The 112,430-nt window shown below is 66.6% G+C and carries 105 protein-coding genes, 2 tRNA genes and 2 riboswitches (1 of these 109 running past the window's edge); of the genes, 67 read left to right on the plus strand and 40 right to left on the minus strand.

The genetic code is table 11. The features are described from left to right. Positions 1-8: 8 nt before the first annotated feature. The 10 genes from ccmI to LRA98_RS00050 all read right to left on the minus strand — a co-directional run bounded on the left by ccmI (position 9) and on the right by LRA98_RS00050 (position 7,396). Positions 9-905 carry a c-type cytochrome biogenesis protein CcmI gene (gene ccmI / locus LRA98_RS00005; protein WP_238633919.1) on the minus strand — a complete coding sequence of 299 codons (897 nt, stop codon included), beginning with the start codon at positions 903-905 and terminating at the stop codon, positions 9-11. 15 nt (positions 906-920) lie between these two features. Next, positions 921-1,451 (minus strand): cytochrome c-type biogenesis protein, encoded by a 531-nt coding sequence (locus LRA98_RS00010; protein WP_201170428.1) that lies wholly within the window; start codon positions 1,449-1,451, stop codon positions 921-923. Then, positions 1,448-1,981 (minus strand): DsbE family thiol:disulfide interchange protein, encoded by a 534-nt coding sequence (locus LRA98_RS00015; RefSeq protein WP_238633920.1) that lies wholly within the window; start codon positions 1,979-1,981, stop codon positions 1,448-1,450. Before LRA98_RS00015 ends, LRA98_RS00010 begins: the two co-directional genes overlap by 4 nt. Next, complete coding sequence (locus tag LRA98_RS00020; RefSeq protein WP_238633921.1) at positions 1,978-4,005, minus strand: heme lyase CcmF/NrfE family subunit; 2,028 nt, start codon at positions 4,003-4,005, stop codon at positions 1,978-1,980. Before LRA98_RS00020 ends, LRA98_RS00015 begins: the two co-directional genes overlap by 4 nt. Before the next feature lie 2 nt (positions 4,006-4,007). After that, the gene (gene ccmE, locus LRA98_RS00025) at positions 4,008-4,457 is read right to left on the minus strand and encodes a cytochrome c maturation protein CcmE (protein ID WP_238633922.1); all 450 of its coding nucleotides are present in this window, start codon (positions 4,455-4,457) and stop codon (positions 4,008-4,010) included. A 3-nt stretch (positions 4,458-4,460) separates the two neighbouring features. After that, entirely contained in the window at positions 4,461-4,649 is a 189-nt protein-coding gene (gene ccmD, locus LRA98_RS00030) for a heme exporter protein CcmD (protein ID WP_201170419.1), read from the minus strand. Further along, positions 4,649-5,473, minus strand: coding sequence for a heme ABC transporter permease (locus LRA98_RS00035; RefSeq protein WP_201170417.1), 825 nt, complete (start codon positions 5,471-5,473; stop codon positions 4,649-4,651). Before LRA98_RS00035 ends, ccmD begins: the two co-directional genes overlap by 1 nt. Before the next feature lie 95 nt (positions 5,474-5,568). Further along, positions 5,569-6,237: a heme exporter protein CcmB gene (gene ccmB / locus LRA98_RS00040; protein ID WP_201170415.1), complete on the minus strand. Its 669-nt coding sequence runs from the start codon at positions 6,235-6,237 to the stop codon at positions 5,569-5,571. Positions 6,238-6,246: 9 nt separating this feature from the next. Next, on the minus strand, positions 6,247-6,927 hold the full coding sequence (gene ccmA / locus LRA98_RS00045; RefSeq protein WP_238633923.1) for a cytochrome c biogenesis heme-transporting ATPase CcmA: 681 nt from the start codon (positions 6,925-6,927) through the stop codon (positions 6,247-6,249). 127 nt (positions 6,928-7,054) lie between these two features. Next, positions 7,055-7,396, minus strand: coding sequence for a high-potential iron-sulfur protein (locus LRA98_RS00050; RefSeq protein WP_201241936.1), 342 nt, complete (start codon positions 7,394-7,396; stop codon positions 7,055-7,057). A gap of 216 nt (positions 7,397-7,612) precedes the next feature. Here LRA98_RS00050 and LRA98_RS00055 point away from each other — a divergent pair, with 216 nt between their 5' ends. Genes LRA98_RS00055 through apbC form a run of 3 tightly spaced genes read left to right on the plus strand, consistent with a single transcriptional unit; the run spans position 7,613 to position 10,939 of the window. After that, positions 7,613-9,355 carry an ABC transporter transmembrane domain-containing protein gene (locus LRA98_RS00055; protein ID WP_238633924.1) on the plus strand — a complete coding sequence of 581 codons (1,743 nt, stop codon included), beginning with the start codon at positions 7,613-7,615 and terminating at the stop codon, positions 9,353-9,355. A gap of 25 nt (positions 9,356-9,380) precedes the next feature. After that, positions 9,381-9,845 (plus strand): molybdenum cofactor biosynthesis protein MoaE, encoded by a 465-nt coding sequence (locus LRA98_RS00060; protein WP_238633925.1) that lies wholly within the window; start codon positions 9,381-9,383, stop codon positions 9,843-9,845. Then, a complete protein-coding gene (apbC, locus tag LRA98_RS00065) occupies positions 9,842-10,939 on the plus strand; it encodes an iron-sulfur cluster carrier protein ApbC (protein WP_201241933.1) in 1,098 nt (365 codons plus the stop codon). Before LRA98_RS00060 ends, apbC begins: the two co-directional genes overlap by 4 nt. Before the next feature lie 24 nt (positions 10,940-10,963). Here the strand turns inward: apbC and LRA98_RS00070 are convergent, their stop codons facing one another. From LRA98_RS00070 to LRA98_RS00080, 3 genes are read right to left on the minus strand one after another with little or no spacing between them, the layout of a single operon-like run. After that, positions 10,964-11,701 (minus strand): glutamine amidotransferase, encoded by a 738-nt coding sequence (locus tag LRA98_RS00070; protein WP_201241932.1) that lies wholly within the window; start codon positions 11,699-11,701, stop codon positions 10,964-10,966. Between the two features lie 58 nt (positions 11,702-11,759). Further along, positions 11,760-12,995, minus strand: a complete 1,236-nt coding sequence (locus LRA98_RS00075; protein ID WP_238633926.1) for a GGDEF domain-containing protein — start codon at positions 12,993-12,995, stop codon at positions 11,760-11,762. Positions 12,996-13,020: 25 nt separating this feature from the next. Next, positions 13,021-14,190: an HD-GYP domain-containing protein gene (locus LRA98_RS00080; RefSeq protein ID WP_201170409.1), complete on the minus strand. Its 1,170-nt coding sequence runs from the start codon at positions 14,188-14,190 to the stop codon at positions 13,021-13,023. Between the two features lie 117 nt (positions 14,191-14,307). Between LRA98_RS00080 and LRA98_RS00085 the strand changes: the two genes are divergently transcribed. After that, on the plus strand, positions 14,308-14,865 hold the full coding sequence (locus tag LRA98_RS00085) for a class I SAM-dependent methyltransferase (RefSeq protein WP_238633927.1): 558 nt from the start codon (positions 14,308-14,310) through the stop codon (positions 14,863-14,865). A gap of 1 nt (position 14,866) precedes the next feature. On the opposite strand, the gene LRA98_RS00090 is transcribed toward LRA98_RS00085, so the two are convergent. Beyond that, positions 14,867-16,042 (minus strand): HD-GYP domain-containing protein, encoded by a 1,176-nt coding sequence (locus LRA98_RS00090; protein WP_238633928.1) that lies wholly within the window; start codon positions 16,040-16,042, stop codon positions 14,867-14,869. Between the two features lie 240 nt (positions 16,043-16,282). Then, a riboswitch (cobalamin riboswitch) is annotated at positions 16,283-16,455 on the plus strand. A gap of 141 nt (positions 16,456-16,596) precedes the next feature. Here LRA98_RS00090 and LRA98_RS00095 point away from each other — a divergent pair. Genes LRA98_RS00095 through LRA98_RS00160 form a run of 14 tightly spaced genes read left to right on the plus strand, consistent with a single transcriptional unit; the run spans position 16,597 to position 31,419 of the window. Next, positions 16,597-17,712: an ABC transporter substrate-binding protein gene (locus LRA98_RS00095; protein ID WP_238633929.1), complete on the plus strand. Its 1,116-nt coding sequence runs from the start codon at positions 16,597-16,599 to the stop codon at positions 17,710-17,712. Further along, on the plus strand, positions 17,705-18,796 hold the full coding sequence (locus tag LRA98_RS00100) for a FecCD family ABC transporter permease (protein ID WP_238633930.1): 1,092 nt from the start codon (positions 17,705-17,707) through the stop codon (positions 18,794-18,796). Before LRA98_RS00095 ends, LRA98_RS00100 begins: the two co-directional genes overlap by 8 nt. Further along, positions 18,793-19,590 (plus strand): ATP-binding cassette domain-containing protein, encoded by a 798-nt coding sequence (locus LRA98_RS00105; RefSeq protein ID WP_201170402.1) that lies wholly within the window; start codon positions 18,793-18,795, stop codon positions 19,588-19,590. The genes LRA98_RS00100 and LRA98_RS00105 overlap by 4 nt, the downstream gene beginning before the upstream one ends. Continuing rightward, complete coding sequence (cobM, locus tag LRA98_RS00110; RefSeq protein WP_238633931.1) at positions 19,580-20,359, plus strand: precorrin-4 C(11)-methyltransferase; 780 nt, start codon at positions 19,580-19,582, stop codon at positions 20,357-20,359. The genes LRA98_RS00105 and cobM overlap by 11 nt, the downstream gene beginning before the upstream one ends. Before the next feature lie 12 nt (positions 20,360-20,371). Beyond that, entirely contained in the window at positions 20,372-21,196 is an 825-nt protein-coding gene (locus tag LRA98_RS00115; RefSeq protein ID WP_201170399.1) for a sirohydrochlorin chelatase, read from the plus strand. 10 nt (positions 21,197-21,206) lie between these two features. Continuing rightward, positions 21,207-21,875, plus strand: a complete 669-nt coding sequence (locus tag LRA98_RS00120; protein ID WP_201241927.1) for a precorrin-8X methylmutase — start codon at positions 21,207-21,209, stop codon at positions 21,873-21,875. After that, positions 21,872-23,170, plus strand: coding sequence for a precorrin-6y C5,15-methyltransferase (decarboxylating) subunit CbiE (gene cbiE / locus LRA98_RS00125; RefSeq protein WP_238633932.1), 1,299 nt, complete (start codon positions 21,872-21,874; stop codon positions 23,168-23,170). The genes LRA98_RS00120 and cbiE overlap by 4 nt, the downstream gene beginning before the upstream one ends. Then, on the plus strand, positions 23,167-23,919 hold the full coding sequence (gene cobI, locus LRA98_RS00130; RefSeq protein WP_238633933.1) for a precorrin-2 C(20)-methyltransferase: 753 nt from the start codon (positions 23,167-23,169) through the stop codon (positions 23,917-23,919). The genes cbiE and cobI overlap by 4 nt, the downstream gene beginning before the upstream one ends. Continuing rightward, positions 23,916-24,656, plus strand: a complete 741-nt coding sequence (locus tag LRA98_RS00135; protein WP_201170395.1) for a cobalamin biosynthesis central domain-containing protein — start codon at positions 23,916-23,918, stop codon at positions 24,654-24,656. Before cobI ends, LRA98_RS00135 begins: the two co-directional genes overlap by 4 nt. Beyond that, complete coding sequence (locus LRA98_RS00140; RefSeq protein ID WP_201170394.1) at positions 24,656-25,054, plus strand: cobalamin biosynthesis protein; 399 nt, start codon at positions 24,656-24,658, stop codon at positions 25,052-25,054. Before LRA98_RS00135 ends, LRA98_RS00140 begins: the two co-directional genes overlap by 1 nt. Continuing rightward, positions 25,051-26,364, plus strand: coding sequence for a precorrin-3B C(17)-methyltransferase (gene cobJ / locus LRA98_RS00145; RefSeq protein ID WP_238633934.1), 1,314 nt, complete (start codon positions 25,051-25,053; stop codon positions 26,362-26,364). The genes LRA98_RS00140 and cobJ overlap by 4 nt, the downstream gene beginning before the upstream one ends. A 4-nt stretch (positions 26,365-26,368) precedes the next feature. After that, on the plus strand, positions 26,369-27,823 hold the full coding sequence (gene cysG / locus LRA98_RS00150) for a siroheme synthase CysG (protein WP_238633935.1): 1,455 nt from the start codon (positions 26,369-26,371) through the stop codon (positions 27,821-27,823). 15 nt (positions 27,824-27,838) lie between these two features. After that, on the plus strand, positions 27,839-30,232 hold the full coding sequence (locus LRA98_RS00155) for a helicase-related protein (protein WP_238633936.1): 2,394 nt from the start codon (positions 27,839-27,841) through the stop codon (positions 30,230-30,232). Positions 30,233-30,237: 5 nt separating this feature from the next. Continuing rightward, positions 30,238-31,419, plus strand: coding sequence for an NAD(P)/FAD-dependent oxidoreductase (locus LRA98_RS00160; protein ID WP_201241922.1), 1,182 nt, complete (start codon positions 30,238-30,240; stop codon positions 31,417-31,419). Here the strand turns inward: LRA98_RS00160 and LRA98_RS00165 are convergent. From LRA98_RS00165 to LRA98_RS00175, 3 genes are read right to left on the minus strand one after another with little or no spacing between them, the layout of a single operon-like run. Continuing rightward, entirely contained in the window at positions 31,416-32,789 is a 1,374-nt protein-coding gene (locus LRA98_RS00165; protein ID WP_238633937.1) for a sigma 54-interacting transcriptional regulator, read from the minus strand. The genes LRA98_RS00160 and LRA98_RS00165 overlap by 4 nt on opposite strands. Next, the gene (locus LRA98_RS00170) at positions 32,786-34,273 is read right to left on the minus strand and encodes a sensor histidine kinase (protein WP_238633938.1); all 1,488 of its coding nucleotides are present in this window, start codon (positions 34,271-34,273) and stop codon (positions 32,786-32,788) included. Before LRA98_RS00170 ends, LRA98_RS00165 begins: the two co-directional genes overlap by 4 nt. Next, positions 34,270-36,969, minus strand: a complete 2,700-nt coding sequence (locus LRA98_RS00175; protein ID WP_274519792.1) for a PAS domain-containing protein — start codon at positions 36,967-36,969, stop codon at positions 34,270-34,272. The genes LRA98_RS00170 and LRA98_RS00175 overlap by 4 nt, the downstream gene beginning before the upstream one ends. Before the next feature lie 177 nt (positions 36,970-37,146). Here LRA98_RS00175 and LRA98_RS00180 point away from each other — a divergent pair, with 177 nt between their 5' ends. Together LRA98_RS00180 and LRA98_RS00185 are read left to right on the plus strand one after the other, a co-directional pair. Next, the gene (locus LRA98_RS00180; protein WP_238633940.1) at positions 37,147-37,530 is read left to right on the plus strand and encodes a hypothetical protein; all 384 of its coding nucleotides are present in this window, start codon (positions 37,147-37,149) and stop codon (positions 37,528-37,530) included. 76 nt (positions 37,531-37,606) lie between these two features. Beyond that, complete coding sequence (locus tag LRA98_RS00185; RefSeq protein ID WP_238633941.1) at positions 37,607-38,092, plus strand: thioredoxin fold domain-containing protein; 486 nt, start codon at positions 37,607-37,609, stop codon at positions 38,090-38,092. 48 nt (positions 38,093-38,140) lie between these two features. On the opposite strand, the gene LRA98_RS00190 is transcribed toward LRA98_RS00185, so the two are convergent. The 5 genes from LRA98_RS00190 to LRA98_RS00210 all read right to left on the minus strand — a co-directional run bounded on the left by LRA98_RS00190 (position 38,141) and on the right by LRA98_RS00210 (position 42,733). Then, entirely contained in the window at positions 38,141-38,386 is a 246-nt protein-coding gene (locus LRA98_RS00190; protein ID WP_201170372.1) for a hypothetical protein, read from the minus strand. A gap of 125 nt (positions 38,387-38,511) precedes the next feature. Next, the gene (pyp, locus tag LRA98_RS00195; protein ID WP_201170371.1) at positions 38,512-38,904 is read right to left on the minus strand and encodes a photoactive yellow protein; all 393 of its coding nucleotides are present in this window, start codon (positions 38,902-38,904) and stop codon (positions 38,512-38,514) included. A gap of 14 nt (positions 38,905-38,918) precedes the next feature. Next, a complete protein-coding gene (locus LRA98_RS00200) occupies positions 38,919-41,006 on the minus strand; it encodes an AsmA family protein (protein WP_238633942.1) in 2,088 nt (695 codons plus the stop codon). Positions 41,007-41,091: 85 nt separating this feature from the next. Then, positions 41,092-42,399: an NAD(P)/FAD-dependent oxidoreductase gene (locus LRA98_RS00205; protein WP_238633943.1), complete on the minus strand. Its 1,308-nt coding sequence runs from the start codon at positions 42,397-42,399 to the stop codon at positions 41,092-41,094. Between the two features lie 13 nt (positions 42,400-42,412). Beyond that, the gene (locus tag LRA98_RS00210) at positions 42,413-42,733 is read right to left on the minus strand and encodes a c-type cytochrome (protein WP_238633944.1); all 321 of its coding nucleotides are present in this window, start codon (positions 42,731-42,733) and stop codon (positions 42,413-42,415) included. Positions 42,734-42,824: 91 nt separating this feature from the next. Between LRA98_RS00210 and LRA98_RS00215 the strand changes: the two genes are divergently transcribed. Beyond that, positions 42,825-43,790, plus strand: a complete 966-nt coding sequence (locus tag LRA98_RS00215; RefSeq protein WP_201170362.1) for an NAD-dependent epimerase/dehydratase family protein — start codon at positions 42,825-42,827, stop codon at positions 43,788-43,790. Between the two features lie 98 nt (positions 43,791-43,888). Then, a complete protein-coding gene (locus LRA98_RS00220; RefSeq protein ID WP_201242374.1) occupies positions 43,889-44,284 on the plus strand; it encodes a DUF2141 domain-containing protein in 396 nt (131 codons plus the stop codon). 75 nt (positions 44,285-44,359) lie between these two features. Here LRA98_RS00220 and LRA98_RS00225 read toward each other — a convergent pair whose 3' ends face one another. Beyond that, a complete protein-coding gene (locus LRA98_RS00225) occupies positions 44,360-46,042 on the minus strand; it encodes a GGDEF domain-containing protein (RefSeq protein WP_238633945.1) in 1,683 nt (560 codons plus the stop codon). A 74-nt stretch (positions 46,043-46,116) separates the two neighbouring features. Continuing rightward, entirely contained in the window at positions 46,117-46,575 is a 459-nt protein-coding gene (locus LRA98_RS00230; RefSeq protein ID WP_238633946.1) for a c-type cytochrome, read from the minus strand. Between the two features lie 210 nt (positions 46,576-46,785). Between LRA98_RS00230 and LRA98_RS00235 the strand changes: the two genes are divergently transcribed. After that, positions 46,786-47,445, plus strand: a complete 660-nt coding sequence (locus LRA98_RS00235; protein WP_238633947.1) for a cytochrome b/b6 domain-containing protein — start codon at positions 46,786-46,788, stop codon at positions 47,443-47,445. 41 nt (positions 47,446-47,486) lie between these two features. Here LRA98_RS00235 and LRA98_RS00240 read toward each other — a convergent pair whose 3' ends face one another. Continuing rightward, the gene (locus tag LRA98_RS00240) at positions 47,487-48,251 is read right to left on the minus strand and encodes an SDR family NAD(P)-dependent oxidoreductase (RefSeq protein WP_238633948.1); all 765 of its coding nucleotides are present in this window, start codon (positions 48,249-48,251) and stop codon (positions 47,487-47,489) included. Between the two features lie 140 nt (positions 48,252-48,391). Further along, positions 48,392-49,216: an alpha/beta hydrolase gene (locus LRA98_RS00245; protein ID WP_238633949.1), complete on the minus strand. Its 825-nt coding sequence runs from the start codon at positions 49,214-49,216 to the stop codon at positions 48,392-48,394. A 134-nt stretch (positions 49,217-49,350) separates the two neighbouring features. Between LRA98_RS00245 and LRA98_RS00250 the strand changes: the two genes are divergently transcribed. Continuing rightward, a complete protein-coding gene (locus LRA98_RS00250; protein WP_238633950.1) occupies positions 49,351-50,058 on the plus strand; it encodes a hypothetical protein in 708 nt (235 codons plus the stop codon). Next, entirely contained in the window at positions 50,058-50,975 is a 918-nt protein-coding gene (locus tag LRA98_RS00255; protein WP_238633951.1) for a homocysteine S-methyltransferase family protein, read from the plus strand. The genes LRA98_RS00250 and LRA98_RS00255 overlap by 1 nt, the downstream gene beginning before the upstream one ends. A 145-nt stretch (positions 50,976-51,120) precedes the next feature. On the opposite strand, the gene LRA98_RS00260 is transcribed toward LRA98_RS00255, so the two are convergent. Beyond that, positions 51,121-51,624 (minus strand): gamma-glutamylcyclotransferase family protein, encoded by a 504-nt coding sequence (locus LRA98_RS00260; protein ID WP_238633952.1) that lies wholly within the window; start codon positions 51,622-51,624, stop codon positions 51,121-51,123. A 250-nt stretch (positions 51,625-51,874) separates the two neighbouring features. On the opposite strand from LRA98_RS00260, the gene LRA98_RS00265 reads away from it, so the two are divergent. The 19 genes from LRA98_RS00265 to LRA98_RS00355 all read left to right on the plus strand — a co-directional run bounded on the left by LRA98_RS00265 (position 51,875) and on the right by LRA98_RS00355 (position 73,066). Beyond that, entirely contained in the window at positions 51,875-52,363 is a 489-nt protein-coding gene (locus LRA98_RS00265) for an NfeD family protein (RefSeq protein ID WP_238633953.1), read from the plus strand. Beyond that, positions 52,356-53,333, plus strand: a complete 978-nt coding sequence (locus LRA98_RS00270) for an SPFH domain-containing protein (RefSeq protein ID WP_238633957.1) — start codon at positions 52,356-52,358, stop codon at positions 53,331-53,333. Before LRA98_RS00265 ends, LRA98_RS00270 begins: the two co-directional genes overlap by 8 nt. Before the next feature lie 45 nt (positions 53,334-53,378). Continuing rightward, entirely contained in the window at positions 53,379-53,750 is a 372-nt protein-coding gene (locus LRA98_RS00275) for a DUF2237 family protein (RefSeq protein WP_238633954.1), read from the plus strand. Between the two features lie 148 nt (positions 53,751-53,898). Beyond that, positions 53,899-55,872, plus strand: a complete 1,974-nt coding sequence (locus LRA98_RS00280; protein ID WP_238633955.1) for a type I restriction-modification system subunit M — start codon at positions 53,899-53,901, stop codon at positions 55,870-55,872. Next, entirely contained in the window at positions 55,869-57,260 is a 1,392-nt protein-coding gene (locus tag LRA98_RS00285; protein ID WP_238633956.1) for a restriction endonuclease subunit S, read from the plus strand. The genes LRA98_RS00280 and LRA98_RS00285 overlap by 4 nt, the downstream gene beginning before the upstream one ends. Next, a complete protein-coding gene (locus tag LRA98_RS00290) occupies positions 57,257-58,228 on the plus strand; it encodes a GIY-YIG nuclease family protein (RefSeq protein ID WP_238640817.1) in 972 nt (323 codons plus the stop codon). Before LRA98_RS00285 ends, LRA98_RS00290 begins: the two co-directional genes overlap by 4 nt. Beyond that, positions 58,215-61,385 (plus strand): type I restriction endonuclease subunit R, encoded by a 3,171-nt coding sequence (locus LRA98_RS00295; protein ID WP_238632654.1) that lies wholly within the window; start codon positions 58,215-58,217, stop codon positions 61,383-61,385. The genes LRA98_RS00290 and LRA98_RS00295 overlap by 14 nt, the downstream gene beginning before the upstream one ends. 593 nt (positions 61,386-61,978) lie before the next feature. Further along, positions 61,979-62,773 carry a hypothetical protein gene (locus LRA98_RS00300; protein WP_238632652.1) on the plus strand — a complete coding sequence of 265 codons (795 nt, stop codon included), beginning with the start codon at positions 61,979-61,981 and terminating at the stop codon, positions 62,771-62,773. Positions 62,774-64,085: 1,312 nt separating this feature from the next. Then, the gene (locus tag LRA98_RS00305; RefSeq protein ID WP_238632650.1) at positions 64,086-65,009 is read left to right on the plus strand and encodes a hypothetical protein; all 924 of its coding nucleotides are present in this window, start codon (positions 64,086-64,088) and stop codon (positions 65,007-65,009) included. A 120-nt stretch (positions 65,010-65,129) separates the two neighbouring features. Further along, positions 65,130-65,648, plus strand: coding sequence for a hypothetical protein (locus LRA98_RS00310; protein ID WP_238632648.1), 519 nt, complete (start codon positions 65,130-65,132; stop codon positions 65,646-65,648). A 126-nt stretch (positions 65,649-65,774) separates the two neighbouring features. Next, positions 65,775-66,209, plus strand: a complete 435-nt coding sequence (locus LRA98_RS00315; protein WP_238632646.1) for a hypothetical protein — start codon at positions 65,775-65,777, stop codon at positions 66,207-66,209. A 42-nt stretch (positions 66,210-66,251) separates the two neighbouring features. After that, positions 66,252-67,109, plus strand: coding sequence for a hypothetical protein (locus tag LRA98_RS00320; protein WP_238632644.1), 858 nt, complete (start codon positions 66,252-66,254; stop codon positions 67,107-67,109). A gap of 111 nt (positions 67,110-67,220) precedes the next feature. Continuing rightward, on the plus strand, positions 67,221-67,634 hold the full coding sequence (locus tag LRA98_RS00325; RefSeq protein WP_238632642.1) for a hypothetical protein: 414 nt from the start codon (positions 67,221-67,223) through the stop codon (positions 67,632-67,634). A gap of 418 nt (positions 67,635-68,052) precedes the next feature. Then, a complete protein-coding gene (locus LRA98_RS00330) occupies positions 68,053-68,301 on the plus strand; it encodes a hypothetical protein (protein ID WP_238632640.1) in 249 nt (82 codons plus the stop codon). 799 nt (positions 68,302-69,100) lie between these two features. Beyond that, positions 69,101-69,601 carry a hypothetical protein gene (locus LRA98_RS00335; protein WP_238632638.1) on the plus strand — a complete coding sequence of 167 codons (501 nt, stop codon included), beginning with the start codon at positions 69,101-69,103 and terminating at the stop codon, positions 69,599-69,601. Between the two features lie 73 nt (positions 69,602-69,674). Then, the gene (locus LRA98_RS00340; protein ID WP_238632636.1) at positions 69,675-70,481 is read left to right on the plus strand and encodes a hypothetical protein; all 807 of its coding nucleotides are present in this window, start codon (positions 69,675-69,677) and stop codon (positions 70,479-70,481) included. A gap of 77 nt (positions 70,482-70,558) precedes the next feature. After that, complete coding sequence (locus LRA98_RS00345; protein WP_238632635.1) at positions 70,559-71,422, plus strand: DUF2806 domain-containing protein; 864 nt, start codon at positions 70,559-70,561, stop codon at positions 71,420-71,422. A 150-nt stretch (positions 71,423-71,572) separates the two neighbouring features. Continuing rightward, positions 71,573-72,382 (plus strand): DUF7946 domain-containing protein, encoded by an 810-nt coding sequence (locus LRA98_RS00350; RefSeq protein WP_238632633.1) that lies wholly within the window; start codon positions 71,573-71,575, stop codon positions 72,380-72,382. A 123-nt stretch (positions 72,383-72,505) separates the two neighbouring features. Continuing rightward, positions 72,506-73,066, plus strand: a complete 561-nt coding sequence (locus LRA98_RS00355; RefSeq protein ID WP_238632631.1) for a porin family protein — start codon at positions 72,506-72,508, stop codon at positions 73,064-73,066. A 140-nt stretch (positions 73,067-73,206) separates the two neighbouring features. Here the strand turns inward: LRA98_RS00355 and LRA98_RS12960 are convergent, their stop codons facing one another. Continuing rightward, a complete protein-coding gene (locus tag LRA98_RS12960) occupies positions 73,207-73,464 on the minus strand; it encodes a tyrosine-type recombinase/integrase (protein ID WP_338018536.1) in 258 nt (85 codons plus the stop codon). Between the two features lie 205 nt (positions 73,465-73,669). Further along, positions 73,670-73,744, minus strand: a tRNA-Val gene (locus LRA98_RS00365). A 121-nt stretch (positions 73,745-73,865) separates the two neighbouring features. Between LRA98_RS00365 and gltX the strand changes: the two genes are divergently transcribed. Together gltX and LRA98_RS00375 are read left to right on the plus strand one after the other, a co-directional pair. After that, the gene (gene gltX, locus LRA98_RS00370; RefSeq protein WP_238632629.1) at positions 73,866-75,284 is read left to right on the plus strand and encodes a glutamate--tRNA ligase; all 1,419 of its coding nucleotides are present in this window, start codon (positions 73,866-73,868) and stop codon (positions 75,282-75,284) included. A 63-nt stretch (positions 75,285-75,347) separates the two neighbouring features. Then, positions 75,348-75,423: transfer RNA gene (locus tag LRA98_RS00375), tRNA-Ala, on the plus strand. A gap of 85 nt (positions 75,424-75,508) precedes the next feature. Here LRA98_RS00375 and LRA98_RS00380 read toward each other — a convergent pair. Then, positions 75,509-76,051 (minus strand): CIA30 family protein, encoded by a 543-nt coding sequence (locus LRA98_RS00380; RefSeq protein ID WP_238632628.1) that lies wholly within the window; start codon positions 76,049-76,051, stop codon positions 75,509-75,511. Between the two features lie 202 nt (positions 76,052-76,253). Between LRA98_RS00380 and LRA98_RS00385 the strand changes: the two genes are divergently transcribed. The 4 genes from LRA98_RS00385 (at position 76,254) to recD (ending at position 85,949) form a co-directional block, all read left to right on the plus strand. After that, the gene (locus LRA98_RS00385; RefSeq protein ID WP_201167079.1) at positions 76,254-76,631 is read left to right on the plus strand and encodes a thiol-disulfide oxidoreductase DCC family protein; all 378 of its coding nucleotides are present in this window, start codon (positions 76,254-76,256) and stop codon (positions 76,629-76,631) included. 75 nt (positions 76,632-76,706) lie between these two features. After that, positions 76,707-80,201 (plus strand): exodeoxyribonuclease V subunit gamma, encoded by a 3,495-nt coding sequence (gene recC / locus LRA98_RS00390; RefSeq protein ID WP_238632626.1) that lies wholly within the window; start codon positions 76,707-76,709, stop codon positions 80,199-80,201. Next, positions 80,188-83,910: an exodeoxyribonuclease V subunit beta gene (gene recB / locus LRA98_RS00395; protein WP_238632624.1), complete on the plus strand. Its 3,723-nt coding sequence runs from the start codon at positions 80,188-80,190 to the stop codon at positions 83,908-83,910. The genes recC and recB overlap by 14 nt, the downstream gene beginning before the upstream one ends. Continuing rightward, positions 83,907-85,949, plus strand: coding sequence for an exodeoxyribonuclease V subunit alpha (recD, locus tag LRA98_RS00400; RefSeq protein WP_238632622.1), 2,043 nt, complete (start codon positions 83,907-83,909; stop codon positions 85,947-85,949). Before recB ends, recD begins: the two co-directional genes overlap by 4 nt. Positions 85,950-86,182: 233 nt before the next feature. Here recD and thiC read toward each other — a convergent pair whose 3' ends face one another. After that, positions 86,183-87,793: a phosphomethylpyrimidine synthase ThiC gene (gene thiC / locus LRA98_RS00405; RefSeq protein ID WP_238632620.1), complete on the minus strand. Its 1,611-nt coding sequence runs from the start codon at positions 87,791-87,793 to the stop codon at positions 86,183-86,185. Between the two features lie 89 nt (positions 87,794-87,882). Next, a riboswitch (TPP riboswitch) is annotated at positions 87,883-87,987 on the minus strand. Between the two features lie 74 nt (positions 87,988-88,061). Between thiC and LRA98_RS00410 the strand changes: the two genes are divergently transcribed. Together LRA98_RS00410 and LRA98_RS00415 are read left to right on the plus strand one after the other, a co-directional pair. Continuing rightward, entirely contained in the window at positions 88,062-89,330 is a 1,269-nt protein-coding gene (locus tag LRA98_RS00410) for a glycerate kinase type-2 family protein (RefSeq protein WP_238632619.1), read from the plus strand. Between the two features lie 93 nt (positions 89,331-89,423). Next, the gene (locus LRA98_RS00415; protein ID WP_201167095.1) at positions 89,424-89,753 is read left to right on the plus strand and encodes a 4a-hydroxytetrahydrobiopterin dehydratase; all 330 of its coding nucleotides are present in this window, start codon (positions 89,424-89,426) and stop codon (positions 89,751-89,753) included. Here LRA98_RS00415 and moaC read toward each other — a convergent pair. Next, on the minus strand, positions 89,750-90,265 hold the full coding sequence (moaC, locus tag LRA98_RS00420) for a cyclic pyranopterin monophosphate synthase MoaC (RefSeq protein WP_238632618.1): 516 nt from the start codon (positions 90,263-90,265) through the stop codon (positions 89,750-89,752). The two genes, LRA98_RS00415 and moaC, sit on opposite strands and share 4 nt — an antisense overlap. Positions 90,266-90,293: 28 nt before the next feature. Next, positions 90,294-90,986 carry a 2,3-diphosphoglycerate-dependent phosphoglycerate mutase gene (gpmA, locus tag LRA98_RS00425; RefSeq protein ID WP_238632617.1) on the minus strand — a complete coding sequence of 231 codons (693 nt, stop codon included), beginning with the start codon at positions 90,984-90,986 and terminating at the stop codon, positions 90,294-90,296. A 139-nt stretch (positions 90,987-91,125) separates the two neighbouring features. Between gpmA and LRA98_RS00430 the strand changes: the two genes are divergently transcribed. Genes LRA98_RS00430 through LRA98_RS00450 form a run of 5 tightly spaced genes read left to right on the plus strand, consistent with a single transcriptional unit; the run spans position 91,126 to position 94,574 of the window. Next, a complete protein-coding gene (locus tag LRA98_RS00430) occupies positions 91,126-91,602 on the plus strand; it encodes a CYTH domain-containing protein (protein WP_201167104.1) in 477 nt (158 codons plus the stop codon). Then, entirely contained in the window at positions 91,587-92,132 is a 546-nt protein-coding gene (locus LRA98_RS00435) for a L,D-transpeptidase (RefSeq protein ID WP_238632616.1), read from the plus strand. Before LRA98_RS00430 ends, LRA98_RS00435 begins: the two co-directional genes overlap by 16 nt. Before the next feature lie 26 nt (positions 92,133-92,158). Next, positions 92,159-93,199, plus strand: coding sequence for a beta-N-acetylhexosaminidase (gene nagZ / locus LRA98_RS00440; RefSeq protein WP_201242494.1), 1,041 nt, complete (start codon positions 92,159-92,161; stop codon positions 93,197-93,199). A gap of 50 nt (positions 93,200-93,249) precedes the next feature. Further along, positions 93,250-93,843 (plus strand): hypoxanthine-guanine phosphoribosyltransferase, encoded by a 594-nt coding sequence (locus tag LRA98_RS00445; protein WP_238632615.1) that lies wholly within the window; start codon positions 93,250-93,252, stop codon positions 93,841-93,843. Next, the gene (locus tag LRA98_RS00450) at positions 93,843-94,574 is read left to right on the plus strand and encodes an S-methyl-5'-thioinosine phosphorylase (RefSeq protein ID WP_201167117.1); all 732 of its coding nucleotides are present in this window, start codon (positions 93,843-93,845) and stop codon (positions 94,572-94,574) included. Before LRA98_RS00445 ends, LRA98_RS00450 begins: the two co-directional genes overlap by 1 nt. A 71-nt stretch (positions 94,575-94,645) precedes the next feature. On the opposite strand, the gene LRA98_RS00455 is transcribed toward LRA98_RS00450, so the two are convergent. From LRA98_RS00455 to LRA98_RS00475, 5 genes are all read right to left on the minus strand, one after another. Continuing rightward, positions 94,646-95,440, minus strand: a complete 795-nt coding sequence (locus LRA98_RS00455) for a peptidoglycan binding protein CsiV (protein WP_238632614.1) — start codon at positions 95,438-95,440, stop codon at positions 94,646-94,648. Beyond that, complete coding sequence (gene mfd, locus LRA98_RS00460; protein ID WP_201242496.1) at positions 95,437-98,880, minus strand: transcription-repair coupling factor; 3,444 nt, start codon at positions 98,878-98,880, stop codon at positions 95,437-95,439. The genes LRA98_RS00455 and mfd overlap by 4 nt, the downstream gene beginning before the upstream one ends. 4 nt (positions 98,881-98,884) lie before the next feature. Continuing rightward, the gene (locus LRA98_RS00465) at positions 98,885-99,271 is read right to left on the minus strand and encodes a DUF4870 family protein (protein ID WP_201167132.1); all 387 of its coding nucleotides are present in this window, start codon (positions 99,269-99,271) and stop codon (positions 98,885-98,887) included. 64 nt (positions 99,272-99,335) lie between these two features. Continuing rightward, on the minus strand, positions 99,336-100,214 hold the full coding sequence (locus tag LRA98_RS00470) for a carbon-nitrogen hydrolase (RefSeq protein WP_201242497.1): 879 nt from the start codon (positions 100,212-100,214) through the stop codon (positions 99,336-99,338). Beyond that, positions 100,211-101,323, minus strand: a complete 1,113-nt coding sequence (locus LRA98_RS00475) for an agmatine deiminase family protein (protein WP_238632613.1) — start codon at positions 101,321-101,323, stop codon at positions 100,211-100,213. The genes LRA98_RS00470 and LRA98_RS00475 overlap by 4 nt, the downstream gene beginning before the upstream one ends. Before the next feature lie 124 nt (positions 101,324-101,447). Here LRA98_RS00475 and sfsA point away from each other — a divergent pair, with 124 nt between their 5' ends. The 3 genes from sfsA to lolD are packed head-to-tail and all read left to right on the plus strand — an operon-like array spanning position 101,448 to position 104,131. Next, complete coding sequence (gene sfsA / locus LRA98_RS00480) at positions 101,448-102,173, plus strand: DNA/RNA nuclease SfsA (RefSeq protein WP_238632612.1); 726 nt, start codon at positions 101,448-101,450, stop codon at positions 102,171-102,173. A gap of 4 nt (positions 102,174-102,177) precedes the next feature. Next, positions 102,178-103,422, plus strand: coding sequence for a lipoprotein-releasing ABC transporter permease subunit (locus tag LRA98_RS00485; RefSeq protein WP_238632611.1), 1,245 nt, complete (start codon positions 102,178-102,180; stop codon positions 103,420-103,422). Continuing rightward, a complete protein-coding gene (gene lolD / locus LRA98_RS00490) occupies positions 103,415-104,131 on the plus strand; it encodes a lipoprotein-releasing ABC transporter ATP-binding protein LolD (RefSeq protein ID WP_201167141.1) in 717 nt (238 codons plus the stop codon). Before LRA98_RS00485 ends, lolD begins: the two co-directional genes overlap by 8 nt. A gap of 3 nt (positions 104,132-104,134) precedes the next feature. Here the strand turns inward: lolD and LRA98_RS00495 are convergent, their stop codons facing one another. Next, entirely contained in the window at positions 104,135-104,695 is a 561-nt protein-coding gene (locus LRA98_RS00495; protein ID WP_201167143.1) for a DUF2062 domain-containing protein, read from the minus strand. Positions 104,696-104,850: 155 nt separating this feature from the next. Between LRA98_RS00495 and LRA98_RS00500 the strand changes: the two genes are divergently transcribed. The 7 genes from LRA98_RS00500 to LRA98_RS00530 all read left to right on the plus strand — a co-directional run bounded on the left by LRA98_RS00500 (position 104,851) and on the right by LRA98_RS00530 (position 112,178). After that, on the plus strand, positions 104,851-106,941 hold the full coding sequence (locus LRA98_RS00500; protein WP_238640818.1) for a ComEC/Rec2 family competence protein: 2,091 nt from the start codon (positions 104,851-104,853) through the stop codon (positions 106,939-106,941). Positions 106,942-107,004: 63 nt separating this feature from the next. After that, a complete protein-coding gene (locus tag LRA98_RS00505; RefSeq protein WP_201167161.1) occupies positions 107,005-107,637 on the plus strand; it encodes a MotA/TolQ/ExbB proton channel family protein in 633 nt (210 codons plus the stop codon). Beyond that, positions 107,634-108,056 (plus strand): ExbD/TolR family protein, encoded by a 423-nt coding sequence (locus tag LRA98_RS00510; RefSeq protein ID WP_201167163.1) that lies wholly within the window; start codon positions 107,634-107,636, stop codon positions 108,054-108,056. Before LRA98_RS00505 ends, LRA98_RS00510 begins: the two co-directional genes overlap by 4 nt. A gap of 10 nt (positions 108,057-108,066) precedes the next feature. Next, complete coding sequence (gene msbA / locus LRA98_RS00515) at positions 108,067-109,887, plus strand: lipid A export permease/ATP-binding protein MsbA (RefSeq protein WP_238632609.1); 1,821 nt, start codon at positions 108,067-108,069, stop codon at positions 109,885-109,887. Positions 109,888-109,891: 4 nt separating this feature from the next. Next, on the plus strand, positions 109,892-110,875 hold the full coding sequence (lpxK, locus tag LRA98_RS00520) for a tetraacyldisaccharide 4'-kinase (protein WP_238632608.1): 984 nt from the start codon (positions 109,892-109,894) through the stop codon (positions 110,873-110,875). Next, entirely contained in the window at positions 110,872-111,648 is a 777-nt protein-coding gene (gene kdsB, locus LRA98_RS00525; protein ID WP_201167166.1) for a 3-deoxy-manno-octulosonate cytidylyltransferase, read from the plus strand. Before lpxK ends, kdsB begins: the two co-directional genes overlap by 4 nt. A gap of 59 nt (positions 111,649-111,707) precedes the next feature. Next, positions 111,708-112,178 (plus strand): low molecular weight protein-tyrosine-phosphatase, encoded by a 471-nt coding sequence (locus LRA98_RS00530; RefSeq protein ID WP_238632607.1) that lies wholly within the window; start codon positions 111,708-111,710, stop codon positions 112,176-112,178. A gap of 67 nt (positions 112,179-112,245) precedes the next feature. Here the strand turns inward: LRA98_RS00530 and rne are convergent, their stop codons facing one another. Continuing rightward, positions 112,246-112,430, minus strand: the end of a protein-coding gene (gene rne / locus LRA98_RS00535; protein ID WP_238632606.1) for a ribonuclease E. It continues 2,491 nt past the right edge of the window; only the last 185 of its 2,676 coding nucleotides appear in the window; its start codon lies beyond the right edge, outside the window — the gene reads right to left on this strand; it ends in the stop codon at positions 112,246-112,248.

The raw sequence follows: 112,430 nt of genomic DNA on the forward strand, positions 1-112,430 counted from the left end.
CGGCCGGATCAGCCCTCGCCGTCCGGCAGCTGCCGCAGGTTCGACTGGATCGCCTGCGCCTCTTGGGAGTTCGGCGGTACGACGTCCAGAAGCTCTTCCCAGTAGGATCGGGCCCCCTCGTAGTCCGCGTTGTTGTAGGCCGCGGTACCAGCCAGCCACAGCGCGCGGACGTTCTCCGGATCGATCTCCAGGGCGCGCTGGAGATACTCCATGGGTTCACCCTGCAGGTTGCCGGTGGTCGCCGCCAGGATATCGGCGTACTCGGCGAGAAGGTTGGGGTCGTCGTCCGCACCCAGATCCAGCGCCCGCCGGAAGGCGTTCTCGGCCTCGTCGAGGTTCTCCAGGTAGATCATGGTGCGGCCGTAGAGGACCCATCCGGTGGGGTCGTCGGGGCTCTGCTCCAGACGATCACGCAGCTGTTGCGCCATGGCCTCGATCTCGTCCGGGTCGTGCTGTTGCGGCTGCCCCGGTGCGCCAGACTGCTGCTGGCGATCCGGCGTGGTCGGAGTGCCAGCCTGGGTGAAGGCGCGCTCGTCGCCAAGGGAGTGGTACATGGACAGCGCCAGCACCGGCACGGCCACGGCACTAACGGTGGCCGCCGCGATGACCACCCCGCGGCGGGCCCGCGGCAGATAGCCGGCTTGCTCCTCCTCGCTGTCGATGGCCCCGCTCTGGACCAGGTCCCGGTCCAGGTCGGCGACCGCCGCGTCGTACTGCGCCCGGCTCAGGGTGCCGTTCTCCAGATCCTGGTCCAGCTCACGGATACGGTCCCGGTGGATCGTCGCATTGACCTGCCGACGCGACTGGGTCCGCGTCCGCGCCGCATCCCGCAGCAGCGGGAAGAGCACGAAGATCAAGGCGAGGGTGCAGAGGACCACAACGGCCCCTACGAAGGCTCCACTCATCGATTCCCCCTTGGGTTAGTCGCCGCGCCGGAAACGTTCCAGCGCCCGCCGCTCGGATTCGGTCAGATCAGTCTGCGCCGCCTTCTGCTGACGGTGGCGGATGACCTGCAGCCACGCCACGCCGCCGATGACCAGCAGCAAAAAGGGGCTGACCCAGAGCAGGGCTGTGTTCATCTGCAGCGGCGGGTTGTAGCGGACGTAGTCGCCGTAGCGCGCCGTCATGAAATCGACGATCTCATCCTTGTCGTAGCCATCGACGGTCATCTCGTAGACGCGGCGGCGCATGTCCCCGGCCAGCTCTGCCGGCGACTCGTAGATGGTCTCGGTCTGGCAGACGGTGCAGCGCAGCTGCCGGACCAGGGTGTAGTACTGCTCTTCCTGCTCTTCGGTCTCGAAATCCAGCGGCTCGCCAATGGAGACCGCGCCGGCCGGCGCGGCCACCGCCGCCCCGGCGAGCAGGAAAAGCGCCACGAGCAGCCCTCGAAGACGCTGCCCGGTGGTGTCGCCGCGGCGCGCCTGCGACGCTGCAACCAGAGTTACGCTCATGACCGCTCCGCCTCCAGTTCCTCGATCAAGGGCAGGATGTCGTTGCGCAGTACCTCGGCGTTCACCGGCCCGATGTGCTTGTGCCGGATGACGCCTTCGGCGTCCAGCAGATAGGTCTCGGGGGTGGCGTACACGCCCCATTCCATGCCCGCCTCCGCCCGCGGATCGTAGGCGATCTCGCGGAACGGGTCGCCGAAGAGATCCAGGTAGCGCTGGGCACTCTCCCGGCTGTCACGGTAGTTGAAGGCGTGGATGGCGATGCCCCGCTCAGCCAGCTGGCGCCAGTAGGGGTGCTCATGGCGGCAGCTCTCGCACCAGGACGCCCAGACGTTGACCAGGGCGATCTCGCCCACGAAGTCCTCCCGGGTCAGGGTGACCCCGGAGTCGCGCAGCGACTCCAGCTCGAAGGCTGGTGCCGGTTGGCCGACCAGCGGCGAGGGCAGGCTGCGCGAGTCCAGGCTCAGGCCCACGTAGAGCAGGCCGAGGACCGGCAGGGTCAGCAGCAGCGGCAGCAGCAGTCGCTTGTTCATGATGACGGCTCCTGCGCCGAGGCCGGTCCCACCACGCGGTTGTCGTTGCTGTCGACGTGGGCCTCGGAGACCGTGCGCCGGTCGCTGGCCATGCGGTAGCGGCGATCCGCGGCCGCCAGGAAGCCGCCGAAGGCCATCAGCAGGCATCCGGTCCACATCCAGAACATGTACGGCTTGTAGTAGAGCCGCATGGTCCACGCCCCCTCGCCCAAATCATCACCCAGCGATACGTAGACATCGCGGGTCATGCCGCGGTTCAGCGAGGCCTGGTGCATGGGCATCTGCGGCTGCGAGTCGTAGTAACGCAGCTGCGGGTGGAGGACGTCGATGACCTCGCCGTCCTGATTGAGGACCTCGACGGTGGCCTGCTGGGCATCGAAGTTCGGCCCGCGGACCACCTCGCTGTCGAGCATGCGGAACTGGTATGCCCCGGCGGTGGCCGTCTCACCCGGGGCCAGGCGTACGTCCCGCTCGACCTCATAGGTGTTGACCATGGCGATGGCCATGACCACCAGGGCCAGGCCGCCGTGGGCCAGGTGCATGCCGAAGAAGCTCGGGCGCAAGGCCGCCTGCAGCGCCTTGCCAGCCCCCTGTTGACGCCGCCGGCTGAAGCGCCGGAACAGGTCCACCGCAGCGGTCAGCAGGATCCACGCCGCCAGGCCGAGGCCGAGGGCGGTGAGCGGGTTCCAGGCGCCCATGGTCAGCGGCCAGACGCCGCCGATCAGGGCACTGACCAGCAGCACCCAGCGCAGCTGGCGGACCGTCTCCATGGGGTCCGACTGTTTCCAGGAGACCACCGGCCCGATGCCGATCAAAAACAGCAGCGGTAGCATCAGCGGCATGAACACCGCATCGAAGTAGGGCGGGCCCACCGAGATCTTGCCCAGGTCAAAGGCGTCCAGGGCCAGCGGGTAGAGAGTGCCGATGGCGATGGCCGCGCAGGCGACCACCAACAGCACGTTGTTCGCTAGTAGCAGCGATTCCCGCGAGTACCAGCCGAATACGCCGCCCAGTCCCACCTTGGGGGCACGCCAAGCGTAGAGGGCCAGGGACCCCAGCAGGGTGACCGCCAGGATAGCGAGCAGGAAGACGCCGCGGTCGGGGTCGGTGGCGAAGGCGTGGACCGAGGTGATCACGCCCGAGCGGACGATGAAGCCGCCGAGGACGGTCAGCGCGAAGCTGACGATGGCCAGCATCACGGTCCAGACCTTGAAGCCGCCGCGTTTCTCGGTCACCGCCAGTGAGTGGATCAGTGCGGTGGCCGTGAGCCAGGGCAGCAGAGAGGCGTTCTCCACCGGGTCCCAGAACCACCAACCGCCCCAGCCGAGCTCGTAGTACGCCCACCAGGAGCCGAGGCCGATGCCCAGGGTCAGAAAGCCCCACGCTGCCGTAGTCCAGGGGCGGGACCAGCGTGCCCAGGCAGCATCGAGGCGGCCGCCGATCAGCGCCGCGATGGCGAAGGCGAAGGCCACGGCCAGACCGGTGTAGCCGATGAACAGCAGCGGCGGGTGGATGATCATCCCCGGGTCCTGGAGCAGCGGATTCAGGTCCGTGCCCTCGGTCGGCGCCGGGAAGATGCGCTCGAACGGGTTGGAGGTCAGGGCGGTGAAGGCGATGAACGCCACCGCCACCATGCCCAGCACCGCCAGCACGCGGGCCAGCATCTCCCGCGGCAGGGCGCGGCTGAACACCGCCACGGCCACGGTCCAGGCGCCCAGCGTCAGCACCCAGAAGAGCATCGAGCCCTCGTGACCGCCCCAGACGCCGGTGATCTTGTAGACCAGCGGCAGCGCTGTGGCCGAGTTCTCGGCCACGTAGCGGATCGAGAAGTCGTTGGTGACGAAGGCCGTCGTCAGGATCAGGTAGGCGGCCAGCAGGAAGACGAATTGACCGATGGCCAGCGAGCGGCCGGAGTCCATCAGTCGGGCATCCCCGGTGGCGGTACCGATCAGCGGGAGGATGGACTGGATGACGGCCAGGCAGAAGGCCAGGATCAGGGCAAAGTTGCCGAGTTCACCAAGCATCGTCAGTAATCCCCGACTTCATCGACGGAGTGTTCGACCCGGTCCAGGGCCTCCTGCGCCTCGGCCGGCATGTAATCCTCATCATGGCGGGCCATGACGTTATCGGCCTTGAACACCCCGTCGGAGGTGATCCGGCCCTCGACGACCACGCCCTGACCTTCGCGGAAGAGGTCGGGGAGGATGCCCTCGAACTCGACGGGTACGCTCGCCTCGGTGTCGGTCACGTGGAAGCGGACCCGGGTGGAGGCGCTGTCACGCTCCACGGAGCCGTCCTCGACCAGTCCGCCGATGCGAAAGTGCCGTTCCGGCATGTCGGACTTGGCCATCACCTCGGACGGCGTGATGAAGAAGGTCATGTTGTCACGGAAGGCATTGAGCACCAGCGCCGTGGCAACGCTCACCCCGGCGACCACACCGAGTACCAGGAACAGCCTCTGGTGTCGCTTCTTCATCGTTCACTCCCCCTGCGATTGTGCGGCGGTCGTGCGCCGCGACTGCCGCTGAAGCATGGTCTGCAGGTGACGGCGGCGGCGGCTGACCAGCAGCCACTCGACGAGCAGTACCGCGGCCACCATGCCGAACGACCCCCAGACGTAGGGCGCGTGTCCGCCCATGGCCAGAAAATCACCGATTCCGTCCCACATCAGGCTTCTCCTCCGGACTCCGCGATGCGCTGTTCACGCGCGGTCTCGTCAGCAGCCCGCTCGCGCTGGTCGCGGGTGAGGGTGCCGGCGGCTGCCGCCCGGGCCCACTCCTTGCGCGACTCCCGGCTCATGGCCTCGGCCTGGGCGCGTCGCAGCACGATGGCCGCCGAGTAGATCCAGAAAGCCGCGGTCATCAGCAGCAGCGCAGCGAGCATCGAATCGGCCATGCTCGGCCCGTCCGTCCGGATGACCGAGGCGCCTTGGTGCAGGTTGTACCACCACTCTACGGAAAAGTAGATTATCGGCACGTTGACCGCGCCGACAATAGCCAGCAAGGAGGCGGCCCGACCGCCTTTCTCGCGGTCGTCCGAGGCGGCGTGCAGCGCGATGTAGCCGAGAAAGAGGAAGAGCAGGATCAGCGTCGAGGTCAGCCGCGCGTCCCAGACCCAGTAGGTGCCCCAGGTGGGCGCGCCCCACAGGGCGCCGGTCCACAGGCCCAGGAAGGTCATCAGCGCTCCGGTCGGGGCGATAGCCCGGGCCATGATGTCGGCCATCTTGATCCGCCAGATCAGGTAGATCGCCCCGTATAAGGCCATCAGTAGATAGAGGAACATCCCCATCCACGCCGCCGGGACGTGGATAAACATGATCCGGTAGCTGTTGCCCTGCTGGTAATCCGGGGGTGCGACAAAAAACCCCACGTAAAGGCCTGCCACGGCGAACAGGGCAGCGGCCGCCCAGAGCCAGGGCACCAGGCGCTGGGCCAGCACGTGGAAGTTGGCTGGTGCCGTGTACTTGAGCCAGGGAATGGGTCGAGCGGTCATGCAGTTATCCCGTCGTTCTCCGTAACGCGTCTACGTCACTACGCCTTCGATCCCGGAAACGGGTGTCAAGTTCCCGTTACGCGGATGCTCTCGTCTCAGTCCAGGGCAATGCGCAGCGCCCCGGCGATCGCCAGGGGCACCAACGGCAGCGCCAGGGCCAGCATGGCACCGAGCAGCGACAGGTGCGCCTGATAAGAGGCGTCGAACATCGCCTCTGAAACCGCCCCCGCGCCCAGCACTAGGACCGGCACATATAGGGGCAGGATAAGCAGTGCCATCAGCGCCCCGCCGGCCCGCACGCCCAGGGTCATGGCGGCCCCCACCGCGCCAAGCAGGCTCAACACCGGGGTCCCGAGCAGCAATGATAGCGCGAGTACCAGCAGTTCCGCCCCCTCCAGACCCAGCGAGTAACCCAGGGCCGGGGAGAGAATCACCAGCGGCAGCCCCAGGGCCAGCCAGTGAGCCACGACCTTGGCCAGCGCCACCAGGGCAAGGGGCTGTGGCGACAGGGCCAGTTGCTCCAGGGTGCCGTCGCGCCAGTCATCGGCGAACAGCCGGTCCAGCGAGATGAGGCTGGCCAGCGCTGCCGCCACCCACACCCCGCCGGGCGCTAGCGTGCGCAGCTTGTCCGGCTCGGGGCCGATGGACAGGGGAAAGAGGGTGATGACGATCACGAAGAAGGCAACGACGGTCAGTACGTCCTGACGGCGCAGGACGATGAGCGAAACGTCGCGCCGCAGGAGTGTCCAGAGAGACCTCACCATGGTGTCGTTCTAGTCCAGATCGAGGATGCGCGGCTCGGGCAGGCCGTCGATGGATTGATGGCTGGTAGTGATGACCAACCCCCCGTGCTGCAGGTGGCCGGCGATGCGCTCGAAGAGCCACGCAACGGCGCGCCGGTCCAGGGCGGTCAGCGGCTCGTCGAGGATCCACAGTCGCGCCGGCGAGAGCAGCAGGCGGGCCAAGGCCGTGCGTCGGCGCTGGCCCTGGGAAAGGTACCGGACTGGGATGTCCTCGCGTCCGGCGAGGCCGGCCTGCTCGAGGGCGTCGAGGCGTTCGTCCAGAGAGCTCGACTCACCGCGCAGCCCCTGGTGGACCTGCAGGTTCTCCAGTGGGGTCAGCTCGTCCTTGACGGCGTCGCGGTGGCCAACGTAAAGCATTTGCCGGCGGGCCCGGTCATCGAGCCGGCGGACCTCCTGATCGAGCCAGTGGATGCGCCCACGGGCCGGTTCGGTCAGGCCGCAGAGGGTGCGCAGCAACGTCGTCTTGCCGCTGCCGTTGCGCCCGCGTACGAAAAGTAGCTCGCCGGGGCCGAGGGCGAAGGAGACCTCCTCGAAGAGGAACTCCTCGCCGCGGCGGCAGGCCAGGTGCTCGACGCGCAGGCGGCTGGCCGCAGCGTCGGTCTCGCCGCGAGTGTACTGGTTGTTCGGTGTATCGCTGCGTAGGGCGTCCATCGTCGGTCCCGGGTTGCCTCCGATGCCCTGTGGCGATCGCGCTCAGGGTATAAAAAAGGGAGCGCCAGCCGGCGCCCCCTCGTCGCTCCGCCTGGCAGGCGGAGCCGCTCGCCGAAGTGCGAGCAGCTTACGCCGGTGCGTAGACCGAGCACCAGCCCTCGCCGTGCACCAGCACGTCGGTGAAGCTCGGATGCTCGCAGTAGCCCCAGTCGCCGTCCACGTAGTCGACCCAGAACTGGCAGTTCTCGCACAGCTGCCCTTCCTGGAAGCGGGCGTGGTCGGTGTCGGCGGCGTCGTTCACGTAGTCGTGATCGTGGTCATCCTCCGCCTTGGGCAGGTCTTCCACGTCATCGGGCAGGCCGGCAACGGCGGTGCCCTTGGTCACCAGCGTGGCCAGCGGAATGGCGGCCACGGCCATGGCGCCGTTCTTGAGGAACTTGCGGCGGTCACCGTCGATCGGGTTGCTCATGCTCACCCTCCTGTCGGTTTTCTCTTGGGTGTCACGGTGGGACACGGACTTTATCATTTGGTTCCGCGCCGCCCCCCGGGGCGCCGTTCCAAGCGGGGGGGGGGGTCGCGATTCATGTCCGCGCCACGCAAGCTGTAACCTTACTGGTCCATCCACCGCCAAGGCAAACGGAGTCAGACCCTGAGACGTCGATCGACACTGCTGCGCCTGGTGCGCATGCTCGAGCCGTACCGCTGGCGCCTGGCCGCTGCGGCCGCAGCGCTGCTCGTCGCCGCCGGAGGCGTGCTGGCCATCGGCCAGGGGCTTCGGCTGGTCATCGATCACGGGTTCGCCGATGGCGATGCGGCGATGCTCGATCGTGCGCTGCTGGCGACCCTGGCGATGATCCTCATCCTGGCGCTGGCCTCGGCAACCCGCTACTACCTGATCACCTGGATCGGCGAACGGCTGGCCGCGGATCTGCGCGAGCAGCTCTTCCGCCGCCTGCTCCGCCTGGAGCCGGCCTTTTTCGAGCGCACCGGGGCGGGCGAGGTCCAGTCCCGGCTGACCGCCGACACCACGGTCCTGCAGAATCTCTTCGGCTCGGCGCTGTCGATCGCCCTGCGCAACGCCCTGACCTTCGTCGGCGCCCTGTTGCTGCTGTTCGTCACCAGCCCGCGCCTGGCCACCCTGGTGGTGGTGGGCATTCCGCTGATCCTGATCCCCATCCTCTGGTTCGGGCGGCGGGTGCGCAGCCTCTCTCGGGACAGCCAGGACCGGGTGGCTGACGTGGGCCGTTTCGCCGGTGAATCGCTGCACGCCATCGGCACGGTCCAGGCCTTCGGCCATGAGGCCGAGGACCGCAAGCGCTATGCCGAGCGGGTGGAAGAGGCCTTCGCGACCGCCATCCGTCGGACCTGGCAGCGGGCGTGGCTGACCGGCGTAGCCCTGCTCTTCGTCTTCGGCGCGGTCGGTGCTGTGCTCTGGCAGGGCGGTCACGATGTGCTCGCCGGGCGCATGACGCCGGGGGAGCTGTCGGCGTTTGTCTTCTATGCGGTGCTGGCCGCCGGGTCGGTGGCCGCCATGGCCGAGGTGGCCGGAGAGATCCTGCGTGCCATGGGGGCCACCGACCGCATCTTCGAGCTGATCGATGCGGAGCCGCGGATCCGGGCTCCGGACCGCCCGCGAGCGCTGCCGCACCCGGTGCGCGGGGAGGTGCGCTTCGACGCAGTGACCTTTGCCTATCCGGCTCGCTCCGAGCAGCCCGCCCTGCGCGAGGTGAGTCTCTGCGCCCGGCCCGGCGAGCGACTGGCCCTGGTGGGACCATCGGGTGCGGGCAAGAGCACACTCTTGCAGTTGCTGCTGCGCTTCTACGACCCGGATGCCGGGCGCGTACTGCTCGACGGGGTCGATCTGCGCGATCTCGATCCGGCGCAGCTGCGCCGTTGCACGGGACTGGTGGCCCAGGAGCCGGTGCTTTTTACCGGCACCGCCGCCGAGAACATCCGCTACGGCCGCCCGGAGGCCAGTGATGACGAGCTGCGTGCGGCGGCAAGGGATGCCAACGCCCTGGCGTTCCTTGAGCAGCTCCCGCAGGGGCTGGATACGGAGCTCGGCCCCGGAGGGGTGCAGCTCTCCGGAGGCCAGCGCCAGCGGGTGGCGATTGCCCGCGCCATCCTGCGTGACCCGGCGGTGCTGCTCCTCGATGAGGCCACCAGTGCCCTGGACGCCGAGAGCGAACGGGCCGTGCAGCAGGCCCTGGAGCGTCTCATGGCCGGGCGGACCACACTGGTGATCGCCCATCGACTGGCCACCGTGGTGGCGGCCGATCGCATCGTGGTCCTGGATCAGGGTCGGGTCGAGGCTCAGGGGACCCACCGTGAGTTGCAGGCGCACAGCCCGCTCTACCGGCGTTTCTGTGCGCTGCAACTCGGCGCGACCGCCGGGTCGCAGGTCAACGGCGGGGTGGGCGTGTCATAATGTCGCAGACGATCGGGGAGGAGCCATGCACCGGGTGACCGAAGAGCCCATCGCACTCGAGCCGCTGCTCGCCGATACCGCCGACCCCGCGGCCGGCGCCCTGGTGGTTTTCGGCGGGACGGTCCGCGATCACCACGAGGGGCGGCGCGTGGCGGCGATTGCCTACTCGGTGTACCGCCCCATGGCCGAGCGCGTGCTGGCCGAGCTGGAGGCCGAGGTGATCGAGCGCTTTGGTGTCCGGGCTTGTCGCATCGTCCATCGCGTCGGCGAGTTGGCCATCGGTGAGGAGAGCGTCGTCGTCGTGGTTCGAGCTGCCCACCGGGGTGAGGCCTTTGAGGCGGCCCGCTACGCCATCGACACGCTCAAGGTGCGGGCGCCATTCTGGAAAGACGAGCATTATGAGGACGGAACCCGCGCGTATCAGCAGGGGGTGCCGCTGACCCCCCTGACCGGCGCGGATGGGAAAACGACTGCCGGGGGAAAGGTATGACGAATCTCACCCGTGAGGCCGTGGAGCAGGCTCTGCGCCAGGTCCGGGATCACTATCTGGGCACCGATCCGGTCTCGGCCGGCTGCGTTGACGAGATCGCGATCGACGACGAGAGCGTTCGGGTGGTGGTGCAGCTCGGCTACCCGGCCGGGGGCTATCGCCAGACGCTGGGCGAGGAGCTGCGTGCCGCCATCGAGCAGGGGACCGGCGCGCAGCAGGTGCAGATCTCGGTGCAGACGCGCATCCACGCCCATGCGGTTCAGCCGGGCGTCAAGGCGCAGGACGAGATCAAGAACATCATCGCCGTCGCCTCCGGAAAGGGCGGTGTGGGCAAGTCGACGGTCACGGCCAATCTGGCCCTCGCGCTGCAGGCCGATGGCGCCCGGGTCGGGGTGCTCGACGCCGACATCTACGGGCCGAGCCAGCCGCGCATGCTCGGTGTGCGTGGCCAGCCGGAGTCCCGGGACGGCAAGCACATGCAGCCGATGCTCGGCCACGGCATCCAGGTGATGTCGGCTGGCTTCCTAGTCGATGAAGAGACCCCGATGATCTGGCGAGGGCCCATGGTGACCCAGGCCCTGGAGCAGCTGCTCACCGAGACGGCCTGGGAGGGGCTTGACTACCTCATCGTGGACATGCCGCCGGGGACCGGGGATATTCAGCTTACTCTGGCCCAGAAGGTGCCGGTCAGTGGCGGCGTGATCGTCACCACGCCCCAGGACATCGCGCTGCTCGACGCACGCAAGGGGTTGCGCATGTTCGAGAAGGTGGATGTAGCCGTGCTCGGTATCGTCGAGAACATGAGCACGCACATCTGCTCGAACTGTGGCCATGAGGAGCACATCTTCGGCAGCGGTGGCGGCGCCGCCATGGCCAGCCAGTACGGGGTGCACCTGCTCGGATCGCTGCCGCTGGATATCACCATCCGCGAGCAGTCGGACAGCGGCCACCCCACCGTGGCCGCCGACCCCGACGGGCGGATCGCTACCGATTACCGGCACATGGCGCGCAGCGTCGCGGCCCAGTTGTCGTTGCGCGAGCGCAGTTCCGGCAGCGCCTTCCCCAACATCGTCGTCGGTGATTCCTCCGAGTAGCCAGCGGCCAGCCGGGCGCGTTGTCTAGCGCGCCCGGCTGGTAACGTAGGCGGCGAAGCGATCGAGCAGCGCCGTCGCCTCCGGCGTGGCCGCGACCTGGCGATAGAGCGCGCGCGGGTCGAAGCCCTCCCGGCGCAGATCCGGGCGGCGATGGAAGATGTAGCCGCGGGTGATGGCGGTGTCGAACTCCGGGTGGAACTGGACGCCCCAGGCGTGACGCCCCCAACGGAACGCCTGGTGGGCGTCGTGCTCGTTGGCGGCGAGAACGACGGCGCCCTCGGGCAGTTCCAGCACCGACTCCTCGTGGGTGACGTGGGCTGCGAAGCGCTCCGGCACGGGGGCGAACAGGGGGTCGTCGGCGCACGGTGCCAAGCGCTCGACGCCGACGGTGCCGATCTCGCGGCCGCGTGGGTTGGGACCGGCGCGGCCGCCGAGGCCGTGGGCCAGCAACTGGTGGCCGTAGCAGATACCGAGGATCGGGATATCTTTGCCGGCGGCTTGCGCGAGCCAGTCGGCGGCGGCTTCGCTCCACGGTTCACGATGCGAGACCATCGCCGGTGAACCAGTGACCACGATACCGGCCGGGTGAGCCGGTTTCGGCAGGGATGCGGGTCCGGCGGTGGCGTCCACGGTGCGCCAGGGAGCACGCCCCAGGCCGGCGCCGATCCAGTCCTCGAAGTCACCCTGCCGGCGCAGTGCAGGGAGGGTGCGTCCGGTCTTGACCACCCAAATGGTTCCGTCGGTGGTGTGCTCATTCGTCATGCCCGAAAGCTCCTTATCGGTCCTCTCCAATCCCGGCGTGGGGTTGCGGAGGATTGTGCTACTGGGCCAGCCGGTTGCGTCCGCCCTTCTTGGCCCGGTAAAGGGCTTGATCGGCGGCCTGTACGACGGCGTCGGCGTCTGTCGCGGTACTGCTGTCGGCGACGCCGATGCTGATGGTGATTTGCGTCTGCTGCCGCCCGCGCTTGATGCCCCGTTTGCGGCTGCCGTGCCGGTCATCGGCCGGCCGGTCGCTACCCCGGAGGCGGAACGGGGTGCTGGCGATCGTCTCGCGCACCGTTTCCAGCGCCTCGACGACCTGCTCCGCGGTGCGCCCCGGGAAGACGACCGCGAACTCCTCGCCACCGTAGCGGAAGGGGTGCCCGCCCGCGCCGACCCGGCCGATGCTTGCCGCCACCCGGCGCAGCACCTGGTCGCCGACTTCGTGCCCGTGGGTGTCGTTGAAGGACTTGAAGTGGTCGACGTCGGTCATGGCGATGGCGTAGCTTCCGCTCAGTCCCTGCGTCAGGCTGTCCATGGCGCGCCGGTTCGGTAGGCCGGTGAGCCCGTCGCGGAACGCCATGCGGTGGGCTTCCTGTAAAACGGCGACAAGCAGGAGGAAGAGGGCAACCGCGCCCAGCAGGGTGGGCAGCACCAGCTCGCCGCCCCTTGCAAGGGCCAGTTCCAGGCCGAGGGTGGTGGTCAGCAGCGCGCTGAAAGCGCCCACGTGGGGCGGGGTGGGGTCGAGCAGGGCCCACAGGAGCAGGCTCGCGGCGGCCAGCGCGGCGAGCAGCAGGCCCTGTTCGGGCAGGCTGCTCCAGTCGGCCAAGCCAAGCGGCAGGAAGGTGGTGGCGGCCAGTGCTTCCAGCCAGTCGGGCTGGTAGCGGAACAGGCCGAGGACGAGCAGGGCTTGCAGCGCCAGGGCGGCGCAGCGCCACAGCCCGGCTCGGCTGAGCAGGCCCCGGTCATCGAGCAGGGTCAGGATCAGGAGGTTGATCGGCAGCAGGATGGCGGCCGCCGTGACCCCGTGGGCCGGTGACGGCGCAACGCCGATCCCGCTGATGGCCAGGCTGATGGCGGCGGCCTGCAAGGCCAGGTTGGCGCGCCGGTAGAGCAGGGCCAGCACCGCCACCATGCCGCCGGCGATGGCGAGGAACTCGAACGAGTGGGCCTCCAGCAACGCGATCGCCGGGCGCGGGAAGGGGGCGTCAAGCAGGACGATCCAGGCCGCCAGGGCGGCCAGGAACAGCAGGTGAAGCAGCCAGGTCGAGCTGAGCAGGCGTTGCACGGCGGCCATTGCGTCTCCATCCGGGGCGCGCAGCTCAGGAATCGTAGCCCCACAGCGAGGCGAGCTGGAAGCGCTGTGCCAGCTGATGGGTGGGCTCCAGTGAGTCGACGTTGGGCATGTCCGGCTGGCTGGTGTCGCGATAGAGCGGTCGTGCCGTGGGCTGGCCGTTGGCCTTGATCAGGACGGCCACGACCGGGTTGGCGCCGCGGTTGCCGCGCTGGATGACGACGCCGCGCTCGCCGCTGTCCAGGGCGACGAAACTGCCTGCCGGATAGATCCCGATGGTCTGGATCAACCCGGAGAGGATGTCGCGGTCGTAGATCCGGCCACTCTGATTCATCAGCTCGAGCAGGGTCTCGCGGACCGCCGTGGCAGGCCGGTAGACACGGTTACTGATCATCGCCAGATAGGTGTCGGCGATGGTCAGGAGCCGCGCCCCGCGGCAGATTTGAGTACCGTGCAGGCCCGCCGGGTAGCCGCTGCCGTCGAGCCGTTCGTGGTGCTCGGCGACGACCCGGAGCCAGATCGGGTCCTCGACCCCGGCTGCCGACAGGCGTTCCACCGAGCGCAACGGGTGCTCTTCCAGGTCCCTGCGCTGGGCGTCGTCGAGTGGTGCACTCTGGCGATCAAGGCCATCCTGCGTCTCGAGCATACCGATGTTCGCCGAGAGGGCGGCGAGGACGATGGAACGCCGCTCGCTGTCCGGGATGTCCAACTGGCTGCCAACGACATCGCAAAGGATCGCCTGGCGGATCGGGTGGCGGATCGAGTAGGCGAACGCCTCGTCGAGGTGGGCAGCCCCGATGGCCGCGTCGGCGTCGCGCTCGACCAGGTCGCCGATGCGGCTGGCGAGGTGGTCGAGGCGACGCAGGAACCGGTCGTTGTCCTCGCCCAGCCACTTGAAGGTCTCCTGCAGCGCGCGGGAGATTTGATAGATCAGGTCGAAGGGGTTGCGGAAAGCGGCCAAGGCGAGCTCGCGCCGCCGCGAGACCCCGCCGGTCTCTTGACGCCGGGCGGCCACGTGGTAGGGCGTCCGGCCGATCTGCAGGAGCCGCTCCAGCTGCTCGCGGGAGCGCAGAATCGAGCCGCGCCGCAGCAGTAGGTGCCCGTAGGCGTCCTCGATGTCGTAGGGCACGGGCTTTCCGAGCGCCAGGTCGTCGGCTTGAACGGTGGCCCGCTTGGTGGGGATGGCCCGCTGGTTCATGGTCTCAGGCTCGTTGTCCGGCTCCGACCATTCTACCAGCCTATGCGTGGGTATACGCCCGCGGAACGAACCGGCCCTGGGCGGGGCTGTGCGAGACCCCATGGAGGAACGGTGTTTTTGGAGGCGTTGATTCTTGTCGTCATGCTGGGGGGCATGCTGCTGATCGTCGGCTACACGGTGGTCACGGGCATCTCGCCGCTGCCCTCCACACGTCTGGGGCAGGAGTTGGTGATTGCTGCGCTACCGGACGAGCTCGAGGGAACGGTGATCGAGGCTGGCTCTGGATGGGGCGGGCTGGCCCGGGCGGTGGGGCGACGGTGCCCGCGGGCCCGGGTGATCGGGTACGAGCTCTCGCCGCTGCCGTGGTTGTTCGCCTGCCTGCTGCAGTGGATCCGGCCGGTGCCCAATGTCGAATTCCGGCGCCGCGACCTGCGCCAGGTGTCCTTCCGTGATGCCCGTGCGGTGGTTTGCTATCTGCACCTTGAGGCGATTCGCGAGCTCGAGCCGCGATGGCGCCGGGAGTTGCCCGCCGGGGCGCTGGTGGTGAGCAACACGTTCCGCATCCCGGGCTGGCAACCGTGCGCCGTGCACCGGCCGCCCGTGCGCCTGGACGCCCCGGTCTATCTCTACCGGATTCCGCGGGCCTGTCGCGCTCGTTTGGACGTGTGCGGCTAGCTCAGCGGTGGCCGTGGCGCTGTCTGATCGCCTCGATCTCGGCGCCCCGGCGCAGGAAAGCCTCCACGCACTCCCCGCACAGCTTGCCCGCCTTTGCCTCGGCTCGCAGGGTCTCGGCAGCCTCGGCGAAACCCCAAGGCCGTTTGTAGGGGCGCTCGCTGGTCAGGGCGTCGAAGACGTCGGCGACGGCCACAATGCGCCCCTCCAGCGGGATCTGCTCGCCGCGTGCACCGGTCGGATACCCGCTGCCGTCAAGGCGCTCGTGGTGGTAGGCGACGATGTTGCGCATGATGGCCGCCCGCCGGTCCTCGCTCAGCCCCAGCTCCTCGGTCATCGCCAGCACCATGGCCACGCCGCGGCTGACGTGCTCGCGCATCTGCGCGAACTCCTCGTCGGTGAGCCGGCCGGGCTTGAGCAGGATGCCGTCGGGGACGGCAATCTTGCCCACGTCATGCACCGGGGCGAACTGATAGACCATCTCGATGTATTCGTCGCCGAGACCGTGAGCTGCGGCCAGCTCGAGAGCGATCAGTCGGCTGTACTCCGCCATCCGGGCGAGGTGGCCACCGGTCTCGTCGTCCCGCGCACGGCCGAAGGCCATGGCCGTGCGCGCCGCGCCGCGCAGGGTCTGCGTGGTGCGGATGGAGGTGATGGCGAGCAAGCGGGCCAGGTCGATGTAAGGCGCCAGCCGCTCGACGACGGCCTCCGAGAAGTAGCCCGGCCGCCGGGAGTTGAGGAACAGGAAGCCGAAGAAATTCTCGTCGTGCTGCAGCGGCAGGATCATCCCGGCGCGCAACCCGCTCTCGCGGATGCTGACGGTGTGCGGTTTCGGGCTGGGGTGTTCCCGGTAGTCGTCGATGATGCGCACCTGCGGCGCCTCGGCCAGGGCGCGCAGGGTGGGGGCCTCGCCTAGCCGGGTCTCGTAGTGATCCAGGGGGCTGGGGGCATCGCCGCTGGCGCCGTAGGTCTTGAGACGGTTGGCGTCCGGTTCGTAGATGGCGACGGCGATGCGGTGGATCGCGCCGCCGGGCAGCGCTTGGTTGATATGGCAGCGCAGGCGTTCAAAGCGCTCGCTAAGGCGCAGGTGCGGTTCCTGGTCGCTCAGCGGCAGGGTATCCAGCGCGTCGGTGACTATGTCACCCGCCTGGGGGCAGGGTGAATTCGCGTCTGTGCCCATGACATCTCCGTCGGGGGGTCGGGAGGGGTCGCGGGCGTCCATACCCTTCTTTGATACGGCGCAATTGTGCCATAAAGTTCGAGGTTGTGGCCATCGGCCCGGCTGGGCGCCCGATCGGGCCGCGTTGACAGTTGCCCCGAGCCGGCCGTAGAGTCCAGCCTCCCCAGGTGACCTGGCAGTTACCATCGCTGCCGGGGCCGTTCCCCGCCGCGTGGTCCGCCCGACAGCGCCGGGGACGGTCGGGAAGTCGGTGCGCACTGCGGCCCGGGCGGGCGCAGGCAAGGCCGACGCTGTCCCCGCAACGGTAGGCGAGAGTGGGCGCTGCATCGCCACTGCATCCACGGTGTCCCTGGCACCCGGTGCGGGAAGGCGCGGCGCCCGGGGTTCGACCCCGCTCGCGAGCCCGGAGACCGGTCTGGGGGTCGCAGCCACACGGCGGGGAACCGTGCGTGGCGGTGACGGTAGCTTCAGCCGCGCCCTGTCCCAGCGCCACGGCGTGCCCGTTTCCGACCCGCTCCCCGCATGGCGTACTGGATCCAGTGACTGGAGGAGCCATGCACCGCAATCCATGCATCGCCCTCGTGGCCGGGGTCGGCCTTATCCTCGGCGGGTGCGGGGATGCCCTCGACGATGATCCGGATGGAGGGGGTGCCCGGGAAACCCGTGAGGTTGAGGATATGCTCGGCCGCAGCGTGGAGGTCCCGGAATCGGCCGAGCGGATCGCCACGGTCAATGTCGACGCCTTCCGAATGGCGCTCCACCTGGGGGTTGAGGAGCGCCTGGTGGGCATCCCGAGCGATATGTACGGCTCGCGTTTCTCCGAGGCGAAGCCCATTGAGGTCGAGGCCTTCGGGCGCCTTGACGAGGTGGCCATGGTCGGCGGCGGCCAGCCCGGTTCGGAGTTCAGTGCCGAGCGGGTGCTCGCCACGGAGCCGGATCTGTTTATCTACTGGGCCTTCAGCCGCGGTGATGACGATCAGGCGATGGCCGAACAGGCAGAACGCTACGAGCAACAGCTGGGCGTGCCGGTGGTGGCGCTGAACACCCTGGGCCGGGAACGGGCGTCGCAGGAGGCCGTCGAGGAGCAGATCGAACAGGCCTACCGGCTCCTCGGCGAAGTGTCCGGTCGCGAGGAGCGGGCCGAAGAGCTGCTCGATTTCTACCACGCAACGGTCTCCGCCGTGCAGCAGCGGGTCGCTGGCGAGCAGCCGCCTCGAGTCTATCTGGCCCACCGGCGCAATCTCTACAACCACGTCTCCTTCTACTTCCCCGTCGAGCTGCTCGGTGCCGAGATGGTCACTGCCGGCCGGGCCGGCGACGATGGCGAGGTCAGTGCCGAGGAGCTGCTGAGCTGGGATCCCCAGCATATCCTCCTCCACACACCGTCCCGAGCGAGTCGCGTGGAACGCGCCGAGGTGCTCGACGATGAGCGCTTGTCCGGTGTAGCAGCCATCGAGGCGGAGCGTATCCACCGCTTCAAGGGCACCTACATGGGCTGGGACCTGGCGACGGGGTTGATCGATCTGGTGCACATGGCTCGGGGCCTCTACCCGGAGGCCATGGCAGGCGTCGATCTCCGCGACCGCGGCGAGGAGATTCTGGAGGTCTTCTACGGTGACCCCGGTCTCTACGACCGGCTCATGGAGCTCAGCAGCCTCGAGGATGGCTGAGTTGACCGTCGGCACCCCCGTCCGGCCGGCGCCACCGCGGGGCCTCATTGACGACTACACGCGCGCGATCCGGGCCAAGACGCTGGTGCTGCTCGGCCTGGCGGTAGCCCTGGTGGCTACGGCGGGCTTTGGCTTGGCGCTGGGCCCGATGGGCATCCCGCTGAGCGAGGTGGTGCAGGCGCTGGTGGCTCGGCCGCTCGGGGCGTCGTGGGTCAGCGCGCAGACCGAGAACGTGGTCTGGAACATCCGCCTGCCGCGCCTGGCCACCGCGATGGTGGCCGGCATGGGACTGGCGCTCGGCGGCGTCATCCTGCAGAGCCTGCTGCGCAATCCCATGGCCTCGCCGTTCACCCTGGGGATCGCCTCGGGAGCCTCGCTGGGGGCGGCGCTGGCGATCATTTTCGGCTTCTCGGCTTTCGGTGTTTACGGCATCGTCGGCAACGCCTTCCTCTTCGCCATGGCGGTGTCCCTGCTCATCCTGCTCATCGGGCAGTGGAAGGGGGCGACGCCGATGAGCCTGATCCTCGCCGGCATCGCCCTGATGTACTTCTTCGGGGCGACCACGACGCTGCTGATCTACTTCGCTGATGCCGACGCCACCCGAGAGGTCATGTTCTGGAGCGTGGGCAGCCTGAGCCGCGCCGACTGGGAGAGCTTCGTATTCATCAGTGCGGCGCTGGTGGCGACGCTGCCGGTCTTCCTCTGGAAAAGCGGCGATCTGAACCGGTTGCTGCTCGGTGACGAGACCGCCACCAGCTTGGGGATCGCGGTCGGTCCGCTGCGCATCGGCCTGATGTTCCTGGTCGCCCTGTTGGTCGCGGTCACCGTGGCGTTCACCGGCGGGATCGGCTTCCTCGGTCTGGTGGCGCCGCACCTAGCGCGGCTTCTGATCGGCTCGGATCACCGCTTCCTGATCCCGGCCACTGCCCTGATTGGCGCCCTGCTGCTGACGCTGGCGGATCTGGTATCGCTGCACGCCTTCGAATCGGTGGTGTTGCCTGTGGGTGTGGTCACGGCGTTCATCGGTTCGCCGCTGTTCATCTATCTGATCCTGCGCCGCCGCGAGACGGGAGGGGGGGCGTGACGGCGACCGGGATCGAACTGCGCGGCGTGCGCTACGCCTATCGGCGCACCGAGGTGCTTCGTGGTGTCGACGCCCGCGTGGAAGCCGGCGAGGTGGTCGCCCTGATCGGGCCCAACGGCTCTGGCAAGAGCACGCTGCTCAAGTGCATCACCGGCATCCTGCGTCCGCGCCACGGGACCCTCACCATCGCCGGTGAGCCGGTGCAGGGGCAGCGGCAGGCGCGCATCGCCCGCCGGCTCTCCTACGTGGCGCAGACCGCCGATGCCGTCTACCCGCTGACCGTGCTCGAGAGTGTACTGCTCGGTCTGCGTCGGGCGAGCTGGCGGCACGATCCGGCGGACCTCGCCCGCGCCGAGGCTGTGCTCGAGCGTCTGGGTATGGCGGATTTGGCGCAGGCGCCGCTGACCGAGATCAGCGGCGGGCAGCGGCAAAAAGCGGCCATCGCCCGGGCGCTGGTCCGGCAGACGCCGTTCCTGCTGCTCGACGAGCCAACCAACCATCTGGACATGAAGCACAAGCGCGATGCCATCGAGATCCTGACCGCGTGCGCCCGGGAACAGGGGCAGGGCGTGCTGGTCGTGCTCCACGATATCAACATCGCCGTGCAACTGGCTGACCGCATCGTGCTGCTGCGCGATGGCCGGGTCATGGCCGACGGACCGCCGCAGGCGGTGATCGACACGCCGACCATCCGTGCCGCCTATGACGTGGATGTCCGCGTTGTCGAGCACCAGCAGGCGCCCTTCGTGGTCGGCTACCGATTGCAGCAGAGAGGGGGTGTGCATGACGGGTGAGGTCTGGTTCGTGGGGGCGGGGCCCGGGGCGGCCGATCTGATCACGGTCCGCGGGCGGGATCGTGTCGCGGCGGCGGACGCCGTGCTCTACGCCGGCTCGCTGGTACCCGCCGGGGTGCTGGAATGGGCGCCGCCCCACTGTGAGGTCGCCGACTCCAAGGGCATGACCCTGGAGGAGATCCAGGGCTGGCTGCTCGAGCGCGCCCGGGCCGGACGCCGCGTGGTGCGGTTGCAGCCCGGCGATCCGGGGCTCTACGGCGCTTTCGTGGAGATCGTGCGTCCGCTGGATGCGGCTGGCATCCCGGTCCACCTGGTCCCGGGGGTGACCTCGGCGATGGCTGCCGCGGCGGCCGCCGGCGAGAGCCTGACCCTGCCCGAGGGGACTCAGACCGTGATCTTCACCCGGGTGGAGGGGCGTACCCCCATGCCGGCCGGCGAGCAGCTCGCCGACCTAGCCCGCCACGGCAGCACCCTGTGCATCTATCTCTCGATCACCCTGCTGGAGCGCCTGGCGGACGCCCTCTGCCGGGGTGGCTGGAAAGAGGATGCCCCGGTGGTGGTGGTCCACCGCGCCTCCTGGCCCGGGGTGGAGCAGGTGCTGCGCACCTGCATCCGCGATCTCGCCGAAGACTGCCGCGCCGCCGGGCTCAACAGCCAGACGATGATCCTGGTTGGACCGGCGCTGGGGGCGCGGCAGGCGGCGCCGGCGGCGCGCTCGCGGCTCTACGATCCGGACTTCGCGCACCGTTTCCGCCGCCCTGAAAGCTGAGGACGTTTCTGAATGAGTGATTGTATCCTTCTGATCGGGCATGGATCACGCCAAGAGGACGGCAATGAGGAGATCCGCCGGTTCGCCGGGATGCTGGCCGAGCGCTATCCGGACTGGCGACTGGAGACCTGCTTCATCGAGTTCGCCGATCCGCTGCTTAGCGAGGGCCTGGATCGCGCCGCGGCCCGTGCCGAGCGCGTCATTGCCGTGCCGCTGATCCTCAATGCCGCCGGGCACGTGAAACTCGAGGTGCCCGAGCAGGTCGATGCGGCTCGAGAGCGGCACCCCGGCGTCGATTTCCGCCTGGCACGCCACCTGGGAGTCAGTGAATCGTCGCTGGGTCTGGTCGAGCGGCGTCTGCGCGATGCCATGCAGGCCCTGCACGTCCCCGATCCGCGGACCACCGGCGTCATCCTGCTCGGTCGGGGGTCCTCGGACCGCACCGCCAACGGGGAGCTCGCGCGGTTGGGGCGGTGGCTCTACGAGGGTGGCGAGCATGACCTGGTCGATATCGCCTTCACTGGCGTGACGCACCCGCGCCTGGAGGCGGTGGTGCAGCGCCACCACCTGCTGGGCGCGACGCAACAGGTGATCCTGCCGTACTACCTGTTCACCGGACGGCTGATCGAGCGCATCGAGCAACAGGTGGAGCGGCTGCGCATCCAGTATCCCCGGACGGTCTTCGCCCTGGCGGATTATCTCGGTTTCGAGCCGGAAGTCTTCGATCTGATCGCCCACCGGGTGGAGGAGGCGCGGACCGGGCAGGCCATGCTCGAGTGCGACGGCTGTCCGCACCGGGCCGCGGCCGGTCATCACCACCATCATCACCACCACTGAGGGTGCCGCAATGTCCCGTGAGCCGTCCGTGACCGAGCAGCAGACCGCCTCCGGGCGGCGTATCGAGGAGTGCTCCTTCGCCCGTGTTGATGCCGAGGCCGGAGATCGCAGCGCCTACGACACCGCACAGTGGCCGGTAGTCCGGCGCATGATCCACGCCACGGCGGATTTTGATTTCAACGGTGTGACCCGCTTCCATCCCCAGGCGGTGGCAGCCGGGGTGGCGGCGATCCGCTCCGGGGCGCCGGTGTTCGTCGATGTCGAGATGATCCGGGTCGGCCTCTCGGCGGCACGCCTGCGCTATTTCGGGGTCGAGGCCCACTGCTTGATGAACGACCCGCAAGCGGCGGAGCGTGCCGAGCGCGCCGGGACGACACGGGCCGAGCAGGCCGTCGCCCTGGCCGCCGAGCAGGGGCGGCTCGACGGCGCCATGGTCGCCGTGGGCAACGCCCCGACCGCCCTGCGGGCGATCCTCGCGCGCATCGAGCGTGGCGAGGTGGCGCCGCGACTGCTGATCGCCATGCCGGTGGGATTCGTCGCCGCCGCCGAGTCCAGCGACGAGGCTATGGCGCAACAGCGGGTGCCGTGGATTGCCACGGCCGGGCGCAAGGGCGGGACGCCGGCGGTGGTGGCCTGCCTCCACGCCCTGCTTGGCCTGGCCGGGGAGGCCGGCACGTGAGCCCCGTGTGCACCATCGTCGGCGTGCTGGATGACGGCCCCGAAGCGCTGGCGCCTGCTGCCCGCGAGGCGATCGCCGGGGCGGATCTGCTCATCGGCGGGCGGCGCGTTCTCGAAACCTGTGCGCCCCTGGCCCCCGGGGCGGAGCGCCGGGATCTGACCGGCAGCGTGGCGCAAGTTCCGGCCTGGATCGAGGCCGCGGCGGCGCAGCGGCGGCACGTGGTGGTTCTTGCCAGTGGCGACCCGCTCTGCCACGGCATTGGCGAGCGCGTCACCGCGAGCCTCGGTGCCGCGCGCTGCCGGGTACTGCCGGCCCCGTCGCTGGTTCAGCTGGCCTGTGCCCGGCTCGGTTGGCCGGTGGCGCAGACCGCCATCGCCTCGGTGCACGGCCGCGCGGCCGATGACTGGTCGGCGCAGGCGGCGTCGCCCGAGCACCCGATGAGCGGGGTGCTGCGTGCCCTGGATGATCACGAGCGCGTGGCGGTCTACACCACCGGTGAGAATGGCGCCGACTGGCTGGCCCGGCAGCTGCAGGCGGTCGGCTACAGCGATGAAGAACTGGAGGTGGCCGTAGTGGCGCGCATCGGGCGGGAGGATGAACAGCTCCATCCGCCGGCGCCGCTCGGCAGCGCTGCGGCGCACCGGTATGCGCAGCCCCATGTGGCGCTGGTGCGGCGCCGTACGGCGGCACTGGCCTGGCCATTCGCCGGGGCCGATGCATCGTTTGCCCAGCGTCGCCCGCAGCGCGGCCTGATCACCAAGCGGGAGGTCCGGGCGGTTGCCCTGGCCAGTCTGGCGCTGACCGCCGAGAGCCGGGTCTGGGATATCGGGACCGGTTCCGGGGCGGTGGCCCTCGAGGCCGCGAGGCTCTGCCCGCGGGGGCATGTCTGGGCCATGGAGCGCCGCCTCGAGGATCTCGCCATCGCCGAGGAGAATCGGCGCCGGCGTCGGGCGGGGAATGTCACGCTCCATCACGGCCGGGCTCCGCAGGGGCTGGAACAATGGCCGGATCCGGACGCGGTGTTCATCGGTGGCTCCGGCGGAGCACTGGGCACGTTGATCGACCACTGCCTGGAGCGACTGCGTCCGGGCGGGCGGCTGGTGATCAACGTGGTGACCCTGGAGAATCTCCAACAGGCCATGGCCCGGCTCGATGCCGCCGCGGCCCAGGGGACCGTGCAGTGGGAGGCGGTGCAGCTGCAGGCCAGCCGCAGTGGTGAGCTGGCCGGGATGCGCACTTTCCGCGCGGAGAACCCGGTCTGGGTACTCACGGCGAACAAGACGGAGACAGTATGACGACAGCCTCGGGAAGGTTGATCGGGGTTTCGCTGGGCCCCGGGGATCCCGGATGGATCACGCGCCGGGCCTGGCAGGTCCTGCAGGGAGATGCGCGCTGGGCGTATCCGGTGCGGGCCCAAGGGCAGCGCAGCTACGCGCTGGATATCGTCGAGCGCGGCGGGCTGGTGGCACCGGACGATGCCATGCCCCTGGTCTTCCCGATGACCCACAACCCGGGGACGCTGGCGCTGCACTGGGGGCGGGCGGCGCAGACCGTCGCCGCCACCCTGGCCCAGGGCCGTGACGTAGCGTTCCTGGTGGAAGGGGATGCCTCCACCTACGCCACCTTCGGGCACCTGGCCCGTACCGTGCTCGCCGAGGAGCCCGGTGCCGGAGTGGAGACCATCCCGGGGGTGGCCTCCTTCCTGGCGGCCCCGGCGCGCGTCGGCTGGCCGTTGGCCAGCCAGGGCGACGCGCTGGCGGTGCTCCCGGGGGGGTACGGGATGGAGACCGTGGAACGACTGTTGCCGGAGGTGGATACGCTGGTGCTGCTCAAGGTCAAGCCCTTGCTCGACCCGCTGATCGAGCTGCTCGAGCGGCGCGGGTTGAGCGACGCCAGCGTCTTCGTCGAGCGCGTCGGCACCCCTCAGGAGCGGGTGGTTACGGAGATCACCGGGCTGCGCGGCGAGACGGTCCATTACCTCTCGCTGCTGATGGTCTGCAAGGGCCGCTCCGGCGCGCCCTCCGGAGGAGGCGAGGGCGTTTGAGCGAGGCGGGTGCAGGGCTGTTGCTGGTGGTGGTCAGCCGTGGCGGTGCCGCCGGTGCGGCGCGCCTGGCGGTGCTCTGGCCCGGGGCGGAAATCCTGGTCACCGAGCGGGTCGCGCCACTGCTGGCCGACCACGGCGAGCGCTGCACGCCGGTGGCATCCGGGGCACTCGCGGAGGCCCTGGGGGAGCGTCTCCGCTCCCCCCTCGAACAGGTTATCTGCTTCGCCTCGGTGGGTGCCTGTGTGCGCCTGCTCGCCCCGTATCTGGTCGATAAGACCCGTGACCCCGGGGTGGTCAGCGTGGATGATTCGGCGCATTTCGCGGTGGCGGTGCTCGGCGGCCACCTGGGCGGGGCCAATGCCTGGGCGCAGCGCGTCGCCCGGGAACTCGGCGCCACTCCGGTGGTGACCACGGCCTCGGACCGACGCGGGTTGCCTGCGGTGGACCTGCTCGGCCGGGAGCAGGGCTGGCGGGTGGTGGCGTCCACTGCAGCCCTACGTCGGGCCGCGGCGGCGCTGCTTCACGGTGAGCCGGTCGCGCTGATCGAGGAGGCCGACACCTGGCGCCCGGCAACCCCACCACCGGCGAACCTGTACCGCTTCACCAAGTCCGATGCCCTGGACCCGGGGGCCTACAGTGCCGTGCTCTGGGTCCGCGACGAGGCGCCGTCCGCCGATTGGCAGGCACGCCTGGGCGATCGGCTGGTACGCTACCGAACCGCGCGCCGGGGTCCGTAATGCCGCGTGTGGTGTTGGGGATTGGCTGTGACCGCGGTGCGGCGGAGGAGACGGTGGCCGCGGCGGTGGCCGCGGCACTGGCCGAGGCTGGGCTGTGCAACGCGGACGTGGTTGCGGTGGCGAGTATCGACCTCAAGCGCGATGAACCGGCGCTGCACGCGCTGGCGCGGGCCCACGGCTGGCCCCTGGTTTTCTATCCGGCGACGCAACTGGCCGCGATCCCGGTGCCGCACCCCTCTGAGGTGGTGCGCCGGCACACCGGGACGCCGGCGGTCGCCGAAGCGGCGGCGCTGTGCCGGGCCGATGCCGACAGCGCCGATCTGATCATCGAGAAACGCCGCTGGCGGGGCGGCGACGGACGCAACGCCACGGTATCGATAGCGAGGCTGAACGCATGACAGGCGATGTTCCCCCTCCGGGGCAGATCCTTCTGGTGGGGATCGGCCCGGGTGACCCGGCGCACATGACTGCGCGGGCCCGAGAGGCGATCGCCGAGGCCGAGGTGGTCATCGGTTACCAGACGTACCTCAAGCTGATCCCGGAGCTGCTGGAAGGTAAGACAGTGATCGGCAAGGCCATGACCGAGGAGCTTGACCGGGTCGAGGCAGCCTGGCAAACGGCCCGGGCCGGGCAGGTGGTGGCCCTGGTCTCTTCCGGCGATCCCGGGGTCTACGGCATGGCAGGGCCGACCTACGAGTTCCTGCTTCAACAGGGCTGGCAGGGGGGCGCCGGGGAGGTTCAGGTGGAGGTGGTGCCGGGGACCTCGGCGCTGTCCTCCTGCGCTGCCCTGGTCGGTGCCCCCCTGACCCACGATTTCTGCACCATTTCGCTCTCGGACCTGCTCACGCCCTGGCCGGTGATCGCGCGCAGGCTGGAGGCCGCCGGGCGCGGTGACTTCGTCACCGTCCTCTACAATCCGGCGAGCAAACGCCGCCAGGCGCACATCGCCCGGGCGCAGGAGATCCTGCTGCGCTATCGCGATCCGAAGACTCCGGTGGCGGTGGTCCGCTCGGCCTACCGCGAGCGCCAGCAGGTCCAGCACCTGCCCCTAGAGCAGCTCCACCAGGCCGAGCCGAGTATGCTCAGCACGGTGATCATCGGCAACCGCTCGACCCGGTTCGAGCACGGCCGGATGGTGACCCCGCGGGGCTACACCGCCAAGTACGCCGAGGCTGGCACGCCCGTGCCCGGTGAGCAGCGCGGGCAATCGCTGAGTCTGGGGCTGGAGGGCTGGCCGGTGGTCCTGCGTCAGTGGTTGCGCGAGCAGCAGACGCCAAGCCTGGAGGCCGCGGCGGCGCATTTCGACGTCGATTGGGCCGAGGCGTTGGCCGCCGTTGCGGACGACGTGGCGGAGCCGGATACGCCGTTCATGACCAGCCGGATCGAGGTGACGGACCTGCCGCGTCACCTGGAGGAGTGCCGCGAGTGGCCGCGGATCCGGGCCGTCGTGCGCGGGCCGGCCGGAACGCGCATGGTTTGTTCGGTGGCTGGTGCGGGGCTCTACTACGACGGTGAGACGCTGGTCCTCGGTGCCGGAGGCGGCCGGGTCGAACTCGACTGGCAGCGCGTGGCCGCGGCCTGGGCGCTGGCCGGTACCTGCCAGCACTGCAGCCTGGAGCTGGTGGATGAACGCGGTCGGGGCCTGCTTTCGCTGCAGCGTGTTACCGGCAGGAACCCGGCCGGGGACGCATCGGGGCGTGCGGGCTGAGTCTATGCACCACTATCCGATCTTCCTCAAGCTTGACGGGTGTCGCTGCCTGGTGGTCGGCGGCGGCGAAGCCGCGGCCCGACGCGCCGGTGATCTGCTGCGGGCCGGCGCCCGCGTGGAGCTGATCGCGCCGGAGCTGGGTGCGCCGTGTGAGCGCCTGCTGGAGAACGCTACCGGCGAACTCCACCACCGCGCCGAGGGGTTCGCCCCGGGCATGGAAGAAGGCGCAGCACTGGTGGTGGGGGCCACCGGGGACGAGGCCACCGACCGCACCATCTATCACGCCTGCCGCGTCCGGGGGATCCCGGTCAATGTAGCCGGACGCCCTTCATTGAGCACCTACATAACACCTGTGCAGGTCGATCGTTCGCCCCTGCAACTGGCGGTCTCTAGCGGCGGCGCCGCCCCCGTGCTGGCTCGACAGATCGCCAGCCGGCTGGAGACCCTGCTGCCGGCGGCCTACGGTCGGCTGGCGCGCCTGGCTGGCCGGATGCGCGAGCGGGTGCGTGTGGCCTTGCCGGACAAGGACTGGCGGTTGCGGTTCTGGGAGCAGATCTTTGATGGTGCCGCCGCGGAATCGGTGCTTGCCGGTCGCGAGGCCGAGGGGGAGGCCGAGCTGTTGCGGCTGCTCGAGGAGGAGCGGGCGCGGCCGGCCCCGCGTGGGGAGGTCTTTCTGGTCGGGGCTGGCCCCGGGGATCCCGATCTGCTGACCTTCCGCGCGCTGCGGCTCATGCAGCGGGCGGACGTGGTGCTCTACGACCGCCTGGCGGCGCCGGCCCTGCTGGATCTCGTGCGCAAGGAGGCCGAGCGGATCCCGGTGGGCAAACGACGGGGGCGGCATACGCTGCCACAGGAGCGGATCAACGAACGGCTGATCGATCTGGCCCGCTCCGGCAAGCGGGTGCTCCGGCTCAAGGGCGGTGATCCGTTCCTCTTCGGCCGCGGCGGTGAGGAGATCGAGGGCCTGATCGAGCACGACATCCCCTTTCAGGTGGTGCCGGGCATCAGTGCTGCCCAGGGGGCGGCGAGTTACGCCGGCATCCCACTGACCCATCGGGACTACGCCCAGACCTGCCGCCTGCTCACCGGCCACCGGCGTGCCGGGCACCCGCAGATGAGGGCCCACGCGCCCTATCGCGAGGACGAAACGCTGATCATCTACATGGGCCTGGTCAACCTCGAGGCGGTTTGCGAACAACTACGCGAATGTGGGCTCCCGCCCGCGCATCCGGCCGCTGTGGTCGCCCAGGCGACGACACCGCAGCAGCGGGTGGTTCTGGGCAATCTCCGGACGCTGGCACAGCGGGTCCGCTCCGAGCGGCTAGAGAGTCCAGCGTTGGTGGTGGTCGGGCCGACGGTGCAGCTGCATCCGCGCCTGGGCTGGTACCGCGGCGAGGCCGAGGAGCGCGATGCGGCGGCGAGCATCGACCCCTGCTGGACGGGCGGGCTGAACGGCTAATCCGGTGAGGACCTCATGAGCGAGGAGGAGCAAGATCCGGCTCTGCCCATCGACCCGCTGCGTCCGTCGTTCACCCGGGCGCTGGAGCAGGGCCACTGCGTGGTGGCGGCCGCAACCGGCTCCGGCAAGTCCACTCGGCTGCCGGTCTGGGCGGCGGAGGCCGGCGGTCCGGTGCTGGTCGTCCAGCCCCGCCGCGTGGCGGCGACCAGCCTGGCCGATTTCGTGGCCGCACAAATGGCGACGGAATCGGGAGAGCGCGTGGGCTATGCCGTCCGCCTGGAGCGCCGCTACTCGCAGCGGACGCGCATCCTGTTCGTTACCCCCGGCGTGGCCCTGCGCTGGCGGGCCGAGGGGCGGCTGGCCGAGTTCACGACGGTGATCCTCGACGAGTTCCACGAGCGGCGCTGGGACACCGACCTGCTCCTGGCGTTGCTGCGCGCCGATGCCGCTCAGCACCTGGTGATCACCTCCGCAACCGTGGACGGGGAGCGACTGGCCAAGGAGCTGGGTGGCACGTACCTGGAGACGCCGGGCCGGGGGTATCCGGTGGATGAATGCCACCTGGGCGAGCAGCCCCGGACCATGCCGCAGCGCAGAGATCTCGGCAAGCGCCTGGCCGAGGCGATCCGGCGGGCGCTGGACGAGACGGCCGGGGACGTGCTCGCCTTCCTGCCCGGTCAGGGTGAGATCGAGGAGGCGCGCCGGGCGCTCTCCGGGGTGGAGGCCGAGGTGATCCGGCTCCACGGCGGGGTCCGGCTGTCCGAGCAGCGCCGGGCGCTGGAGCCGGGAACGACGCGTCGCGTGGTACTGGCCACCAATATCGCCGAGACCTCGCTGACCGTACCTGGGATTACCGCGGTGGTGGACAGCGGCCTGGAACGGCGGACCTTGCGCCGCAACGGTCGGACGGTTCTCTCGCTGCAACCGATCTCGCGGGCGAGCGCGGCGCAGCGCGCGGGGCGCGCCGGCCGTCTGCAGCCGGGCACCTGCTATCGACTGTGGGGGCATGCCGCACCGCTGCCCGAGCATGCTCCGCCGGAGGTGTTGCGCGAGGATCTCACCGAACTGGTGCTTGCGGGAGCCTGTGCCGGTTATCGGATCCCCGATCTGCCCTTCGTGGACACGCCCCGGGCCGAGAGCCTGGAGCAGGCTGAGGGGCTGCTCCAGGCGATGGGGGCTCTGGACGCCTCTGGGGGCATCACCCCGCGGGGGCAACGGCTGTTCCGCATGCCCGTCGATCCGGAGCTGGCCCATCTCGTGCTTGCCATGCCCGACGCCGAGACCGGTGGCTTGATGGCCGACTGGATTGCCGGGCTGGCGGTGGGGGATCGCTGGCTGCAGGTCCGCGGCGATCCCGACGAACGCGAGCAGCTGGCCGGGTTGCTTGGGCAGCGCTGCGATGCCCGGTTACGCGTGGCGGCGCTGCGCTGTGAGCGTCTCCCCGGTGTGCAGGTCGATGCGCGGGCGTGGGAGGAAGCGCGACGGCTGGCAGGTCAGCTGCGCGAATTGCTCGATCTACCGATACTGCCGCGGCCTGAGGCGAGGCCGAGGGAGGTGGGCGTACCGGGTGTCGACCGCGCACGGGTCGAGCGGGCCCTGACCGCCGCCGCCCGGGCGATGCCGACCTGGCTCTATGTGCGTCGGCAGCGAAGGCGGCAGGCGCTCGGCAATGGCGCCGGCGACGAGGTGGTGCTCGGCGAGTACTCTTGGTTCCCGGAGGAGGCCGAGGCGGCGCTGGTCCTCAGTGCGCACAGTGTCCCCGGTCGCGGCACGCGGCAGACCATCAGCGTGGCCACGGCGCTGGCGCCGTTGTCGCTGCCATGCGTCATTGCCAGTGGCGCCTGCAGCGAGGGGATCAGCGAGCCGGCATGGACTGGGGAGCGACTGACTGCCCGCCGCGAGTGGCTTTTTGCCGGGCGCTGCATCGGGTGCGAGGAAGTGGAGCCGGAGGGAGCCGCGGCGCGCGAGGCAGCGGCCGACCTGATCCTGGAGGACGCGCTGCTGGCGCCGGCCGGTGGTCGGCTTCGTGACGATCTGGAGGCGTGGGCCCTGTACGTCGCTCTGGGGTATGCCGAGGGCGCTGTTCCAGAGCCGCGGCCGTGGCTGCTGGAGCAGCTCGAGCGCCTGGGCGTGGAGCGGGGTGAGGATCTCGCGCTGCTCGAGCCCGGGGACCTGCGTTTCCCGGGGATTCCGGAGTGGCAGCGATCCGACTTCGATGAGCGCTATCCGCGCCGGCTCCAACTCCCCGATCTCGAATTGCGTATCCACTACCACGTCCGGCGCCGGGAGGTGGTCGCTGAGAAGGTCGGCGGCATCCGCCGCACCGATCCGAAGCGCTGGGAACTACCGGCCTGGCCGGGCTGGCGGGTCCGCTTCCAGCGGGCCAGTCGGGTCGTCGACATTCGGTAGGAGTGATGACGGAACAGACCGATGTGATCGTGATCGGTGCCGGTGCCGCCGGGCTGATGTGTGCCGCCACCGCCGCCGGGCGGGGCCGGCGGGTGGTGGTGCTCGATCACGCTCGCAAACCGGGACGCAAGATCCTCATGTCGGGGGGCGGGCGTTGCAACTTCACCCACCTTGATAGCGGGCCGGAGCACTTCTTGTCGGCCAACCCGCGTTTCTGCATCTCGGCGCTGCGGCGCTACCCGCCGGCCGCCTTCCTGGAGTTGGTGGAGCGCCACCGCGTTGCCTATGAGGAGCGTGAGCCGGGGCGACTGTTTTGCCGTGACTCGGCCCGCCCGATCCTCGACCTATTGCTCGATGAGTGCGCGCGGGCGGGGGTGGAGCTGCGCATGGCGACGGGGGTTCGTAGCGTCGGCTCGACGGCGGCGGGCTTCGCCGTGGCAACCCCGACCGGTACGGTGCACGCCGAGGCATTGGTGGTGGCCACTGGTGGCCTGTCGATCCCCCGGATGGGCGCCAGCGGCCTGGGATACGCCATCGCCCGGCAGTTCGGCCTGCCGGTGCAGCCGACGCGCCCGGCGCTGGTGCCGCTGACCCTGCCGGACTACCTCCACCGGCCGATCGGATCTCTGGCGGGGATCAGCCTGCCCGTCCGTATGCGCTGTGCTGGGGCTGAGTTCAGGGATGACCTGCTCATCACCCACCACGGGTTGAGCGGACCCGCCGCGCTGCAGGTTTCCAGCTACTGGCAGCCAGAGGCCCCCTTGAGCGTGGACTGGCTACCGGATACGGCCCTGCGCGAGGAGCTGGCCCGGGTGCGCAGCGGACGCGGCCGGCGGGCCCTGCATCGTTGCCTGGAGCGCCACCTGCCACGACGCTTGGCGCGGGCGTTATGCGAACTCGAGGGCTGGTCGGGACCGTTGCAGGGCTACAGCAATCAGGCCCTGGATGAGGTGGCGCGGCGGCTTGAGGATTGGCGATTGACCCCGGCCGGTACGGCCGGCTACGCCAAGGCCGAGGTGACCGCCGGCGGCGTCGACACCGACGCGCTCTCTTCGCGCACCCTGGCGGCCCGTCAGGTGCCCGGGCTTCACTTCATCGGCGAGGTCGTCGATGTGACCGGGCAGCTGGGCGGCCACAACTTCCAGTGGGCGTGGTCCTCCGGGGTGGCCGCGGGTCAGGCCGTCTAGCCGTCGCCCTCCGGGTCGGTCGGTGCCTTGAAGTCGGCGACCTGCAAATGGTGGCGGCTGAGCAGTCGGTAGAACTCGGTTCGGTTGCGCCCGGCAATCCGCGCGGCCTGACTGACGTTTCCCTCGGTGAGCTTGAGCAGCCGGATCAGGTAATCACGCTCGAACGCCTCGCGGGCCTCGGCCAAGGTGGGGATGGCCGGTTCCTGGTCCTGGTTGAGGGCCTGGCGGACCAAGCGCTCGGGGAGGATCTCGCTGGTGCTCAGGGCCACGCACTGCTCGATGACGTTCTGCAGCTGGCGCACGTTGCCTGGCCAGTCGGCCTGGACCAGCACCTCGATGGCCTCCGGCGAGAGGTCCTCGACGGTGCGCCCGTGACGGCGGGTGGCCTCGGCCAGGAAGTGGCGGGCGAGCAGCGGGATGTCCTCGCGCCGCTCGGTCAGCGGGGGCAGGGCCAGGGTCACGACGGCCAGGCGGAAGTAGAGGTCCTCGCGGAACGAGCCGTCGGCCCGGGCGGTCTCTAGGTCCCGGTGGGTGGCGGAGAGCACGCGCACGTTGATCGGGATCGGGTCGCGTCCGCCCACCGGGCGAATGACCTGCTCCTGGAGGGCTCGCAGGAGTTTGACCTGCAGCTGCGCGGGCATATCACCGATCTCGTCCAGGAACAGGGTGCCGCCGTCGGCATCGCGGAACAGCCCGGCACGATCCCGGTCGGCGCCGGTAAAGGCGCCGCGCACATGCCCGAAGAGCTCGGACTCGAGCAGCGTCTCCGGGATGGCCCCGCAGTTGACCGGCACGAACGGCCCCTCGGCGCGGGGGCTGTGGGCGTGGATGGCCCGGGCGACCAGCTCCTTGCCCGATCCACTGGCGCCCTGGATCAGGACGTTGGCATCGGAGTCGGCCACCAGCAGGGCGCGCTCGAGGACCTCTTCCATGCGCGGGCTGCGGGTCACCAGCCCGTGGCGCCGGCCCGCCTCGCGGGCGGTGTCGGAGGTCTGGCCACCGCGGGCCGACAGGGCCTTGTCGAGCTGTTCGAGCAGCTCCGGCGGGTCGAAGGGTTTGGTGAGGAATTCGTGCACGCCGCGCCGGGTCGCCTCGACGGCGTCCTGGATGGAGCCGTGGGCGGTGAGGATGATCACCGGCAGGGCCGGCCAGCGCTCGCGGACCGCATCGAACAGTGCCAGCCCGTCCATGCCCTCCATGCGCAGGTCGGTGATCAGCGCATCGGCAGGCTGGCGCTCGAGCTCGGCCAGGGCCCGCTCGCCGCTCTCGCAGGTGGTGGGGGCGTAGCCGGAGGCCTCCAGGCGCATCTCCATCAGCCGGCACAGGCTCGGGTCGTCGTCGACGACGAGGATCCGAGGGCGTTGCGTCATACCGTTGCCTCCTTCGCATCTCTGGGCAGCCAGACGCGCATGTTCGCGCCGGGCCCGTCGGGACGTGCCAGCGCCTGGATGGTGCCGTCGTGGGCATTCAGGCATTCGCGGACCAGGGACAGCCCCAGCCCGCTGCCCTTGACCGAGCCGCTGCCCCGGGTCTCGCCCTGGCGGAACGGCTCGAAGATCAGCGATTGCTCGTGCTCGGGGATGCCTTGTCCGCGATCCTGTACCTCGAGCGTGACCCCTTGGTCGTCGCCGCGCAGGAGCAGGTCGATGGGCTGGTTCTCCGGCGAATAGCGCAGGGCATTGGAGAGGAGGTTATCGATCACGGTCGCCATGAGTTCACGATCGGCCTCGATCTCGGCGGGTTCCAGGTCGGTCCGGATCTCGATGCCGCGGCGCCGGGCCGTGAGCTCGTGGCGCTCGACGACTTCGCGGACCAGCGCGGCCAGGTCCAGGCGGTTGAAGTGGGCCGGGCGGGCAAGGGCCTCGCCGTGGCGCGCGAAGCGCAGAAGATTGTCGATCTGGCGGCGCAGCTCGTGGCCGTTCTCGCGGACGATCCCGGCGATCTCCTCGCGTCGTGTCGGGTCGCCGTTGAACGTGGGATCGCGGAGGAGTTCGGCCCCCTCGAGCACGGCGGCCAGCGGCGTCTTAAGCTCGTGGGAGAAGTGGCGCAGCAGCCGCTGGCGCTGGTTGCGCAGCTCGGCCAGTTGCCGGCGCAGGTCATCCAGCTCGCGGCCCAGGTTTTCCAGGTCCTGTGGGCCGCGGACCGCCACCGGGCGCTCGAAATCCGCCGTCCCGAGCCGGCGGATGTTGTCACCGAGGGCCTTGATAGGCCGGTGGATGCGTCCGGCAAAGTAGAAGGTGAAGGCCAGCGTGATCGGTACCGCCGCAAGCAGATGCCAGACGAAGATCTGGCGGGCCCGATCGGAGAAGGCCTGAACCTGGTCCACCTCCTCGTCGATCCGTCGGTAGCCGGCTGCGGAGATGCTGGCCACCGAACGGTGCAGGGCCAGACTCAGTGCCGGCACCTGGGCGGTGGCCTCAGGCCGGTCCGGCCCGAGCAGGTGCAGCGTGGTCACCAGGGTGGACTCTACGACCCGCAACCCCTGGTGAAGCCAGGTGGCCTCCTCGGGTCCGAAGGCACCGGGCGGGGCGCCGGCTGCGGCCAGCTCGCGGCGCCAGTGGCGATACTCCTGAAGGGCGGCGGGGTCGTTGTGGGTGGCATAACGGCGGGCAGCGCGTTCGATATCCATGGCGACACGCGCCATGTGAGCACTGTTCTCGGTGACGCCGACGGCTTCATAGATGGCGATCTGACTGTCGCTGGCGAGCCGATCCACGGACCATGCGGCGATGGCCAGAGCCAGGATCAGCGGCGCCGTCACTACCGCGAAGCCGGTCAAAAGCAGCCGGAGCAGGGATTTGGTAGGGCCGAACGGGTTGCGAAACCGGGCGGGGCGGACCGGGCGCAGCCTCATCCCGAACTCTGACCCCGGGCCCAGTCCAGGACGGCGTGCAGGGCGTCCGTCGCCACCGGCTTGGTCAGGTAGCGGTCACACCCGGCTTGCAGGGCGCGCTCGCGGACGTCGTCCAGGGCGTGGGCGGTGAGTATCACAATGGGCGTATACGGAACCCGATGCCTCCGTTCGAGTTCCCGAATCCGCGTTGCGGCCCGGTCGCCGTTGGTGTGTGACATCTGCATGTCCAGGATCATCAGGTCCGGTTGTGCCTGCTGCCACGCGGCTATCGCCTCCTCGCCGTCAGAGACCGTGGTGACCTTCCAGCCGGCGCGCTGCAACAGCTTGCTGAGCAATAGGGCGCTGGTTGGCTCGTCTTCGGCCACCACGGCCTGCGGTGGTGTGTCGCCCGGGATCGGACGCCGCGGCGCGTGAACGCCGGTGTCGGCCTCCGTCGGTGCATCCGTTGCCTCGCAGGTGGGTAGCGACACGGTGAAGGAGAAGGTGGTGCCGCATCCCTCGGTGCTCGTTACCTCGATCCGACCACCCATCAGGGCAACGAGTTCCTTGCAGATAGCCAGCCCCAGCCCGCTCCCCGGGGCGCGGTGCAGCGCTGGGTCACCGCGGGCGAATGGCTCGAAGACGGAGGCCCGGAGGGCTTCCGGGATCCCGGGGCCGGTATCGCTGACGCGGAAACTGATGCGCTCGTCGCCTTCGGGAGTCACGTAGACCGCCACCGACCCGCGCTCGGTGAACTTGATGGCGTTGCCCACGAGGTTATTCAGGACCTGAGCCAGCCGGGTCGGATCGCCGCGGACGATCCCCGGGAGGCGCTCATCCGGGTGCCAGTGCAGGGTGAGCCCTTGGTTTCGGGCCTGATGCTCCAGGGGGGCTAGCTGCTCATGGAGGAATTGGCGCAGCCGTAGCGTCCGAGGTTGAAGCCGCAGCCCGCCAGCGTGCAGCCGGGACAGCTCCAACAGCGTGTCGATTAGCCCTTCCAGCTGCCCCGCCGCGTTCCGGCAGTAGCCGAGGTACTCCTCCTGCCGGGGGGTGAGTGGCGTATCGGCCAGCAGCCCGCAGAAGCCGGCGATGGTGTTCAGGGGGGTGCGCAGATCGTGGCTGACGGCAGCCAGGAAGGTATCCCGGGCGCGTTCCGCCTCCTTCTGTTCGGTGATGTCGTAGATCGCGCCCTGCAGGACCCAATCTTCCTGGCTGTTGAGTCGCACCAGACGGCCGATATCGCGCACCCAGCGCACCGAGCCGTCGCGGTGTACGATGCGGTAGTTCAGGTCCGAGGTGCCGCCCTCGGCAATCAGCACCCTGATCCGCTGCCGGACCCGCTCGCGGTCCTCGGGGTGGATCAAGGAGGTCCAGTCGCAGTGGCCGCCCATGAATTCGGCCTGGGTGTAGCCGGTGATCTCCTCGACCATGCCGCGCAGCAGGACCGGGGCCGGTTCACCGAGTCGCCTCTGGTAGGCAATCCCGATGAAGTCCTCCAGGAACCGTCGGTAGCGTTGATCACGGGGTGACTGCTCGGCTGCCTTGAGTTCACTGATGTCCGTGTGGATGCCCAGTACCTGCCGGGGGAATCCCTCGGCATCCCGCGCCACGACCTGGCCCCGGGCGTGGATCCAGTGCCAGTCGCCGTCGGCCCGGCGCAGGCGCAGCTCCAGCGAGTAGCTGCCGTCGTCGCGGGCGATCAGATGCTGGTAAATGGCGTTCTCCGCAGCCTCGCGATCGTCCGGGTGGATGTGCTCGCGGAGGGTGGCGTAATCCATGTCCATGCGCTGCTCCGGCGGGTAGCCGAGCAGACTCCAGGCGTCGTCGTCCCAGTGCACCCGGTCGGTGCTGATATCCCACTCCCAGATGCCGAAGCGGGCGGCGCTCTGCGCCATTCGGTAGCGCTGCTCTTTCTCGGCGAGGGCCCGCTCAATCTCCTTCTCGTGGGTGATATCCACCAGGTAGCCGTAGTGGTAGTCGGGCCCATTGTGGCGTCGGTCGATCACCGTCGAGTCGTAAACCCAGCGGTAGCTGCCATCGGCGTGGCGCACGCGGTAGGGGCGGTGCTCGAAATGGCGCGAGCCGAGATCGCGGTGGTGGGCGACCTCCTCGGCGACGCGCTGGAAGTCGTCCGGGTGGATCAGATCGCCATAGCGCACGGTGCCGCTGAGCAAGGCCTCGGGTGAATGGCCGAGGACCTGCTGAACGTTGGGCGAGACGTACTCCACCGGCCATTGAGCGGTGATGCGCCACTGGAAGACGACAGTCGGTCCGCCGATAAACAGCTGCCGCTCGCGCTCGAGGGCCCGTTTTTGCTCGCGCAGCTCCCGCTCCAGGGCCTGCTGGTGGCTGCGATCCTGGAAGGAGACCACCGCACCGGTGATCTCGCCGTCGTCGGCTGCCAGCGGGCTGGCGTAGACCTGGACGGGAAGGCCGGTACCGTCGCTACGCCAGAACAGGTCCTGCCAGGCCTCGAGGGCCTCGCCAGTCTCGATGACCCGGTAGATGGGGCAATGCTCTTCCGGGTAAGGGCGCCCATCGGGGTGGCTGTGGTGGGTCAGCGCATGGGCCGATTCGCCAATCACGCTGGCTTCGTCGCGGAACCCGAGCAGTCGCAGGGCGGCCGGGTTGAGAAAGGTGAAGCGTCCCTGGCGGTCGACGCCCATTACACCCTCGCCGAGGGCTCGGAGAATGTGCTGCGGGGGGAGGTTCACCATGTTTGCCGCGCGGGGCCTCCTTGCCGGGTTGCGAGGATCAATGGCTATCGATCGACGTTAACCGGTCAATGATAGAGCGAATGCACCTTTCCGTGGCCGAGCGCATCGTCGCGGTGCGACAGCGGGGCGATCCTGCGTTACGCTGCGCCGACCCAGATGACGTTTCGGAGGAGATCCATGCGGCCACAACGCAACAGACCGTACTGGCTCGCTGTGGTGCTCGTGCTGGCGGTCGCCGGCTGGGTCGGCGGTGCCCAGGCCACGGAGCCGGGAGCGGCGTCCGGCCAGGACGAGGAGCTGAGCGAAGCGGATCAGGCCCTGAACGAGGCCTTCGAACTCCACGAGCAGGGGAAGCTGGAAGGTGCCTACGAGGCCTTCCGGGATCTGGCTGACGCCGGAGATGCCGAGGCCAAGGTTCAGCTAGGCTGGATGTACCTGGAGGGGCATACGACGGAGCCGGACATGGAACGCACCGCCGAGCTTTGGGAGCAGGCGGCCGAGGCCGGCCACGAGCGCGCGGCGCACCTGCTCAACGCCGTGCTGCCCGGGGTGGAGCACTGAGGCGGGGTGCCCGGGCGCGCCGCAGCGGCGCGCCCGGGTGGCTCATTACGCAGGTGGATGGATGAAGGAGTGATCGATGAGTCGAGTAATGCGTCAGGCGGTTTTGGGACTCGTGGGCGGGGCGGTTCTGATGGTGGGCTGCTCTGACGGCACGCCGGGGGAGTCCGCCCAGGCGGACGTCTTCGATCGCCTTGCCGATAGCCACTACATCGCGCAGGGCGAGAGCGACTTCCGCGTCTACGCCTTCAAGGATCCGCACTGCCCGGCCTGCACCAACCTGAAGAACGCCGTGGATAACGATGCCACGCCCAGCGTGGAGTGGCGCTGGGTACCGGTCGGGTTCCTCGGCTCGGGCGCGCAGGCAGATGCAGCGGCGATGATCGAGGACGAGAAGGATGTGGACGGCTACGACGCCGTCCAGGCCAACATGCGTCTGGCCCAAGAGCTGGGCGTGCGTAGCGTACCAACGGTCTTCTACCGGGACACCGATGGCGAGGTGCGGTTCTTTGTCGGGGGCGAGCAGCAGGCCCTCGATGCCCTCGAGCGCATGGCCGCCGAATAGGTCGCGAGGTCGGCCCCGGGGCTACCTACCGCCCGGGGGCCGGTGCGATCACGGTTCTTCGCCCGGTTCGTCTTCCAGGTCGTCGTCGGCCCGCTCGACGTGCTCGGCGACGAAGCGGAGATAGTCGGCCAGGTCCGCACCGCTCATGTAGTTGCGGGCGAAGGAAAGCGTCCCGAGCATGAGGGCTTCCACCGTGGCCATTGGCTCGTCGTCCTGGGCGTCGACGGCCTCCAGGCCCAGGGCCTGAACCTGTCTGGCAAGGTCGGTGTTGAGTCTGGGGGTGTCTTCGCTCATGCGGCTCCCTCTGGCTTGGGCATGCGCCCGGTGGGCTTGGGCGGGTCCCCATTATCCCCGAGCCACCCGGCTGCGCGCCACGCCAGCGGGATCCGGGGGTGCAGGCGGCCGACGGGCCCCTTCCATCAGGCGGCCGGGGCACTGATCCGCTTGACGAAGATCCAGTAGCTGTCCCCGCTCAGGGCCCGTTTCATGTGCACCCGGACCTTCGTCGGCGCCATCCGGTAGTCGAAGGTGTAGTCGAAGATCTCGTTGAGATCGCCGCTCCGGACGCCCTCCCGGAAACGACCGTAGAAGGTCTCCGTATGACCGCATGGGGCGACCTCGTTGAAGAAATCGCGACCGATCATCTCCGCCGGATCCCGACCGGTGATGGCCCCCTCGGTGGCGTTGTAGAGGAGGATGCATCCGTTGTCGTCGATCTGGATGACGCCGAAGGGAAGCTCGTCGATCTCCTCCGGCGTCATGGCCGCCAGCCGGTTCTCCAAGTCTGCGCGACCGAACAGGAGTGTGCCCATCCGATGATCCCTCCTTAGAAGAAGCTCTCCACCTCGTCGCGGAGGCGGCGTTCCGCCTCGTCGCGCTGCTCTTCCGCCTCCTGCTCGAGGCGTTCGCGCTGCTCCCGCGCCTCCTGTTCGAGACGCTCCTGCTCCTGCTCGGCCTCCCGTTCCAGGCGTTCGCGCTCCTCGTCCACCCGCTCCTCGATCTCTTCGCGTGCGGCACCGAGACGCTCCAGGCGCTCCTCACCCAAGGCTTCGGCGAGGTCGAGCCGGATGTCCGGCTCAAACAGAAAACCGGTGATCTCCAGGGGGATTGTGGCCCCGGCCAGGCGGTGCAGCAGCGGGGCATCCTCCTCGTTCAGGCCGTCGGGCAGGGTTGCCCGCACGCGGTAGTCGATCTCCTCGGCAAGGATGTTTGCCGACCCTTCGCCGGTGGCCTGGAGCACGGGCGACTCGAGCAGCAGGTCCTCGTTGTGCGCGATGCCGTCTTCCAGGGTGAAGCTCGCGGTCAGGTCCGAGAAGTCCGTCCGCTCGTCATGGCCGGGGGCCTCCGGCGGTTCCTCACGGCGCAGCTGGGCCGCCGCCTCGCGGATCTTGTGGGGGATGTTCAGCCCGAGCAGGTTGCCGTCCTCGGCGGCGATCCGGCCCGACCCCTCGAAATCCTCGATCAGCCCGTGCAGGTGCGCGCCCCCGCCACTGCCCTCGAAAAGGAAATGGCCGCGCCCGTGGAGCCAGTCACGATCCAGCAGATCCTCCAGTAGGGGCGCAAAGGCCACGCCTTCGAGGGAGGTGGCCACGTTGAAAGCGGGTACGTCGCCGCGGGCATCCAGCCAGGCGTGACCGGCCAGCTCGCCTTCGTAAAGGCGGGCGCGCAGGGACTCGGCACCCAACTCGCCCTCGCTGCCGGTGAGCCGGGCCTCGAAGTCGCTGACCGTCAGGTCGGCGGCATGGAGTTCGTCGATGCCGATGCGGCCCTCGACGACCAGCGGGCGCAGTGGCTCCAGCGGGAAGTCCAGGGCCACTTCGCGCAGATCCCCCAGCCCCTCTTGCGGACCGTCGTCGCTGTCCGTGTTCCCGCCGTTGCCATGGCCGCTTGGCTCGCCCTCAGCTGTTTCGGGCGGCAGGTAGCGGTCAAGATCGATGTGGTTGAGCTGCAGCGCCAGCTCGATGGTCGGATGCGCGGGCTCGATGGCCGCCTCGCCCTCGACCCGGCTGTCATCCAGCTCGACGGCGAGCCCGGTCAGATCGATGCGCTCTGCCGTGGCGTCGATCTCCCCGGAGCCGCTAAAGCTGCGCAGCACCCCGGGATCCTCGGTCTCCGGCGGCTCCTCGCCGAGCGCCTCGAGCAGGCCCTTGGGGTCGAGGGGGCTCAGCGACCAGCTGGCCGTCAGCTCCGGGCCGGCATCGGCTTGGCGCAGCCGGGCCTCACTGGTGAACTCGAGGTATTCCTCGTCACCGACCAGGGCGTCGGCCCGGATCCCCACGGGTTCGTCCAAGCGCAGGGTGTCGATCTCCAGGTTGACGGGATCCAGCCGGATCCGCCGGTCATCGCTGCGGTCCTCCCAGTAGACGGCCCCCTCGTTGAGACGAACTCCGCCGATGACCATCCCCGCCAGGGCCTCCAGGTCGGCCGGAGGGGGGTCGGTCGCGTCAGCATCCGCCGGGGCATCGGCGCCGGCGGGCTGCTGCCCGGCGTCGGCCTCCGCCGCGGCGAATCGCTCTGCCAGGTCCGTCCAGTTGTCTTGGCCATCTTCGTCACGCATCAACCGCACAACCGGACGCTCGATCTCGACGGCCCGCGTGTGCAGTTCGCCGCGCAGCAGCGGCCAGACCTTCATGGCGGCGGCGAGCCGGTCGAACTCAACGAACGGCTCGTCGTGGTAGCCGTCGGCGTCGGCCATCGTGATGCGTCCGACCTCGATACCGAGCCAGGGGAAGAACGACCACTCGATCTCGCCCTCGATCTCGAACTCCCGGCCCAGCTCGCGCTCGGCGAGGGCGGCGAGGTCATCGCGGTATTCGTTCGGGTCGATAACCAGCGCCGCTACGGCAATGGCGACGCCCAGGGTCAGGATCAGTGCGAGGAGGCCCAGCAGGAGCCACTTGAGAAGGCGCAGCATGGTTGAACGGGTCCTTTCCGGCATCCGGTGATACGACCCACTCTAGCGCGGCCGTATCCCCGATCGCCAACCGGGCAGAAGCGCCCTACCCGAACATATCCCGGGTGATCGATTCGTACCAGCCGGGTGCGTAAATGGCCTCGACCTGACGAAACTCCTTGCCCTCGTCCTCTGGGCTGAGCCCCCCGGAGCCCTCCACCTCGCGGATTCGTCCATCGCGGTGCTCGAAGACCGCCGCGATGGTGAACGCCCAATCGGGTGCGACCAGGCTGTAACAGGTGTTGACCGTGGGGAACCCCGGGCTTGGCTCGCCAGTGAGTTCGCCGACGATGGTTGCGGCCACCAGTTTACCCTGGTTGTTGGCGCTGTGGGCTGACTTGGGCATGTCGCCTGCGATCGCCGCATCCCCGATGATGTAGACGTCTTCGTGCCGCTTCGACCGGAAGGTCTCCTGATCCACCGGGCACCAGCCGGTGTCGTCGACCAGGCCGGCCCGATGGGCGATGGCGCCGGCCTGCTGAGGCGGGATAAAGTTGATGACATCACCCTGGTGCATCTGGTCCCCCCCGTCGGTGAAGACTCTGCGGTCTGCCACCGAGAGCCGTTCGGGGGCGCCGCCGGCGGACGCGGGAACCCACTCGATCATGTCGCCGTAGAGCTCCTCCCAGCCCTGCTTGAACAGGGTCTGCTTCGAGAAGCTGTCCTTCGGATCGAGTCCCAGCACTTTCGCCCGCGGTTTATGGGACTTGAGGTAGTGGGCGATCAGCGCCATGCGCTCGTAAGGCCCGGGCGGGCAACGGTACGGCGACTCAGGCGGGCAGACGATGACGGTGCCACCGTCGTCCATAGCCTCGAGCTGCTCGCGCAGGATCCGGAACGGGCGGCCGCCCTGCCAGGCGTGTGGGATTTGCTCGGTGCCTTCTCGGTCGAGGCCCTCGACCCGGTCCCAGTCGAAGTCGATACCTGGGGCGACCACCAAGCGGTCGTACTGGATGGGGGTATGGTTGCGGGTCATGACGCGCCTGCCGGCCAGGTCCAGCTCTTCAGCGCGGTCATGGATCACTTCGATGCCATGGCGTTCACGCAGGTTGTCGTAGCCGTGGCCCAGCGTGTCCAGATCCCGGAAACCGCCGAGGTACCAGTTGCCAGCGTAGCAGGTGTAGTAGGTCTCGTTGGGCTCGATCAGAGTGATCCGCAGGTTGGGTGCGTGCTCCTTGAGGTACCGGGCCACGGTGGCACCGGCGGAACCGCCCCCGACCACGGCGATGCGGGCATCGAGCTGGCTGCGGGCCAGGCTCAGGGTGGGGAAGCCGGCCAGCCCCAGTGCGGCTATGGTGCCACCGGTGGCACCCAGGCGCAGGAAATCGCGTCGGGATAGATGGGATCGGCTCATGATGCGACGGGCCTCACTCGAGTTCACTCAGATAGGCGGCAAGCTCGCGGATCTCCTCCTCGGTGTAGCCGGTCGCGTGGCGGTCCATCACCGTGGGGTTGCGTTTGCCTTCCTGGAAATCCAGCAGATACTCCACCATCAGATCCTTGTCCCAGCCGGCGATCGGCGGCATGGTGTCGGCACCCTGGCCATCGGGGCCGTGGCAGGCAAAGCAGCTCTGGGCGATGAGCTCACCGCGGGTGAGCGGGTCGTCGTCGGCCTGGACGGGGGTGACAAGGAGGGCCCCGCACAGGGCGATCAGGATGGTGCGAAGGGGTGGTTTCCTGACGGGCATCGCTCGAAGTCTCCTCCCTTTGATGTCGAGCGCGGCGCGATTAAGCTGCGGAGTATACGCCACACCCTTCGCCGCACGGAACGGTCTGCCCATGAGAAAACCCCACGAGTGGCTACTCGATGCATCCATCTACTTCTCATTCGACCGTAGCGGCTTCGAGCGCCACGCGCGGACCTGGCCCGGGTTCCGGGACCGCCTGCGGGAAGGCCCGCAGGAGGCACTGACCGGCCTGATTACCGGCGGCAGTCGTGGCATCGGCGCTGCAGCCGTTGAGCGCCTGCGCGGCATGGGCCATCGAGTGCTGAGTTGCGGGCGCGGGGCAGGGACCGGGGACCCGGATTACCGCACGCTGGATACGGGGGACTGGGCGGCCGTGGCACGCGCGGGGGAGACCCTTCCGCCGCTTGACTTTGTGGCCCTCAACGCCGGAGGGATGCCGGAGCAGTTCACGCGCAATGCCGACGGCGTTGAGCTGCAGATGGCCTCGCAGCTCTTCGGGCACTACCTGCTCGTCCACAACCTGGCCAGCTCCGGCAGGCTGCGCGAGGGCGCCCGCGTGATCTGGATGAGTTCCGGGGGGATGTACCTGCAGCGCCTGCACCTGCGCCATATCTTTGAAAACGAACGCTACGACAAGGTCGCCACCTACGCCAACGTCAAGCGCGCACAGACGATCGTCAATGCGCAGATGGCCCGCATGCCGCTGTTCCGCGATGTGGACTGCTGCGCCATGCATCCTGGCTGGGTGGATACCGCCGGGGTGCGTGAGGCGATCCCGGGGTTCTGGCGCTGGACCCGCGGCCGGTTGCGCAGTCCCGAGCAGGGGGCGGACACCTTGGTGTGGCTGGCGGCAAGGGCCGGCGGGCCCAGTGGGGCTGAGGCCTCGAGCGCACCGGAATCCGGGGGGTTCTACTTCGATCGTCGGAGCGTCTCACCGTACCTGGTGCCGGGTACCCGCGAGCCGCTGGCCGAGAGGCGCCAGCTGCTGGAACTAATCGACCGCCTGCTGGCACCGTACCGCGATGGCGGCGGCGCGCTGGCGGACACGATCGGCTAAGGAGGACGAACGTGAGGGTGCGGCAGTTGACGCCCCGTTCGGGGAAAGCGGGGCTGTGTCCAGGGGCGGGGAGGCTCGGGGTCCGGGTGGTGGCGCTCATGCTCGGTCTGACCGTTGGTGTCGCGGCGCGGGCCGTGACGCTGGAGGTGGAGATCCTGTTGCCGAAGGCCGACCAGGGCAGTGTCTACGTCGCACTCTTCGACGACGCGGAGGCCTTCCCCGATGCGGACCGGGCGCGCGCGCGCAAGACCCGTCCGGTGGAGGGCGACGCGGTGACGCTGACGATCTCCGATCTGACCCCCGGTCAGTACGCCGTGGCCGCCTTCCAGGACCTGGACGGCAGTGGCGATCTGACCACCAACTTCCTGGGTGTGCCGAGAGAACCCGCCGGTTTTAGCCGCGGCGCCATGGGCCGCATGGGACCGCCCGATTTCGAGGATGCCGCGTTTACGGTGGAAGAGGGCGGGACCCGCATCACCTTGGATCTGCGTTAGCGCCGGCGGGCGGCGTATGCCCGGGCCGTTTACCGGCCCCGGGGGCGTGGGCTCCCGCCTCGCGTCACCGTCGGGTCAGGAGCCCGGTGCGCGGATGCAGACCCGATTGCGCCCCTGGGTTTTCGCGGCATAAAGCGCGCAATCGGCGCGCTCGAAAAGGTCTTCACCCTCATCATCCGCCTCCAGCGTGCTCACCCCGAAGCTGGCCGTCAGCTGGTACTGGCGGAACACCGGGTGATCGGCCAGCGCCCTGCGCAGCTTCTCCGCCGTTCGATGGGCCCCAGCCAGATCGGTGGCCGGCAGCAGGACCACGAACTCCTCGCCACCCCAGCGGCCCACCGTATCGGCCTCGCGGACCCCGGCGCGCAGCTGACTGGCCAGGGTGCGCAGGACGGCATCGCCGATGGCGTGGCCGTGCTCGTCATTGACCTGCTTGAAGTGATCGAGATCGATCAGCAGCAGCGACAGGGGGTGATCATTCTGGCGGTGGTAGTCAATCTCGTTGGCCAGCTGCTGATCCAGCCCGCTGCGGTTGAGCAGACCCGTGAGCTGGTCTGAGTGGGCCTGCCGGTTCAGGGCCGCGAGTTCGCGGTGGCTGTGGGCCAGCCCGCGGTTGATCTGTCGGGCCAGCAGGCGCAGTTCGCGCAGCCACGCCACCGGCCCATGGATCGGGATGGGGCGCCGGGCGGCTGCCGCCTGCGCCGTCCGGCGTAGCGGAAAGACCAGCAGCCGGCGTGCGATCTGATGAAAGAGCACGGTGGCAAGCACGATGGACCCGCCGGTCCCCGCCAGCACGGCGATCCAGACGCGGCGCACGTCCTCGGAGGCGGATTGCTCCAACTCCAGGCGGGCCAGGATGTCCAGGTGGTGGCCGTCCTCGTCGAGATCGATGCGGTTTAGCCAGGCGTAGTAAGTGCCGGGCTCGGGCGCATTCTGCGGCCGGTAGACACCACGGCGCTCCACCGCTTCCAGGGAGTGGCGGGTGTGTTCATCGAGCTGGACCTGGCTCTGCACGAAGGCCTCGGCCTTGTCGAGCCCGCCCAGGTCCGGATCCAGGCCCAGGGGGATCAGCCACTGGCCGTTGACCAGGAAGAAGAGCTCACCCTCATACGGAGTCCGCTGCTCCATGCGCCGCTCCATGCCCCGAAAGACCTCATCGATGAAGTCAGGGCTGAACCCGAGCTCCAGCGCGTAGCCCTCATCACCGAGCGGGCCGTAGGTGTAGAAGCGGAACTCCCGGCTGACCAGCTCCAGGGTGGGCGGCCCAATGAGAACCTGCTCTTGCGCCAGCGCGCTCTCGAGCATGCCGCGGGCGTCCTCCATCCCCTCCATGGTGAAATCCAGATCCTGGTCAGGTTCGAAGGTCGTCCGGGTGATGCGCAGCTCCGGGTCGACGATATAAAGATGCACCGGATCGCCCAGGGCCTGGCCCAGACGTGCCGCCAGGGCATCCAGGTCGACCTCCTCAATCCCCTTCGCCTCGATGATCTGGCGGGCCCGTTCGTGGGCCTGGCGGTAGCGGTCCTCGCCAGCCTCCAGAAACCGCTCAAGATCGGCGTAGCCGGCGCGCAGTTCGGCCCGCACGCCTTCGACCAACGCCGCATTGACCCGCTGATCATGGGCCTGCTGGCGATCGAGCAGGATGTAGCCGCCGATGATGTGAATGGTGCTCAGCGCGGCGAGCAGCGAGGCGATGCCGAGGAGCAGCAAGGCCCCGACGCCCAGACGTGGCCGGTATCGAGAAGGGATCAGAGCCATGCCTGGCGCGTTTCCGTCCTGGTTGCGAAGGGTTGGGGCGCCCGGAGTGGCGCCCCTAATCGATCATCCGAGGATCAGTTGTCGCGGTAGTTGTCGTGGCAGCTCTGGCAGGATTCAGCGACCTGCATGAAGCGATCCTGAACATCCGCCAGCTCGCGATCCCCCCCTTCGGTGGCCTCGGCAAGCTCCTGGGCCGCGGACTCGAAATGGGTCATGCCCTCGGAGAAGCGGTCCCACTCATCCCAGATAGCCGGCTTGGCATCGGTGTCACCATCGTGAGGGCCGCCCTCAAAACCCTCCTTGGCCATGCGGCTAAGGTCCGCAACGCGGGCCGCATTGCGGGCGAACTGCTCGGCGTCATAGTCGATCTCACCCTGAGCCATGTCGCCCATCGGGCCGAAGTTGGCGCCGACCAGGGTGAACACGGCCTGCCGGTAATCGATCTGATCCTCGTCGGATTGTGCCACTGCGCCGGTCGCCAGCAGGCATCCGGTCGTGATGGCCAGGGTGGTGGAGAGCAGTCTGCGCATCATGGCACCTCCTTTCGCGCTAGTCGGGTCCAGGGAAGTGGGCCCCGATGGATCCGTTGCTTGGCAGCACCCGACCAAGCGTAGTCGGTGGATGGGGCTGGATCAAACACCGCGGGGCCTGACAGGTGGCCGGTGAGACGCTAGTCTGGACACCCCTTAAGACGCGCCGGATCAGCGGTGCGCGCCCGAGTCACCCGCGCATGGAAGGGGATGATGAGCGGAGAACAGCGGGTTCTGGTTTGGGATCTACCCACACGGCTCTTCCACTGGGCCCTGGTGGTGGCGCTGGGGCTGTCCTGGTACAGCGCGGAGCAGGGGCTGTCGGGCTGGGATCTGCATCAGTGGAGTGGCTATGCGGTCATCACCCTGGTCCTGTTCCGGCTTCTATGGGGGTGGTTCGGCAGCGAGACGGCCCGATTCGGCGATTTTCTGGCCGGTCCACGGACCATTGCCCGTTACCTCCGGGACTGGTGGCGCGACCGCACCCCGAGTCGTGGCCACAACCCGCTGGGCGGCTGGGCTGTGGTCGTGCTTCTGGCCTTGGTGCTGGTCCAGGCGGTGTCCGGGCTGTTCGCCACCGACGACATCCTGCGCAGTGGCCCGTTGACCGGCTGGGTCGGCTCCGACATGGAGCGGACCATGACCCGGCTGCACAGCCGCACCTTCGACCTGCTGCTGATCCTGGTCACCCTCCACGTGGTGGCCATCGCGGTTTACCGCTGGGTGCGTGGTGAGCGGCTGCTCATGGCCATGATCAGCGGCTACAAGCGCAACGGTTTCGCACCGCCCTGGATTGCGCCGCTCTACCGTGCCGCCGTCGCCGCCGCGGTGGCGGTGGGCGTGGTGTGGCTGCTCCTGGCCACGGCACCGTAAGACACGCGGGCCACCCGGGTGGGCGGCCCACGCGTGGCCGGTCACTGGGCGGTCATCCCGCCGTCGACCATGTAGTTGGAGCCGGTGATCCCCGAGGCCGCATCAGAGAGCAGGAAGGCCGCCACGGACGCGACCTCGTCGTTGTTGACGTAGCGCCCGAGCGGGATGCGTGCCGTGAAGCCCTGCTTGACCTCGTCGCCGTGCCCGGGGCTGACCTGATCCTCGATCGAGCGCATCATCCGGTTGTCCACCGGGCCCGGGTTCACGCAGTTGACCCGGATCCCCTCGGCGCCGAGCTCAGCCGCGGCGGTGCGCATCAGGCCCATGACCGCGTGCTTGCTGCTGACGTAGGGGCTCAGCCCGGCGACGCCACGCACGCCAGCGACACTCGAGGTGATCAGGAGGCTGCCGCCACCGGCGCGGCGCAGAGCGGGCAGGGCGGCCTGGATGCCGTAGCGGACGCCGTGCACGTTGACCGCCAGCACCTGCTCCCAGACGCTGTCGTCCGCCGCTTCCAGCGGACCGGCCCGACCCTCGATGCCGGCGTTGAGAAAGACCCCGTGTATGGCCCCGAACTGCGACTCGGCCTCGCGGATCATGGCCTCGTTGTCGGCCTGGCTGGAGACGTCCACCGCCATGGCGGCGGTGCCTTCTCCCAACTCCGCGGCCAGCCGCTGCACACCATCGAGTTCCCGGTCGGTGAGCAACAGGCGCGCCCCCTGGGCGTGGAGGTGGCGTGCCGTGGCCTCGCCGATGCCTCCAGCGGCCCCGGTGATGACGATGACCTTGCCGTCTACTGCCTTCATGGTTCTTTGCCCTCGTTCAGATTCGGCGGCGCCTACTCGCTGATCATTCTAGTCCTCTCGATGCTGGCGCTCTACGTGGCCCGCCCGGTGGTGCTGATGCGGGCCAGCTCGGGTGCGGATCGCACCTCGCCCTGGCCGGGTCACGGCAGGTGCTGGTCCAGGAACTGCCGCAGCCCGTCGCGATACGCCTGGCCGCTGGTGAGAAAACCGGTGTTGTGGTCACCGCGGATGGTGAGCAGCTGCGCCTCGCCCGGGGCGGCCTCGCGCAGGGAGCGGGCGTGGTGGTAGGGGATGATCTCATCGTCACGGCTGTGGACGATCAGCACCGGTGCCCGGGTCTTGGCGAGATAATCGGCGGTGGCGTATTCGAGCCGCGTCAGCCAGCGGGCGGGGTAGAACGGATAGAGGTCGCGGGCCACCGCCTCGGCCGAGGTGAAGCTCGACTCCAGGATCAGCGCCGCCGGGCTGGTGTGGCGCGCCGCGCTGGCCGCCAGGGCGCCGCCCAGCGAGCGGCCATGGAAGACCATCCGCTCGCTGGGCACGCCCAGTTCCTCACGCACCCACCGGGCCACCGCACGGGCATCCTCGTGCAGCCCCGCCTCGTGGGCGCTGCCCTCGCTTTGTCCGTACCCGCGGTAGTCGAAGATGATCACATCCAGCCCCAGATCGCGGAGGATCGCGATGGTGTCCATGCGATGGGAGATGTTCCCGGCGTTGCCGTGGAAGAAGATCACCACCCCGCGGGGCTGATCGGCCTCGATGCGCCAGCCGTGCAGGGTGACCCCGTCGGTGCTCGGGATGGCCAGATCCTGATAGTCCCAGCCGCGGTCCGCCGGGGCGGATTGCAGCTCGCGGGTGGGGATCTGCGGCAGATGGACCATCCGCTCCTGCGTGAAGAAAAGCAGCGCGCCGAAGCCGACGTAGATCAGACCGGCCGCTGCAGCGAGGCTCAGCAGCAAGCGCATCCGGATCTCCGTGAGGCAGGCTGGCGGTCCATGGCGGACAGGGTAACGGCTCGGGCCGCGCCGCGGCGAGGGCGGGGGAGCGCTGGGCTACATTGGGGGCTGCGGAGTCGTGCGGGCGCAAAGGTGTGATCGTTATGAGCGGAGGCCGGCTCGCTCTTGTCACCCTGATCCTGGTCCTTGCGGGCCCGTCGTCTGCGGCTATGGAGCGGGCAGAGCCAGCGGGAGCCGGTGACAACCGGTCCTATGTGGCGCTCTACGTCGGCCAGAGCGCCCAGAACCGGCTGGTTCATATCATCAGTCGGGCCTCCGCCAGCCGGCAGGAGAGCTATCTGCTGAGCGTGGCCTACGGTACCCGCTTCGCCCGCCGCGGCGGCCTGGACCTGGAGGTGGAGGGGCAGCTGGTCCGGCACACCGGTCTGCAGCGCCATGGGGAGATCAACGGCGTCCTGGTTGCGCGCTGGACCCGCTTCCCCTGGGATCGCTGGCTGGATACCCGGGCGGCCTTCGGTGAGGGGCTGTCCTGGGCGACCGAGGAGCCCCCCATCGAGCCCCGCGGGGATAAGGACGACGAGAAAGCATCCACCCGATTGCTCAACTACCTGCTGCTGGAGTTGGAGGGCAAGCCCCCGGGACGGGCCTGGAGTGGATTCGTGCGCATCCACCACCGCTCCGGCGTCTTCGGCCTGTTCGACGGGGTCCGCGGCGGCTCCAATTTCGTCGGCTTCGGGGTGCGGCGCTATTTTCGGGGCCTGCCCCTTGTGCGTAAGGTGAGGCGGTCACCCTCGGGGCGAGCGGGCCCCGCCGGGGTCGACAGCTTTGGCGGAAACAAGGGGATACGTTAATGGTGAATGCTCAAGGCAATCGGGTCGTGGTACTGGACGGTGGCATGGGGCAGGAGCTGCGCCGGCGCAGCAGCCGCCCGGCATCACCGCTGTGGTCCGCCCAGGTGATGCTGGAAGAGCCGGAGCTGGTGGTCGCGGCCCATCGCGACTTCATCGAGGCCGGCGCTCAGGTCATCACCGCCAATACCTACAGCGCTACGCCGCGGCGTCTGGCTCGTGACGGCGAGCCTGATCTGTTCCATTCCCTGCACGCCGCGGCGCTGGATGCGGCCCGTAAGGCCCGCCAGGAAACCGGTCAGCAGGGGGTACGGATTGCCGGTTGCCTGCCGCCGCTGGTGGCGAGCTATCGCCCCGACGTGGCGCCGGACGACGAAACCTGTCTTGCCGACTATCGCCAGATGGTCGAGGCGCAGGCCGAGGGGGTCGATCTTTTCCTGTGCGAAACCATGTCCCTCGCCCGTGAGGCCCGTGCCGCGACGATCGCCGGGGTGGAGAGCAATCTACCGGTCTGGACGGCGTTCACGGTGGACGACGGGGATGGCACACGCCTGCGCTCCGGCGAGTCTCTTGCCGAAGCGGCTCGTGAAGTGGTGGCCGTGGGCGCCCAGGGCGTGCTGATCAACTGCGCGGTGCCCGAGGCAGTCACCACGGCCATGAGCGAGATCGCGGACCTTGGGGTGCCGTTCGGCGCCTACGCCAACGCCTTCACCTCCGTCGAGGCACTGCAGCCGGGGGGCACGGTCGATGTGCTGGAGGCCCGCAAGGACCTCGACCCCGCCGCCTATGCCGAGCATGCGCTGGGCTGGGTGCGACAGGGCGCGAGCATCGTCGGTGGCTGCTGCGAGGTGGGGCCGGCCCACATCGAGACCCTAAGCAAGGAGCTGGCCGCCGCCGGGTACGAGCTGGTATCAGCCTAGCGGCCGGTTACCCGTCTGAAAGACCGCGGGCCGTGATGGCCGCGGGGCGCTCGATCAGGGACGATCGAGCCTTGTGGGGTACCGGATGTGCTCCGGCCGCGGCGACTGAACTGGAGGGTGCGGTCGCTGCCAACGCCGCCTTCTTCTAGTCCGCCACGAAGGCGTATCGGCTTACGTGCCGAATGGCTTCAAGGTGCCACTCCGGCAGTCCGTGCTCGATCGCACCGTCGATTACGTAGCGGTAGTAGGTTGCTGTCGGCTGGAGCCCGTCCATAACGGCGTCGGGCTTCGCCCGGTAGGTGAAGGCTTCAATGAGCGTGTCGTTGTCGTTTTGGACCGTGACGTCGATGCGGTCATAGCGCGGCCCTTCGGCGTCGTCGAGTGCAGGCAACTGGCCGGCATCCATGCGAAAGATGACGCCCGGCAGCCAGTGTTCCGGCTGTCCCGTCCAGTTGGCGTTGCACTTGGCCGAGCCGTCGGCGCCTCGCTTGTGAAAGGCGAGTTGGTGGCCCTGCAAAAATGCCCGACCCACAGGGGTGGCCGAAGGCACCCGCGCCTGGAGTCTGCTAGTGAGCATGTTGGAGCCAAACGCGAAGTAGAGCATCACCCCTCCCGGTAAAACGGCTGCAGTATCGAACGTGAAAGCCACCTTGCTTCTCTCCCTGTTGCGCGGTGCTCCGGGTTCTCAATCCCGCTCGCAGGATACCAGCCCTTGACGCTCTCGCTCGTGAGTGGCCCGAGGCGGTGAGCAGAATCTGTCCATCTTTCGCGAACCCGCGCAGCGCGGGGCTGCACGGGGTGTCTCCACACGGTTTTCCACAGTTATTGTGAAAACCCGCCGGTCCATGCTGGTAGGCTCGGAGACTGAACAAGCGGCGGAGCGAGCAAAGGGGGGCATGGTGAGCGCATGGAGTCTCTGGTTGGGTGGGGCGATCGTCCTGGTCCTGACGGATCTTTTCCTCTTCGGCGGAGCGAGCGGTGTGCTGCTCGCTGCGGCGGGCATGGCGCTTTTCGGGATGGGAGCCGCGCTGTTGGGTCTGTCCTGGGAGCTGCAGATCCTGACCGCCGCGTTCTCCGGGGTGGTGTTGGTGCCGCTGGCGCTGATGCTGCTCCGGCGCTGGACGCCGGGGCAACTGACGCAGGGCGTGGACGACCCGCGGGTGCGGCACCAGACGTTTCGGGTCCACCTCGATGCCCGTGGTGATCCGCGGGTCCACATCCTCGGTGATGAGTTTGGCGCACGCCCCTGGTCGGCGGACATGCAGCTCGAGGAAGGGGCCGCGGTCCGACTGGTTCGCTTTGAGGGCACGACGGTGGTCGTAACCCGTGAGGACGGGGGTGGTGCCGGAAACCCCCAACAAGGACGCAGAGGTGAGCACCATGAATGATGCCGTGGCGATTCCCGAGGTGACCTCGATTCTGGTCGTGCTGATGGCGGTGCTGCTCATCGCCATCCTCGTCAAGGGTCTGGTGATCGTCCCGCAACGCCATGCGATGGTGATCGAGCGCCTGGGTCGTTACCACCGGACGCTGGAGGCGGGGCTGAATCTGATCATCCCCATCCTCGACCGACCCCGTCCGATCACCATTGTCCGCTACCGCGACAACCAGAAGACCATCGATACGGAAAAGCAGATCGACCTGCGTGAGGTCGTGCTCGACTTCCCCAAGCAGGAGGTCATCACCCGCGACAATGTCGGGGTGCGCATCGACGGGGTGCTGTATTACCAGATCATGGACGCCCAGGCGGCCATTTACGGCGCCGAGAACCTGGTCCTTGCCGTTCAGACCCTGGCGCAGACCTCGCTGCGCTCGGAGATCGGGCGCATGGAGCTCGATCAGATCTTCGAGTCCCGTCAGGAAATCAACGGCCGGCTGCAGGCGACCATGGATGAGGCCGGCAACAAGTGGGGCGTGAAGGTCAATCGCGTCGAGATCCGCGATATCGACATCCCGGACGACATCCGCGAGGCCATGAACAAGCAGATGGCCGCCGAACGTGCCCGGCGCGCCGAGGTGCGCGAGGCAGAGGGCTACAAGCAGGCAGAGATCCTCAAGGCCGAGGGCGACAAGGAGGCCGCCGTGCAGCGGGCCGAAGGCGAGAAGCGGGCCATCAAGCAGATCCTCGAGGCTGCCGACGACGCCGACGGCCTGGAGTCGCGGGATGCGATGCGCTACCTGATCGCCCAGGGCTACATCGAGGTGCTGCCCAAGGTCGCGCAGGACGGCGAGCGGGTGTTCCTGCCGCTGGAGGTCACGAGCCTGATGGGATCGGTGGGCGGTATTCGCGAGCTGCTGGGGCCAGCGACGGGGGCTGCGGCGGCTTCAAGCCAGTCCGGTTCCGGCGCCGGTGGATGAGCGGCCCGGCCGGACGATCCCCCACCTTCGGAGTTGGAGATAGCCATGAGTCAGCCTTTCGAGTCCATCAACGTCCTCGGCCAGCCCCTCGCGCCCTGTAGCACTCAGCCTTTGACCGGCTTCTACCGGGACGGGTGCTGCAATACCAGCCACGAGGATTTCGGGATCCATACGGTCTGCGCCCAGCTGGACGAGGCGTTTCTGGCCTTTACCCGGGAGCAGGGCAATGACCTGACGACCCCCAACCCCGCCATGGGGTTTCCCGGCCTTCAGCCCGGGGACCGGTGGTGTCTGTGCGCCGGCCGCTGGATGGAGGCCTACCGCGCGGGAGTGGCTCCCAAAGTGGATCTGCACGCCACTCATGCCGAGACCCTGGCCGTGATCGACCTCGAGACGCTGAAGGCGTACGCGCTGTGAGTGCGAAGGCGGTGGTTCCGCGCCCGCTGCGCGCCTGCTAGCCCCCGCGGTCCTGGCTCCCTTGGCTAGGCAGGCTCTGGATGAGGGTAACCCCTCAAGTTAGAGTGCCAATCCACGTGCCTACATCTCAGGAGCAGGATCAGCGAGGATGAACCAAGAGAACCTGGCGAGCTTCATCTGGGGGGTTGCCGACCTCCTGCGCGGTACGCTCAAGCAGTCGCAGTACGGGCGGGTGATCCTGCCCTTCACGGTCCTGCGCCGGCTGGAGTGCGTTCTGGAGCCGACGCGGGATCAAGTCCTGGAGCAGGCCAAGGCCTACCAGGACAAGCCGGCAGCGATGCGCGATCGCATCCTGCGCAATGAGGCTGGTCTGGAGTTCTACAACACCTCGCCGTTGCGGCTGGCCACGGTCTCGGAGACCCACACCCGGGAGGACCTCAACGACTACGTGCGCCACTTCAGCGCGGCGGCGCGTGAGGTCTTCGAGCACTTCCGCTTCGAGGAGTTCCTGGAGCGCCTCGAGCACGGCGACGCCCTCTATCCGGTGGTCCAGCGCTTTGCGGCCATGGATCTCAGTCCGCAGCGGCTGGATAACTTCTCCATGGGCGTGGTCTTCGAGGAGCTGATCCGCAAGTTCGCCGAGGCCTCCAACGAGACCGCCGGTGAGCACTTCACGCCCCGTGATGTCGTGCACCTAACGACGTCGCTGGTCTTCACCGGTCAGCAGGGGCGGCTGCAGCGCGGAGAGATCATCAAGATCTACGACCCGGCAGCGGGCACCGGCGGCTTCCTGTCCGAGGCGCAGAACTACATCCAGCAGATCAGTGAGGGCGTGGACGTCTCGCTGCACGGCCAGGAGCTCAACCCGGAGTCCTACGCGATCTGCAAGGCGGACATGCTCATCAAGGGCGAGCCGGTGAGCAATATCGCCCTGGGCAACACGCTCTCCGACGATCAGCACCATGGGGAGCGCTTTGATTACCTGCTTGCCAATCCGCCGTTCGGGGTGGACTGGAAGGGTAGTCAGCGTGCAGTGAACGAAGAGCACGAGCAGCTGGGTTTCGCCGGCCGCTTCGGCCCCGGGCTGCCGCGGGTCAATGACGGGGCGCTGCTCTTCCTCCTCCACCTGGTGAGCAAGATGCGCCAGGACCAGAGCAGCCAGTGGCCGTCGCGCATCGGCATCATCCTCAACGGCTCGCCGCTTTTCACCGGCGGCGCCGGTGGCGGTGAGTCGGAGATCCGGCGCTACCTGCTTGAGCGCGATCTCGTCGAGGCGATCGTGGCCCTGCCCACGGACATGTTCTACAACACCGGCATCGCCACCTACGTCTGGATCCTCTCCAGCGCCAAGCCCGCCGAGCGCAAGGGGCACGTGCAGCTGATCAACGCCACCGAGCACTACTCGAAGATGCGCAAGTCGCTCGGCAACAAACGCCAGTACCTCGACGACGAGGCAATCCGGACCATTGTGAAGCTCTACGGTGACTACGAGGAGACCGAGGAGAGCCGGATCTTTCCTTTGGAGACCTTCGGGTACCGGCGGATCACCGTCGAACGCCCGCTGCGCCTCAACTTCCAGGCCAGCGAGGAGCGCATCGCCCGCATTCCGGAGCAGAAGCCCATCCAGAAGCTCGGCGAGGAGGATCAGCAGGCGATTCTGGACGCTTGCCGTCGGCTCGATAGTGCCCTCTACCAGGACCGCGAGGCCTTCACCCGGGAACTCGATGCCGCGCTGCAGAGCGAGGGCGTGAAGCTCAAGCCCAACCAGCACAAGGCCGTGCTCGCCGCCCTCAGCGAGCGCGACCCGGAGGCGCCGATCTGCCGGGACAAGAAGGGCCGGGCCGAGCCGGACCCTGACCTGCGGGATGCCGAGAACGTGCCGCTAACCGAGTCCGTTGACGACTACTTCGAGCGCGAGGTGAAACCGCACGTCCCCGATGCCTGGATCGACACCAGCAAGAAGGATGCGCGTGATGGGGAAGTGGGCATCGTCGGCTACGAGATCCCGTTCAACCGCTACTTCTACAAGTACGAGCCGCCGCGGCCGCTCGAGGAGATCGACGCCGATCTGCGGGAGTGCACCAACCGGATCAAGCGGATGATTGAGGAGCTGTCGGCATGAGTTTTCCGGCGTATCCGGAGTACAAGGATTCGGGTGTGGAGTGGCTGGGGCAGGTGCCATCGCACTGGTCTGTGGTCCAGGTGCGCCGCCTATTTCGTCTGATTAATGGCGCCACTCCTCCTAGTGGTTACGACGAATACTGGGGCGGAGATATCACTTGGGTTACACCTGAGGATTTAAGCAAGATAGAAGCCAACCAGATTTGCGCGTCCAAAAGAACGCTGAGTGAACAGGGGTACCGCGCATGCGGTTTCCAGCTCATCCAGGCGGGCAGCATAGCCGTATCGATACGTGCTCCGGTAGGATATGTGGCAATAGCGGGCGTGCCGTTGTGCGTCAATCAAGGATGTCGTGGACTAGTGCCATCGCGCGACATCGACAGCCGTTTTTATATGTACTGGATTCTCGCATGTCGCGAGATTCTACAATCGCTCAGCGGTGGCTCAACTTTTCAAGAGCTTTCTTCCAATGTTTTGGCTGCTGTGCCAACCGTTTGGCCCAGCAGCGACGAACAGGAAAAGATTGCTACGTTTCTCGACTATGAAACCGCCCGCATCGACGCCCTGATCGAGGAGCAGCAGCGCCTGATCGAGCTGCTCAAGGAGAAGCGCCAGGCGGTCATCTCCCATGCCGTCACCAAGGGCCTCGATCCGGATGTGCCGATGAAGGACTCCGGTGTCGAGTGGCTGGGGGAGGTTCCAGCGCATTGGGAATTGGTGCCGTTATCCCGTGTTTTAAATAGTATCGAGCAAGGTTGGAGTCCAAGCGCGGACTCAGATCCTGCATTGCTGAGGGAGTGGGGAGTCATAAAGCTAAGTGCAATTAGGTCGGGTTTTTTTGTAGAAGAGAAAAATAAAAGGTTGCCTGAGGGTTTTTCCCCGCGCTTAGATTTAGAAATTAAGGCCGGTGACCTTCTTATTACTCGGGCGAACACGCCGGAGCTAGTAGGCGATGCTTGTGTTGTTCGTGAGCAACCTGCAGCGCGGCTGATTTTTTCTGATTTGGTGTACAGGTTGAGAGCGTCAGAATCTATTGATCCGTTATTTTTATGTTATTGTTTAATCAGTGACGTTGGACGGGTTCAGTTTCAAATACACGCTCGTGGCTCAAGCATGTCAATGGCAAAGATTTCTCACGAGCACATAAAACAATGCATGATAAGCCTCCCGCCGCTAGATGAGCAGCGCCGAATCGTATCCATTATAGATGAACATCTGGCTAGGATATCAGAACTATCCTCGGCTGGCCGGAAAACTGTTGAGTTGCTTGAAGAGCGTCGTTCGGCTCTCATCTCTGCCGCAGTGACCGGCAAGATCGACGTCCGCGATTGGACGCCACCGGCCTCAAGCACGGAGGCTGAGCATGAAGGCGTGGGCGCCGTGACATGAGCTACGGCCGCAGCCTGCGCCTATTCCTGGTGGATGACTCGCCGAACGGGCTGATCACCGCCGAGATCATGAACTGGACCGGTCATGTGCTGACCGGTCCGCGGAGCAAGCTCAGTGAGCTCATCCAGCGCCCCGAGTGCGGGCGCACCGGCGTGTACTTTCTGGTGGGGCCGGATCCGGACAACAGCCTGCGCCCGCTGGTCTACATCGGCGAGACCGATGACGTTGGGACGCGGCTCAAGCAGCACAACCGCCCGGAGGATCAGGGCGGCAAGGACTTCTGGGAAAAGGTCTGTCTGGTCACCAGCAAGGATCAGAATCTGACCAAGGCTCACGTCAAACATCTGGAGAGCCTGCTCATCCAGAACGCCATGGAGGTCGGCCGGTGTCGCCTGGCCAACGGTACGGCCAAGGCGTACGCCAACCTGCCGGAAGCGGATCGGGCCGACATGGCCTTCTTCCTCGATCAGATCCGCGTCGTCCTGCCGGTGCTCGGGTTCGACTTCCTGCGGGCGGTGCCGAAGCCATCGACGCCGGAGAGGCCGGGCGAACAGCCGAAGGCGGAAGCCTCGCCGTTCTTCAGTCTCGAACTGCCGAAACACGGGCTCAATGCCCGCGGCCAGGAGTACGAGGGCGAGTTCTACGTGCTATCCGGATCCCTGGCCCGAGAGTCGTGGAAGGGACCAAGCGGTGGCTACGAGGCCTTGTTCTACCAGCTCTGTGAGGACGGTGTGCTCGTCGAAGACGGTGCTGGGCATCGGCGGTTCACCCAGGATCAGGCCTTCTCCAGCCCCAGCGCTGCGGCGGCCATTGTTTCGGGCCGCACCGCCAATGGACGGGTCGCATGGAAGCTCGAGGGGAGTTGCGAAACCTATGCGGAATGGCAGGATCGACAGGTACAGGCCGCCGAGGAGGCGGCGGCATCGGCGAGTGATCAGGGAGTGAGCCCCGGCGATGGCGGATCCTAAAGAGCGCGCCTTCCAGCAGGCCATCATCGACGAACTGGTTGCCGCCGGCTGGCAGCTCGGCAGCAGCGCCGCCTACGACCGCGAGCGCGCCCTCTACCCCGAGGATGTGATCGGCTACTTCCGGGAGGCCCACCCGGATCAGTGGGAACGTTTCGCCAAGCACAACGCACGCGGTCCGGAGAAGGCGCTGCTCGATCACGTGGCCCGCGAGCTGGAGAAGGTCGGCACGCTCGAGGTGCTGCGCCACGGCTTCCGCACCCCGGGGGCGAAGGTCGAGCTGGCCACCTTCAAGCCCGACCACTCGATGAATGAGACGGTGCTTGAGCGCTACCGGCAGAACCGGTTGCGCGTGGTGCCCGAGCTCTCCTACTCGCCGCACGCGCAGGAGGGTGCGTACAACCCCCGGCTGGATCTGGCTCTGTTCGTCAACGGCCTGCCCGTGGCCACCTTGGAGCTCAAGAGCGAGTTTCAGCAGTCGGTGGAGCAGGCGATCCGTCAGTACAAGCACGACCGGCCAACGAAGGCGAAGACCAACGGCAAGCAGGAGCCGCTGCTCAAGTTCAAGCGCGGCGCCCTGGTTCACTTCGCCGTCAGCCAGGACCGGGTGGCCATGACCACCCACCTGCAGGGCAAGAAAACGAAGTTCCTCCCCTTCGATCGTGGCACCGAAGACGGTGGTGCGGGCAATCCGCCCCCGGCCTCCGAGAACGACTACGCCACCAGCTACCTCTGGCGCGAGGTCTTCCAGCCGGATCACTGGCTGCACATCCTAGGGCGGTTCCTGCACCTGGAGCAGAAGACGCACGAGGACTTCCACGGCCGCCGGAGCAAGAAGGAAGCGCTGATCTTCCCGCGCTACCACCAGTGGGAGGCGGTCACCCGTCTGATTGACGCCACCCGGGAGGAGGGACCCGGGCAGCGCTACCTGATCCAGCACAGCGCCGGCTCCGGTAAGTCGAACTCCATCGCCTGGACCAGCCATCAGCTCGCCAGTCTCTACAACGACCAGGGTGATAAGCTCTTCGATTCGGTGATCGTCGTCACTGACCGCAATGTCCTCGATCAGCAGCTGCAGCAGACGATCTACCAGTTCGAGCATGCCAGCGGAGTCGTTCGCCCGATCACCGGTAGCGAGGGCCGCAGCAAGTCCGAGCAGCTGGCCGAGGCGCTGAAGGCGCGCACGCGGATCATCGTGGTCACCATCCAGACCTTCCCGGCGCTGTTCGAGGCACTGGATCGGCACAAAGATCTGGCCGCCGGCAAGTACGCGGTCATCGCCGACGAGGCGCACTCTTCGCAGACCGGCACCTCGGCGCACAAGCTCAAGGCGCTGCTCGGTGTCGAGCGCAGTGAGGACGAGGAGGTCAGCGCCGAGGAACTGCTTGATGAGGCGGTGGCGGCCCGCGGCCACACGGATCGGATCAGCTACTACGCCTTCACGGCCACGCCCAAGGCGCGGACGCTGGAGATGTTCGGCCGCCCGCCGGATCCCTCCCGGGGCCCAGCCTCGGACAACCTGCCGACACCCTTCCACGTCTACTCCATGCGCCAGGCCATCGAGGAGGGGTTCATCCTCGATGTGCTGCAGAACTACATCACCTACAAGACGGCCTTCCGGCTGGCGCACCCGCACGGTGAGGCGTACGAGGTCGACGCCCGCGAGGCTTCATCGAAGATCGCCCGCTGGGTGCGGCTGCACGAGTACAACATCGAGCAGAAGGTGGAGGTCATCGTCGAGCACTTCCGCGAGCACGTGCGCCACCTGCTCGATGTCCAGGCCAAGGCCATGGTGGTCACCAGCAGCCGCCGGGAGGCGGTGCGCTACCAGATCGCCATGCGCAAGTACATCGACCAGCAGGGCTACGCCGATGTCCACCCGCTGGTGGCCTTCTCCGGGCAGGTGGAGCCGGATGAGGTGATTCCGCAGGCGGTTGATGAGCGCAGCAGCCTCCTCAATCCGGGGCTCAAGGGCCGCGACCATCGGGACGCCTTCGACACCGATGACTTCAACGTGATGATCGCGGCCAACAAGTTCCAGACCGGCTTCGACCAGCCGAAGCTCTGCGCGATGTACGTCGACAAGCCACTCCAGGGGGTGGATTGCGTCCAGACGCTCAGCCGCCTCAACCGCCCGTTCGACGGTAAGGAGGGGCGCACCTTCATCCTCGACTTCGTCAACGATCCGGAGGAGGTGCGCAAGGCCTTCGAGCCGTACTACCACACCGCCGAGCTGGAGGATGTCTCGGACGCCCAGGTCGTCTACGACCTAATGCGCAAACTCAACGACGCGCAGATCTACCAGTGGGAGGAGGTCACGCAGTTTGCCCACGCCTTCTACGACTCGAAGGCCAAGGACTCGAAGCTCAGCTACTACGTCCGCCCCGCGCAGGACCGGTTCCAGAAGCGCTACCAGGCCGCCATCGAGGCGGTGCGCAACTGGGAGTCCGAGCGCAAGCGTGCCGAGTGCCAAGGCGATCAGGCCGGGCAGCAGCGTGCGGAATACGAGCTCAAGGAAGCGAACGAGGCGAAGGAGGCTCTCGAGCTCTTCAAGAAGGACCTCAACAGCTTCGTGCGCATCTACGAGTTCCTCTCGCAGGTGATCGAATACGGAGACCGTGATCTGGAGGCCCTGGCTGTCTTTGGCCGCTACCTGGGTCCGCTCCTACGCCTGGAAGCGATCGATAAGGACGAGGTCGACGTCTCGGAACTGGAGCTGACCCACTACCGCATCCAGAAGCAGGCCGAACGGGCGGTTCGACTGGGGGAAGAGCAGGGCGCGTACACCCTCCGCCCGGTTAGCGAGGCCGGGTCGGGGCAGGCGCGGGAGCCAGAAAAGAAACCGCTCCAGGAGATCATCGACCGGCTCAACGATCTCTTCGGTCACGACACTGCCGACGAGGACAAGCTGACCTGGCTGCAGGAACTCGGCACCCGGGCGCGACGGCATGAGCAGGTCGACCGCCAGATCGACACCTACGATGTCGACCAGATCATGCACGGGAGCTTCCCCAAGGTGCTGGAAAAGATCCTCATCGACAGCATCCAGGAGCGAGAGCAGATGGCCACCAAGGCCCTTGAGAGCAACGACAACTTCGATGCCCTGGCGCGGCTGCTTGTGCGGTTTATGAAAGCAGAGAAGGCCGCGCAGGATTCGTGACGACGCCGCGGTATAACCGACCGTGAGCGTCGATGGCGGTGCGGAGCCCCATCCCGCCATTGCGGCCCAGAATCCGACTCGGCCCCAGTGAACGGTTGAGGCCGCATGCATTGCGGGGTTGGGTGCGAGGCGATACCGTAGTCAATTAAGGACATCTTGCGTCGGCAGAGGCACCGGGCCAGCCAGCGGCGCAATCAGGAAACAAGGACGGTCGTTTGATGGATCTCGCCTTCAGCCCCGAAACCTCGGGGGCAGCGCCGACCCCAGCGGCACAGAAACCACAACGTGCTTCACCACCATGCGTGTCGATAGCCCCCCGCGCATGAGGCCGGTAGGCGGCGATCTGCCTCCGGGAACGCCGTGCCGATGGATGTACCCCTTGGACGTACCGCTCCCAGAACCGCCGCTGCGCGCCTTCCAAGTGTCTCCGTTGCCCTGGCTTGCTTGGTGCCAGGCAGTTCGTACTTACGGCACCGGAGCACCGCCGCAATCGCCTCATCTCCGCGTTGCGGGATATACAGAATCAGGCCCAACCGGGATACACAGAATCTGTCGATACCACTGTTAAGCGCTTATTTGGAGTCATGTGAATAATGGTTGAATGGCTACCGGCATTTACAACAACATCATTGTTTGCGCTTGTGGTCTGGTTCTCAAGAAATCTTATCGCCGCTAGATTGACGAACGCGGTGAGGCATGAATATGACGTCAAAATAGAAACGTTGAGAGACGAACTGGGCCGAAAACAAAAGCAAATTGAGGCATTGCGCAGTGGCGCGTTGTCTGGAGTCGTGAATCGGCAGTCAGTTCTTTATCAGCGCCAAGTGACTGCGGTTGATCAAGTTTGGGGCGGAATAGTCCAAATGGCGCCCGCGAAAAACATTGCAAAACAAATTGCAGTATTTAAGTTCGAGAATACCGCTGAAGCCGCCGCAGAAAATCCACAACTGCGCCAAATATTTGAAACGATGGGGGCCAACTTTGACAAAAATTGTCTTTTAACTCCTGAAGCTAGCAAATCCCGACCATTTATTACGCCGATGGCGTGGGCGTACTTTGCGGCGTATCAAGGAATACTAGGACACTACGTAGTAAAAATGGTAATGCTGCAAAATGGCCTCCGGGACGCGTCCAGATTGATCGACCATGAGCAGATAAAATCGATTATAAAGACCGCATTACCTCATCAATCGGATAACATCGATAGGTTTGGCCATGAGATGTTTCATTTATTTGTCGATGAGCTTGAAAATTATCTGCTTCGGGAACTTAAGAGCCTTTTGGAAGGTTCAAGGGCTAACGATGAGAATGTTAGGCAAGCGAATCAAATCCTCGAGGCAGTCGAAAAACTTCAAGCTCAGGAAGGCGAATCTGAGCGTAGCGCTTAACCAGGGGCTTCAGCCGACCGGTTCTCCGCTGGCGCTCCAAACCGGCGGCTGAGCCCAGGCGTTATGTGGACTGCTAGCAATGGACCTCGAGTCAGAACTACCACGGCTACTCCCCAAGGCCGTGGAATGGGCGGAGCAACAACAGGCGCACGCATTGGAGAACGGACAGCCGCTCTCCGACAAGATGATTGGCGTCGCCCGCCACGTAGGCGTCATGGTGCCAGAATCGGTTCGAATCCTAGCAGTTGACAGCTTGCCTAGGCCCGGCGACCCCCAGCTACGTGCAGCAGCGGAAGAAACCGGGATGCTTGGCCCTGGAATGATTGGTCTGACGCTCGGCTACGGAGTGTTCATAGTCGATGGTCATGAGACGACTCGGCTTGTATCCCACGAGTGTCGCCACGTATATCAGTACGAGTCGAATGACGGCATTGGCGGTTTTCTCCCAATTTACCTCGGACAGGTCGCTAGGTTCGGATACCGAAATGCCCCAATGGAAGTCGATGCGAGAAAACACGAGGTACATTCCATATAATCACTGTTATCTTCGCCACGATATTCGGAGGTGTCTGTGAAGTGCTTTGCCCGGTGGTATTCGGATTGTCACGGCGGAGCATCCTTTCGTGACCAAACTATTCTTCAGTTCGGCGACTCGTGGGAGTTCCGTGCCAGCTTTGTTCTCTTGAACCCGGGTAGCGCGCTACCTCTTAACGAATCGGACCAAACGGACTGGCTCCGGGATAAGGATCTACCATTTTTTGTCAGCCCGAAAGACGGCGAAAAGTACGTGCAGTTCTCCGTGGACCGGCTTATGCGTGATGTCATGACGCTATTCTCAGCTCATTTCTCCGGTGGGGCTATCAGGTTGCACAATCTTTTTAACCTAAAGAACCAAGATTCGGCTGACGCTGTAGATCAGATCGCAGCGTACTCAAGTCATCCCAAGATGTTCGCCAAAGATGCTGATATCAGGTTCTGCCATGCTCCAGTCATTGTGGCGTCTGGAGGTTATTCTGAGAACAACGATGTATTAAGGGCGGAATTGATCCGTCTCGTGCGATTAGCGAGACTAGAATTTCTATTCGCACTGTCGCGTATAGCGCCAAGAAGTTTTTCGATATTACAGGCTACTCCCAACGGGGACGGGTTCGTGAAAAGCTATCACCCTTCGTACACATTCAAATATGGCAACACAACAACGATCGGTGAAATACAAACATAACAATGCGCTGCAGCCCACGGTCAACCCTCCGCTCCGCTCTGGTTCGCCGCGGCTGAGCTTGATCGTTATGCCTCCTGAGGTAGGTATGTCATGACCCCAGAGGAATGGTGGAAAAACTTTGCGCTCGGCATGGAACTTGATGCATCTGGAACCTTTATCTACAACGGAATAAGGTCGCTGCACGAACTTCCGACGCTGAATCATCCCGTCGATAGCTTCGAGGTGTTGTACAACCTCTCTATTGGGCTCGAGCGTCTTCTGAAGGTGGCAATCATTCTGATCGAACATACCGATCAGATTGATATTGAGCAGTTTGAAGAAAGTCTGATCTCTCACAGCACAATTGACTTGGCCAACCGGGTTGATGCACAAAGAAGTCTCGCCTTGGCCGGTATTCATCGAGAGTTTTTGTCGCTGCTTTCGAAGTTCTATGAATCACATCGCTACGGGCGTTATTCCCTTAGTGCGGTCCCAAATATTTACCAGGAAAAATTGGAATTTCTACGATTCTTGGCCAAACACCTGAAGATTCAGCTTGACCTGGAGAGCGAATTTACTCCGATTCGGAACACCAACCAGATTCGCAAGTTCGTCGGGAAGGTGGTCAAGAAGATTTGCGATGAAGTCTTTGCGGTTGTCAGACGGCGTGCTCGCGAATTGAATATTTATACCACTGAGATGAGGGGAGACGCCAAGGCGCTGAAGGTCTTCTATGGGGAGCGCTTGGATTTTCTCGATGAAGACATCAAGAAAAAGGAGTTGCTGCACTACCTTATGAGCGAAAAGGCCTCTGGTGATCACGTTGAGCTACTCCGGTCGTTCGAAGCCTTGGATCTTGACCCGGCGATGGTGCCAAACTACATACAGGCACTGTTAAACGATGCGTATCTTCCCTATGTAGAGGGAGAGATTGACGAACTCTACACCGAGGTAGAGAACGTGCGGGAACGCTTGGAATTTATGTCTATCGTCGATAACGAGTATTTATCATATGGTGGAGAAGACGAGGCATAACAACAGCTTCAACCCGACCGGCTTCTTCGCTGCCACTCCGAAGCCGGCGGGTTAAGCTGGGCGTTGGGCGGCGGACTGGCGGCTATCTAGTACGCCGAGTGGCGAAATAGGGGAGGGGGAATGAACTTCGATGTAATCGGCCCATTCGAGATAAAACGTAATGGCGCAAAGAACATAATAAACAAGAGATCATTGGACGACTTCAAAGAACAACTAGAAGCGAAGGAAGAGGGGTTGTCGACGTCTTGCGGCTGTTACGTATTCGCCAAACGAGCGGGGCAAGGGTGCAAGCCATGGTACGTCGGACAAGCCTGCAAATCGCCAATGGCAAATGAGGCACTGAATGCAGAGAATCGTGGTAAGTACAACGATTTGGATTCCAAGGGGACGCCAGTAATTTTTGTTGTTCCTGCACGGACACCGGGAGGGAAGCTGCGCAAGCGCCCGTCTCAGCCCCTCGCGTCGCTAAACTTTCTCGAAAAGTGGCTAATAGCGGCGGCTATCGAGCGTAACCCTGATTTAATTAACAGCAAAGAAACCAAATTTCTTCGAGATTTGCATGTTGTCGGGCTGCTGAACGCTAAGAAGGGAGAGTCGAATGGCTCATCTCAAGCTTTGTCCAAGACGTTGTTCGGATAGTCGGTACGTTCGTCACCCAACAAGTCGCCCGAGGCGACGTCGGCACACGTCGTGACCAGCAATTGGCGATTGTTGTGACGCGCCTCAGCTAAACGTTGGGCTGAAATGTGAACTAGGAAGTACACCTTGACCTACAATAAAGAAGAGGTGCGGGCACGCCGGATGCTCAGAATTGCTCAGTTGATCTATGATCACTGGGAAGAAGGAGCCGGCATGGATACTCGAATCTTTCAGGTACCAGTTATCAATGACGGGCTTGTCCTTTGGGGCCGCTCCGTGAGCGGCGGGTCGTACAGGGAGCATGCTGTTCCACGAGTCCTTATCCGGGACGAGTGCATGAATATGCTAGATAATGGCGCTGATGTTGAGGACGTCAAGGAGCGCCTACTCCAATACCTCTGGATAGTACACATCACGGAAGAGGAAGCGGATCGTCTCAATCTAGCTCATAAAACCTCCATGCCGGAGGGGTGGGTTTTCGGGAAGGGCGACCCGTTCGCTCGTTTCGAGGCCGCAGGAATAGAATTGGAGCCCAACAAGTTGCTGGAGCCGACGCGCTAAAGCGCGCGGCTCAGCTTCGCGTTAGCCGTCAAAGGGAAAGATATGGAGACAGCCAAAATCGCAGAACCGCTATCTGGTGACAAGCTGTATCAGCAACGAGCGCGTAAGGCCTTGCCAATTCTTGTAAGGCAGGCGCTTGCTGGTACTCCGATCACGTATGAGGATCTTGCAGATGAATTGGCAATGCCAAATCCACGCAATCTGAACTATGTCCTCGGAAGCATCGGCACTGCCCTTGGCAATCTTGCCGAGGAATGGGAGGAAGAAGTCCCGCCTGTTCAGTGCTTGGTTGTGAACAAGACCACCCGCCTGCCAGGCGAGGGAATTGCGTGGTTTTTGAGCGATCTAAAGACGTACAAAAAACTGCCAATGAAGCAGAAGCGGCAGGTGGTTCAAGCAGAGCTGATAAAAATTTACTCCTACAAGCACTGGCTTGAAGTGCTCAAATATTTCGGCCTCAAACCAGATGCGTCAGATTTCAACAATCTCCAAACTAAAGCAGCCTGGGGGTATGGCGGCGAGGGGCCCGAGCATAAAGCGCTAAAAGAGTTCATCTCCACACACCCAGAATCAGTGGGGATTTCCGCAGCTTTCGGAAACGGTGAGGAGGAGCATCCGTTGCCGTCCGGTGACTCAATAGATGTGCTTTTTCAAAAGGGTTCTGAGCAAATCGCAGTTGAGGTTAAGCCTGCTTCGTCCGGGGAGGCCGACATCGTCAGAGGGCTATACCAGTGCATCAAGTATGTTGCGGTGTTGGATGCTCGGCAGTCTGTGGAGCGGAAGCCCCAGAACGCTAGGGCAGTTCTCGCACTTGGCGGAAACTTTCCTCGTTCATTGGTCGGTCTTAGAAACATGCTCGGAGTGTCGGTCTGTGAGAACGTCAGTGCAGTTGCCGGCTAACAAATCGCTGCAGGTGACGTTTGACCCGCCACGCACTTTTGCTATCGAAAAGTGCGCGTCGCCTCAAACGCACCTGAGCTCAGGCGTTATGCATAAAAAATGAATGAGTCGATGAACCATCTCGCTGAAGAAACAAGAGCTTACTTGGAAGCTCATAGAGAAACCCTTGACCTCCCATTTCTGCACAGCTTTCCCAAAAACTGCTGTGAAAATGCGTCATTGGTGCTGGGGTATGTTCTAAAAGATGCGCATCCCAGCATGGAAGTTATGGTTGTAAAAGCTGATAGACCAGGACATGGAATGCACTTTTGGTTAGAGGCAGGAGGAAAGATCTTCGATATAACTGCAGACCAAGTTGAAGAAATCAGCTCCCCAGTTTTCGGTGGTGCATTCATTCCACTACCATTGCGGGAATACGAGGTTTATGAAAAGACCGAGATTGGCCAGGAACTTAAGAGTCATGATTGGAGAGACAAGCTTCGAATACTCCCTGAGATTTCTCAGGTAGTCCGAGGCCTTGCATAACAATCGCAGGCACGGCGACGCACTTTACATTCCGCCTTCGGCTCCATTCCAAATGCGCGCATGCTGCCAGCGTTATAAATCGAGGCGCTTCCAATGAGGCACTGGCTCACGCTTTTCGTTTCCATTGCAATCGCTGCGGCATTTGCCGTTTTGAGCTATCAAGCAACTGACTGGACTTGGTTTTCTCGCAGTGGCTCCATAATTATTGTTGTGGCGCTGTTAATGGAATACTGGCCGATTCTAAGAACGCGGTCGTTGCGTAGCATGCCGTTCTACGCCGACCAAGAAACTCATACGGCTACCAGGGTAGCAATACCCATTGCATGTTTGGGCACACTAGTCTGGGGTTTTGGCGATCTTGTGGGTACCGGTTGCTAATCGCTGGAAAATCCTTTGTATTTCGGGGAAAGGAAAACTAATGAAAAAGTTTGGCCACTTTCTGATCGGCATGGCTTCTGGAGTAGTCCTGCTAATTCTCACCTCCTTCGTGCCTCCACAATTCAATAAAGTAATGGATTTGGTTGAGGGTGGTGCTGAAATAGACGCAACTGGGTTCGCTGTCTTCGGAGTGCTGGCTTTTCTCGGAAGTTTAATGTACTTGTCCGGCCACATATTTCATGCCTTCAATAAAAAGGTCACAAAATATTTCGAGTCTTGGTTTGAGTAAATTTATAACAAATGGCTGTTGTCGGACGCACCTACGCTTCGCTCCGGCGCGCCGCAAAGCCAAGCGTTAGAGGTTCGGCATGAATCATTGGGCTGTCGTAAGGGCAGTAATTATCGGGTTTGCGGGTATATCTTCAGCCCTTGCTCCCGCAGACCCCTCTGTACAAGCCGCAGTCGGTTGGGAGGCTGTTCCTCTTAGTTTTCTCTTTTTTCCGGTTATCGTTTGTATTGGACTATGCGTTTTTCTGCCTTTCCGTAGCGCAAAGCTGAAGTTATCAGCTCCGGCTTGGAGCCATAATCCTTTTGATTTCTCACGGCCTGAGCAATTTTTCGATATGGCCGGTTATGGAATGCTTGCCACGGGTGCAGGATTGTTGGCAGCGGAGCTCTGGGGGACTGGTGCAGGTTTGGTGAGCGCTTTTGCAACGGCGGCACTCGGCGCTGGAGTGCTTTCGGGACTTTGGATCTTAGAACTCGTTGCGCGAAGGCAGGCTAAGTTTGAAGTCTAGGGGTAGAGTGAAGCCCTCTAACCAGGCCAAGCACAGCGACAGCTTTTCCGTTGCGGCTCCGCCTACACTCCAAAGCTGCGCGTGTTGGCAGCGTTATACAAGGGGGAAGCCTTGAGCGTTACGTGTTACATGTGTGATGCCCCTTCAACTTCCCGGGAACATGTTCCACCAAAATGCATATTTCCGGAGAAGAAAGATTCACCCAAAGGCGTCGACTTTAGAAAAAACCTTATCAAGGTCCCATCTTGTGATCGACATAATTCGCACAAGTCGAAGGATGATGAGTACCTGATGTTTGTGCTGGCTTGTGCTTTCCGTGGGAACGAAGATAAGAGCAACCACTTTGCCTCAAAAGTATTACGAGCTTTCGCTCGCAAGCCGCATGTTTACAAGAGTTTCATGGATGGCTTTTCTCCTATCTACTTGCAACACCCAAATGGAAAAATGGAGCAGACGGCATCCTTTAAGGTAGATCTTAAAAGATTTCATAACGCGATATTTCAAGTTGCTTGTGGCTTGTTTTTCCACCAGTACGGAAAAAAGTGGCAAGGTGGGTATCAGGTCATAACAAATGAGCTATTAGCCCTTAATTCACCTAATGCTGTTCAAGCTAATGAGGTCGTACAGAGAGCTGGGGAGCGGGTAAGCAAGGTATTCGAGAATTATCCGCGGCATGGTGAAAACGACAGAATTTTTGCATACTCCATGGTCTCAGACGACCAAGATAGACATGCAATTTACATGAAATTTTACGAAGGCATCGAGATCACGGTGCTTCTGCAACATGTATAACCAGTGCAGGCAAGGGACGCTCCTGGCGTCGCGCCCCTGCTGCACTCGTTAAAACCACCAATCGGGATCACCAATGTCCTCAGAATTAAGGCGCATCAAAAAGCGAAAAGAAACGAGGGATGAGCTCGATAGCCTATACGAAAAATCTGAGCATGTACTGGTTATTCACTATTCGTGCGAATCTTTTTACGACATCAAAGATGGCCGAACCCCTAGGGTGACCTCGATAGCTGTACGTAATTTGAAAACAGCACAGACTGAGAGCTTTTCTATTCATAAAATCGCTGAGCGTAGGGGCGTTAAGATTTCAAACATACCGGGAAGGTACGATGAACTCGAAAAAGAAATGCTCGACGATTTCTTTGAGTTTTTAAAATATCGCCAGACCTCTCACTTTATCCACTGGAATATGCGGGATGGTAACTATGGCTTCTCCGCAATTGAGCATAGATACCAAGTATTGGGTGGTGAGCCGTTTGTCGTACCCGACGATAAGAAATTTGATCTTGCGAGGGCGCTGGTCGCATTGTTCGGCCGGGAGTATGTCAGTCATGGCGAGTTCGGGCGTTTTCACGAACTCATCAAGCTGAACGATATCACTGATAAGAGTGCACTGACGGGCAAGCAAGAGGCCGATGCATTTGATAATGGTGAATACGTCAAATTGCATCAGTCCACTTTGCGCAAGGTCGATTGTATGGCCAACATCGTCGAGAGAACTGTAGATGGTTCATTGGCAACAAATGCTTCTTGGCGCGATAAGTATGGAGCCCATCCCAAAGCGGTTGTTGAATATATCCAAGAGCATTGGCTTTGGTCATTCCTGGTGATTTTTGCAATCATCAGCGGCGTAGTTGGCCGAGTCATGGGGTGGTTTTAACAAGTTGCTGCACGCGGAAAAATTACTCGCTGCGCTCCTAATTTTCCGGTGAGCAAAGCGTTAGCAGGGGGGTCTGAGTGGTGAGTGACGGAAATCCACTAATAAATATCGGCGAGTTGTCACGCCCTGCTACGGTGTTGATCGAGAAGGTATCCAACGCCGTTGGAGTCTTGTACGAGCCGAGGCGGATCAAGAAGCGCGCTGAAGCTGAGGCGGAAGCCGATAAGATCAAGTATTTAGCTTCGAAAGAGCTAGACGATCTCGAGCAGCGAGCGGTCGATAGGCTGGTGCACCAAGAAGGGCGGAAGCAGAGAAATATAGAAGAAATAACAGCACAAGCAGCCGAATCGCTAGATGAAGATGCCGACACTGAAGAACTCAACGAGGATTGGCTTGCACATTTCTTTAAGCAGTGCGACACGGTATCGGACGTCGAAATGCAGTCGTTATGGGCGAGGCTGCTTTCAGGTGAAGCAAGCTCTCCCGGTTCTTACTCCAAGCGTACCGTAGATCTGGTTGCATCCCTCGATAAGCCAGATGCGCACCTGTTCACTAGATTCTGCCAATTCTGTTGGATGATTGGGGATCTCACACCCGTAATTTTTGATGTCCATCACCAGGTCTTCAAAGATCAAGGTATCCATTTCGATTCCCTGAAGCATCTGGACTCCCTCGGACTCATTTCCTTCGAGTCAATCTCAGGCTACAAGAGGCAAGGGATCAGTAAGTACGGCACCGTGTTCTATTTTGGTACTCCTGTAAACATCGAGTTTCCGAAGGATGAGAACAACGAACTGCAAATCGGTAAAGCACTGTTGACCCAAGCGGGGAAAGAACTGGCCCCGATTTGTGGGGCTAGCAAGAATAAAAGTTTCTATGACTATGTGGTAGCGGAATGGCACAAGAACGGGTTAGTAGTGAGTACGCCGCTTTCCACATGAGGAGCCCGCGGTCCATCGTGGCTCCTTCGAGGGCCTACCGCTAACCAGGCGGTCAACCGGACGCCAAAAGCTTGGTGCTTTTGGTTCCCTCCGCTGGCGCTCCGGCGCCGGTTACCTCTGCGTTAGCTTTCCAATGAGCGAAGGATTGTCATGACATCAATACCAATAAAAATCAGTTATCACTACGGAGATGCGGAGCATGGAATGCTCGATATGTATGACGCATCTGTATCCTTGCAGGGCTTTGCAAGGGCTTTGGCAATAACCGGTCATGCTTTGCTCAATGAAGGCGAAATCAGAAAGAAGGGCAATCGCATAGAAGGTGGTCGGCTTCTTATTTCTCCACCTAGGCGTGGCAGTTTTGAGGAGCTGATAACTTTCGTAATTACAAACAAGGAAGCAATAGGCGCGAGTATCGCTGCTGCGGCGTTCTACGACCTAATGAAATGGACATGGTCAAAAACGCTTGATTTAGCATATGAACCCCAAACCCCTCATGTGCGTAAATTAGAGGAGCGCATTGAGCCGTTTATTGGCGAAATAGAAGAAGCTCTGGAGTCACCATTAGAACAAGCTCATCGCCCTATCAGGCAAAATGATGAAATGGTAGTTTCAATAAAGCGGGCGCGAGCAGGAGAAATCATTCAACTTAATAGAGACACTTTGGCGAGTGTTTCTTTACACACCGAAAGTGATATTGCCCGAATCTCCGGTAATGTAACTCGATACAACATTTTATCTGGGTGTGGCAGACTATACGATGACACTCTGGATAGGACAATGTCATTCAAGGTTCTTGATGATGTTTCTACGGTACAGAAGCAGCTATTAACTTGGTCAATGCACCATGCACAGGCAGAGCATGGCGGAAAAGTATTTTTTGATGTTCAGCGAGTCGTCTCAGCGAAAGGCAGTATTAAACGGTTTCTTGTACATGGTATATCGCAAATACAAAGCTAACAAAGCCATAAACTCGGACGCCAAAATACTGCGCCGCTCGTACCTCGCTATGTAGTTTTTTGCCGCCGGTTATGGCAAGCGTTAGAGTTGGCAAGTAGATCCAAACACAGAAGGAGAAATAAGATGAAAATGCACCTCACATCAGCAGTCGCTGTTGTCCTTGCCGTTTTGCCGACCGTTTTGATGGCAAACCCCATGAGTCAAGGAACTTCTTATGGTGGGATTACGTTCAGTCAGCTGAAATACGATGAGGATGGTATATCGGACGATGCAAATCCTACCGCATTGATTGGGCGCCTTGGGTATTTTGTTGCGAACCAGATCGCGATCGAAGGGCGGCTCGGTATTGGCCTTTCCGATGATACGGTACGTGTTGAAGAATTTGGCCCGGCGGTTGATGTTGATGTGGAGCTTGATCGTCTTTTTGGCTTTTATGCTGTGGGGCATCTCCCGCTGGGCGAAGCAGCGTCTATTTATGGCTTGTTCGGTTTTACAGACGCAAAGGCCACATTTTCGGCTAATGGGTTTTCAGGCTCCGATACTGATAGTGGGCTATCGTACGGATTTGGTGCCGAGTTCTATCCCTCAGAACAGATTGGCTTGAATGTTGAGTACACGCAGTACTTGGATGAAAGCGGATATGATTTGTCGGCGATCAGTGCCGGGGTTAAGTTTCACTTCTAGATCTCTAACAACAGCGTCAACTCGGACGGCTTCACCCTGCGCGTTCGCTTCGGGTAAAGCCGGCCGGTTACGCTGGGCGTTGGGCTGAAGGACCAGAGGGTGAGAGCCCTAGCGGCATGATGACCGCCAGAGCAGGATTGTCACCGGTCCCCGATCGAGCGCAGTTCATCAATGAGCAGTTGCCGGCTGTTGTGGACATACCGCTTCAGCGACGAAAGGCTCCGGTGGCCGGAGAACTGTGATAGGCGGTTGGGGTCCCAGCCGGTCCGATCGGCCATGCGCGAGATGGCCTCATGGCGCAGGTCGTGGGAAGTCGGGTTGGTGAAGAGCTCGGGGTCAGGCTCCTCGCCGCGGGCCTGGCAGTCGGCGTGGTAAGCCTTGCGGGTCCGGGTCAGGATGCGCCGCTAGGCGTTGCGGATGGCATCAACCGAGTGGGGGGGCGCAATGCTGAAAGGCGTCGGAGCCCTCCTTCTGCAGGTGAATGCAAAAGGGAAGGGATCCTCGATCACACCGAACGCAAAGCGAACCCTTCCCTCAGCCCCTGCAAAGGTCTGTGAAGCGAAGGGTTCCGACTCGGAGACGGCTCTAGGCCGTTGATTTTATTGGTGGGCGGCGCTGGGATCGAACCAGCGACCCCTGCCGTGTGAAGGCAGTGCTCTCCCGCTGAGCTAGCCGCCCAACTCTTGAGCTGCGCAGTTTACCGGCGCCGTCTCCCTGCGTCAAATGGGGCGCGTGGGCGGTGGTGCATTTGGTAGCATACGCGCCTTCAGCACGGGGAGAAGAAGGAAGACAGGCCACCATGACCATGATCCGCACGCGTTTCGCGCCCAGCCCGACAGGCTATCTGCACATCGGCGGTGCCCGGACCGCTCTCTACTCCTGGCTGCACACCCGCCGTCACGGGGGCCGGTTCGTGCTGCGGATCGAGGACACGGATCGCGAGCGCTCCACGCCGGAGGCGGTCAACGCCATCCTCGAGGGCATGGCCTGGCTCGGGCTCGATTACGACGAGGGCCCCTTCTACCAGACCGAGCGTTACGATCGGTACCGCGAGCACCTGCAGACGCTGCTCGACTCCGGGCAGGCGTACTACTGCTACTGCACCAAGGATCGGCTAGAGCGGCTGCGCACCGAGCAGCAGGCGCGTAAGGAGAAGCCGCGCTACGACGGCCGGTGCCGGGATCTGGACGGGCCGCCCTCCGAGGACGTCGCCGATGAGCCGGTGATCCGCTTCCGCACGCCGCTGGAGGGTCACGTGGTGGTGGAGGACGCCATCCGCGGCAAGGTCCAGTTCCTCAACTCGGAGCTCGATGATCTGGTCATCGCCCGCGGCGACGGCTCCCCGACGTACAACTTCACCGTGGTGATCGACGACCTGGAGATGGGGGTGACGGATGTCATCCGCGGTGATGACCACCTGAACAACACGCCGCGCCAGATTCACCTCTATCAGGCCCTGGGGGTCGAGCCGCCGCGCTTCGCCCACGTGCCGATGATCCTCGGTGAGGACGGCAAGCGCCTTTCCAAGCGCCACGGCTCGGTCAGCGTGCTGCAGTATCGCGACGAGGGGTATCTGCCCGAGGCGCTGCTCAACTACCTGGTGCGGCTGGGCTGGTCCCACGGCGATCAGGAGGTCTTCGGCGTTGAGGAACTGATCCAGCTCTTCGACATCAACGACGTCAACCACTCGGCGTCGACCTTCAACCCCTCCAAGCTGCAGTGGCTCAACCAGCAGCACATCATGCGCGCGGCGCCGAATCACATCGCCCGCCACCTGGGGCCGTTCCTCGCGGAGCGGGGCGTGGACCCCGCCGAGGGGCCGTCCCTGGAGGCGGTGGTGCGCACACAGCAGGAGCGCGCCAAGACGCTGGTGGAGATGGCCGACAACAGCCTGTTCTTCTACCGTCGTCCGGAGGCCTACGAGGAGAAGGCCGCGCGCAAGAACTTCAAGGAGGGCACCGCCGAGATCCTCGAGCACTGCCAGCACCTCTTTGTCGGGCTGCCGAGCTGGGATGCCGAGTCGATCCACGGGGTGGTCACCGAGGCGGCCGAGGCCTTCGAGGTGAAGATGGGTAAGGTGGCCCAGCCGATTCGGGTGGCGGTCTCCGGCGGTGCCGTCTCGCCGCCGATCGATGCCACGCTGGAGCTGCTCGGGCGCGAGGAGTCCGTGGCACGGCTCAGCGCGGCCGTCGAGTGGGTTCGGGAGAACGTGGGGTAATTGGCGCCAGGGGGTGTTGACGACCCCCGGAGCCATCCCTAGAATACGCACCCATAACGCAACGGGGCCATAGCTCAGCTGGGAGAGCGCCTGCATGGCATGCAGGAGGTCGGCGGTTCGATCCCGCCTGGCTCCACCAAACAAGCAGGGCGATACAGTCCTCCGCAAAGCCCCGAGTCGGTTTCCGGCTCGGGGCTTTTCTTTTTTCGGGCGCCCGCCGCGGCTCAAGGGTGGGCCGCGCTGAGCTCCAGCCGGGCGACCTCCACCCGCGCCTCGAACGCTGCCCCGTAGGCCACCACGGCCACCGATGTGAGCCGTGCCGGATCGAGCGCCGCCTGCAGCCCCCGCGGCTCGAAGGCCGTAAAGGGGACCACGACCTCCTGCCAGTCTTCCGCGACGGCCAAGGGGGCGCGGTAGTGCTGCCACGGTTGGTGGGTGTCGGCGCTTCTCGCGTGCAGGTAGTAGGGGCCCGGGGTCCCGCGCACGGTGACGCCGAAACCCGACCAGGCGGAGGCGTCGAAGCTTTCACCGGATGGGGCGAGGGGCAGTCGGCTCTGGATGAACCCGCCGTTGTTCTCGAGCCGGACCTGGCCGCTGAGCCGGAGGGCTGGCCCCCGGTCCGTCTCGACGATGCCGGCGTGCATGTCCGAGCGCCCGCCCATGACCCGGTCGGTGAACCCTTGCCAGGCGGTGCCGATCGCCGCCCGGCCGTCCGCGGCCGTGAAGTCGTCGAGCAGATAGGCGGCGGGTGATTCCGTGCCGGACATGGCGAGCTCCTTCCGGGGCTGGATGGCTGCGGGCCAGTGGTCCGCGATGGTGATCTCAGCTTATCCGCGGGCGTGGCCGATGGCCAGGGTGGCCCGGCGGCCCTCGGCGTGGCGGCAGGGTAGATGCCCCGTGTTTTGTGGGCTGTCTGATGCTATGCTGCGATCTAGAATTGTTCCAGACAAACACGGAGAGGAGCCCACGATGACCGCATCCACCACACGACCGGTCGTATTCTTTGATGGGCAGTGCCCTGTCTGCAGCCGCGAGATCGGCCTCTATCAGCGCCTGGATACCGCCGGGGCGGTGGAGTGGCGCGATCTGCACGCACCGGGGGCGCTCGACGACACCGAGCTGACCTGGGATCAGGCCATGCAGCGCTTCCACTGCCGGGACGCCGATGGCGTGATGCGCAGCGGCGTGGATGCCTTTGCCCTGGTCTGGTCCTATCTTCCCTACTGGCGTTGGGCGTCGCGGGTCGTGCGCGGGCTGGGGCTGGTCAGACCCATGGAGCCGCTTTACGATTGGTACGCACGCCGTCGCTACAGCCGGAGCTGCTCGGTACAGGGGGACTGCCGCTAGGCGCAGGGGCCTGGACCGCACCCGGGTGGGGCAGGCGCGGGTGTGTGTCCAGACTCCGGCGGAAAGGAGCCCCGCTTGGCGGCCGAGGAGCCCATCGAACCTGGTTTTCTGACCATCCATGGCAATCGCCTGGAGGACCTGCGGCAGGTGGCCGTGGAGTGGGTGCAGCGCCACCCGCTTGCGCCGCTTGAGGACGAGGTCTTCCTGGTCCAGAGCAATGGCATGGCGCAGTGGCTGCGCCTGGCCCTGGCGCGACACCCGGAGGCGGAGCAGGGCGGCTGTGGGATCGCTGCGTCGGTCTCCATGCAGTTGCCGGCGCGCTTTCTCTGGTCGGTCTACCGCGCGGTCCTCGGCCCGGAGGGCGCCCCGCGCGAGTCGCCCTTCGGCAAGGATCCGCTCCTCTGGCGGCTGGCCCGCCTGCTCCCCGCACTCGGTGATCAGCCTGGGTTCGAGCCGCTGCGCGGCTTCCTGGCCGACGACCCGGATGGGCGCAAGCGCTACCAGCTCGCGGCGCGCATCGCGGATCTCTTCGATCAGTACCAGGTCTACCGTGCGGACTGGTTGGCGGACTGGTCGCGGGGCGAGGACGTCTGCCGCGATGCGCGGGGAAAGGCGCGCGATCTGGCCGAGACGCAGCGCTGGCAGGCCTCGCTCTGGCGCGCCGTGTGCGCGGAACTGGCCGAGGTGGCGGGTGAGGCGGGCCAGGCCACGGTCCATCAGCTCTACCGCGAGCGCATCGCGAGCCTGGACACCGCGCCGGCCGGTCTGCCGCGGCGGGTGATCGTCTTCGGCATCTCGTCGCTGCCGCGCCAGACCCTGGAGGCGCTGCAGGAGCTCTCGCGTTTCGCCCAGGTGCTGGTCTTCGTCCACAACCCCTGCGCCTTCTACTGGGCGGATATCATCGCCGATAAGGATCTGCTGCGTGCCGGCCCCGGGCGGCGGCCGCGCAAGGCCGGCATGCCCGAGGTGCTGGAGGCCGAGGAGCTGCACAACCACGCCCACCCCCTGCTCGCCGCCTGGGGCAAGCAGGGCCGCGACTACATCGGTCTGCTGGACGCCCATGAAGACCCCCAGGCCCATCCCCACCGAGCCCTGGCCCAGGCGGGCGAGCGCATCGATCTCTTCCGTGGCCCGGAGACCGGATCGCTGCTCGGCCAGCTCCAGGACGATATCCTCCAGCTGCGGCCGTTGGCCGAGACCCGGGAGGTCTGGCCGGCGGTCGGGCGCGAGGATGCGTCGCTGCAGTTCCATCTCGCCCACAGCGCCCAGCGCGAGGTCGAGGTCCTCCATGACCGGCTGCTCGCCGCATTCTCGGAGGATGCGTCGCTGCGCCCGCGCGATGTGATCGTGATGGTGCCGGATATCGACGCCTACGCCCCGCACATCGAGGCCGTCTTCGGCCGTTTCGATGCCGGCGATGCGCGCCATATCCCCTATACGGTGGCCGACCAGGGCGAGCGCGGGCTGGATCCGCTGCTCATCGCCGTGGAGCAGCTTCTGAGCCTGCCCGAGTCGCGCTGCGGGCTGAGTGACCTGCTCGATCTGCTCGAGGCGCCGGCGTTGCGCCGGCGCTTTGGGATCACCGAGGCGGATCTGGCCACCCTGCACGGCTGGGCGGAAGAGGCCGGGGTCCGCTGGGGGCTCAACCGCGATCAGCGCGCCGGGCTGCAGTTGCCCCAGGGGTTGGAGCAGAACACCTGGCGCTTTGGCCTGCGCCGTATGCTGCTCGGCTACGCCGTCGGCGCCGGCGAGGCGTGGTCCGGGGTCGAACCGTATGCTCAGGTGGGCGGGCTGGACGCCGCCCTCGTCGGGCGTCTCGAGCGGCTGGTCGGCGCCCTGGAGGCCACCTGGGGCGAGCTGCGCGCGGAGGCCACCCCACAGCAGTGGGGCGAGCGGCTGCAGCGGCTGCTGGAGACCTACTTCGAGCCCTCCGGCGAGGCGGAGTCGTTGACCCTGGAGCGGCTGCGCGATGCTCTGGAGAAGTGGCAGCGGGACTGCGAGAGCGGGGCGTTCGCCGAGCCGCTGCCGCTGAACGTGGTGCGCGAGCATTGGCTGCAGGCGCTGGAGGATACGCGACTGAGCCAGCGCTTCCTGGTCGGGGCGGTGAATTTCTGCACCCTGATGCCCATGCGCGCGATCCCCTTCCGCCACGTCTGCCTGCTGGGGATGAACGATGGCGACTACCCGCGCAGCCCCACGCCCCTGGATTTCGATCTGATGGCCGACGATTACCGGCCTGGGGATCGCTCGCGCCGCGAGGACGATCGCTACCTCTTCCTCGAGGCGCTGCTCTCGGCCCGGGATCGGCTCTACATCAGCTGGATCGGGCGCAGCGTGCGCGATAACGAGCCGCGTCCGCCCTCGGTGCTGGTCGGTCAGCTGCGCGATCACCTGGCCGCCGGCTGGCGCCTGGCCGACGATGAGCACGGCGGCGGTCTGCTGGAGGCGTTGACCGTCGAACACCCGCTGCAGCCGTTCAGCCGCCAGAATTTCCAGACCGACCCCTCGGCGCGCCACTACACCTACGCCCGCGAGTGGTGGGCGGCCCATCAGGGCGATGAGAGCGAGTCCGAACCTCTGGTCACGACGCTGCCCGAGCGGCCGGTGGAGGAGCCGCCGGCGCCGGTCACGCCCGAAACCCTGGGGGCGCTGCTCAAGCAGCCCGTGAAGACCTTCTTCAACCGTCGTCTGGGGGTCCATTTCGACGACGATCCGCTGGCCAGTGAGGACCAGGAGCCCTTCGGCCTCGACGGGCTGACCCGCTGGCAGATGCGCGAGGCGCTCTTTCTGGCCGGGCGAGAGGCGGCCGGCGATCCCGAGGCGCGCCGCGAACGCCTGGCCGCCGAGGCGCAGCGGTTGCAGCGCACCGGCGCGCTGCCGCTGGGCCCGGCCGGCACCGTCTGGGCCGAGACGCTCCAGCTCGAGGCCGATGAGCAGCTGGAGCGCTACCACCGGCATCTGGCCACCTTCGCCCAGGAGCTGGAGCCGCTGCAGCGGCTGACGCACCGCCACGGGGATTGGCAGCTGGAGGGCGGGGTGGATGGGATCCGCAGTGACGGGCAGCGGCGCGTGCGCCTGACCCACCACCTCAGCCGCCTGGCGGTCAACCGCCGGGAGGTGCGCTGGCGCTTTGACCTGCTGGCCGCACCGTGGGTCACCCACCTGATGGCCAACGCGGCCGGCGAGCCCCTGACGACCGTGATCGTCGGACACGACCTCGACGTGGCCCTGGCGCCGCTGGAGCCGGGGCAGGCCGGTGAGCACCTGAGCCAGCTGCTTGCTGGCTGGGCGCAGGCGCAGCGCCGACCGCTGCCGGTGCCCTGCCAGCCAACCTGCGCCTGGCTGACCGCGCAGGACGAGGAGCGCGGTGATCCGGCGGCCGCGGCCGAACGGGTCTACGTCGGCGATAACTACACCTGGGCGGCCGCCGACGCCCACGACCTGCGCGCCTTCCCGCGGGCGGCGGACTGGCTGGAGGATGAGGGCTTCCCGGTCTGGCGCGAGGCGCTCTACGCGCCGCTTTTGCGGGCGGTCCAGGCGTACACGGAGGACGGCGATGGGCACGGCTGACGACGCCCGCGCGCTCGAGCCGCTGCGTTTCCCGCTGCACGGGTCGCGGCTGATCGAGGCCAGCGCCGGGACGGGCAAGACCTACACCATCGCCGCGCTCTACCTGCGCCTGGTCCTCAACCACGGGGGTGAGGCCGCGTTCGGGCGATCGCTGACCCCGCCGCAGATCCTCGTGGTGACCTTCACCGAGGCGGCCACCCGCGAGCTGCGCGAGCGCATACGCAGCCGCCTGGCGGAGGCGGCCGCGGTCTTCCGGGATCCGGAGCAGGCCGCGGAGGTGGATCCGTTTCTCGATGGGCTGCTGCAGGCGTATCCGCAGCACTCGGAACGGGCCCAGGCCGCCCGGGTGCTGGAGCTGGCCGCCGAGTGGATGGACGAAGCGGCCGTGGCCACCATCCACGCCTGGTGCTATCGGATGCTGCGCGAGCACGCCTTCGACAGCGGCAGTCTCTTCACCCAGGACCTGGAGACCGACCCCGGCGATCTGCTCGCCGAATCGGTCCGCGATTACTGGCGGACCTTCGTCTATCCCCTCGATCCGGCGGCCTTCCAGCTCTTCCGGCATGCGGTGGGGGCGGCGGCCCCGGAGGCCCTGCAGGGGGCGCTGTCGCGTCTGATCGGCGCCGATGAGGAGCTCATCGACGACGCGGACGGCCGCCTGCTCGAGCCCCGCGGCCTGGCCGAGCGCCTGGGCGCCTGGCACGAGGCGCTGGAGGCGATCAAGGCGCCCTGGCGCGAGGAGCGCGAGGCGGTGGAGGCCGAGTTCCTCGATCTGCACCGCCGGGTGCTCAACGGCAACAAGTACAGGAACCCACAGCGGTTGCTTGAGCGCATGGCGGCCTGGGCGGACGATCCGGCCCAACCGGTGCCTTTGAATGATCAGGGCAAGCCCGACCCGGGCCTGCTCGAGCGCATGAGCGCCGCCGGGCTGGCGGACCCGTCGCGACACAAGAAGGGCCAGAGCCTGCCGGCCTCGCTCCATCGCGCCTTCCAGGCGCTGGACCGCCACGCGGAGCTGGATGCACCCGGGGTGGCGATCCTGCGCGCCGCCGCCTGCTGGATCACCCGGCGTTTCCAGGCCGAGCAGCGCCGCCGGGCGCAGCTCGGTTTCCAGGATCTGCTCACCCGGCTGCGCGATGCCCTGCGCGGCCCCGGCGGCGCCCATCTGGCGCAGACCATCCGCAGCCAGTTCCCGGTGGCGCTCATCGACGAGTTCCAGGACACCGACCCGGTCCAGTACGAGCTCTTCGAGACCGTCTACCGGATCACGGACAACGACCCGGAGCTGGGGCTGTTCCTCATCGGGGATCCCAAGCAGGCGATCTACGGCTTCCGCGGGGCGGACATCCACAGCTACCTGCGCGCCCGCGCGGCCACCGCGGGGCGGCACTACACGCTGCCGCGCAACTTCCGCTCCAGCGAGGCGCTGGTCGGCGCGGTCAACCAGCTCTTCGCCCGGGCCGAGGCGAGCTGGCCCGCGGGCGCCTTCGCCTTCCGGGGCGGCCCCGGGGGCGGGTTGCCCTTCCAGCCGGTGCAGGCCCGGGGGCGCGCCGAGTGCTTCGAGGAGGCGGGAACGGAGCACCCGGCGCTGAACCTCTGGTGCCACGACCCCGGCGTGTCGGTGGCGAAAAACGCCTACCTGCCGGTCTACGCCGAGGCGGCTGCCGCGCGCATGGTGGCGTTGCTCAACGGCGGTGCGGCGCGGCCGGCCGTCACCGGGTTCCGCCACCCGGATGGTCGCCTGGAGCCGGTGCGCCCGCGGGATATGGCGGTGCTGGTGCGTGATCGCCACGAGGCGCGCGCCATCCAGGAGGCGTTGGCCGCCCGCGATGTGCGCAGTGTCTACCTTTCTGATAATGACTCGGTGCTGGCCACCGCCGAGGCTGACGACCTGGTGCGCTGGCTGCGCGCCTGTGCCGAGCCGACGGATGAGGGCCTGGTGCGGGCGGCCCTGGCCACGCCCACCCTGGGGCTGGCGCTGAGCGAGCTCGACCGGCTGGTCACCGATGAGCTGGCCTGGGAGCGGCGCATCGAGCAGTTCGGCGGGTATCGCCGACTCTGGCGCAGCCGCGGGGTGCTGGCGATGCTCCACCGCCTCCTGCACGACTTCGGCGTGCCGCAGCGGCTGTTGGCCACCGGTGGCGGCGAGCGCTCGCTGACCAATCTGCTCCACCTCGCCGAGCTGTTGCAGCAGTGGGCGCGCGAGCACGACGGTGAGCAGGCGCTGATCCGCCACCTGGTGGAGCTGCGCCAGCAGGCCCGCAACGGCGTCGAGGATCAGATCCTGCGCCTGGAAAGCGACGAGGACCTGGTCAAGGTGGTGACCATCCACAAGTCCAAGGGGCTGCAGTATCCGTTGGTCTTTCTGCCCTTCGCCTGCACCTTCCGCGCGGTCAGCGCGGGGGACGCGCCCCGCCGGGTGCCGGATCGGGACGGGCGGCTGCGCTGGCGTTTCGAGCTCGATGCGGAGGACGTCGAGGTGGCCGAGGCCGAGCGCCTGGCCGAGGACCTGCGGCTATTCTACGTTGCCCTGACCCGCGCCCAGCACGCCTGCTGGGTCGGCATGGCGCCGATCACCGTGGGCAACAACAAGCGCAGCCTGCTCGAGCGCAGCGCGGCGGGGTATCTTCTCGCCGGACCGGATGGGGTGGAACCCGGGGGCCTTGAGACGGTGCTGGAACGGGCCGCGGCCGTCGATCCGGGGATCACCGTCAGCGAGCCGCTGCTCGATGAGCCGAGTCGTTTCGTCGGGGATCCGGCGCTGCCGCCGCTCGGCGAGCCGTGTCGGCCCCGGCGGCGGGCCGCGGATGCCTGGTGGATCGCCAGCTACAGCGCCCTGGTCCGCCACGATACCGGCGGGAGTGCCCACTCGGCTCCGGCGAGCGCGGCCGAGGACGTGCTGCGCGAGGAGTCGGGGCAGGCCCCGGCCCAGGAGGCCGGGGGGGCGGCCGGCTCGTGGCACGGCTTCCCGCGCGGTCCGGATGCCGGCACCTTCCTGCACAACCTTCTGGAGTGGGCGGCGACACAGTTGGGCCTGGCCGTGGCCGGGTCGCAGCCCGAGGGGCTGGATGCCGAGGTGGAGCGGCGCTGCCGCTTTCGCGGCTGGGAGGATCACACGGCCACGGTGCAGGGCTGGCTGCGCGCGCTGCTCGGCGCCGAACTCTCCTTGCCCGGTGCGCAGACGCCCCTGGCGCTGGGACGGTTGCAGACCTATCAGGCGGAGCTGGAGTTCCTGATCGAGACCCAGCCGCTGCGCGCCGAGCGGCTTGATGAAAGGGTGTGCCAGCATCTGCTGCCGGGCCGGGCTCGCCCACCGGTGGCCCCGGCGCGGCTCAACGGCATGCTCAAGGGCTTCATCGACCTGGTCTGCTGCCATGAGGGGCGCTACTACGTGGCCGACTACAAGTCCAACTGGCTTGGCGGTGGCGATGGACACTACGCCCCGGAGCACCTGGAGGCCGAGGTGCTGGAGCGCCGCTACGACCTGCAGCTGGTGATCTACACCCTGGCGCTGCACCGGCTCCTGCGTGCCCGGCTGCCGGATTACGACTACGACCGCCACGTCGGTGGCGGCTTCTATCTCTTTCTGCGCGGCGTACAGGCGCCGGGGCAGGGCGTGTTCCACGCCCGTCCGCCGCGGGCCCTGATCGAGGAGCTCGATGGGTGGCTGCGCGACGGGCCGGATGGGCAGCAGGAGCAGGCGTCGTGAGCGAGCGCTTCGATCAGCAGGCGATCCTCCAGTGGCTGCGCGAGGCCGAGGCGCTGGGCTGGCTGCGCTCGCTGGACGGGGCCCTGGCGGAGTTCCTGCGTGAGCAGGTGCCCGATGCGCCGCCGTTGCTGCTGCTGGCCGCGGCGCTGACCAGTCATCAGGCCGGCCGTGGCCATGTCTGCCTGGATCTCGATCAACTCTGGGAGCGGGCCGAGCCGGTCCTGAGCCTGCCGCCGGAGACCGCCGAAACCCCCGAGCCGGTGAGGCCTCCCGGGGAGCTCCTGGCCGCCGCCGGCGGTCGGGATGCCTTTGAGCGGCAGCTGGCGTGCCCGGAGTTGGTGGGCAGCGGCCCCGGGTCCACACCGCTGGTGCGCGACGGACCGAGGCTCTACCTGCGCCGCTACTGGGCCTGCGAGCGCACCATCGCCCAGGCGATGCGCCAGCGCGTCGATGCAGCGGCGCAGTGGCGCGCGCAGCTCGACCCGGCCGCGGTCCGGCGCTGGCTGGATGGGTTGTTCGGCGCGCCGGCGGACGGTGGCCCGGATTGGCAGCGCGTTGCCTGTGCCGTGGCCGCCGGGGGCGGTTTCAGTGTGATCACCGGCGGACCGGGGACCGGCAAGACCACGACGGTGTTGCGCCTGCTGGCGTTGCTGCAGGGGCTCCACGGCGGGGCCCTGCGCATCCGTCTGACGGCGCCCACCGGCAAGGCGGCGGCGCGGCTGAACGCGAGCATCGCCGGGGCGGTGGACCGGCTGGGCCTGGAGGCGTTGGACGGCGGCGCCGAGCTGCGCGCGCGGATCCCCACCGAGGTGGTGACCGTCCACCGGCTGCTGGGCGCAGGCGGCGGGCGGCGTTTCCGCCACCACGCCGGGGAGCCCCTGGCCGCCGATGTGGTGGTCGTGGATGAGGCGTCGATGATCGATGTGGAGCTGATGGCGGCGCTGCTGGAGGCCCTGCCGGATGGGGCCCGGCTGGTGCTGCTCGGCGACAAGGATCAGTTGGCCTCGGTGGAGGCCGGCGCCATCCTCGGCGAGCTCTGCGCCCGGGCGGATCAGGGCGGTTATCGGCCCGAGACCGCCGAGTGGCTGGAGGCGGTCAGCGGTCAGTGGATCCCGCCGGCGCTGATCGATCGTGACGGCGGGGGGATCGACCAACACGTCGTCATGCTGCGGCACAGTCACCGCTTCGGTGCCGACAGCGGGATCGGGCGCCTGGCTCGGGCGGTGAATGCCGGTGACCAGGCGGCGGTCGAGGCCTGGGGCTATGGGCACGAGGGCGACCTGGCGCGGGTGAAGCTCGCCGACGGCGAGCAAGACCCGGCGCTGATCGACTGGGCGGTGGACGGCGGGCAGACCGGGGTCGGGCATGCGGCCTATCTGCAGGAGATCCAGGCGCTGCGACCGGGCCGGGATGCGTCCGCCGCGGCCTACGCCGGCTGGGCCTCGCAGGTGCTGGAGACGCACGGGGCGTTCCAGTTGCTGGCGGCGCTGCGGCGCGGACCGTACGGGGTCGAGGCCCTGAATGAGCGCCTGGCCGCGGCGCTGCGCCAGCGCGGTCTGATCCACGGGGAGGGGGCCTGGTACGAGGGGCGGCCGGTGATCGTCACCCGCAACGACTATGGCCTGGGGCTGATCAACGGGGATATCGGCATCGCCCTTCGGGTCCCGCGTTCGCTGGTGCAGGGGCCGCAGGCGCAGGGCGCCGAGGAGGACCGACAGGCGGTGCTGCGGGTGGCCTTCCGCGCCGCCGATGGCAGTGGACGCATCCGCTGGATCCCGCCCCATCGGCTGGAGTCGGTGGAGACGGCGTTCGCCCTGACGGTGCACAAGGCCCAGGGCTCGGAGTTTCGCCACGCGGCGCTGTTGCTGCCGGATCGGCCCAGCCCGGTGCTCACCCGGGAGCTCCTCTACACCGGCATCACCCGGGCCAGTCAGTGGTTCACGTTGCTGGAGTCGCAACCGGGCGTCCTGAAGACGGCGGTGCGCCAGCGTACGGTGCGTGGCGGCGGCCTGCGGGCCATGCTCGAGGACTTCGGCTAGGCCCTCGACAGTGAGGGCGCACAAAAAAAGCCGCCCCGGAGGGCGGCGAACGTCATCGTCATGTGGAGTCGGAAACGCTGGTGGCGGCTGGGGGCGGCCGCCGGTGTTGCGGAGGACCGTTGGCGATACGTCGAACGTTACGGTTCCTACGTTAAGCATCGCGTATCGATACGTACAGTCTTTCTTTTGAACCTCTGTGATAGCATAAAACTATTGGGGCGCCGCGGTCCGGCTCACAGCTCCTGGCTGATCGCCATGGCGCAGTGGCGGGGCCCGCACATCGAGCAGAAGGCCGCCTCTTTGTGGGAGGCCTTCGGCAGCGTCTCGTCGTGATAGGCACGGGCCCGCTCCGGGTCTAGAGAGAGGTTGAACTGATCCTCCCAGCGGAACTCGTAGCGGGCGCGGGAGAGCGCATCGTCCCGATCGCGTGCCCCCGGGTGGCCGCGCGCCACATCCGCCGCGTGGGCGGCCGCCTTGTAGGTGACGATGCCGGTGCGCACGTCATCGGCGTTGGGCAGCCCCAGGTGCTCCTTCGGGGTGACGTAGCAGAGCATCGCCGTGCCGTGCCAGCCGATCTGTGCCGCGCCAATGGCCGAGGTGATGTGGTCGTACCCCGGCGCGATGTCGGTGACGATGGGGCCGAGGGTGTAGAAGGGTGCCTCCAGGCAGGCCTCGCTCTGCAGGCGCATGTTCTCCTCGATCTGGTTCATCGGGATGTGCCCCGGTCCCTCGATGATGACCTGCACGCCGTGGGCCCAAGCGCGTTCAGTGAGCGCACCCAGGGTCCGCAGCTCGGCCAGCTGTGCCTCGTCCGAGGCATCGGCCACGGAGCCCGGCCGCAGGCCGTCACCGAGGGAGATGGTGATGTCGTAGCGGGCCAGGATTTCGCAGATCTCGTCGAAGCGCTCGTAGAGGAAGCTCTCGGCCTGGTGGTGGCTGCACCACTTGGCCATGACCGATCCGCCGCGGGAGACGATCCCGGTCAGACGGCCGCGGGCCAGGTCGACGTGGTTGTAGCGTACGCCCGCATGGATGGTGAAGTAGTCCACCCCTTGTTCGGCCTGTTCGATGAGGGTGTCGCGGAACACCTCCCAAGTGAGGTCTTCCGGGCGTCCGGCCTTCTCCAGCGCTTGGTAGATCGGCACGGTGCCGATCGGCACCGGCGAGTTGCGCAGCAGCCAGGCGCGGGTCTCGTGGATAGCCTCGCCGGTGGACAGGTCCATGACGGTGTCGGCGCCCCAGCGCACGGCGTGGATGAGCTTCTCGAGCTCTTCCGGGATGCCGGAACTCAGCGGCGAGTTGCCGATGTTGGCGTTGACCTTGACCTTGAAATGGCGGCCGATGGCCATCGGCTCCGCCTCGGGGTGGCGATGATTGGCCGGGATCACGGCCCGGCCGCGGGCGATCTCGTCGCGCACGAACTCCGCCGACAGGCCCTCGCGCAGGGCGACGTACTCCATCTCCGGGGTGATGACGCCGGCACGCGCGTGGTCGAGCTGGGTGGGGGTCCTGGTGCCGCGCTCGGCGATCCAGGGAGCGCGGACGGGGTGGATGCCCCGGGCGGGGTCGAGCTTGGCCTCGGCATCCGTGTAGGGGCCGCCGGTGTCGTAGACGCGCAGGGGCGGGTTCTCGCGCGGCCCGTCGCTGGTCTGGGTCGGGCTCTGGACGATCTCGCGCATGGCCACCCGGAGATCCTCCCGGCTTCCCTGCAGGTAGACCCGGTGCGAAGCCGGGAACGGGCCGGCGGCTGCACAGGCACGCTCGCGGACGGCTTGGCTGAGCGGACAGTTGCTGGTGTCGCGGGTCTGATCCGGGGTCGGCGGACGGGTGGTTGCGGAATCCATCTCGTTCAAGGCTCCATCTCCCTTGTCATTGGCCGTTTGGAGACGGAGCGGGGCGGGTGTAGAGCGTGCGGGCTCAGCCCGAGGCTGGCGCGCACCACCCGGAAGCTCCCTACGCCGGTACGAACCGGATCAGGTTCCAAGGGACTCTCTCAGCCCCCCGGCCGGCTGGCCGGGGGGCACCCCCGCTTCCGTCTTGAGCCGCATTAGAGCATTTGCGGATCAGGTGTGCAAAGATGCCCCCTAGGGCCTGCAGGAAGCGGAGGTTGCCATGGGAGCGGAGCGCCAGGACCCTCGGGTGTGGCTTGAGCGTTGGTTCCAGGCGGCTTTGGCGGCGGTGGATCCGGCCCGTTGTCTGCCCCCCATGCTCCCGGAGCCCGGGGCGGGCAGGACGGTGGTTGTGGGCGCTGGCAAGGCGGCTGCCTCGATGGCAGCAGCCGTCGAAACGAACTGGACTGGCCCGCTGAGCGGCACCGTGATCGTGCCGTACGGACACGCCATGGCTGCCGGCAGCATTGTGGTGCGCGAGGCCGGCCATCCGGTGCCGGACGAGGCGGGTGTTGAAGCGACGCAGGAGCTGCTCGGCCAGCTCGACGGCCTGGGGTCGGACGACTTGGTCCTGGTGCTGCTCTCCGGGGGTGGGTCGGCGCTGCTGCCCGCCCCTGCACCGCCGCTGACCCTGGCTGGGAAGCAGGCGACCACCCGGGCCCTGCTGCGCAGCGGTGCACCGATCGATGCCATCAACACCGTCCGCCGTCACCTGTCGGCAGTGAAGGGCGGGCGCCTGGCTGCGCGCGCCCACCCGGCACGGGTCGTCACTCTGCTCATCTCCGACGTGCCGGGAGACGAGCCGGCGACCATCGCCTCCGGCCCCACCAGCCCGGATACTTCGACACCGGAGGATGCGCGCCGAATCCTGGATCGTTATCAAGTGCCCTGCGACCCCTCGGTCACCGCAGCGCTGGAGCAGGCGCAGCCACCCCCGCGGCCCGATGATGCGCGTCTGCGGCGCGTGTCATGCCATGTGGTCGCCGGGGCTCAGGCAGCCCTGCAGGCCGCGGCGCAGGCGGCCCGGGCGGATGGTGTGACCCCGCTGGTACTGGGCGACACCATCGAGGGCGAGGCCCGCGAGGTGGCGCGCGTACTGATTGGCATGGGTCGCTCCTGCCGGCGTTGGGGCGCGCCGGTGCCGCCGCCCTGTGTGCTGCTCTCCGGTGGCGAGACCTCGGTGACCGTGCGCGGTTCGGGCCGGGGGGGTCGCAACACCGAGCTGGCCCTGGCGGCGGCCCTGGCTGCCGACGGGATCCCGGGCTTCCACCTGCTCTGCGCCGATACCGACGGCATCGACGGCAGTGAAGACAACGCCGGCGCGCTGGTCGATCCGGCCACCTTGGAACGCGCCTGTGCCCAAGGGCTGGACGCCTGGGCGCACCTGGCGGAGAACGACAGCTACGGCTTCTTTGAGGCCGTCGGGGGGCTGCTGCACACCGGGCCGACGCTGACCAACGTCAACGACTTCCGCGCGCTCCTGGTCCCGTAGGCAAATCCCGCGGGCCGTTTAAGGTGTCCCGGTTCCCGGGAGGGGACCTACACTGAACGGGAAGGACCGTGGTCAACCGTGGAGGTAGTCGAGATGAGTCTGACCGAGAAGACGTGCGTGCCGTGCCAGGGCGGCGTGGCGCCCATGGACCGGGAGCAGGCGGAGGGCATGCTGGCGCAGGTCCCCGAGTGGTCCCTGGATGCCGATGCCCGGATGATCTACCGGCGTTTCAAGTTCCGCAACTTCATTGATGCTCTGGCCTTCGTCAATCGGGTCACGGAAGTGGCCGAGGCGGAGGATCACCACCCGGACATCCTCCTCGGCTACGGCTACGCCGAGGTGCAGATCCAGACGCACAAGATCGAGGGGTTGCACGAGAACGACTTCATCCTCGCCGCCAAGGTCGATGCCCTGGGCGCCTAGTCCGGATCGTCGCCCCAGTGCCCGGAGCGTCCGCCTCGCTTGTGCACGAGACGGACGCCGCCAATTTCCATGCCGCGGTCGAGCCCCTTGCACATGTCGTAGACGGTCAGCAGGGCTGTCTGCACCGCGGTGAGCGCCTCCATCTCCACCCCGGTGGCGCTGGTGGTTTCAACCCGGGTGCGGCAATGGACCCGGTGGCTTTCCGCCTGCAGGGTCAGCGTAACCTCGGCGTGACTCAACGCCACGGGGTGGCACAGGGGGACGAGTTCTGCCGTGCGCTTGGCGGCCATCAGCCCGGCGATGCGGGCCGTGGCCAAGGCGTCGCCCTTTTTCAGGTTGCCGGCCTCCAGGGCCGAGAAGGCCGATTCCGACAGGGCGATCCAGCCCTCGGCGACGGCCACCCGTCGCGTGGCCGCCTTATCGCCGATATCGACGATGTGCGCCTCGCCGCTACCTGTCAGGTGGGGCAGCGGTGAGGCGGCTTGATCCTTGTGGCCAGACCCGTCGCCCATGGGCGTGCCTCCTCGGCGGGGGCTCCGGTCAATCCTGGACGTAGTAGCTGCGCTGCACGCCCAGGTTGTCGTCTAGCTCGTAGACCAGCGGCCGTCCGGTGGGAATCTCGACCTTCATGATCGCGTCATCAGCCAGCCCGTCGAGGTGCTTGACCAGCGCACGCAGGCTGTTGCCGTGGGCGGCGATGAGCACGCAGTCGTACTGGCGCAGCGCCGGTGCGATCTCGCGCTCCCAGCAGGGGAGCACGCGCTCCAAGGTCAGCTTGAGCGACTCCGTACCCGGCAGCTGGTGCGGATCCAGATCGGCGTAGCGCGGATCGTGGCGCGGGTGGCGTTCGTCGTCCGGCTCCAGGGCCGGGGGCGGGGTGTCGTAGCTGCGCCGCCAGATGTGGACCTGCTCGTCGCCGTACTGCTCGGCCGTTTCCGCTTTGTTCAGGCCGGTGAGGGCACCGTAGTGGCGCTCATTCAGCCGCCAGTCCTTGATCTCGGGGATCCACATGCGGTCGAGTTCGGCGAGGCTCAACCAAAGGGTGCGAATGGCCCGTTTAAGCACCGAGGTGTAGGCGACCTGCGGGGTGATCCCCGCCTCGCGTAGGGCGACGCCTGCCTCCCGGGCTTCGTCGATCCCCTGATCGCTCAGGTCGACGTCGTACCAGCCCGTGAACCGGTTCTCGAGATTCCAGATGCTCTGGCCGTGACGCAGTAGGACGAGTTTCGGCATCAGGTTCACACCCTCCGTGACGGAAAGGGCCGATAGTGTAATGCCTCGGGCCGTCCTCGGCGAGGGGGGGCGCCGTTGTGACGGCGCACGCTACGGGTTGTATGGTAACGCCATTCACGTGGTTCAAGTGGAGGATGAAGTGGCGCAAGAAATCGAGCGCAAGTTTCTGCTCAGCGGCGATGATTGGCGTGAGCATGCCGATACCGGACAGCGCATGCGCCAGGGGTATTTGGTGGGGGCGCAGCGCGCCTCGATCCGTGTGCGCGTCGCCGGAGAGCAGGCGTGGCTGAACATCAAGAGCGCCACCCTGGGAGTGGAACGCCGTGAGTACGAGTATCCGATCCCGCTGCGGGATGCCGAGGAGATGCTCGCGGAGCTCTGCGAGCGGCCGCAGATCGAGAAGGTGCGCTACGAGGTGCCGTGGGCGGGGCATACTTGGGAGGTTGATGTCTTCGAGGGCGACAACGCGGGACTGGTGGTTGCCGAAATCGAGCTCGGCGATGCCGATGAGGACTTCGAGTGCCCCCCTTGGGTCGGCGAGGAGGTCTCCGATGACCCGCGCTACTACAACGTCTGCCTCATCCAGAACCCCTACTCGCAATGGGCCGCGCGGTGAGCCGTGCCCTGCCGCAACGCTGGCTGGGTGTTGATCTGCCGGCGCAGCGGTTGACCCTCCACGAGCGGGAGGCCGCGCTGCGCGTGTTCCCGGTGGCCACGGCTGCCCGCGGTCCCGGGGAGCGCCATGGCGGTGGCGGGACCCCGCGCGGCTGGCACTCCGTGCGGGCCCGCATCGGCGCCGATCAGCCCTGCCGGGCGGTGTTCGTGGCCCGGCGCCCGACCGGCGAGGTGTGGACACCGGCCCTGCACCGAGAGCACCCGCAGCGTGACTGGATCCTGAGTCGTATCCTGTGGCTATCCGGCCTGGAGCGCGGGGTGAATCGCCTCGGTGCGGTGGATACCATGAAGCGGTTCATCTACATCCACGGGTGCCCGGACAGCGAGCCTGTCGGTGTGCCGTGCTCCCACGGATGCATCCGCATGCGCAACGCGGACGTGATCGAGCTGTTCGACGCGGTGGATGCGGGCACCCCGGTCTGGATCGGTTCGCGCTGGCCGAGCCGGCCGATGCCGACCCGGGGCGGCTGATTCGGGGCGACAGGGAGGGGCACGCCATGCTGGGCCCGTTGATGATCGGTATCGAGGGGGTGGAACTCCCCGCGCAGTCGCGGGAACTCCTGCGCCACCCGGCCGTCGGTGGCGTCGTCCTCTTTGCCCGCAACTTTCAGAATGTGCAGCAACTGCATGATCTCACGCGGGACATCCACGCCGTGCGCGAGCCGCCGCTGTTGATCGCGGTGGATCAGGAGGGTGGGCGCGTGCAGCGATTCCGCGAGGGGTTCACGCCGCTTCCCCCCGCTTCTTGGCTGGGTCGCCTGAACGATCTCGACCCGCATCAGGCTCGGCTGACCGCACAGAGGACCGCGTGGGTCATGGCTGCGGAGCTCCGCGCCTGCGGAGTGGATCTGAGCTTCGCCCCGGTGCTGGATCTCGATGGCGGGATCAGCCGCGTCATTGGCGCGCGCGCCCTGCACGGGGATCCGGCCACGGTGGCGCGGTTGGGGCATGCCTGGATGCGCGGTATGCGCCAGGCGGGTATGGCGGCGGTAGGCAAGCACTTCCCGGGGCACGGCTCGGTTGAGGCTGACAGTCACGTTGCGCTGCCGTGCGATGGGCGGCCATTGGCAGAGATCGCGCGCCGGGATCTGGTACCCTTTCAGCGCCTGGCCGCCGCCGGGCTGCCGGGGATCATGGCGGCGCACGTGGTCTACCCCGAGGTGGACGACCGGCCCGCCGGGTTCTCCCGGCGCTGGATCGGTGACATCCTGCGTCGTCGCGTGGGCTTCCTCGGGGCCGTTTTCAGTGACGACCTCGGTATGCGCGGGGCGGAGACGGCCGGCACCATGCTGGAACGGGTGGATGCGTGCCTCGGGGCCGGCTGCGATGCAGCGCTGGTCTGCGATCCGCCGCAGGCCGAGGCGCTGCTCGGCGAGGTCGCGGCAGACCGCTGGCTGGAACCTGCATCCGGACTGCGTATGGTGCGTATGCATGGTCGGCCGGCCCCGGCATGGTCCGAACTCCAGGAGGATGCCGCCTATCAGGCAGCGGTCCGCGAGCTGACTGAGGGGATCCCGGGCTTCGAGGCGCCGGGGTGAGTCCATCGAAACCGACAACGGTAAAAGACAACGGTACCAGGAGGGCTGCGATGCCTTGGGACGATGCCCCGGATCTGCGCGGGGCCGAACTGATCCATGACCGGCGGGCCATCGAGCGGGCCCTGGATCGCATGGCCGCGGAGATCACCGAGGATCTCGGCGGGCGCAACCCGCTGATCCTGGGCGTCATGATCGGCGGGATGATCCCGGCAGGGCGGCTGCTGCCGCGCCTGGAGTTCCCGCTCGAGGTCGACTATGTCCACGCCACCCGGTACCGCAACGAACTCAGCGGCGAGGATCTGGTGTGGCATGCGCTACCCACGACGCCGATGGAGGGGCGAGACCTGCTGATCGTCGATGACATCCTGGATGAGGGCCATACGCTGGCCGGGATCATCGAGGCCTTCCGCAACGGCGGGGCGCGCTCGGTGCGAACCGCCGTGTTGGTCGATAAGCGCCACGATCGCAAGTTCGAGGGGCTGTGCGCCGACTACGTCGGGCTCGAAGTGGAGGACCGCTACGTCTTCGGCGCCGGGATGGACTGCCGGGGGCTGGGGCGCAACGCCGATGGCATCTACGCCATCGATGCCCGCACCGAGCAGGCCGCAAGGTCGCAACAGGAACCGGATACGGAGGAGCGTTGATGAGTGTTGGCATTATCGGCGGGACCGGGCTGACCTCCCTCGAGGGGCTGGAAATCACCCGTCGCGAGGTGGTCCGGACTCCGTTCGGCGAGCCATCGGCGCCATTGATCCACGGCACATTCCGTGGCCACGATGTCACCTTCTTGGCGCGCCACGGCCACAGCCACAATATCCCGCCGCACCAGGTCAACTATCGCGCCAACATCTGGGCCCTGCGTCACGTCGGCGTCGACCGGGTGATCGCCGTCGCGGCGGTCGGTGGCCTGGGGGAGGAGTACGCGCCGCGCCGGGTCGCGATCCCGGATCAGATCATCGACTACACGCACTCGCGTATCGCCACCTTTTACCACCAGGATCTGGATCACGTTACCCACATCGATTTCACCTATCCCTACGACGGCACTGTGCGGGAGTGGCTGCTCGGCGCCGCGCGCGAGGCCGGCGTCGATGCGATCGATGGCGGCACCTACGGCGCCACCCAGGGGCCGCGCCTGGAGACGGCTGCGGAGATCCGCCGCATGCGCCGGGACGGCTGCGATCTGGTGGGGATGACCGGCATGCCGGAGGCGGCGTTGGCGCGCGAGGCCGAGTTGCGCTACGCCCACTGCGCCGTGGTGGCCAATTGGGCCGCCGGCATGGGCGACGGGGCGGAGCTGTCCATGGACGAGATCCGCGATCACCTCCTCCACGGCATGGAGGCGGTGCGCAGGATCATCGCGGCGCTAAGCTAGACGACCGGCCCAGACGGAAGCCGGCGACGCGCAACGCGTCGCCGGTCGGCCCCCGAACGGGGCGCCTTCGGTCAGCCGTCGGGCGGTTGGTCGGCTGGGTGGATGATGATGAGCACGCCCAGAGCTGGATGGTCCAGGTAATGGAGCTCGCCGCTGCGCATGCGGCGGTTTTCTTGCATACGGTGGAGCGGGGCCCGAATCTGCTCGGCCTCATCGATCTCCCGCCCGACCGCTCGCCAGTGCAGACGCAGATCGACTGCGGCGTGGAGGAAGCGCTCCCGATAGATGCGGATCAGCCCGAAGGCCGGGGGCTGATACTGTGGGTCGCGGAGTTCCTGGTTCCGGGCCTCGGCCTCGGTGGGCGGCGTCCAGTGGTAGGGCACAGGGACCGCTACGGCCCGGTCCCGCCCGACGCCCGGCTGCAGCCAGGCGAGGTGGTACAGCGGCTGGTAGGCGTCGGATCGGGTCAGGGCTCCCCAGTGGGCGGTTAACCGCCGCCGCTCGGCGGGCAGGCAGTGTAGGCGGGTCTTTTGGGCGTCCAGATCGTCGGTCTCGATTTCGGCCGAGGCCGGGTCGTCCTCGATGCCGAGTTCCCGCCGGCTCGCCTGGTCGCTTCCACATCCGGCCGGAATCTGCCAGAGCGGGTAATGGGGGAGGTCGGCGCGGGTTGGCCAGCGCTCGGCGTGGCGCCCGCCCTGTTCCCACTGCCGGAAGACGATGACCTCCACCTCGTACCATTCATCCGCCTCGGCCGCCTGTGCCGACACGGACACGCCCGCGCCGCCGGTGAGCAGAAGCGTCGCGCTCAGTACCACGCCCGCAAGCCCGCGCCGCGGTCTCCGCGTGCCGAGAGTCACCCCTCTCATCCTGCCACCTCCTCGCTGGCGTGAAGCCTCTCCAGAAGTCGCTCGATCACTTCGAAGCGGGTCTGCTCATCGCTGAGATCGGCACGGACGTGGAGACGCTGCTGCCCGTCCAGGCGGTACTTGTCGGGCTCCTGCTGAACCATCTGAACCAGGCGAGCCGGATCGATTTGGGGCTGTGGGCCGAACTGGATGGTCCCGCCGGAGGGGCCGGCCTCGATCTTGCGAATGCCCAGCGCCTCGGCCCGAAGCTTGAGGGCGGCCGTCCGGAAGAGGTTGCGTGCTGCATCGGGCAGCAGGCCGAAGCGGTCGATCATCTCCACCTGGAGCTCTTCGAGGTCGGCGTCGCTGCGGGCGCTGCTGATCCGCTTGTACTGCACCAGGCGGGTGTGGACATCCGGCAGGTAGTCGGCCGGGAGCAGGGCGGAAAGGCGCAGGTCCACCTCCACACCGCTCTCCAGCTCGGCCTCCGGTGCCGGATCGCGTCCGGCCTTGAGATCCTTGACCGCCCGCTCGAGGAGCTGACTGTACAGCGTGAACCCGACCTCCTGGATCTGTCCGCTCTGCTCATCGCCGAGCAGCTCACCGGCGCCGCGGATCTCCAAGTCGTGGGAGGCAAGCGCGAAACCGACGCCGAGGTCCTCGAGCTGAGAGATAGCCTCCAGACGCTTGAGCGCGTCGGCGGTCATCGCGCTCGGCGGCGGCGCGAGCAGATAGGCGTAGGCCCGGTGGTGGGAGCGCCCGACGCGGCCGCGAAGCTGGTGCAACTGGGCGAGCCCAAAACGATCGGCCCGATGGATAATGATCGTATTGGCGGTGGGGATATCGATCCCCGATTCGATGATCGTGGTACACACCAGGATATCGAAGCGTTGGTGGTAGAAGTCGAGCATCACCTGCTCGAGTTCCCGCTCGCGCATCTGGCCGTGGGCAACACCGATCCGCGCTTCAGGCATCAGCTCACGCAGATGGTTGGCGGTGCGATCGATCGTCTTGACGTCGTTGTAGAGGAAATAGGCCTGCCCGCCCCGCTGGAGTTCCCGCTGGCAGGCCTCGCGGATGAGGCCGTCGTTCCATTCGTGGACAAAGGTCTTCACCGCCAGGCGTCGCTCCGGCGGCGTGGCGATGATCGACAGGTCCCGGATACCCGCCAGGGACATGTTTAGGGTGCGCGGGATGGGCGTGGCGGTCAGGGTCAGGACATCGACCTCGGCGCGGAGGCGCTTGAGCCGTTCCTTCTGCCGGACGCCGAAGCGCTGCTCCTCGTCGATGATCACCAGCCCCAGGTTCTTGAACTGGATCTCGCTGCCGAGCAGCTTGTGGGTGCCGATGACGATGTCGGCTTGTCCGTTGGCGATCCGATCCAGGGCCTGCTCGTTGCCCTTCTTGCCCGTGAAGCGCGACAGCGACTCGATGCGCACGGGCCAGTCGGCGAAGCGGTCGGCGAAGTTCTGGTAGTGCTGCTGCGCCAGCAGGGTCGTCGGCACCAGCATGGCCACCTGGCGCCCGGCCTGCACACCGGCGAAGGCGGCCCGCATGGCCACCTCGGTCTTGCCGAAGCCGACATCGCCGCAGACCACCCGGTCCATGGGCTGATCCGAGCGCAGATCCTGAAGGACCGCCTGGATGGCCGCTTGTTGGTCCGGTGTCTCTTCGAAGGGGAAGGCGGCGGCGAAGGCCTCATAGGCCTCGTCGTCGAACAGACAGGCATCGCCGGCCCGGGCCTGACGCCGCGCGTAGAGGTCGAGCAACTCGGCGGCCACGTCGCGGGCGCGCTTGGCCGCCCGGCGCCGCGCCTTATCCCACTGATCGCTGCCCAGGCGGTGCTGCGGGGCCTCATCGGCGTCGGCCCCGGTGTAGCGCGAGATCCGATCCAGCGCGGAAACCGGGACGTAGAGCTTGTCGCCGCCCGCGTACTCGAGGGTGAGGAATTCGGTGGTAACGTCCCCGACGGTGAGGCTCTGCAGGCCGACATAGCGGCCGACCCCGTGGTCCTCGTGGACCACCGGGGCGCCCTCGTGCAGGTCGGAGAGGTCGCGGATCACCGCCGCCGGGTCGGTGGAGGCACTGGAGCGCCGGCGCCGGCTTTGCCGGGCGCGCTCGCCGTAGAGCGCGCTCTCCGGAATGATAGCCATCCCGTCAATGCGCGCGCCGCTCTCCAGCGGGGCGACGGTGATCGCCGCCGTCGCGTCGCCGTCGAGGAATTCGCGCCAGCCACGCACCGGCTCAGCCTCGATGCCGGCTCGGGTCAGCCGTTCCTGCAGCCCCTGGCGGCGTCCGGCGCTCTCGGCAGTGAACAGGACCCGTCCGTTGTGTCCGGCGTGGAAGTGCTCGAGCCGTTCCAGTGGTCTTTCCGCCTGGGGCCGGGCGGCCAGCTCGGGCAGGGCGCTGACTTCGGCCTCGGCGCCGCGCCCGGGTTCGGTGTGCAGCGCCACCTGGGGGCAGCGGTTGAGGCCGGCGCGTAGCTCGTCCCCGTCGAGGAAGACTCGACGGGGCGGCAGTGGGGGACGGTCCATATCGCCAGTGCGCTGCTCGTAACGGTCCTGAACCTGCCGCCAGAAGCTGTCCGCCGCTTCGTCGACCCCCTCCAGACGCACAGACAGGGTCCCTTCCGGCAGGTAGTCGAACAGCGTGGCCGTCTCCTCGAAGAAGAGCGGCAGGTAGTACTCGATCCCCCCGGGGATGCGGCCCTCGCTGACGGCGCGATAGAGGAAGCTGCGCCCCGGATCGCCCTCGAACTCGGCCCGGAATGCCTGTCTGAAGCGGGTGACCCCGTCCTCGTCGGTGGGGAACTCCCGGCCCGGCAGTAGCTCGATGGCGTCGACCTTCTCGGTGGTGCGCTGGGTCTCGGGATCGAAGCGGCGCAGGCTCTCGACCTCGTCGTCGAACAGGTCGATGCGATAGGGCGTTTCGCCTCCCATCGGGAAGAGATCGAGTAGGGCGCCCCGGACCGCGAATTCACCGTGTTCGCCGACCTCGGGGACGCATCGGTAGCCGGCGGCCTCCAGACGTCGGCGCATGGATTCGATCTCCAGCTGGTCGCCGGGACGCAGCATCAGCGATCGACCCTCGAGCCAGCCGCGCGGCGGCAGGCGATGCATGAGGGTTGCCACCGGAACCACCAGAACGCCGCGGTCCATCCCCGGCAGGCGGTAGAGCCCGAGCAGACGCTCCGAGATGATGTCCTGATGCGGGGAGAAGACGTCGTAGGGCAGGGTTTCCCAGTCCGGAAAGCCGAGCACGGACGCGTCGTCTCCCAGGAAAAAACCGAGCGCCTCTTGCAGGGCGGCGGCCTGCTGCGGCGTTCCAGTAACTGCGATGACTGGTCCGTCATGCTGCCGGGCGGCTTCCGCGATGGCTAGCGGCTGGGCCGCGCCGAGCAGCCCGGACCAGTCCCGCCGCTCGGCGGGGCGTCGGGGTAGGGGCAGATCGCCGAGCAACACGCCGCTAACCGCTCCGGCTCCAGCCGAACAGCCAGGTCTCGGGGTCGGGGATCGGCTCCCGCGCATTGAGCTGACGCATGCCGTAGATACAGCGTACGAGCAGCCAGATAGTCAGGAACACGCCGAGCAGGAAACCGAGGCCGTAAAGGGGCATGGTGATGATGGCCACTGCGAAGATCAGCAGACCGATCCAGAAGGTGTTGATCTGGAATTGGTAGTGGCTCTGGACCCAAGGCGCTGCGTCACGGCGCTGCATATAGGCGATGATCACCCCGATGACCGCCGTCAGGCCGATGAACAGACTACCCAGGTGAAGGATGTAGACCGCCCACGGGGCGACGCCGGGGGGCGTGTCGGCGGGCGGCTGCTGGCCGTTTTCCGTCTCTTGCATCGGTTCGCCTCACACTAGCGGATACCAGAGGCTGAGCATATTACCAGCCCGGCGCGGCGCCGTCCTACGCGTCTCCCGGGGTGTCGAGGTAGCGCCGGGCGAGGCCTTGGTAGGCTTCAATGCGCCGGTCGCGCAGGAACGGCCACATGCGCCGGACCTCCTCGGTGCGGTGGAGGTCGAGGCGGACAACGAGGACGGTCTCTTCCTCGCCGCCGCGGGCAAGGATCTCGCCCTGTGGGCCGCATACGAAGCTGCGGCCCCAGAAACGGGCGGCCGGCTCGGTGCCCACCCGGTTGCACGCTGCCACCGGTAGGCCGTTGGCGATGGCGTGACCGCGCTGGATGGTCTCCCAGGCCTCGAGTTGCCGCGCCTGCTCATCGGCGGGCTCCTCCGGGGCGAAGCCGATGGCGGTGGGGTAGAGCAGGATTTCGGCCCCGGCGAGGGCCATGAGCCGGGCAGCCTCCGGGAACCACTGATCCCAGCACACCAGCACGCCCAGCCGCCCGGCGGAGGTGTCCACGGGGGTGAAGCCGCCATCGCCGGGGGTGAAGTAGAACTTCTCGTAATAGCCCGGGTCATCCGGAATGTGCATCTTACGATAGGTGCCGGCCAGCGTGCCGTCGCGCTCGAGCACCACCGCGGTGTTGTGGTAGAGCCCGGCCGCCCGGCGTTCGAAGAGCGAGCCGATGACCACCACGCCGTGTTCAGCAGCCGCCCGGCCCAGCCGCTCGGTCCCCGGGCCCGGGATGGGCTCAGCTGCGTCGAAATGGGCCGGGTGCTCCTCGTAACACGGGTAGTGCCCGCAATGTAGCTCCTGAAGCAGGACCACATCGGCCCCCGCCTCGGCGGCGCGGGCAATCCCCGCCTCCGAGCGTTCCAGGTTCTCTTGCCGGTCCGCACTGCACGGATGCTGGACCAGACCGAGCGTGGTTTGGCGGCTCATGCCTCGTGAACCCTCCCTGCGCCCGCAGTTGGCGCGGCCAGACCATCGACGATGACGCCCTCCGGCAGCTGCATCGTGGCGCAGTGAATGCTGCCGCCCTGGCGAATGAGGTCCCGCGCCGGCACCCGGACGATATCGCGATCCGGGCAGGCCTGGGCGAGCCGCGCGCAGGCCACTGCATCCGCAGGGTCGTCGTAGACCGGCACCAGCACGGCGCCATTGATGAAGACGAAATTGGCGTAGGTCGCGGGGAGGCGGTTGCCATTTTCGTCATGGATCGGGGCCGGGAGGGGCAGCTCGATCAGCCGGTAGGGCTCGCCGTGGAGGGTGCGTGCGGCGCTCAGCTCGGCGCGCAGCGCCTCCAGCGGTGCATGATGCGGGTCATCGCGGTCCTCGCAGACCGCGTGGGCGATGGTGTGGCGGTCGACAAAGCGGGCCAGCATGTCGACATGGCCGTCGGTGTCGTCGCCGCAGAGCCAGCCCGACTCCAGCCAGAGTACACGGCGGACGCCGAGGCGGGCGCGGAGCTGGGCCTCCACTTCCTCGCGCCCGGAATCCTTGTTTCTATTGGGGTTGAGCAGGCAGCGCGAGGTGGTCAGCAGGGTGCCGGCGCCGTCGCTGTCGATGCTGCCGCCTTCGAGGATCCACTCGATGCGCCGGTAGGACTCCCCCCCGACGACGCCCTCCTCGGTGAGTCTCCGCGTCAGGCGGTCGTCCTCGGCGGCGGCATAGCGCCCGCCCCACCCGTTGAAGCGGAAATCGAGCAGCTGCGCCCGGCCGCCCGCGCGCAGGACGGTGATCGGGCCGTGGTCCCGTGCCCAGACATCGTCGGAAGGCGCTTCGCTAAAGATCAGGCGCTGCGCCGGAACCCCCGCGGAGCGCAGGCGGTTGCGCACGCGGCCACTGGTTCGGCTGTCGGGACAGACGACAAGTACGGGCTGGTACTGCGCCGCAGCCGCAGCCAGGCGCTCGAGATTAGCCTCGGCGGCGGCGAGGTGTTCGCCCCAGTCGCCGCCGGAGTGGGGCCAGGTGAACATCAGCGCTGCCTGGCGCTCCCATTCGGCGGGGAGGCGCGGATGTTGGCAATCGGGGTGAACGGGCGCGGACATGGCGTTGGTCGGATCCCGAAAAGGCGACACGGACTATACCCGATCACCGAGTCATGTAAAGGGTATGAGCGATGTGCCGCGGACGCGTAGACTGAGCGCGGATCAAGCCCGGGGGAGCCGTGTCGTGGAATTCGAGCAGGGGTTGACGGAGGCGCGACTGGTCCGCCGTTACAGGCGTTTTCTTGCCGATGTGGAGGACGCTGGCGGCCGACAGTGGACCGTGCACTGCCCGAATACCGGCTCGATGCTCGGTTGCACCGAGCCTGGCTCGCGGGTGTGGCTCAGCCACTCCGCGCGCCCCGGTCGGAAGTATGCGCACACCTGGGAACTGGTCGAGCTGCCGGGGTCGATCGTAGTGGGGGTCCACACTGGGCGCGCCAACGCGCTGGTCGGCGAGGCGCTGGATGCCGGATTGCTGCCCGGGTTGTCGGCTTACGCCACGCGTCGCCGCGAGGTCCGGGTGCCGGACGCCCCCATGCGTGCCGACTGGCTTCTGGAGGACCATCCGGGCGGGGAACCGCCGTGCTTTGTTGAGGTCAAGAACGTGACAGCGGCGGTGGAGCACGGTCGGGCGCTGTTCCCGGATGCGGTCACCGAGCGCGGGCGGCGGCATCTGGAGGTCCTTGCCGACTGGGTCCGCGGTGGTGGCCGTGCCGCCTTGATCTTCTGCGTGCAGCGCAGCGATGCGCTGGAGGTGCGTCCGGCCGAGTCGATCGACCCGCGCTATGTCGAGGCGCTGCGCGAGGCCGCAGCGGCGGGCGTCGACCTGCGGGCGATCCGGCTGCATCCGAGCGCCACCGGGATCCGCCCCGACTGTCCCCTGCCGGTCCATCATCAAGAGGAGCCGTAGTCCGTTGTTCCGACCTGTAGAGCTGTTCATCGGCCTTCGCTACACCCGGGCCCGCCGGCGGGGGCACTTCGTCTCGTTCATCTCCATGACCTCGATGATCGGCATCGCCCTGGGCGTGGCGGCCCTGATTACCGTGCTCTCGGTCATGAACGGGTTCGAGCGTGAGCTGCGCGAGCGGATCCTCGGCATGGTCTCGCACGCCGAGGTGCATGGCGCTCAGCGCCAGGTGGATGATTGGCCTGGGGTGCTGGAACGCGCCGAGCAACATCCCCGTGTGGTGGGGGCCGCGCCGTTCATCGACGGAGAGGTCATGGTGACCCGCGGCGGCCAGGTTAGCGGGACGCTGATCCGTGGCGTGGATCCGGATCGGGAGCCTCGTGTTTCCGATGTGCTGGATCAGGTCATCGCCGGGGATGCGCAACTGGAAGCCGGGGAGTTCGGGCTGATCATGGGCTCGGCCCTGGCGCGCGAGCTCGGCGCACGGATCGGCGACCGGATTACCGTGATCACCCCGGAGGCCCGTGTCTCTGTCGCCGGCATTACCCCCCGCATGCGGCGTTTCACGCTGACCGGTATCTTCGAGGTGGGGATGCACGAGTACGACCGGACCCTGGCCATCGCCCATATCGGTGATATGGCGCGGGTCCAGGGCATGGGCGACGCGGTCAGCGGCATCCGGCTCAAGCTCGACGACATGATGGCCGCGCCCTGGCTGGCCCGCGAGGTGGCCAACGAATTGCCGGGGCACTACCGGGTGGTGGACTGGACCCGCCAGCACGCCAATTTCTTCCGGGCGGTGCAGACCGAGAAAACGGTGATGTTCGTCATCCTGGCGCTGATCGTGGCGGTGGCGGCCTTCAACATCGTCTCGACGTTGGTGATGGTCGTCCGCGATAAGCAGGCCGATATTGCCATACTGCGCACCGTCGGGCTGAGCCCCGGCAGCGTCATGGCGGTGTTCATCATCCAGGGGGCGGTGATCGGCGTCGTCGGGACCGCGCTCGGGGTCGCCGGAGGTGTATCACTGGCGCTCAACGTGGAGAACATCGTCCCGGCGGTGGAGCAGCTGCTCAATTTCGAGTTCCTGCCCGCCGATGTCTACTACATCAGCGATCTGCCCTCCGAACTGCGTGGCGAGGACGTGGGGCGGATTACGGCACTGGCGCTGGTGCTGTCCCTGGTCGCCACGCTCTACCCGGCGTGGCGGGCGGCACGCACCGAGCCTGCGGAGGCGTTGCGCTATGAGTGATGCCCAGGTGGTCATCGACTGTCGGGGGGTGGCCAAGCGTTTTAGCGAGGGGCCGCAGGAGATCGAGGTCCTCAGCGGTCTGGATCTGCGCGTGCGCGCCGGTGAGCAAGTGGCCGTGGTCGGGCCATCTGGCTCCGGCAAGAGCACCCTGCTGCACATCCTCGGCGGTCTTGACACCCCTTCCGCCGGCGAGGTCCACGTGGCCGGCCAGCGGATCTACGACCTTAAGCAGGCGGCCCGCGGGCGCCTACGCAACGAGGCGCTGGGGTTCGTCTACCAGTTTCACCACCTGCTGCCGGAGTTCACGGCTCTGGAGAACGTTGCCATGCCGCTTCTCATCCGGCGCGAGCCAGCGGCACGGGCGCGTGCCACGGCGGCCGGGCTGCTCGAGCGGATCGGGTTGGAAGCGCGCATGAGCCACCGCCCGTCGGAACTCTCCGGAGGTGAGCGGCAGCGGGTGGCCATTGCGCGCGCCCTGGTGACGCGACCGAAGTGCATCCTCGCCGATGAGCCTACCGGGAATCTGGATCGTCATACGGCCGAGCGCGTGTTCGGGATGCTGCAGAGCCTTAACGAGGAACTCGGTACCGCGCTCGTCTTCGTGACCCACGACCTGGACCTGGCGCACCGCACCGAGCGGGTCTACAAACTTGAGGACGGCCACCTGCTGGCGCAGCAGGGGCGGTCGCAGGAGCCGGCGTCGGGCTAGCGGTCAACGCTTGTCGCCGCCTTGCTCCTGCGCGGTGATACTACGGCGTCGGTGAGCGATGCGGATCCGGCGCTGGTTGCGCTCGCGGTGGACGGCGTAGCGCCAGATCAGCAGGACCGCAATGTAGGTGATGACCCCGGCAAGCGCCCCGAGCACCAATGATCCGGTTAGCACCGGCTGCCAGGCCTGGTTCAGATTGCCCAGGAACCACTGCACGGTGTTGTCGTAGTCGAACTGTTCAAACTCCGCGCCGAGCAGCCACGCGCCAGTGCGGTAGCTGGCGTAGATCATCGGCCCCATGGTCAGGGGATTGCTCACCCAGACCAGAATCACGGCGAGGATCAGATTAACGCGGACCAGGATGGCGATGACCGCGGCCAGCAGCATCTGCAGCGGGATGGGCAGGAAGGCCACGAACACCCCGATCGCGACACCGCCGGCCGTCGAGCGGCGGTTTAGGTGGAACAGGAACGGATCCTCAAGCAGTCGGCCCAGGAAGCCGAAGCGCCCCTGCTGCTTGAGCCGCTGCAGATCCGGTAACGTTCCCTTGAGCCACCGTCGCATGAATGTTCCTCGATACCTGCCTGACCGGGCCGCTGTCCAAGCCGGGGCGCTGGCGCCCCGGCGGGGTTCTCAGCTAGCCTGACCGACCACGCATATGCCAAGGATGGCTGATGCGAGCCGGATCGCTTGCTTTCGCGGCCGGAATCGTACTGGTCGTGAGCTTGTTACGGGAGCCCCCCGGCGTCCTGTCGGTCGTGGCGGCGACTGCCACCGCGCTCGGGTGGGCCCTGATCGCCCCGCGTGGTTGGCGCTGGCCGGCTGCCGGTTTGCTTGGTTGCGCTTGGGCCCTGCTCAGCGCCTGCTGGCTCTTGGCCCACGAACTCGACCCGGGCCTGGATGGTACGGACGCTTGCCTAGAAGGGCGGATCGTCTCCATCCCCGAGGTTGAGAGTCATCGAACGCGTTTCGAGTTCCGTCCGGAGCGGCAGGTCGAGGGCAAGCTGACCGATCCGTTGCCGCGTCGGGTTCGCGTGGACTGGTACGGTGCGGGGGAGGGCCAGCCGGGCCCCGGGGAACGTTGGCACCTCTGCCTGCGCTTGCGCGCCCCGGACGGCTTCCTCAACCCGGCGGGTTTCGACTACCAGCGCTGGCTATTCCAGCACCGCATCGGTGCCACGGGCTACGTGCGGGATGCGGATCGCGCCGAGCGCCTGGCCGGCCGCTGGCAGATGGATCGGCTCCGAGCGCGGATTGCCGAGGTGATGGCCGAGCGGCTCGGCGATTCGCGGTATCTGGGGCTGGTCCAAGGGCTCGGCGTCGCGGTGCGCGCCGGAATCAGCGACAATCAGTGGGACGTGCTCTCGGTTACCGGGACCGCCCATCTGTTGGCCATCTCCGGGCTGCACATCGGTCTGGTCGCCGGATTGGCCGGGATGCTGGCTGGCGTGCTCTGGCGCTGGATCCCGCCACTGGTTCGCCGGGTGCCGGCGGTGGTCGCCGGCACCCTGGCCGGAGCGCTGGCTGCTGCGGGCTACGCGGCCCTGGCCGGTTTCACCCTGCCCACCCAGCGCGCGCTGGTTATGGTGCTGGTCTTCGCGGGGGCGCTCGCCCTGCGCCGCCCCCTGAGCCCTTGGCACAGCCTCACCGTGGCCGCGGCCGCCGTCCTGGCCGTCGACCCCTGGGCGCCCCTCGGGGCCGGATTCTGGCTTTCATTCGGGGCCGTGGCCATCATCCTGGCGGCTACGACGGGTCGGCCGGTGCAGCGCGGCCCGCTGCCCTGGCTGCGCATTCAGACGCTGGTGGGCATCGGCATGTTGCCCGCGACTGCCGTCTGGTTCGGGCACTTGCCGTTGCTCTCGCCGCTGGCCAATCTCTTGGCCGTGCCATGGGTCAGCCTGCTGGTAGTGCCCCCGGTGCTGGCTGGTATCGCCCTGCATCCCCTGGTGCCTGCCTGGGGCGGCTGGTTGTGGCAGGCCGCGGAGGCCTCGCTTGGCCTGCTCATGTCGGTGCTCGGCTGGATGGCCCAGGCCTTCGGGGCCGTCGAGGTGCCTGCCCCCTCGGCGGGCGCCGTGGCTCTGGCGGTTTTCGGGGTGGCGCTGGTGCTCGGTCCGCACGCCTTGCCCGGGCGCTGGTTGGCCGGTCCGTTACTAGCCCTGCTGCTGCTCGGCCCGGGCGACCACGGGGGTGGGCAGACTGCGCGGGTGGTGGTCTTCGACACCGGCTCCGGGCTGACCGCGCTGCTCTGCGACGGGGAGCGCGCGGTGGTCTATGGCGGCGGCCCCGGCGGAGGGCTCGATGCGGCGAGCGTGGCCGTGGAGCCGTTTCTCGAGGCCCGGGGGCTAACCCTCGAAGCGTGGCTGGTACCGCGCAAGCAGTCCCCCTGGGACGGGGCCGTGGCCGAAGCGCGGCAGCGCTGGGCGGACGCCGAGTGGTTGGGAGCCGGGCGCGAGGCGGAGACCGATGGGTGGTCCATCACCCTGGGCAGTCTGACGCTGCGGGCCACGCCCCTCGACGAAGGGGCATGGGGGCTCGATGTGGAGGGCCGGGCGGATGACCTGTCTTTGCGACCGGAACTCGATGCCGACACTGCCGGATGGGTCGTGGGGGCGGCTGGCTGCGCCGAGGACCGAGGTACGTGCAGCGCGGCCGTCGCGCCAGAGGATGGCCGGATGCTGCGCACCGACGAGCACGGGGCACTAATCCTTAGCGACGATGGGCGCACATGGCAGCTGCGCAGCGAGCTGCAGCGCAGTGGCCGGATCTATCATCGGGGCGGTGCGGCTGCGTCGGCGGGCGGGATGCTTTAGAATCCGCCGCCACGCCCACCCGTTTCCGGACTGCGCGCCCTTGACCGACCCCGGGGAGTGATCATGCTTGAGCTCATCCAGGCCGGCGGCTGGCTGATGGTGCCGATCCTGATCGGCTCCGTGCTCGCCCTGGCCATCATCATCGAGCGTTTCTGGACCCTGCAGCAGCGGCGGATCCTGCCCCAGCCGCTGCGCGGTCGGGCCTGGCGCCTGGCGCAGGAGCATGAGCTCGAGGCCCATCACCTAGAGACGCTCAAGGAGAGTTCACCGCTGGGCCGGATCCTGGCGGCCGGTCTGGCCAACCGGCACCACGGCCGCAGTGTGATGGCCGAGGCTATTGAGGATGCCGGCCGACACGAGGCGCACCGTCTCGAGCGCTACCTGAATACACTGGGCACGATCGCTGCGATCAGCCCGCTGCTGGGCCTGCTGGGTACCGTGATCGGGATGATCAAGGTGTTCGGTGCGATCAGTGCCGAGGGGCTTGGGGACATGCAGGCGCTCTCCGGGGGTATCGCCGAGGCGTTGATCACGACGGCCTCCGGGCTGACGGTGGCCATTCCGGCGCTGATGGCGTACCGCTATCTGCGCGGGCTGGTGGATGACCGCGTGGTCGAGATGGAACAGGAGGCCATGCTGCTGCTAGAGGCCAGCGATCCTGAGCGCTCGGCACAGCGCGATCGGGGGACAGCTTGAACCTGCGACGCCGCCAACGCCGGGACGAGCCAGATCTCAATCTGACGCCGCTGATCGACGTCGTCTTCCTGCTGCTGATCTTCTTCATGGTGACCACCACCTTCGTCGATCAGGTCGGCCTCGACATCACACTGCCCGAGGCCGAACAGGAGACCGAGGAAGCGCAGCCCCGTTTGCTCGAGATCGGCATCAGCGCCGAAGGGGAGTACTTCGTCGACGGCAGCCCCCTGGTCAATCGGGAGATCGACACCCTGGTCCGGGCACTGGAGGAGGCGCGGGAGGCCGGAGACGTTGCCGGAATCGTGGTCCGCGCCGACGCTGATGCTCCGCACCGGGCCGTGGTCCGTGCGCTCGATGGGGCCGGCCGGGTCGGTATCGATCGCGTTTCCATCGCCACCACACGCTCCGACGACCCGTGAGGGAGACGGTTTGAGCACGCAAGCACAAGCCCCTGGGCAGCCACTGCCCGACAGCGCTCAGACGCGCAAGCTGGATCGCCGGACGTGGCCGACGTTCCGTCGGCTGTTCGTCGGGTACGTCCTACCGCACTGGAAGGTGGGAGTGGTGGCGATCCTGGCGATGCTGGCGCTTGCCGGCACGCAGACCGGCGTGGTGGCGTTGATCCGGCCGCTGCTCGATGACGGTTTCGTCGAGCAGGATGCAGCCACGATCCGCTTTTATGCGTTGCTGCTGATCGTGTTCATCGTTTTCCAGGGCGTTGCTCACTTCACCTCCCACTATCTGATGACCTGGATCGGTCGCCAGCTGGTCAAGCGTTTGCGGCTGGACGTTCACGACCGGCTGCTGGTCATGCCGAATTGGGTCTTCGACCAGCAGTCCTCGGGCCGGTTGGTTTCCAAGCTCACTTATGAAGCCGAGCAGGTGGCCGGTGCGGTGACGCGTGCCGTCTTGAGCCTAATCCAGGACGGCGCGCGGGTGGTCTTTCTGCTGGGCTACATGACCTACCTCTCACCTTGGCTGATGCTGATCGTGCTCGGGGTTCTGCCCGTGGTCGGTGGGATCATCGCCTACATCACCAAGCGCTTCCGCAAGATCAGCAAGCGCATCCACCACGCCGTCGGTGGCGTGGGCAGCGTGGCCGAAGAGAGCGTGCACGGTTATCAGGTGGTCAAGGCCTTCGGGCAGGCGGATCGCGAGCGGCAGCGTTTCGAGCGCGTGAACGAGCGCAACCGCAAGCAGTTCATGAAATTCATGGCCACCAAGTACGCCTCGGTTCCGCTGATCCGCCTGGTTGCCGGCATCGCCCTGGCGGTGGTGATCTACCTTGTCACCGTCGATGCGGTGGTTGAGACCATAACTGTGGGTACTTTTGTCTCGTTTGCCGGCGCTATCCTGTTGCTGAATCCGCCGCTCAAGTCCCTGGTTGCTGTCAACGCGACCATCCAGAAGGGGCTGACGGCTGCGCAGAGCATCTTTGATGTGGTGGACGCCCCGCAGGAGCCGGATCACGGTACACGGGGCATTGATCGCGCCGGGGGGCACGTCGAGCTGGAGGGTCTACGGTTCTCCTACGACGGCGAGCGGGAGGTCCTGCGCGGGATCGATGTGGATGTGCAGGCCGGCGAGACCGTGGCGCTGGTGGGGCCGTCGGGCAGCGGCAAGACGACGCTGGTCAATCTGCTGCCGCGCTTCTACGAGCCGACCGGCGGTGAGATCCGCCTCGACGGGCTGCCGCTGCAAGAGTACCGGCTGGCCGATCTGCGCCGACAGTTCTCGATGGTCGGGCAGAATGTGATGCTGTTCAACGCCTCGGTGGCCGACAACATCCGCTTCGGGGCCCAGGGGGCGGTGAGCGATGACCAGGTCCGCGCGGCAGCGGATGCCGCCAACGCAACCGGCTTCATCGAGGCCCTGCCGCAGGGCTTCGAGACCGAGGTGGGTGAGGATGGGGTGCTGCTCTCCGGCGGGCAGCGCCAGCGCATCGCCATAGCCCGGGCGGTGCTCAAGGATGCTCCGATCCTGATCTTGGACGAGGCGACCTCGGCGCTGGACACGGAGTCCGAGCGACACATCCAAGGGGCGCTGGAGCGTCTGATGGAGGGCCGGACGAGCTTTGTCATTGCCCACCGGCTCTCGACGGTCGAGAACGCGGATCAGATCCTCTTCCTTGACGGCGGACGAATCGTCGAGCGCGGTACGCATCGCGAGCTGCTCGAACGCGGCGGGCGATACGCCGGGCTGTACCGGATGCAGTTCGAAGACCGCACCGATCCTCCGGTGGAAGGGTAGGCTGATGTCCGTCCCGCGCTTCTGGCTGGAAGGCGGTCCGGCAGCGCGCGCTCTGGCGCCGCTCGCCGCGGTCTACGGGGGTGTGGTGGCGTTGCGTCGGGGACTCTACCAGCGCGGCTGGCTTGGCCGTCCGGTATCCCCCGTGCCGGTGATCGTGGTCGGCAACCTCTTTGTCGGTGGCACGGGCAAGACCCCGCTGGTGGCGTGGCTGGTCGCGCGGTTGCGGGAGCAGGGTTGGCAGCCGGGGATTGTAGCGCGCGGTTACGGCGGTCGGGCCGGGAAGGGGCCGGTGACCGTGACTGCGGAGTCGGACCCTGGGCAGGTGGGTGACGAGCCGGTGTTGCTTGCGCGGCGTTGCGGGGTGCCGGTACGGGTCGGTGCTGATCGCCCGGCCGCGGTACGCGCGGCCTGGCAGGCGGGCTGCGATGTGGTGGTCAGTGACGACGGGCTACAGCACTACCGGATGCGGCGAGCCGCCGAAATCGTGGTTCTGGATGCGCGGCGCAGGCTGGGCAACCGGCGACTGCTGCCGGCCGGGCCGTTGCGGGAACCGGCCGGTCGGCTGGCCACAGTGGATATCGTTGCGGTGAACGGCGACGCGGTCCCCGAGGGGGATAGCGTGTTTCGTCTGCGTCCGGGCTCCCCCCTTGCCGTGGATGGCAGCGAGCGGCCCTGGCCGGATGGCATGGCCCACGCCGTGGCCGGTATCGGCCATCCCGAGCGGTTCTTTGCTTCCCTGGAGGAGGCGGGGATCCGCGTGGCGGAACGTCACGTATTCCCAGACCACCACGCCTTTTCACCGGGGGACTTTGCCTTTGTCGATGAGCGGCCTGTCGTGATGACCGAGAAGGATGCCGTGAAGTGTCGAAACCTGCCCGGGGTAGACCGCCTCTGGTACCTGCCCGTGGAGCTGGTTCCCGGAGCGAAGCTATCCGCAGCGGTGACCGGGCTGATCGACCGGCTCGGTACCCGGGAGGAGCGGCCATGACCCCCCCAGCGTTCACCGTCGTCATACCGGCTCGCTTCGGTGCTTCCCGGCTGCCCGGTAAGCCGCTGGCCAATCTGCTCGGCGAGCCGGTGATCCGGCATGTACACCGGCGGGCGGTCGAGAGTGGCGCGGAGCGCGTTGTGGTGGCTACCGACGACCGGCGCATTGAATCGGCTTGCCTCGACTTCGGGGCGGAGGTTTTATTAACCGCCCCGGATCACCCGACCGGCACGGACCGCATTGCCGAGGTGGTCGATCGGTTGGCGCTAGTCGATGACGCCATCGTGGTCAATCTGCAAGGCGATGAGCCGCTGATGCCGCCGGGGTTGGTCACTTTGGTGGCCGAACGACTCGGGGCCGACCCCGGAGCCGCCATCGCCACGCTGGCAACCCCGATCTCGGAGGCCGGTGAGCTTTTCGAGCCCTCGGTGGTCAAGGTGGTGCGGGACCGGCGTGGCCACGCCCTGTATTTCAGCCGGGCGCCGATCCCCTGGGACCGGGAGCGCTTCGGCGCGATCGATGACACGACGGTGGCGGCCGGCGGGTGGCTCAGGCACTTGGGGCTGTATGCTTACCGCGTCGCCTTCCTGCGCCGCTTCCCGGGGCTGGAACCGGCGCCGCCGGAGCAGCTTGAGTCGCTGGAACAGCTCCGGGCACTGTGGCACGGTTTTGCGATCCAGGTTGCCGTCACCGAACAGCGTCCGGGTCCCGGCGTCGATACGCCGGCCGACTTGGAGGCAGTGGCTCGACGACTGCAGTCACCTCAACCGTAAATAAGGTGCGGTCTCTGTAGGGTGCAGGTTTCGTGGAACCGACTGATCAGGAAAGCAAAATGAAGATACTTCTAGTTTGTATGGGCAATATCTGCCGTTCGCCGACAGCGGAGGGGGTGCTGCGCCAGCGCCTGCGCGAGGAGGGGCTTGACCACAACGTGGACCTCGACTCCGCGGGCACCCATGACTTCCACGTCGGCAAAGGGCCGGACCAGCGCGCCCAAGAGGCCGCGCGGCGGCGCGGGGTCGACATCAGTGACCTGCGTGCCCGCCAGGTGGAGCGCTACGACTTCCAGGAGCACGATCTGATCCTGGCTATGGACGAGGCCAACCTCGGCATCCTCCAAGCCGATTGCCCGCCGAAGCACAAGCACAAGCTCGGACTCTTTCTCGATTACGCCCGCACCCGCAGTGAGCGGGAGGTGCCCGACCCGTACTACGGCGGTGAGCGCGGTTTCGAGCACGTGCTCGACTTGATCCAGGATGCCGCCGATGGGCTGATCGACGAGGTACGCCGGAACCAGGGCTAGTCACGAAAGACTGCGGGCGGCGTGACGCCGCCCGCAGTCAACCGTTATTGGGCGGATAGGGCGGCGGTTACTCGGCCTTTTCCGCCCCTTCACCTTCCGCGTGGGTCGAGGTGCGATCATCGCTGGTTGGTGATGATGCCTCGGTTCCGGATGTAGAAGCCTGCTTCGGTCGGCGCGGACGCCCCGAGCGGACCTGTTTGCGCCCGCCGTTGCCCTGGGCCGCATCGTCGGCGCTTCCCCGGGGCGCGGGGC

It is taken from the genome of Halorhodospira sp. M38, from assembly GCF_022227985.1.
Lineage (GTDB): Bacteria > Pseudomonadota > Gammaproteobacteria > Nitrococcales > Halorhodospiraceae > Halorhodospira > Halorhodospira halophila_A.

Excerpts from the sequence above, each read along its gene's own strand:
- ccmI (WP_238633919.1), bottom strand. The coding sequence starts at position 905 with ATGAGTGGAGCCTTCGTAGGGGCCGTTGTGGTCCTCTGCACCCTCGCC.
- LRA98_RS00010 (WP_201170428.1), bottom strand. The coding sequence starts at position 1,451 with ATGAGCGTAACTCTGGTTGCAGCGTCGCAGGCGCGCCGCGGCGACACC.
- LRA98_RS00015 (WP_238633920.1), bottom strand. The coding sequence starts at position 1,981 with ATGAACAAGCGACTGCTGCTGCCGCTGCTGCTGACCCTGCCGGTCCTC.
- LRA98_RS00020 (WP_238633921.1), bottom strand. The coding sequence starts at position 4,005 with ATGCTTGGTGAACTCGGCAACTTTGCCCTGATCCTGGCCTTCTGCCTG.
- ccmE (WP_238633922.1), bottom strand. The coding sequence starts at position 4,457 with ATGAAGAAGCGACACCAGAGGCTGTTCCTGGTACTCGGTGTGGTCGCC.
- ccmD (WP_201170419.1), bottom strand. The coding sequence starts at position 4,649 with ATGTGGGACGGAATCGGTGATTTTCTGGCCATGGGCGGACACGCGCCC.
- LRA98_RS00035 (WP_201170417.1), bottom strand. The coding sequence starts at position 5,473 with ATGACCGCTCGACCCATTCCCTGGCTCAAGTACACGGCACCAGCCAAC.
- ccmB (WP_201170415.1), bottom strand. The coding sequence starts at position 6,237 with ATGGTGAGGTCTCTCTGGACACTCCTGCGGCGCGACGTTTCGCTCATC.
- ccmA (WP_238633923.1), bottom strand. The coding sequence starts at position 6,927 with ATGGACGCCCTACGCAGCGATACACCGAACAACCAGTACACTCGCGGC.
- LRA98_RS00050 (WP_201241936.1), bottom strand. The coding sequence starts at position 7,396 with ATGAGCAACCCGATCGACGGTGACCGCCGCAAGTTCCTCAAGAACGGC.
- LRA98_RS00055 (WP_238633924.1), top strand. The coding sequence starts at position 7,613 with ATGCTCGAGCCGTACCGCTGGCGCCTGGCCGCTGCGGCCGCAGCGCTG.
- LRA98_RS00060 (WP_238633925.1), top strand. The coding sequence starts at position 9,381 with ATGCACCGGGTGACCGAAGAGCCCATCGCACTCGAGCCGCTGCTCGCC.
- apbC (WP_201241933.1), top strand. The coding sequence starts at position 9,842 with ATGACGAATCTCACCCGTGAGGCCGTGGAGCAGGCTCTGCGCCAGGTC.
- LRA98_RS00070 (WP_201241932.1), bottom strand. The coding sequence starts at position 11,701 with ATGACGAATGAGCACACCACCGACGGAACCATTTGGGTGGTCAAGACC.
- LRA98_RS00075 (WP_238633926.1), bottom strand. The coding sequence starts at position 12,995 with ATGGCCGCCGTGCAACGCCTGCTCAGCTCGACCTGGCTGCTTCACCTG.
- LRA98_RS00080 (WP_201170409.1), bottom strand. The coding sequence starts at position 14,190 with ATGAACCAGCGGGCCATCCCCACCAAGCGGGCCACCGTTCAAGCCGAC.
- LRA98_RS00090 (WP_238633928.1), bottom strand. The coding sequence starts at position 16,042 with ATGGGCACAGACGCGAATTCACCCTGCCCCCAGGCGGGTGACATAGTC.
- LRA98_RS00095 (WP_238633929.1), top strand. The coding sequence starts at position 16,597 with ATGCACCGCAATCCATGCATCGCCCTCGTGGCCGGGGTCGGCCTTATC.
- LRA98_RS00100 (WP_238633930.1), top strand. The coding sequence starts at position 17,705 with ATGGCTGAGTTGACCGTCGGCACCCCCGTCCGGCCGGCGCCACCGCGG.
- cobM (WP_238633931.1), top strand. The coding sequence starts at position 19,580 with ATGACGGGTGAGGTCTGGTTCGTGGGGGCGGGGCCCGGGGCGGCCGAT.
- LRA98_RS00115 (WP_201170399.1), top strand. The coding sequence starts at position 20,372 with ATGAGTGATTGTATCCTTCTGATCGGGCATGGATCACGCCAAGAGGAC.
- LRA98_RS00120 (WP_201241927.1), top strand. The coding sequence starts at position 21,207 with ATGTCCCGTGAGCCGTCCGTGACCGAGCAGCAGACCGCCTCCGGGCGG.
- cobI (WP_238633933.1), top strand. The coding sequence starts at position 23,167 with ATGACGACAGCCTCGGGAAGGTTGATCGGGGTTTCGCTGGGCCCCGGG.
- LRA98_RS00140 (WP_201170394.1), top strand. The coding sequence starts at position 24,656 with ATGCCGCGTGTGGTGTTGGGGATTGGCTGTGACCGCGGTGCGGCGGAG.
- cobJ (WP_238633934.1), top strand. The coding sequence starts at position 25,051 with ATGACAGGCGATGTTCCCCCTCCGGGGCAGATCCTTCTGGTGGGGATC.
- cysG (WP_238633935.1), top strand. The coding sequence starts at position 26,369 with ATGCACCACTATCCGATCTTCCTCAAGCTTGACGGGTGTCGCTGCCTG.
- LRA98_RS00155 (WP_238633936.1), top strand. The coding sequence starts at position 27,839 with ATGAGCGAGGAGGAGCAAGATCCGGCTCTGCCCATCGACCCGCTGCGT.
- LRA98_RS00160 (WP_201241922.1), top strand. The coding sequence starts at position 30,238 with ATGACGGAACAGACCGATGTGATCGTGATCGGTGCCGGTGCCGCCGGG.
- LRA98_RS00165 (WP_238633937.1), bottom strand. The coding sequence starts at position 32,789 with ATGACGCAACGCCCTCGGATCCTCGTCGTCGACGACGACCCGAGCCTG.
- LRA98_RS00170 (WP_238633938.1), bottom strand. The coding sequence starts at position 34,273 with ATGAGGCTGCGCCCGGTCCGCCCCGCCCGGTTTCGCAACCCGTTCGGC.
- LRA98_RS00175 (WP_274519792.1), bottom strand. The coding sequence starts at position 36,969 with ATGGTGAACCTCCCCCCGCAGCACATTCTCCGAGCCCTCGGCGAGGGT.
- LRA98_RS00180 (WP_238633940.1), top strand. The coding sequence starts at position 37,147 with ATGCGGCCACAACGCAACAGACCGTACTGGCTCGCTGTGGTGCTCGTG.
- LRA98_RS00185 (WP_238633941.1), top strand. The coding sequence starts at position 37,607 with ATGAGTCGAGTAATGCGTCAGGCGGTTTTGGGACTCGTGGGCGGGGCG.
- LRA98_RS00190 (WP_201170372.1), bottom strand. The coding sequence starts at position 38,386 with ATGAGCGAAGACACCCCCAGACTCAACACCGACCTTGCCAGACAGGTT.
- pyp (WP_201170371.1), bottom strand. The coding sequence starts at position 38,904 with ATGGGCACACTCCTGTTCGGTCGCGCAGACTTGGAGAACCGGCTGGCG.
- LRA98_RS00200 (WP_238633942.1), bottom strand. The coding sequence starts at position 41,006 with ATGCTGCGCCTTCTCAAGTGGCTCCTGCTGGGCCTCCTCGCACTGATC.
- LRA98_RS00205 (WP_238633943.1), bottom strand. The coding sequence starts at position 42,399 with ATGAGCCGATCCCATCTATCCCGACGCGATTTCCTGCGCCTGGGTGCC.
- LRA98_RS00210 (WP_238633944.1), bottom strand. The coding sequence starts at position 42,733 with ATGCCCGTCAGGAAACCACCCCTTCGCACCATCCTGATCGCCCTGTGC.
- LRA98_RS00215 (WP_201170362.1), top strand. The coding sequence starts at position 42,825 with ATGAGAAAACCCCACGAGTGGCTACTCGATGCATCCATCTACTTCTCA.
- LRA98_RS00220 (WP_201242374.1), top strand. The coding sequence starts at position 43,889 with ATGCTCGGTCTGACCGTTGGTGTCGCGGCGCGGGCCGTGACGCTGGAG.
- LRA98_RS00225 (WP_238633945.1), bottom strand. The coding sequence starts at position 46,042 with ATGGCTCTGATCCCTTCTCGATACCGGCCACGTCTGGGCGTCGGGGCC.
- LRA98_RS00230 (WP_238633946.1), bottom strand. The coding sequence starts at position 46,575 with ATGATGCGCAGACTGCTCTCCACCACCCTGGCCATCACGACCGGATGC.
- LRA98_RS00235 (WP_238633947.1), top strand. The coding sequence starts at position 46,786 with ATGAGCGGAGAACAGCGGGTTCTGGTTTGGGATCTACCCACACGGCTC.
- LRA98_RS00240 (WP_238633948.1), bottom strand. The coding sequence starts at position 48,251 with ATGAAGGCAGTAGACGGCAAGGTCATCGTCATCACCGGGGCCGCTGGA.
- LRA98_RS00245 (WP_238633949.1), bottom strand. The coding sequence starts at position 49,216 with ATGCGCTTGCTGCTGAGCCTCGCTGCAGCGGCCGGTCTGATCTACGTC.
- LRA98_RS00250 (WP_238633950.1), top strand. The coding sequence starts at position 49,351 with ATGAGCGGAGGCCGGCTCGCTCTTGTCACCCTGATCCTGGTCCTTGCG.
- LRA98_RS00255 (WP_238633951.1), top strand. The coding sequence starts at position 50,058 with ATGGTGAATGCTCAAGGCAATCGGGTCGTGGTACTGGACGGTGGCATG.
- LRA98_RS00270 (WP_238633957.1), top strand. The coding sequence starts at position 52,356 with ATGAATGATGCCGTGGCGATTCCCGAGGTGACCTCGATTCTGGTCGTG.
- LRA98_RS00275 (WP_238633954.1), top strand. The coding sequence starts at position 53,379 with ATGAGTCAGCCTTTCGAGTCCATCAACGTCCTCGGCCAGCCCCTCGCG.
- LRA98_RS00280 (WP_238633955.1), top strand. The coding sequence starts at position 53,899 with ATGAACCAAGAGAACCTGGCGAGCTTCATCTGGGGGGTTGCCGACCTC.
- LRA98_RS00285 (WP_238633956.1), top strand. The coding sequence starts at position 55,869 with ATGAGTTTTCCGGCGTATCCGGAGTACAAGGATTCGGGTGTGGAGTGG.
- LRA98_RS00290 (WP_238640817.1), top strand. The coding sequence starts at position 57,257 with ATGAGCTACGGCCGCAGCCTGCGCCTATTCCTGGTGGATGACTCGCCG.
- LRA98_RS00295 (WP_238632654.1), top strand. The coding sequence starts at position 58,215 with ATGGCGGATCCTAAAGAGCGCGCCTTCCAGCAGGCCATCATCGACGAA.
- LRA98_RS00300 (WP_238632652.1), top strand. The coding sequence starts at position 61,979 with ATGGTTGAATGGCTACCGGCATTTACAACAACATCATTGTTTGCGCTT.
- LRA98_RS00305 (WP_238632650.1), top strand. The coding sequence starts at position 64,086 with ATGACCCCAGAGGAATGGTGGAAAAACTTTGCGCTCGGCATGGAACTT.
- LRA98_RS00310 (WP_238632648.1), top strand. The coding sequence starts at position 65,130 with ATGAACTTCGATGTAATCGGCCCATTCGAGATAAAACGTAATGGCGCA.
- LRA98_RS00320 (WP_238632644.1), top strand. The coding sequence starts at position 66,252 with ATGGAGACAGCCAAAATCGCAGAACCGCTATCTGGTGACAAGCTGTAT.
- LRA98_RS00325 (WP_238632642.1), top strand. The coding sequence starts at position 67,221 with ATGAACCATCTCGCTGAAGAAACAAGAGCTTACTTGGAAGCTCATAGA.
- LRA98_RS00330 (WP_238632640.1), top strand. The coding sequence starts at position 68,053 with ATGAAAAAGTTTGGCCACTTTCTGATCGGCATGGCTTCTGGAGTAGTC.
- LRA98_RS00335 (WP_238632638.1), top strand. The coding sequence starts at position 69,101 with ATGTTTGTGCTGGCTTGTGCTTTCCGTGGGAACGAAGATAAGAGCAAC.
- LRA98_RS00340 (WP_238632636.1), top strand. The coding sequence starts at position 69,675 with ATGTCCTCAGAATTAAGGCGCATCAAAAAGCGAAAAGAAACGAGGGAT.
- LRA98_RS00350 (WP_238632633.1), top strand. The coding sequence starts at position 71,573 with ATGACATCAATACCAATAAAAATCAGTTATCACTACGGAGATGCGGAG.
- LRA98_RS00355 (WP_238632631.1), top strand. The coding sequence starts at position 72,506 with ATGAAAATGCACCTCACATCAGCAGTCGCTGTTGTCCTTGCCGTTTTG.
- gltX (WP_238632629.1), top strand. The coding sequence starts at position 73,866 with ATGACCATGATCCGCACGCGTTTCGCGCCCAGCCCGACAGGCTATCTG.
- LRA98_RS00380 (WP_238632628.1), bottom strand. The coding sequence starts at position 76,051 with ATGTCCGGCACGGAATCACCCGCCGCCTATCTGCTCGACGACTTCACG.
- LRA98_RS00385 (WP_201167079.1), top strand. The coding sequence starts at position 76,254 with ATGACCGCATCCACCACACGACCGGTCGTATTCTTTGATGGGCAGTGC.
- recB (WP_238632624.1), top strand. The coding sequence starts at position 80,188 with ATGGGCACGGCTGACGACGCCCGCGCGCTCGAGCCGCTGCGTTTCCCG.
- thiC (WP_238632620.1), bottom strand. The coding sequence starts at position 87,793 with ATGGATTCCGCAACCACCCGTCCGCCGACCCCGGATCAGACCCGCGAC.
- LRA98_RS00410 (WP_238632619.1), top strand. The coding sequence starts at position 88,062 with ATGGGAGCGGAGCGCCAGGACCCTCGGGTGTGGCTTGAGCGTTGGTTC.
- LRA98_RS00415 (WP_201167095.1), top strand. The coding sequence starts at position 89,424 with ATGAGTCTGACCGAGAAGACGTGCGTGCCGTGCCAGGGCGGCGTGGCG.
- moaC (WP_238632618.1), bottom strand. The coding sequence starts at position 90,265 with ATGGGCGACGGGTCTGGCCACAAGGATCAAGCCGCCTCACCGCTGCCC.
- gpmA (WP_238632617.1), bottom strand. The coding sequence starts at position 90,986 with ATGCCGAAACTCGTCCTACTGCGTCACGGCCAGAGCATCTGGAATCTC.
- LRA98_RS00435 (WP_238632616.1), top strand. The coding sequence starts at position 91,587 with ATGGGCCGCGCGGTGAGCCGTGCCCTGCCGCAACGCTGGCTGGGTGTT.
- nagZ (WP_201242494.1), top strand. The coding sequence starts at position 92,159 with ATGCTGGGCCCGTTGATGATCGGTATCGAGGGGGTGGAACTCCCCGCG.
- LRA98_RS00445 (WP_238632615.1), top strand. The coding sequence starts at position 93,250 with ATGCCTTGGGACGATGCCCCGGATCTGCGCGGGGCCGAACTGATCCAT.
- LRA98_RS00450 (WP_201167117.1), top strand. The coding sequence starts at position 93,843 with ATGAGTGTTGGCATTATCGGCGGGACCGGGCTGACCTCCCTCGAGGGG.
- LRA98_RS00455 (WP_238632614.1), bottom strand. The coding sequence starts at position 95,440 with ATGAGAGGGGTGACTCTCGGCACGCGGAGACCGCGGCGCGGGCTTGCG.
- LRA98_RS00465 (WP_201167132.1), bottom strand. The coding sequence starts at position 99,271 with ATGCAAGAGACGGAAAACGGCCAGCAGCCGCCCGCCGACACGCCCCCC.
- LRA98_RS00470 (WP_201242497.1), bottom strand. The coding sequence starts at position 100,214 with ATGAGCCGCCAAACCACGCTCGGTCTGGTCCAGCATCCGTGCAGTGCG.
- LRA98_RS00475 (WP_238632613.1), bottom strand. The coding sequence starts at position 101,323 with ATGTCCGCGCCCGTTCACCCCGATTGCCAACATCCGCGCCTCCCCGCC.
- lolD (WP_201167141.1), top strand. The coding sequence starts at position 103,415 with ATGAGTGATGCCCAGGTGGTCATCGACTGTCGGGGGGTGGCCAAGCGT.
- LRA98_RS00495 (WP_201167143.1), bottom strand. The coding sequence starts at position 104,695 with ATGCGACGGTGGCTCAAGGGAACGTTACCGGATCTGCAGCGGCTCAAG.
- LRA98_RS00505 (WP_201167161.1), top strand. The coding sequence starts at position 107,005 with ATGCTTGAGCTCATCCAGGCCGGCGGCTGGCTGATGGTGCCGATCCTG.
- lpxK (WP_238632608.1), top strand. The coding sequence starts at position 109,892 with ATGTCCGTCCCGCGCTTCTGGCTGGAAGGCGGTCCGGCAGCGCGCGCT.
- kdsB (WP_201167166.1), top strand. The coding sequence starts at position 110,872 with ATGACCCCCCCAGCGTTCACCGTCGTCATACCGGCTCGCTTCGGTGCT.
- LRA98_RS00530 (WP_238632607.1), top strand. The coding sequence starts at position 111,708 with ATGAAGATACTTCTAGTTTGTATGGGCAATATCTGCCGTTCGCCGACA.